General features: G+C 66.1%; 106 protein-coding genes, 1 tRNA gene and 1 pseudogene (2 of these 108 only partly in view). 76 read left to right on the top strand and 32 right to left on the bottom strand.

Features of this window, described 5'->3' with window-relative positions:
• From SOM61_RS02020 to SOM61_RS01990, 7 genes are all read right to left on the bottom strand, one after another.
• Window positions 1–629, bottom strand: partial view of an erythromycin esterase family protein gene (locus SOM61_RS02020; protein WP_320472533.1) — the 5' end (the start) only. It extends 709 nt beyond the left edge of the window; 629 of the gene's 1,338 nt are visible here — the first part of the coding sequence; it begins with the start codon at window positions 627–629; the stop codon falls past the left edge of the window.
• 1 nt (window position 630) lies between these two features.
• Entirely contained in the window at window positions 631–1,953 is a 1,323-nt protein-coding gene (locus tag SOM61_RS02015) for an SRPBCC family protein (RefSeq protein WP_320472532.1), read from the bottom strand.
• A gap of 38 nt (window positions 1,954–1,991) precedes the next feature.
• Entirely contained in the window at window positions 1,992–2,657 is a 666-nt protein-coding gene (locus SOM61_RS02010; RefSeq protein WP_320472531.1) for a phosphoribosyltransferase, read from the bottom strand.
• 147 nt (window positions 2,658–2,804) lie between these two features.
• Entirely contained in the window at window positions 2,805–3,647 is an 843-nt protein-coding gene (gene fghA / locus SOM61_RS02005) for an S-formylglutathione hydrolase (protein ID WP_320472530.1), read from the bottom strand.
• 62 nt (window positions 3,648–3,709) lie between these two features.
• The gene (locus tag SOM61_RS02000) at window positions 3,710–4,300 is read right to left on the bottom strand and encodes a chromate transporter (protein ID WP_320472529.1); all 591 of its coding nucleotides are present in this window, start codon (window positions 4,298–4,300) and stop codon (window positions 3,710–3,712) included.
• Window positions 4,297–4,923, bottom strand: a complete 627-nt coding sequence (locus tag SOM61_RS01995) for a chromate transporter (protein ID WP_320472528.1) — start codon at window positions 4,921–4,923, stop codon at window positions 4,297–4,299. Before SOM61_RS01995 ends, SOM61_RS02000 begins: the two co-directional genes overlap by 4 nt.
• 61 nt (window positions 4,924–4,984) lie before the next feature.
• Window positions 4,985–5,155, bottom strand: coding sequence for a hypothetical protein (locus SOM61_RS01990; protein ID WP_183407374.1), 171 nt, complete (start codon window positions 5,153–5,155; stop codon window positions 4,985–4,987).
• Window positions 5,156–5,351: 196 nt separating this feature from the next.
• Between SOM61_RS01990 and SOM61_RS01985 the strand changes: the two genes are divergently transcribed.
• A complete protein-coding gene (locus tag SOM61_RS01985) occupies window positions 5,352–5,570 on the top strand; it encodes a hypothetical protein (RefSeq protein WP_320472527.1) in 219 nt (72 codons plus the stop codon).
• A 387-nt stretch (window positions 5,571–5,957) separates the two neighbouring features.
• The gene (locus SOM61_RS01980; protein ID WP_320472526.1) at window positions 5,958–8,051 is read left to right on the top strand and encodes an ATP-dependent helicase; all 2,094 of its coding nucleotides are present in this window, start codon (window positions 5,958–5,960) and stop codon (window positions 8,049–8,051) included.
• Window positions 8,052–8,369: 318 nt separating this feature from the next.
• On the opposite strand, the gene SOM61_RS01975 is transcribed toward SOM61_RS01980, so the two are convergent.
• A complete protein-coding gene (locus SOM61_RS01975) occupies window positions 8,370–9,008 on the bottom strand; it encodes a phosphohydrolase (protein ID WP_320472525.1) in 639 nt (212 codons plus the stop codon).
• 122 nt (window positions 9,009–9,130) lie between these two features.
• Here SOM61_RS01975 and glpD point away from each other — a divergent pair, with 122 nt between their 5' ends.
• The gene (gene glpD / locus SOM61_RS01970; RefSeq protein WP_320472524.1) at window positions 9,131–10,672 is read left to right on the top strand and encodes a glycerol-3-phosphate dehydrogenase; all 1,542 of its coding nucleotides are present in this window, start codon (window positions 9,131–9,133) and stop codon (window positions 10,670–10,672) included.
• 3 nt (window positions 10,673–10,675) lie between these two features.
• Here the strand turns inward: glpD and SOM61_RS01965 are convergent, their stop codons facing one another.
• Window positions 10,676–11,518, bottom strand: coding sequence for a protein-glutamate O-methyltransferase CheR (locus tag SOM61_RS01965; protein ID WP_320472523.1), 843 nt, complete (start codon window positions 11,516–11,518; stop codon window positions 10,676–10,678).
• A gap of 19 nt (window positions 11,519–11,537) precedes the next feature.
• A complete protein-coding gene (locus SOM61_RS01960) occupies window positions 11,538–16,451 on the bottom strand; it encodes a response regulator (protein ID WP_320472522.1) in 4,914 nt (1,637 codons plus the stop codon).
• A 338-nt stretch (window positions 16,452–16,789) separates the two neighbouring features.
• Between SOM61_RS01960 and SOM61_RS01955 the strand changes: the two genes are divergently transcribed.
• Window positions 16,790–17,530 (top strand): LuxR family transcriptional regulator, encoded by a 741-nt coding sequence (locus SOM61_RS01955; protein ID WP_320472521.1) that lies wholly within the window; start codon window positions 16,790–16,792, stop codon window positions 17,528–17,530.
• Here the strand turns inward: SOM61_RS01955 and SOM61_RS01950 are convergent.
• Entirely contained in the window at window positions 17,505–17,777 is a 273-nt protein-coding gene (locus SOM61_RS01950) for a helix-turn-helix domain-containing protein (RefSeq protein WP_320472520.1), read from the bottom strand. The two genes, SOM61_RS01955 and SOM61_RS01950, sit on opposite strands and share 26 nt — an antisense overlap.
• Window positions 17,778–17,963: 186 nt before the next feature.
• Between SOM61_RS01950 and SOM61_RS01945 the strand changes: the two genes are divergently transcribed.
• Window positions 17,964–18,545, top strand: a complete 582-nt coding sequence (locus tag SOM61_RS01945; protein ID WP_320472519.1) for an acyl-homoserine-lactone synthase — start codon at window positions 17,964–17,966, stop codon at window positions 18,543–18,545.
• Here the strand turns inward: SOM61_RS01945 and SOM61_RS01940 are convergent.
• Window positions 18,488–20,584, bottom strand: a complete 2,097-nt coding sequence (locus tag SOM61_RS01940; protein ID WP_320472518.1) for a prolyl oligopeptidase family serine peptidase — start codon at window positions 20,582–20,584, stop codon at window positions 18,488–18,490. The two genes, SOM61_RS01945 and SOM61_RS01940, sit on opposite strands and share 58 nt — an antisense overlap.
• Before the next feature lie 83 nt (window positions 20,585–20,667).
• Here SOM61_RS01940 and SOM61_RS01935 point away from each other — a divergent pair, with 83 nt between their 5' ends.
• From SOM61_RS01935 to SOM61_RS01915, 5 genes are all read left to right on the top strand, one after another.
• Window positions 20,668–23,742 carry a CHASE domain-containing protein gene (locus tag SOM61_RS01935; protein WP_320472517.1) on the top strand — a complete coding sequence of 1,025 codons (3,075 nt, stop codon included), beginning with the start codon at window positions 20,668–20,670 and terminating at the stop codon, window positions 23,740–23,742.
• 78 nt (window positions 23,743–23,820) lie between these two features.
• On the top strand, window positions 23,821–27,216 hold the full coding sequence (recC, locus tag SOM61_RS01930; protein WP_320472516.1) for an exodeoxyribonuclease V subunit gamma: 3,396 nt from the start codon (window positions 23,821–23,823) through the stop codon (window positions 27,214–27,216).
• Window positions 27,213–30,881 (top strand): exodeoxyribonuclease V subunit beta, encoded by a 3,669-nt coding sequence (recB, locus tag SOM61_RS01925; RefSeq protein WP_320472515.1) that lies wholly within the window; start codon window positions 27,213–27,215, stop codon window positions 30,879–30,881. The genes recC and recB overlap by 4 nt, the downstream gene beginning before the upstream one ends.
• Window positions 30,868–32,790, top strand: coding sequence for an exodeoxyribonuclease V subunit alpha (gene recD / locus SOM61_RS01920; RefSeq protein ID WP_320472514.1), 1,923 nt, complete (start codon window positions 30,868–30,870; stop codon window positions 32,788–32,790). The genes recB and recD overlap by 14 nt, the downstream gene beginning before the upstream one ends.
• A gap of 9 nt (window positions 32,791–32,799) precedes the next feature.
• Entirely contained in the window at window positions 32,800–33,345 is a 546-nt protein-coding gene (locus SOM61_RS01915) for a hypothetical protein (protein ID WP_320472513.1), read from the top strand.
• Window positions 33,346–33,388: 43 nt separating this feature from the next.
• Here the strand turns inward: SOM61_RS01915 and SOM61_RS01910 are convergent, their stop codons facing one another.
• Together SOM61_RS01910 and SOM61_RS01905 are read right to left on the bottom strand one after the other, a co-directional pair.
• Window positions 33,389–34,339: a serine hydrolase gene (locus SOM61_RS01910; RefSeq protein ID WP_320472512.1), complete on the bottom strand. Its 951-nt coding sequence runs from the start codon at window positions 34,337–34,339 to the stop codon at window positions 33,389–33,391.
• 288 nt (window positions 34,340–34,627) lie between these two features.
• The gene (locus SOM61_RS01905) at window positions 34,628–35,647 is read right to left on the bottom strand and encodes a sulfate ABC transporter substrate-binding protein (protein WP_320472511.1); all 1,020 of its coding nucleotides are present in this window, start codon (window positions 35,645–35,647) and stop codon (window positions 34,628–34,630) included.
• Between the two features lie 205 nt (window positions 35,648–35,852).
• Here SOM61_RS01905 and SOM61_RS01900 point away from each other — a divergent pair, with 205 nt between their 5' ends.
• The 4 genes from SOM61_RS01900 (at window position 35,853) to SOM61_RS01885 (ending at window position 37,999) form a co-directional block, all read left to right on the top strand.
• Window positions 35,853–36,377, top strand: a complete 525-nt coding sequence (locus SOM61_RS01900; protein WP_320472510.1) for a GNAT family N-acetyltransferase — start codon at window positions 35,853–35,855, stop codon at window positions 36,375–36,377.
• A 127-nt stretch (window positions 36,378–36,504) separates the two neighbouring features.
• Window positions 36,505–37,122 (top strand): YcbK family protein, encoded by a 618-nt coding sequence (locus SOM61_RS01895; RefSeq protein WP_320472509.1) that lies wholly within the window; start codon window positions 36,505–36,507, stop codon window positions 37,120–37,122.
• A 150-nt stretch (window positions 37,123–37,272) separates the two neighbouring features.
• Window positions 37,273–37,524: a DUF378 domain-containing protein gene (locus tag SOM61_RS01890; protein ID WP_320472508.1), complete on the top strand. Its 252-nt coding sequence runs from the start codon at window positions 37,273–37,275 to the stop codon at window positions 37,522–37,524.
• Window positions 37,525–37,549: 25 nt separating this feature from the next.
• Window positions 37,550–37,999 carry a metallophosphoesterase family protein gene (locus SOM61_RS01885; protein WP_320472507.1) on the top strand — a complete coding sequence of 150 codons (450 nt, stop codon included), beginning with the start codon at window positions 37,550–37,552 and terminating at the stop codon, window positions 37,997–37,999.
• Window positions 38,000–38,011: 12 nt separating this feature from the next.
• On the opposite strand, the gene SOM61_RS01880 is transcribed toward SOM61_RS01885, so the two are convergent.
• The gene (locus SOM61_RS01880) at window positions 38,012–38,911 is read right to left on the bottom strand and encodes an alpha/beta hydrolase (protein ID WP_320472506.1); all 900 of its coding nucleotides are present in this window, start codon (window positions 38,909–38,911) and stop codon (window positions 38,012–38,014) included.
• A gap of 129 nt (window positions 38,912–39,040) precedes the next feature.
• On the opposite strand from SOM61_RS01880, the gene SOM61_RS01875 reads away from it, so the two are divergent.
• Window positions 39,041–39,442, top strand: a complete 402-nt coding sequence (locus SOM61_RS01875) for a hypothetical protein (RefSeq protein WP_320472505.1) — start codon at window positions 39,041–39,043, stop codon at window positions 39,440–39,442.
• A gap of 279 nt (window positions 39,443–39,721) precedes the next feature.
• Here the strand turns inward: SOM61_RS01875 and SOM61_RS01870 are convergent, their stop codons facing one another.
• Window positions 39,722–40,678, bottom strand: coding sequence for an SMP-30/gluconolactonase/LRE family protein (locus tag SOM61_RS01870; RefSeq protein WP_320472504.1), 957 nt, complete (start codon window positions 40,676–40,678; stop codon window positions 39,722–39,724).
• Between the two features lie 150 nt (window positions 40,679–40,828).
• Between SOM61_RS01870 and SOM61_RS01865 the strand changes: the two genes are divergently transcribed.
• Together SOM61_RS01865 and SOM61_RS01860 are read left to right on the top strand one after the other, a co-directional pair.
• Window positions 40,829–41,941: a Gfo/Idh/MocA family protein gene (locus SOM61_RS01865; protein WP_320472503.1), complete on the top strand. Its 1,113-nt coding sequence runs from the start codon at window positions 40,829–40,831 to the stop codon at window positions 41,939–41,941.
• Between the two features lie 59 nt (window positions 41,942–42,000).
• A complete protein-coding gene (locus SOM61_RS01860; RefSeq protein ID WP_320472502.1) occupies window positions 42,001–42,816 on the top strand; it encodes a transporter substrate-binding domain-containing protein in 816 nt (271 codons plus the stop codon).
• Window positions 42,817–42,886: 70 nt separating this feature from the next.
• Here the strand turns inward: SOM61_RS01860 and SOM61_RS01855 are convergent, their stop codons facing one another.
• The 3 genes from SOM61_RS01855 to SOM61_RS01845 form a co-directional block, all read right to left on the bottom strand.
• On the bottom strand, window positions 42,887–43,282 hold the full coding sequence (locus SOM61_RS01855; RefSeq protein ID WP_320472501.1) for a hypothetical protein: 396 nt from the start codon (window positions 43,280–43,282) through the stop codon (window positions 42,887–42,889).
• Window positions 43,283–43,404: 122 nt separating this feature from the next.
• On the bottom strand, window positions 43,405–44,394 hold the full coding sequence (locus tag SOM61_RS01850) for an alpha/beta hydrolase (protein ID WP_320472500.1): 990 nt from the start codon (window positions 44,392–44,394) through the stop codon (window positions 43,405–43,407).
• 9 nt (window positions 44,395–44,403) lie between these two features.
• Complete coding sequence (locus SOM61_RS01845) at window positions 44,404–46,080, bottom strand: electron transfer flavoprotein-ubiquinone oxidoreductase (protein ID WP_320472499.1); 1,677 nt, start codon at window positions 46,078–46,080, stop codon at window positions 44,404–44,406.
• A gap of 206 nt (window positions 46,081–46,286) precedes the next feature.
• Between SOM61_RS01845 and SOM61_RS01840 the strand changes: the two genes are divergently transcribed.
• From SOM61_RS01840 to SOM61_RS01655, 38 genes and pseudogenes are all read left to right on the top strand, one after another.
• On the top strand, window positions 46,287–47,063 hold the full coding sequence (locus SOM61_RS01840; protein ID WP_123069242.1) for an SDR family oxidoreductase: 777 nt from the start codon (window positions 46,287–46,289) through the stop codon (window positions 47,061–47,063).
• A 24-nt stretch (window positions 47,064–47,087) separates the two neighbouring features.
• Window positions 47,088–47,507, top strand: a complete 420-nt coding sequence (locus SOM61_RS01835; RefSeq protein WP_320472498.1) for an acyl-CoA thioesterase — start codon at window positions 47,088–47,090, stop codon at window positions 47,505–47,507.
• A 592-nt stretch (window positions 47,508–48,099) separates the two neighbouring features.
• On the top strand, window positions 48,100–49,407 hold the full coding sequence (locus SOM61_RS01830) for a hypothetical protein (protein WP_320472497.1): 1,308 nt from the start codon (window positions 48,100–48,102) through the stop codon (window positions 49,405–49,407).
• Between the two features lie 435 nt (window positions 49,408–49,842).
• A complete protein-coding gene (locus SOM61_RS01825) occupies window positions 49,843–51,075 on the top strand; it encodes a GNAT family N-acetyltransferase (protein ID WP_320472496.1) in 1,233 nt (410 codons plus the stop codon).
• Window positions 51,076–51,160: 85 nt separating this feature from the next.
• Window positions 51,161–52,213: a GNAT family N-acetyltransferase gene (locus SOM61_RS01820; RefSeq protein WP_320472495.1), complete on the top strand. Its 1,053-nt coding sequence runs from the start codon at window positions 51,161–51,163 to the stop codon at window positions 52,211–52,213.
• Window positions 52,201–52,425: a hypothetical protein gene (locus tag SOM61_RS01815; RefSeq protein ID WP_320472494.1), complete on the top strand. Its 225-nt coding sequence runs from the start codon at window positions 52,201–52,203 to the stop codon at window positions 52,423–52,425. The genes SOM61_RS01820 and SOM61_RS01815 overlap by 13 nt, the downstream gene beginning before the upstream one ends.
• A gap of 33 nt (window positions 52,426–52,458) precedes the next feature.
• A complete protein-coding gene (locus SOM61_RS01810) occupies window positions 52,459–53,601 on the top strand; it encodes a glycosyltransferase family 4 protein (RefSeq protein ID WP_320472493.1) in 1,143 nt (380 codons plus the stop codon).
• A 28-nt stretch (window positions 53,602–53,629) separates the two neighbouring features.
• Window positions 53,630–54,667: a DUF354 domain-containing protein gene (locus tag SOM61_RS01805; RefSeq protein ID WP_320472492.1), complete on the top strand. Its 1,038-nt coding sequence runs from the start codon at window positions 53,630–53,632 to the stop codon at window positions 54,665–54,667.
• Window positions 54,654–55,853, top strand: a complete 1,200-nt coding sequence (locus SOM61_RS01800; protein WP_320472491.1) for a Gfo/Idh/MocA family protein — start codon at window positions 54,654–54,656, stop codon at window positions 55,851–55,853. Before SOM61_RS01805 ends, SOM61_RS01800 begins: the two co-directional genes overlap by 14 nt.
• Complete coding sequence (locus SOM61_RS01795; protein WP_320472490.1) at window positions 55,853–56,749, top strand: hypothetical protein; 897 nt, start codon at window positions 55,853–55,855, stop codon at window positions 56,747–56,749. Before SOM61_RS01800 ends, SOM61_RS01795 begins: the two co-directional genes overlap by 1 nt.
• On the top strand, window positions 56,728–58,431 hold the full coding sequence (locus SOM61_RS01790) for a glucosamine inositolphosphorylceramide transferase family protein (protein ID WP_320472489.1): 1,704 nt from the start codon (window positions 56,728–56,730) through the stop codon (window positions 58,429–58,431). The genes SOM61_RS01795 and SOM61_RS01790 overlap by 22 nt, the downstream gene beginning before the upstream one ends.
• 23 nt (window positions 58,432–58,454) lie before the next feature.
• Window positions 58,455–59,969, top strand: coding sequence for an O-antigen ligase family protein (locus SOM61_RS01785; RefSeq protein WP_320472488.1), 1,515 nt, complete (start codon window positions 58,455–58,457; stop codon window positions 59,967–59,969).
• Window positions 59,966–61,081: a glycosyltransferase family 4 protein gene (locus SOM61_RS01780; RefSeq protein WP_320472487.1), complete on the top strand. Its 1,116-nt coding sequence runs from the start codon at window positions 59,966–59,968 to the stop codon at window positions 61,079–61,081. The genes SOM61_RS01785 and SOM61_RS01780 overlap by 4 nt, the downstream gene beginning before the upstream one ends.
• Window positions 61,065–62,210, top strand: coding sequence for a glycosyltransferase (locus SOM61_RS01775; RefSeq protein WP_320472486.1), 1,146 nt, complete (start codon window positions 61,065–61,067; stop codon window positions 62,208–62,210). Before SOM61_RS01780 ends, SOM61_RS01775 begins: the two co-directional genes overlap by 17 nt.
• Before the next feature lie 22 nt (window positions 62,211–62,232).
• Window positions 62,233–63,741: a lipopolysaccharide biosynthesis protein gene (locus tag SOM61_RS01770; protein ID WP_320472485.1), complete on the top strand. Its 1,509-nt coding sequence runs from the start codon at window positions 62,233–62,235 to the stop codon at window positions 63,739–63,741.
• Between the two features lie 161 nt (window positions 63,742–63,902).
• The gene (locus tag SOM61_RS01765; protein WP_320472484.1) at window positions 63,903–65,357 is read left to right on the top strand and encodes a GNVR domain-containing protein; all 1,455 of its coding nucleotides are present in this window, start codon (window positions 63,903–63,905) and stop codon (window positions 65,355–65,357) included.
• A gap of 13 nt (window positions 65,358–65,370) precedes the next feature.
• Complete coding sequence (locus SOM61_RS01760) at window positions 65,371–65,640, top strand: superinfection immunity protein (protein WP_320472483.1); 270 nt, start codon at window positions 65,371–65,373, stop codon at window positions 65,638–65,640.
• A gap of 276 nt (window positions 65,641–65,916) precedes the next feature.
• Window positions 65,917–66,651 (top strand): beta-ketoacyl synthase chain length factor, encoded by a 735-nt coding sequence (locus SOM61_RS01755; protein WP_320472482.1) that lies wholly within the window; start codon window positions 65,917–65,919, stop codon window positions 66,649–66,651.
• Window positions 66,641–67,414, top strand: coding sequence for a lysophospholipid acyltransferase family protein (locus tag SOM61_RS01750; protein WP_320472481.1), 774 nt, complete (start codon window positions 66,641–66,643; stop codon window positions 67,412–67,414). Before SOM61_RS01755 ends, SOM61_RS01750 begins: the two co-directional genes overlap by 11 nt.
• Entirely contained in the window at window positions 67,407–67,661 is a 255-nt protein-coding gene (locus SOM61_RS01745; RefSeq protein WP_320472480.1) for a phosphopantetheine-binding protein, read from the top strand. Before SOM61_RS01750 ends, SOM61_RS01745 begins: the two co-directional genes overlap by 8 nt.
• 9 nt (window positions 67,662–67,670) lie before the next feature.
• Window positions 67,671–67,967: an acyl carrier protein gene (locus SOM61_RS01740; protein ID WP_320472479.1), complete on the top strand. Its 297-nt coding sequence runs from the start codon at window positions 67,671–67,673 to the stop codon at window positions 67,965–67,967.
• Window positions 67,968–67,972: 5 nt separating this feature from the next.
• Window positions 67,973–68,518, top strand: coding sequence for a COG4648 family protein (locus tag SOM61_RS01735; protein ID WP_320472478.1), 546 nt, complete (start codon window positions 67,973–67,975; stop codon window positions 68,516–68,518).
• Entirely contained in the window at window positions 68,511–70,217 is a 1,707-nt protein-coding gene (locus SOM61_RS01730) for an ApeI family dehydratase (protein WP_320472477.1), read from the top strand. The genes SOM61_RS01735 and SOM61_RS01730 overlap by 8 nt, the downstream gene beginning before the upstream one ends.
• 6 nt (window positions 70,218–70,223) lie before the next feature.
• Complete coding sequence (locus SOM61_RS01725) at window positions 70,224–71,303, top strand: methyltransferase (RefSeq protein ID WP_320472476.1); 1,080 nt, start codon at window positions 70,224–70,226, stop codon at window positions 71,301–71,303.
• Window positions 71,304–71,305: 2 nt separating this feature from the next.
• Entirely contained in the window at window positions 71,306–72,046 is a 741-nt protein-coding gene (locus SOM61_RS01720; protein WP_320472475.1) for a glycosyltransferase family 2 protein, read from the top strand.
• Window positions 72,034–72,981, top strand: coding sequence for an LpxL/LpxP family acyltransferase (locus SOM61_RS01715; protein ID WP_320472474.1), 948 nt, complete (start codon window positions 72,034–72,036; stop codon window positions 72,979–72,981). Before SOM61_RS01720 ends, SOM61_RS01715 begins: the two co-directional genes overlap by 13 nt.
• Entirely contained in the window at window positions 72,971–74,530 is a 1,560-nt protein-coding gene (locus tag SOM61_RS01710) for an HAL/PAL/TAL family ammonia-lyase (protein ID WP_320472473.1), read from the top strand. Before SOM61_RS01715 ends, SOM61_RS01710 begins: the two co-directional genes overlap by 11 nt.
• A complete protein-coding gene (locus SOM61_RS01705; RefSeq protein WP_320472472.1) occupies window positions 74,523–74,957 on the top strand; it encodes an acyl-CoA thioesterase in 435 nt (144 codons plus the stop codon). Before SOM61_RS01710 ends, SOM61_RS01705 begins: the two co-directional genes overlap by 8 nt.
• Window positions 74,954–75,556 (top strand): outer membrane lipoprotein carrier protein LolA, encoded by a 603-nt coding sequence (locus tag SOM61_RS01700; RefSeq protein ID WP_320472471.1) that lies wholly within the window; start codon window positions 74,954–74,956, stop codon window positions 75,554–75,556. Before SOM61_RS01705 ends, SOM61_RS01700 begins: the two co-directional genes overlap by 4 nt.
• On the top strand, window positions 75,553–77,931 hold the full coding sequence (locus SOM61_RS01695) for an MMPL family transporter (RefSeq protein WP_320472470.1): 2,379 nt from the start codon (window positions 75,553–75,555) through the stop codon (window positions 77,929–77,931). The genes SOM61_RS01700 and SOM61_RS01695 overlap by 4 nt, the downstream gene beginning before the upstream one ends.
• Window positions 77,909–78,463 carry a DUF3261 domain-containing protein gene (locus SOM61_RS01690; protein WP_320472469.1) on the top strand — a complete coding sequence of 185 codons (555 nt, stop codon included), beginning with the start codon at window positions 77,909–77,911 and terminating at the stop codon, window positions 78,461–78,463. Before SOM61_RS01695 ends, SOM61_RS01690 begins: the two co-directional genes overlap by 23 nt.
• 8 nt (window positions 78,464–78,471) lie before the next feature.
• Window positions 78,472–79,659, top strand: a pseudogene (locus SOM61_RS01685) (beta-ketoacyl-ACP synthase).
• A complete protein-coding gene (locus SOM61_RS01680) occupies window positions 79,656–80,129 on the top strand; it encodes a hotdog family protein (protein WP_320472468.1) in 474 nt (157 codons plus the stop codon). The pseudogene SOM61_RS01685 and the gene SOM61_RS01680 overlap by 4 nt, the downstream one beginning before the upstream one ends.
• Entirely contained in the window at window positions 80,126–80,860 is a 735-nt protein-coding gene (gene fabG / locus SOM61_RS01675; RefSeq protein ID WP_320472467.1) for a 3-oxoacyl-ACP reductase FabG, read from the top strand. The genes SOM61_RS01680 and fabG overlap by 4 nt, the downstream gene beginning before the upstream one ends.
• Complete coding sequence (locus SOM61_RS01670) at window positions 80,857–82,080, top strand: beta-ketoacyl-ACP synthase (RefSeq protein ID WP_320472466.1); 1,224 nt, start codon at window positions 80,857–80,859, stop codon at window positions 82,078–82,080. The genes fabG and SOM61_RS01670 overlap by 4 nt, the downstream gene beginning before the upstream one ends.
• 32 nt (window positions 82,081–82,112) lie before the next feature.
• Window positions 82,113–82,700 (top strand): hypothetical protein, encoded by a 588-nt coding sequence (locus tag SOM61_RS01665; protein WP_320472465.1) that lies wholly within the window; start codon window positions 82,113–82,115, stop codon window positions 82,698–82,700.
• Window positions 82,701–82,773: 73 nt separating this feature from the next.
• Window positions 82,774–83,217, top strand: coding sequence for an excinuclease ATPase subunit (locus SOM61_RS01660; protein WP_320472464.1), 444 nt, complete (start codon window positions 82,774–82,776; stop codon window positions 83,215–83,217).
• A 15-nt stretch (window positions 83,218–83,232) separates the two neighbouring features.
• Window positions 83,233–83,844, top strand: a complete 612-nt coding sequence (locus SOM61_RS01655) for a 4'-phosphopantetheinyl transferase family protein (protein ID WP_320472463.1) — start codon at window positions 83,233–83,235, stop codon at window positions 83,842–83,844.
• A 1-nt stretch (window position 83,845) separates the two neighbouring features.
• Here the strand turns inward: SOM61_RS01655 and SOM61_RS01650 are convergent, their stop codons facing one another.
• Window positions 83,846–84,403 (bottom strand): LuxR C-terminal-related transcriptional regulator, encoded by a 558-nt coding sequence (locus SOM61_RS01650; RefSeq protein WP_320472462.1) that lies wholly within the window; start codon window positions 84,401–84,403, stop codon window positions 83,846–83,848.
• Between the two features lie 165 nt (window positions 84,404–84,568).
• On the opposite strand from SOM61_RS01650, the gene SOM61_RS01645 reads away from it, so the two are divergent.
• On the top strand, window positions 84,569–85,264 hold the full coding sequence (locus SOM61_RS01645; protein ID WP_123069871.1) for a CoA transferase subunit A: 696 nt from the start codon (window positions 84,569–84,571) through the stop codon (window positions 85,262–85,264).
• A 24-nt stretch (window positions 85,265–85,288) separates the two neighbouring features.
• Window positions 85,289–85,939 (top strand): 3-oxoacid CoA-transferase subunit B, encoded by a 651-nt coding sequence (locus SOM61_RS01640; protein ID WP_320472461.1) that lies wholly within the window; start codon window positions 85,289–85,291, stop codon window positions 85,937–85,939.
• A gap of 72 nt (window positions 85,940–86,011) precedes the next feature.
• Here the strand turns inward: SOM61_RS01640 and SOM61_RS01635 are convergent, their stop codons facing one another.
• The 9 genes from SOM61_RS01635 to SOM61_RS01595 form a co-directional block, all read right to left on the bottom strand.
• Window positions 86,012–86,389 carry an energy transducer TonB gene (locus tag SOM61_RS01635; RefSeq protein WP_320472460.1) on the bottom strand — a complete coding sequence of 126 codons (378 nt, stop codon included), beginning with the start codon at window positions 86,387–86,389 and terminating at the stop codon, window positions 86,012–86,014.
• Window positions 86,386–86,742, bottom strand: a complete 357-nt coding sequence (locus tag SOM61_RS01630; RefSeq protein ID WP_320472459.1) for an energy transducer TonB — start codon at window positions 86,740–86,742, stop codon at window positions 86,386–86,388. The genes SOM61_RS01635 and SOM61_RS01630 overlap by 4 nt, the downstream gene beginning before the upstream one ends.
• A gap of 95 nt (window positions 86,743–86,837) precedes the next feature.
• A complete protein-coding gene (locus tag SOM61_RS01625) occupies window positions 86,838–88,109 on the bottom strand; it encodes a M56 family metallopeptidase (protein ID WP_320472458.1) in 1,272 nt (423 codons plus the stop codon).
• The gene (locus SOM61_RS01620; RefSeq protein ID WP_320472457.1) at window positions 88,106–88,492 is read right to left on the bottom strand and encodes a BlaI/MecI/CopY family transcriptional regulator; all 387 of its coding nucleotides are present in this window, start codon (window positions 88,490–88,492) and stop codon (window positions 88,106–88,108) included. Before SOM61_RS01620 ends, SOM61_RS01625 begins: the two co-directional genes overlap by 4 nt.
• A 119-nt stretch (window positions 88,493–88,611) precedes the next feature.
• Complete coding sequence (locus SOM61_RS01615; protein WP_320472456.1) at window positions 88,612–89,016, bottom strand: DNA-binding transcriptional response regulator; 405 nt, start codon at window positions 89,014–89,016, stop codon at window positions 88,612–88,614.
• Complete coding sequence (locus SOM61_RS01610; RefSeq protein WP_414674924.1) at window positions 89,009–89,512, bottom strand: GAF domain-containing protein; 504 nt, start codon at window positions 89,510–89,512, stop codon at window positions 89,009–89,011. The genes SOM61_RS01615 and SOM61_RS01610 overlap by 8 nt, the downstream gene beginning before the upstream one ends.
• A gap of 119 nt (window positions 89,513–89,631) precedes the next feature.
• Window positions 89,632–90,933, bottom strand: coding sequence for a dicarboxylate/amino acid:cation symporter (locus tag SOM61_RS01605; RefSeq protein ID WP_320472454.1), 1,302 nt, complete (start codon window positions 90,931–90,933; stop codon window positions 89,632–89,634).
• Between the two features lie 191 nt (window positions 90,934–91,124).
• A complete protein-coding gene (locus tag SOM61_RS01600; protein ID WP_320472453.1) occupies window positions 91,125–92,102 on the bottom strand; it encodes an AraC family transcriptional regulator in 978 nt (325 codons plus the stop codon).
• Window positions 92,080–92,862, bottom strand: coding sequence for a 3-hydroxybutyrate dehydrogenase (locus SOM61_RS01595; RefSeq protein ID WP_414674921.1), 783 nt, complete (start codon window positions 92,860–92,862; stop codon window positions 92,080–92,082). Before SOM61_RS01595 ends, SOM61_RS01600 begins: the two co-directional genes overlap by 23 nt.
• A gap of 144 nt (window positions 92,863–93,006) precedes the next feature.
• Here SOM61_RS01595 and SOM61_RS01590 point away from each other — a divergent pair, with 144 nt between their 5' ends.
• The 7 genes from SOM61_RS01590 (at window position 93,007) to SOM61_RS01560 (ending at window position 99,577) form a co-directional block, all read left to right on the top strand.
• Window positions 93,007–93,903, top strand: coding sequence for an alpha/beta fold hydrolase (locus SOM61_RS01590; protein ID WP_320472451.1), 897 nt, complete (start codon window positions 93,007–93,009; stop codon window positions 93,901–93,903).
• Between the two features lie 53 nt (window positions 93,904–93,956).
• Window positions 93,957–94,307 carry a RidA family protein gene (locus SOM61_RS01585; RefSeq protein WP_123070134.1) on the top strand — a complete coding sequence of 117 codons (351 nt, stop codon included), beginning with the start codon at window positions 93,957–93,959 and terminating at the stop codon, window positions 94,305–94,307.
• A gap of 9 nt (window positions 94,308–94,316) precedes the next feature.
• A complete protein-coding gene (locus SOM61_RS01580; protein WP_320472450.1) occupies window positions 94,317–96,557 on the top strand; it encodes a RelA/SpoT family protein in 2,241 nt (746 codons plus the stop codon).
• A 201-nt stretch (window positions 96,558–96,758) separates the two neighbouring features.
• A complete protein-coding gene (locus SOM61_RS01575) occupies window positions 96,759–97,565 on the top strand; it encodes an ABC transporter permease (RefSeq protein WP_320472449.1) in 807 nt (268 codons plus the stop codon).
• Window positions 97,566–97,584: 19 nt separating this feature from the next.
• Window positions 97,585–98,532, top strand: coding sequence for an MlaD family protein (locus SOM61_RS01570; RefSeq protein ID WP_320472448.1), 948 nt, complete (start codon window positions 97,585–97,587; stop codon window positions 98,530–98,532).
• Entirely contained in the window at window positions 98,529–99,161 is a 633-nt protein-coding gene (locus SOM61_RS01565; protein WP_320472447.1) for a hypothetical protein, read from the top strand. The genes SOM61_RS01570 and SOM61_RS01565 overlap by 4 nt, the downstream gene beginning before the upstream one ends.
• Before the next feature lie 146 nt (window positions 99,162–99,307).
• Window positions 99,308–99,577, top strand: coding sequence for a hypothetical protein (locus tag SOM61_RS01560; protein WP_320472446.1), 270 nt, complete (start codon window positions 99,308–99,310; stop codon window positions 99,575–99,577).
• 8 nt (window positions 99,578–99,585) lie between these two features.
• Here the strand turns inward: SOM61_RS01560 and SOM61_RS01555 are convergent, their stop codons facing one another.
• Complete coding sequence (locus tag SOM61_RS01555) at window positions 99,586–100,527, bottom strand: NAD(P)/FAD-dependent oxidoreductase (RefSeq protein WP_320472445.1); 942 nt, start codon at window positions 100,525–100,527, stop codon at window positions 99,586–99,588.
• 84 nt (window positions 100,528–100,611) lie between these two features.
• Window positions 100,612–101,535 carry a cation diffusion facilitator family transporter gene (locus SOM61_RS01550; RefSeq protein ID WP_320472444.1) on the bottom strand — a complete coding sequence of 308 codons (924 nt, stop codon included), beginning with the start codon at window positions 101,533–101,535 and terminating at the stop codon, window positions 100,612–100,614.
• Window positions 101,536–101,666: 131 nt separating this feature from the next.
• On the opposite strand from SOM61_RS01550, the gene SOM61_RS01545 reads away from it, so the two are divergent.
• The 11 genes from SOM61_RS01545 (at window position 101,667) to SOM61_RS01495 (ending at window position 112,726) form a co-directional block, all read left to right on the top strand.
• Window positions 101,667–101,743: transfer RNA gene (locus tag SOM61_RS01545), tRNA-Val, on the top strand.
• A 206-nt stretch (window positions 101,744–101,949) separates the two neighbouring features.
• Entirely contained in the window at window positions 101,950–103,860 is a 1,911-nt protein-coding gene (gene thrS / locus SOM61_RS01540) for a threonine--tRNA ligase (protein WP_147935799.1), read from the top strand.
• On the top strand, window positions 103,860–104,417 hold the full coding sequence (gene infC, locus SOM61_RS01535; protein WP_267874131.1) for a translation initiation factor IF-3: 558 nt from the start codon (window positions 103,860–103,862) through the stop codon (window positions 104,415–104,417). Before thrS ends, infC begins: the two co-directional genes overlap by 1 nt.
• Window positions 104,418–104,928: 511 nt before the next feature.
• Entirely contained in the window at window positions 104,929–105,129 is a 201-nt protein-coding gene (rpmI, locus tag SOM61_RS01530; RefSeq protein WP_005667419.1) for a 50S ribosomal protein L35, read from the top strand.
• Between the two features lie 20 nt (window positions 105,130–105,149).
• Window positions 105,150–105,509, top strand: a complete 360-nt coding sequence (gene rplT / locus SOM61_RS01525; protein ID WP_320472443.1) for a 50S ribosomal protein L20 — start codon at window positions 105,150–105,152, stop codon at window positions 105,507–105,509.
• A 124-nt stretch (window positions 105,510–105,633) separates the two neighbouring features.
• A complete protein-coding gene (gene pheS, locus SOM61_RS01520; protein ID WP_320472442.1) occupies window positions 105,634–106,647 on the top strand; it encodes a phenylalanine--tRNA ligase subunit alpha in 1,014 nt (337 codons plus the stop codon).
• 25 nt (window positions 106,648–106,672) lie between these two features.
• Window positions 106,673–109,099, top strand: a complete 2,427-nt coding sequence (pheT, locus tag SOM61_RS01515) for a phenylalanine--tRNA ligase subunit beta (RefSeq protein ID WP_320472441.1) — start codon at window positions 106,673–106,675, stop codon at window positions 109,097–109,099.
• Window positions 109,100–109,285: 186 nt separating this feature from the next.
• Window positions 109,286–109,654 (top strand): integration host factor subunit alpha, encoded by a 369-nt coding sequence (locus SOM61_RS01510; protein WP_320472440.1) that lies wholly within the window; start codon window positions 109,286–109,288, stop codon window positions 109,652–109,654.
• Between the two features lie 16 nt (window positions 109,655–109,670).
• Complete coding sequence (locus SOM61_RS01505; RefSeq protein ID WP_320472439.1) at window positions 109,671–110,075, top strand: MerR family transcriptional regulator; 405 nt, start codon at window positions 109,671–109,673, stop codon at window positions 110,073–110,075.
• A gap of 291 nt (window positions 110,076–110,366) precedes the next feature.
• Window positions 110,367–110,999: a response regulator gene (locus tag SOM61_RS01500; protein ID WP_005667428.1), complete on the top strand. Its 633-nt coding sequence runs from the start codon at window positions 110,367–110,369 to the stop codon at window positions 110,997–110,999.
• Window positions 111,000–111,190: 191 nt separating this feature from the next.
• Window positions 111,191–112,726, top strand: a complete 1,536-nt coding sequence (locus SOM61_RS01495) for a CHASE3 domain-containing protein (RefSeq protein WP_320472438.1) — start codon at window positions 111,191–111,193, stop codon at window positions 112,724–112,726.
• On the opposite strand, the gene SOM61_RS01490 is transcribed toward SOM61_RS01495, so the two are convergent.
• The gene (locus SOM61_RS01490; RefSeq protein ID WP_320472437.1) at window positions 112,707–113,510 is read right to left on the bottom strand and encodes a Crp/Fnr family transcriptional regulator; all 804 of its coding nucleotides are present in this window, start codon (window positions 113,508–113,510) and stop codon (window positions 112,707–112,709) included. The genes SOM61_RS01495 and SOM61_RS01490 overlap by 20 nt on opposite strands.
• A 291-nt stretch (window positions 113,511–113,801) precedes the next feature.
• On the opposite strand from SOM61_RS01490, the gene SOM61_RS01485 reads away from it, so the two are divergent.
• Window positions 113,802–113,987, top strand: the 5' portion of a protein-coding gene (locus SOM61_RS01485; protein ID WP_320472436.1) for a response regulator transcription factor. It continues 486 nt past the right edge of the window; the window shows 186 of its 672 coding nt (coding positions 1–186); its start codon is at window positions 113,802–113,804; the stop codon falls past the right edge of the window.

Genomic DNA, 113,987 nt, shown 5'->3' with positions numbered 1-113,987 from the left:
TGCAGGGTGCGCAGGGTGGCGATCACGCCTTCCTGGCACGAGGGCGACATGCCGAAGCTGGCCTGATAGCCGTATTGCTGGCTGTCCCGCTCGTAGTGGTCGAAGCAGGCGTAGACCTTGCGCGCCTCGCGCGCGGCGTTGGGGTCGACCCGTTCCAGGTAGCGCAGCACCTCGTGGATCGAGGTGTACATGCTGTACAGGTCCAGGCCATAGAAGCCCGCCTTTGTGGCGGCGGCGCCCGCGCCGTCGTTGTGCGTGCACAGCCACTCGATGAAGTCGAGCACCGCCGTGTTGCGCCACATCCAGGCCGGGAAGCGTTCGAAGCCCGACAGGGCGGCGCGGCCGTTCGCATCCGCGCCTTCGCCGCGCACGTAACGATTAACGCGCCAGGCATCGGGCCAGTCGGCTTCGACCGCCACCGCGGTGAAGCCTTTTTCCTCGATCAGGCGCCGGGTGATGCGCGCCCGCTCGGCATAGAACTCGTGGCTGCCGTGGGTGGCCTCCCCAAGCAGCACGAAGCGGGCGTTGCCGACCATGTCGAGCAGGGCGTCGTAGTCGTCCGCGCCCCCGGTGAGGGGGCGGGCCGACGCGCGCACCGCGTCGAGGGTGGCATTGGTGAGGATGGCCACATCAGTGCAAGGCGCTGTGGCTCGGCGGCGCCTGATGGCCGGCGTAGTGGGCGCCGCCGCGCTCGATGAACTCCTTCATGCGCGCCAGGTCGTCGTCCATCTGGCGTTGCGGATCGGCGCCCAGCATGCGCGCGATGCCGTGGCCCAGCGCGCCAGCCGGCGGCGAGTAGGTCATGTGTACCGTGACGCGGGTGCCGTTGCCGGACGGCTCGAAGGTCACCGTGCCTTCCTGCTCGATTTCCGAACCCGGCTCGCTGCGCCACGACAGGCGCTCGGGACGCGACTGCTCGGTCATGACGGCGTTCCAGGCGTATTCCATGCCGCCGGGGCCGCGCACCACCCAGTGCGAGCGGCGGTGGCCCAGGTCGCGCACCTCGGTCACGTGCGACATGAAGCGCGGGAAGTTCTCGACTTCGGACCAGGCATCGAACACTTCCTTCGGCGAGGCGTCGATGTGGACCGAGTTCTCCACTTCGACCTGGCTGGCGGCGCCGCGGTGACGCAGCGAATCGACCAGCTGGCGGCCGCGGTCGCTGCGCAGCAGAACCGCCAGCGCGCCCAGGCCGAGCAGGGCCACGGCCGGCGAGCGGCGCGCCAGGCCGACCACGCTCAGGGCGCCGGTACCCAGCAGGGCGGAATTGGTGAGCGTCGGGCTGCGCGAGCCGAACACCTGGCTCAGGTGGTCGGTCCATGCGCGCACCTGGTTGCCGGCGGCGTGGGCGCGCGAGCGGGCGTCGGCTTTCAGGCTGTGCGCGGTCTGTTCCAGGCGTTCGCGCGCATGGTCGGCGCGTTCGCGGGCGCGTTCGGCAGCATGTTCGGCGCGGTCGCGCGCCTGGTCGGCGGCGTACTCGGCATGTTCGCGCGTTTCATGGGCGGCATGGCTGGCGCGGTCGCGCGCCTCGTAGGCGGCGTGTTTCACGCGATCGCGCGCCTCGTATGCGGCGTGGCTGGCGCGGTCTTTCGCGTCGTACGAGGCCTCGGCCAGGCGCTCGCGGGCATGTTCGAGCCGGTCGCGCGTGCGGTGCGAGACCTCGGCCAGGCGGTCGCCTGCCGCATGGGCGGCGCCGGCCAGGCGTTCGCCGGCAATGGCGGCGGCGCCGGTGGCGCGCACGCGCGCCGAGTCGAGGCGGTCGCCGGCGTCGTGCCAGGCGTGCCCGAGGCGGTTGCCGGTGCGTTCGCGCGCGTCGCGCAGCGCGCCGCGGGCGTTGGCGCGGCGCTTGGCACCGCGATCCGGGTCGAATGCGTACATCAGCAATGCGCCTGCGACTGCTGCGCCGATCCACTTGCCCACGTTGTTTGCTTGTTCATTGTTCGTATCGTTCATCTCGGCTCCTTGAGGTAGGGTTGACTGGCGCCGTGGCGTTAGCGCGCCCACGCCTGCGCCAGCAGGGATTGCACTTCTTCATCGTCGGTCTGCTCGAAGCGCCGGTACCACTGCCCCACGGCGCGAAAGCGCATCGGGGCGAGGGGGCAGACCACCTCGTCGGCAACGCCACGCAAGACCTGCAGCGCATCCTGGGCCGCCACCGGCACCGCCAGCACCAGCCTGGACGGATGCTGGCGGCGCGCGACTTCGACCGCCGCCAGCATCGTCGATCCGGTGGCGACGCCATCGTCGACCAGGATCACGCAGCGTCCCTCGAGCCGGGCCGGCGGACGCTCGCCGCGGTAGCGCCGCTCGCGCCGCGCCAGCTCGGCCTGTTCCGCCGCAACGACCGCATCGACCTCGGCCTGGGTTACGCCCATCAGGCCCGGCACGCCGGGCTGCAAGACGCACACGCCGCCGCTGCCGATGGCGCCCATGGCGAACTCCGGCTGGCTGGGCAAGCCGAGCTTGCGCACCAGCATCAAGTCGAGCTCAGCACGCAGCGCCTGGGCGATGGGGAAGGCAACCGGCACGCCCCCGCGCGGCAGAGCGAGTACCAGCACAGGCGGGTCGACTTCGGCGCGTCCGGCGTAATGACGCAGCGCCCCGGCCAAATGCCTGCCGGCGTCGATGCGGTCGATGAATGGTTCTGGCTCTTGCATGATGAAGAAGTTGTTAACTTCCAGCATACACAGGGACGAGCGTAGCCGTCGTTCGTTTGCCGCGAGGAATGATGCTGAGGAGAATGGCGGCCCCGGACGGGGCCGCGCGTGGGTGTCTGACAGCTTAGAACCTACCGGGATAGGTTCTTAGCCGAGCTGGCTGCTGTGGAAACGCAGGTGGTCTTCGACGAAGGTCGAGATGAAGTAATAGCCGTGGTCGTAGCCGGCGTGGCGGCGCAGGGTGAGCGGCTGCCCGGCCTTGGCGCAGGCATCCTCGAACGCCTCGGGCAAGAGCTGCTCGACAAGGAATTTGTCGCCCAGGCCCTGGTCGATCAGGATGCCGCCAGGGAAGGGCGCGCTCGTGTGCGACGCCATCAGTGCGCTGGCGTCATATTGCTGCCAGGCGCTTTCGTCGGCGCCGAGGTAGCCGCCGAAGGCTTTCTTGCCCCACGGGCAGCGGCTTGGCGCGGCGATCGGCGCGAAGGCCGAGACCGAGCGGAACAGGTCGGGGTGCTTGAGCGCCATGGTCAGCGCGCCATGGCCGCCCATCGAGTGGCCGAAGATGCCCACCTTGCCTGGATCGGCCTGGAAGGTGGCCAGCACCAGCGCGTGCAGTTCCAGCAGGTAGCTGTGCATGCGGTAGTGGCGCGCCCACGGTTCCTGGGTGGCGTCGAGGTAGAACCCGGCGCCGGCGCCGAAGTCCCAGCTGTCGCTTTCTCCCGGCACATTGGCGCCGCGCGGGCTGGTGTCGGGCGCAATCAGGATGACGCCCAGTTCGCTGGCCAGGCGCTGGGCGCCGGCCTTGATCATGAAGGTTTCTTCGGTGCAGGTCAGACCGGCCAGGTAGAACAGCACCGGCAATTTCTTCTCGCCCGCCGCCGGCGGCAGGTAGACCGAGAATTTCATGGGCAGGCCGATGGCAGCCGAGTCGTGCTGGTAGAAGCGCTGCACGCCGCCGAAGCAGGCGTGTTCATTGAGGAGTTGGGGCATCTTGGTGTTCGATACAGTTTAAGGATGACGCCAGTATGCCGGTTCCAGGCGGCGCTTGCCAACTAGACCACGCCCAGCGCTCCCAGCAGCGCGCCGAGCGCCAGCATCCACAGCAGGTGCAGGCGGGTGCGCCAGATGACGATGGCGGTGGCCGCCGTCAGCAACCACAGGGGCCAGTTGTCCATGTGTTCGCCGCCCTTGCCGCCGCCGGTGGCCAGCAGCCAGGCAGTCGACAGCAGCATGGCGATCACCAGTGGCGCCATGCCCTGCTTGAAGGCGCGCACGGCGCGCAGCTCGCGGTTGCGCTGCGCCCATTGCGCCACCTGGTAAGTGAAGACGGTGGAGGGCAGCATGATGCCGATCATCGAGATCGCGACGCCGCTGAGCGCGGCCGTCATGCTGCCGGAATTGAGTCCCACGTTCCAGCCCAGCAGGGCCACGAACAACACGTTGGGCCCGGGCGACGATTGGGCCAGGGCCACCGAGTCGGCGAACTGGGTCTGGCTGAGCCAGCCCTGGCGCTCGACCAGGTAGCGCTGCATCTCGGAGGTGGTCGAGATCGCGCCGCCGAGCGACATCATGGACAGCATCAGGAAATGGACGAACAGGTTCAGCCAGTCGTGCCAGCCGAATACCAGGACTGGCGCGTTCATGGCTTGAGCCGGCGCCAGGCCAGCACGCAGCCGAGGCCGCCGAGCAGGCCGATCACGGCCGCCAGCGGCACGCGGATCCAGGCCAGCAGCACGAAGCCGGTGGCGGCGATCGCGATGCAGGCCGCGAGCGGGATCACGTTCCTGGTCAGCGCGACCGACATGCGCAGGCCGGTGGCGGCGATCAGGCCGGCGGCGACGGCGGCCATGCCGCGCAGGGCGCCCTGCAGCTGCGGTTGAGCGGCGAACTGCGCATAGACCAGGGCCAGGCACAGCACCAGGATCAGCGGCACGGTGAGGATGCCGGCCAGGGCGCTCATGGCGCCGGCCAGGCCGAAGTGGCGGGTGCCGATCATCATGGCCAGGTTGCATACGTTGGGGCCCGGCATGATCTGGGCCACCGACCATTCTTCGATGAATTCCTCGTTGCTCATCCAGCGCTTGCGCTCGACGACTTGCTGCTGGATCACGGCCAGCACGCCGCCGAAGCCCTGCAGGGCGATCAGCGTGAATGAGACGAACAGGTCGGTCAGCGAGGTTGGACGGGGACGATCGGGTTCGGCCGACGCCGCAAAAGGTGCGGACTCCGGCGCGGAAGGCGGCAATGGCAGGGGTGAGGCGCTCATCTGGCGATTATCGCCGCAGGGCCCGCGCCGTGTCCACGAGCTACCCGCGCTGGATAAGAGCTCAGCCGCCGCCGATGCCCTCCATCACGCGCCCGGTGCCGCCGCATTGCGGGCATGGCTTGCCGTCGGCCAGGGTGCCGCGGCCGGCGCACGCGTCGCAGATGTCTTCGCCGGCGCCAGGCGTGCCGGGAGCGGCGTCGTCGCCGGGGTTCAGGTCAGGTTGGGTGCTCATGGAAATCCTCATGCTTGGTCTGTTGCGGCCGATTGTAGGCAGGATGGCGGCCGGGCGGCGCAGCGCAGGCGGAGGGGCGCCGGCATCTGCCATATAAAAGGTTTTCGCGTCTTGATACAGATTTGACATTGACTTCATGCCGCGATCGTCAATACTCGTGGTGCGTCAGTGACATAACCCACCGGAGACCCGCGCCATGAGCCCCTACCGTGCCCAGGATATCAATCAACGCCTCTCCGGATCGTCCGAGCTCAGGCACAACATGCGCCAGCAAGATATCGTGGCGCGCGGCATCGAGACCCTCGGGGAGTGCGGCACCATGCCGGCGCTCGAGTACCTCAAGGCGCATGGCGTGCGCCGGCAAGTGATCGAACGCGTGCTGCTGGAACCGGAACGCCGCCGGGCGCTCGCCTGAGCGGAACCAGCGCTCCCGATTGGCCACAAAGTTGCCGCAAGATTTATTTGTGGTGCATACTGTGTCGATCGGGGATAAATCTTGTAAACCCTTGATTTTCAGCGGAAACGAGATTGCCTTCCCAATAGGCAAATTGTTGAAACCCGCACGGGAGGCCGCGTCCAGCGTGTCAAGCCCCCGCTTTTCCACATACTTATTCACAGACTTTGTGGATATCCAAAAAACGCTTTGAATTTCCGTGACTTGGCAGCGATTGCTCAGGTCACGGATGATGTCATTCTTGACAACTTCTTGACATCGCGTTGATTGCGCCCTGCGGCGGGCGCATTTTCTTCTTGCGGGCCGGGACTGGATAAATGTACAGTATGGCATTTCCAGAATCCGCCCATGTCCGCCGTCGCCGATCCGATTGCCACCTCGTCTACCGACGACCCGTTTGCCAGGCTGAACCCCGAGCAGCGGGCGGCGGTCGAGCACGATGTCGGGCTTGACGCGCCTCGCCCCTTATTGGTGGTGGCCGGCGCCGGTTCCGGCAAGACCAATACGCTGGCGCACCGGGTGGCGCGCCTGATCCAGTCGGGCGCCGATCCGCAGCGCATCCTGCTGCTCACTTTTTCGCGCCGCGCCGCCACCGAAATGACCCAGCGCGCCGGCGGCGTGCTGCACCGCCTGTTCGGGCTCAAGGGGAGCCAGGCGCAGGTCACGCTGCCCTGGGCCGGCACCTTCCACAGCATCGGCGCGCGCCTGTTGCGCGAGTTCTCCGGCCGCATCGGGCTGGACGATCAGTTCACGATCCACGACCGCGGCGACTCCGAAGACCTGATGGGCATGGTGCGCCACGAGATCGGCCTGAGCCAGCTGGAAAAACGCTTTCCGCTCAAGGGCACCTGCCTGTCGATCTATTCGCGCGTGGTCAACGGCCGCGAGCCGCTGGACGGCGTACTGCAGGCATTCTTCCCCTGGTGCAGCGAGTGGGAAACCCAGCTCAAGGCTCTGTTCGGCGCCTACGTGGACGCCAAGCAGGAGCAGAACGTGCTCGACTACGACGACCTGCTGCTGTTCTGGGCCGAGATGGCGGCCGACCCGGTGCTGGGGGCCGAGCTCGGCGCGCTGTTCGACCACGTGCTGGTCGACGAATACCAGGACACCAACCGCCTGCAGGCGGCCATCGTCACCGGCATGAAGCCCGACGGCCGCGGCGTGATGGTGGTAGGCGACGATGCGCAATCGATCTATGGCTTTCGTGGCGCCACCGTGCGCAATATCCTCGACTTCGCCGGCAAGTTCTCGCAGCCGGCGCAGCTGATCACGCTGGAGCGCAACTATCGCTCAACGCAGCCGATCCTGGACGCGTCGAACGCCGTGATCGGCGCCGCGCTCGAGCGCCATGCCAAGACCCTGTGGACCGACAAGGTGTCGAGCATCAAGCCGCAGTTGGTGCTGATACCCGACGAAGCCGAGCAGGCGCGCTGGGTCTGCAACCGCATCCTCGAACAGCGCGAAACCGGCACGCCGCTCAAGAGCCAGGCGGTGCTGTTCCGCGCGGCCAGCCACAGCGCCGCGCTCGAGCTCGAACTCATGCGCCGCAACATCCCCTTCGTCAAGTTTGGCGGCCTGAAGTTCCTCGAAGCGGCCCATATCAAGGACGTGCTGGCCGTGCTGCGCTTCGCCCAGAATCCGAGCGGACGCCTGGCGGGGTTCCGCACGCTGCAGCTGATTCCCGGCATCGGCCAGGCAACCGCCACCCGCCTGGTCGAGGCGGCCGGTACGAGCAACGATGCGGCAACGGCGCTGGAGGCCTTTCCGGTGCCGGCGCGCTGCAAGGCCGACTGGCAGGCGTTCTGCGCGTTGTACCGGCGCCTGCGCACGCCGGGCCTGCGCTGGCCGATGGACCTCGAGCTGGCGCGCGCGTGGTACCAGCCGCACCTGGAGCGCCTGCACGACGATGCGCAGGTGCGCGCGGCCGACCTCGACCAGCTGGTGGCGCTGTCCGGAGGCTATGGCAACCGCGAGAGCTTCCTGGCCGAGATCACGCTCGACCCGCCGGAGGCCACCAGCGACCGCGCCGGCGCGCCGCTGCTCGACGAAGACTACGTGATCCTGTCCACCATCCACTCGAGCAAGGGGCAAGAGTGGAATTCGGTGCACGTGCTGAACGTGGTCGACGGCTGCATCCCGTCGGACATGGCGACCGGCAGCCAGGAAGACATCGAGGAAGAGCGGCGCCTGCTCTATGTGGCCATGACACGCGCGCGTGAAAACCTGCATCTGGTGGTGCCGAACCGTTTCTTCATCAAGCAGCAGTCGAGCATGGGCGACCGCCACGTGTATGCGGCGCGGTCGCGCTTCATCACCCCGGTCATGCTCAAGCATTTCGAGGAATGCGCCTGGCTCAGCGCCGACAAGCGCGAGCTGCGTACCCCGATGCCCGACAGCATCCGCATGATGGTACGCGACCGGGCCCGGAACGCGTGGAAATGACGACAGATGGACGCACGTTGGCGACTTATCCCCCGTGCCCCACATTTGTAGGAATTTGCCGCATGTGACATGGACGCGCGGAAGTGGTGCGCGTGCAAGTGACTGATTTTATGGGAGGTTTTTTTTGCCTTTTGAACGGGCATTTTGTTGAAACCCGCATCGATACTGCGCTTGCGGCTTGTCAAGTGGCGCTTTTCCACACAGTTATCCACATTTCTTGTGGATAGTCCAAAAGGCTGAATGAAATCAGCCACTTAGTGTTCAATATTACTTTATCACAACTTCCATTTCCTTGGCCAAGCACAGGCGCATGCTGTCTCAAGCGTGGGCGCTCGCCTTCAGCCGTTCGAGCTCGGCCAGGAAGCGCTCGCAAGCCACTCCAGGAGCCCACGGCTCCCACGGCCGACAGTCGTAATGGGCGGCAAGCGGATCCTCGGCCAGCACCGCGGCGCGGATCTTGAGGGTGCGCCGCACCTCCTCGCGCGACCAGCCGGCCACGTGCACGGCCTCGGTGGCCGCAGCCAGGCGGTCGGCGCGCTTGTGCGCCGCGTGGCCGCGCGCGTCCCAGGCCGGCAGGCCGTAGCGCAGGAAGACCATATGTTCCAGGCGCCTGGTCAGCGCGCGAAAGGCGTCGCCCAGGAAAGGCTTGATCACCGAGATTGCATCGAAGCCGAGCAGGCCTTCCTCGGCGTCGTGCAGCAGTTCGCGCAGCTCTTCCAGCGGCGTGATGGCCGGCGCGGCGGCGCGGCGCAACAGCATCACCGTGATCGAGTGCTGTGCCACCGACAGCGGCAGCGGCCAGGCCGAGTGGCCGCCCCAGCGGTAGGTGCGGGCCAGGCCGAGCGCCAGGTCGGCGTCGTCCCAGTCGAAGGGTGTGGGGTCGAGCAGGTCGAGGCGGCGGCCGGATGGCATGCGGACCCAGGCGCGGGTCCGGTCTGGCGTGGACGGGATGGACATGTGGCGATTTTACACACCGGCCCGTCCATTCTCCGCATAATTGACGCAGGCGAACGCAGGGCTTGCGCACCTGCGTAAAGTGGATCGGATGCGCTGGGCCGCATGGTGGTGAAGGAGGGGCGATGGGAGCGGACACGACGATCGATTGCGACCTGCTGGTGGTCGGCGGCGGCATCAATGGCGCCGGCATCGCGCGCGACGCGGCCGGGCGCGGCCTGGCGGTGGTGCTGTGCGAAAAGGACGACCTCGGCGCGCATACCTCGTCCGCCTCCAGCAAGCTGATCCATGGCGGCCTGCGCTACCTCGAATACCGCGAATTCGGCTTGGTGCGCAAGGCGCTGGCCGAACGCGAGACCCTGCTCAGGAGCGCGCCGCACATCATGCGTCCGCTGCGCTTCGTGATGCCGCATGTGGCGGGTCAGCGGCCGGCCTGGTTGATCCGCGCCGGCCTGTTCCTCTACGATCGCCTGGCGCCGCGCGCCTTCCTGCCCGCGTCCAGCGCGATCGAACTGGTCGGCCACCGCGCCGGGGCGCCGCTCAAGCCCGAGTTTACGCGCGCCTTTGCCTATTCCGACGGCTGGGTCGACGATGCGCGGCTGGTGGTGCTCAACGCCCTCGATGCGCACGAGCGCGGGGCGCGGGTGCTGACCCATGCGGCCTGCGAAGACGTGGTGCGCCGCGCCGCGCACTGGGAGGCGCGCATCGACCAGGATGGCGCGCCCCTGACCGTGCGCGCGCGCGGCCTGGTCAACGCCGCCGGCCCCTGGGCGGCCCGCTTCGCCGGGCGCGCCAACCGGGAGGCGCCGCACCGCGCGCTGCGCCTGATCAAGGGCAGCCACATCGTCGTGCCGCGCCTGTTCGAGCACAGCTGCGCCTACCTGTTCCAGCATGCGGACGGGCGGGTCGTGTTCGCGATCCCCTACGAAGAAGCGTTCACCCTGGTCGGCACCACCGACGTCGACTTCGCGGGCGACCCCGGCGCGGTGGCGATCGGCGAGGGCGAAACGCACTACCTGTGCGCGCTGGCCAACCGCTACTTCAAGCGCCAGCTGGAGCCCAGCGACGTGGTGTGGAGTTACTCGGGCGTGCGTCCGCTGCTGGAAGACGATGCCGGCAACCCGGCGGCGATCACCCGCGACTACTTCCTGGAACACGACGCTGGCGGCCCGCCGCTGCTGTCCGTCTTTGGCGGCAAGATCACCACCTACCGCAAGCTGGCCGAGGAAGCCGTCGACTGGATCGCGCCGCTGCTGGGCAAGACGCCGACGGGGGCATGGACGGCGCAGGCCGTGCTGCCGGGCGGCGACCTGTTCGGGCCGCAACCCGACAGCCGTGGCGTGCTCGAGTTCGACCGCTGGGTGGCGGCGCTGCAGAGGCGTGTTGCCTGGCTGCCCAAGCCGCTGGCGCTGCGCTATGCGCGCGCCTATGGCACGCGGGTGGACGTCCTGCTGGGAGGCTGCCAGGCGCTGGCCGACCTGGGCTTTGAAGTGGCGCCGGGACTGTATGAAGCGGAGCTGCGCTACCTGATGCGGCACGAGTGGGCCCGCAGCGCAGCCGACGTGCTGTGGCGCCGCACCAAGCTGGGCCTGCACCTGCGGCCGGGCGTGGCGAGCGGGATCGATGCATGGATGGCCGCCGAACGGTCGGCGACGGCCATCGTGTGACGGTTAACGTATCCGCTTGTACCAGGCGCCATCCTCGAACAGGGGCTGGTAGTCTCCCGCTGCCGCATCGCCCGCCACCAGCTCGCGGTCGATCCCGAGCACCCCGAACTGGGCCAGGCTGTCCCTGAACAGGCGCAGCACCCGCTGGCGCAGCACCGGGCCGAAGTCGGGCAGGACGCGGCAGCAGACGATCGCGTGGAACTCGTTGAACGAGCCGTCCGTCACCAGGCAGTACTGCAGCCAGGTGATGCGCTCGCGCAGCCGCGGCAGCAGGCGCGCGCGGCCGTCGCTGACCTCGAAGTAATCGGCCAGCCGCCCCGTGCCGCCGCTCGCCTCGTAGCCGCCCTGGGCCTCCACCAGCATCGTTGCCGGCAGCGTCGCTTCGCGCGCCTCGAACAGCAGTTCGTCGCTGGACAGGGTGGCGAATACCTCGGTGCGTCCGTACAGCTTTTCCTCGGCCAGCAGCACGGCCAGGGTCCAGGCCTCGCCCACGCCGGCCACCTCGGGCAGCCAGACCTTGGGCAGGGCGGTCGGACGCAGGCTGTCGGCCAGCGCGCTGCGCTGGCGCCGCGCCCAGTCGGGCCGGTCGAACAGGGACGCCGGCTGCACCGCCAGCGCGCGCACCACGCCCAGCGCCGCGCCGGGCGCATGCAGCACCTGTTCCTGCAGCCGCGACAGGTTCGGCAGGGCGTGCAGCCGCGCCAGGTCCTGCAGCCGGCGGCGCAGGATGGCGCGTTCGTGGCTGCGGTAGTCGAAGCCGAAGCGCTGGTACAGCGCTTCGAGCAGCAGCTCGATCTCGAGCTCCGCCAGGCCGGTATCGACCGGCACACCAGTCAAGGCGTTCATTGCGGCCTCAGTGCAGCCATCAGTGCAGCCAGACGCGCATCATCGACAGCAGCTGCGCCACGTCGACCGGCTTGGTGATGTAGTCCGAGGCGCCGGCCGCGATGCATTTGTCGCGGTCGCCCTTCATCGCCTTCGCGGTCAGGGTGATGATCGGCAGCGAGCGGAATTTGGGGATGCGGCGGATCGCCCGCATCGTGTCGTAGCCGTCCATCTCGGGCATCATGATGTCCATCAGGACGATCTCGATGCCGGGATCCTTCTCCAGCACCTCGATGCCGTCGCGGCCGTTCTCGGCGAACAGCACCTGCATCTGCTGGCGCTCCAGCAGCGTGGAGAGGGCGAAGATGTTGCGCAGGTCATCGTCGACGATCAGCACCTTGCGGCCGGCCAGGCCCGAGTCGAGGGCGTGGATCTCTTCCAGCATGCGGCGCTGGGTCTCGGGCAGGCTGGCCTGCGAACGGTGCAGGAACAGCGCCGTCTCGTCGAGCAGGCGTTCGGGCGAGCGCGCATCCTTGATCACGATGGTCTTGGCGAAGCGCTTGAGCTTCGTGACTTCCTTGCGGTTCAGCTCCTGGGCGGTGTAGATCACGATCGGCAGGTCGCGCAGGCGTTCGTTGCGGCCGATCTGGTCGAGCAGGTCGAAGCCCGAGATGTCGGGCAGGGTCAGGTCCAGCACCATGCAATCGAAGTGCGAGGATTGCAGGGCCTCGAGCGCGGCCGCGCCGTTGTCGACGGTGACCATATGGATGTCGTTATTGCCGATCAGGGACACGATCGAATCGCGCTGGGCCGGATCGTCCTCGACCACCAGCAGGCTGCGTTTGCCGCCCATCAGGAATTTCTGGATGCGCTTGAATTCTTCCTTCAGCTGTTCGCGCTCGACCGGCTTGTTGATGTACGAGATCGCGCCCTGGCGCAGCGCGCGCTCGCGTTCGCGTAGCGACGACATCACATGCACCGGGATATGGCGCGTGCTCGGATCGCGCTTCAGGCGGTCGAGCACCGTGAAGCCGTCGATGTCGGGCAGGTCGATGTCGAGCAGGATCGCCGACGGCAGGTAGTCGCGCGCCAGCGACAAGGTCGAATCGCCGCGGTGGGTGACGATCGCCTTGAAGTTCTTCTCGCGGGCGAATTCGAGCACCACCTTGGCGAAGCGTTCGTCGTCCTCGACGATCAGCACCGACGGGTCGCCCGGCGTCACCAGCCCGCGGTCGTCCAGCACGCTGGCGTATTCGACCACCGCGCCGCTCGGGTCGAGCAGGTCGGTCGTCAGGTCGAGCGTCGCCGTTTCGCTGTTCTCCTGCAGCACCGGCACCAGCGGGGCAGGGACCATCTGCGGCGGCAACAGGCGGGCCGGCTGCGGCTGGCGCGCCTGTTCATAATTGATGAAGCCGGCGCGGTTGTACGGCAGGTAAAGCGTAAACACCGAGCCGACGTTGACCGTCGACTCGACGCGGATCTCACCGCCCAGCAGGCGCGCCAGTTCGCGCGAGATCGACAGGCCGAGACCCGTGCCGCCATACTTGCGGGCGGTCGAGCCGTCGGCCTGCTGGAAGGCTTCGAAGATCAGTTGCAGCTTGTCGGCCGGGATGCCCACGCCGGTGTCGTACACCGAGAACGCCAGCACCGCATCGGCATGCTCCAGGTTCGGGTGGTCGGCGGTCCAGCCGCTGGTCACCAGGCTGATGCCGAGCGAGACCTGGCCGTGGCTGGTGAATTTGAACGCGTTCGACAGCAGGTTCTTGAGCACCTGCTGCAGGCGCGTGGTGTCGGTCATCACGGCTGTCGGCAGGTTCTCGGCCAGGTCGACCTGGAAGCCAAGGTGCTTGGCCTCGGCCATGTGCCTGAAGGTGCGGTCGACGTAGTTGCGCAGGTTCGAGAAGCGGTATTCCGACACGTCCAGGGTGACGGTGCCGGACTCGATCTTGGACAGGTCGAGAATGTCGTTAATCAGGGTCAGCAAGTCCGAGCCCGAGCCATAGATCGTCTTCGCGAACTCCACCTGCTTGCCCGACAGATTGCCTTCCGGGTTGTCGGACAGTTGCTGGGCCAGGATCAGCAGCGAATTCAATGGTGTGCGCAGCTCGTGCGACATATTGGCCAGGAATTCGGACTTGTACTTCGAGGACAGCGCCAACTGTGTCGCTTTTTCTTCCAGCGCCAGCTTGGCCTGCTCCACCTCGCGGTTCTTGCGCTCCACCTCGATATTCTGCTCGGACAGCAGGCGCGCCTTCTCGCCCAGTTCCTGGTTGGTTTGCTGCAGTTCCTGCGCCAGCGACTGCGACTGGGTCAGCAGCGACTCGGTGCGGCTGTTGGCCTCGATCGTGTTCAGGACCACGCCGATCGATTCCATCAGCTGGTCGAGGAAGGACAGGTGGGTTTCGGTGAAGCGATCGAGCGAGGCGATCTCGATGACGGCCTTGACCTGCTGTTCGAACAGGATCGGCAGCACCACGATATTGTTCGGCGGCGCCGAGCCCAGGCCCGACGACACCACGATGTAGTCGCGCGGCACGTCGGTCAGCCAGATGCGGGTCTTCTCCAGCGCACACTGGCCCACCAGGCCTTCGCCCGGCAGGAAGGAGGTCGGCAGCTTGCGGCTCGAGCGGTAGCCGTAGCTCGCGATCATGCGCAGGCGGGCGTCGGTCTCCTGCGAGTCCATCATGTAGAACACGCCATGGTGGGCCGACACCAGCGGCGCCAGTTCCGACAGAATCAGCTTGGTCACCGCCTGCAGGTCGCGCTGACCCTGGAGCAGGCGCGTGAAGCGCGCCAGATTGGTTTTCAACCAGTCTTGCTGCGCATTCTTCTGCGTGGTTTCCTTCAGGTTGCGGATCATCTCATTGATATTGTCCTTCAGGTAGGACACCTCGCCGCGCGCTTCCACCTGAATCGAGCGCGACAGGTCGCCGCGGGTCACCGCGGTCGCCACTTCACCGATCGCGCGCATCTGGTTGGTGAGGTTGGCCGCCAGCTGGTTGACGTTTTCCGTCAAATCCTTCCAGGTGCCGGCCACGCCCGACACGTTCGCCTGGCCACCGAGTTTACCTTCAGTGCCGACCTCGCGCGCCACCCGGGTCACCTCCGAGGCGAACGAGGACAGCTGGTCAACCATGACGTTGATGGTGTCTTTCAGCTCGAGAATCTCGCCCTTGACGTCCACGGTGATCTTCTTGGACAGGTCGCCGCGCGCCACGGCGGTGGTCACCGCCGCGATATTACGCACCTGACCGGTCAGGTTGGAGGCCATGAAGTTGACGTTGTCGGTCAAGTCCTTCCAGGTGCCGCCCACGCCCGGCACATAGGCCTGGCCGCCGAGCTTACCTTCGGTGCCGACCTCGCGCGCCACGCGCGTCACTTCCGATGCGAACGACGACAGCTGGTCGACCATCACGTTAATCGTGTTCTTCAGTTCCTGGATCTCGCCCTTGACGTCCACCGTGATCTTCTTGGACAGGTCGCCGTTCGCCACGGCGGTGGTCACCTCCGCGATATTACGCACCTGGGCGGTCAGGTTGCCCGCCATCGAGTTCACGCCGTCGGTCAAGTCTTTCCAGGTGCCGGCCACGCCCGGCACGTTCGCCTGGCCACCGAGCTTGCCTTCGGTGCCGACCTCGCGCGCCACCCGCGTGACTTCCGAGGCGAAGGAGTTCAGCTGGTCGACCATAACGTTGATGGTGTTCTTCAGCTCGAGAATCTCGCCTTTCACGTCCACCGTGATCTTCTTGGACAGGTCGCCGTTCGCCACGGCGGTGGTCACGTCGGCGATGTTGCGCACCTGGCCGGTCAGGTTGCCCGCCATCGAGTTGACCGAGTCGGTCAAGTCCTTCCAGGTGCCGGCCACGCCTTTCACCACCGCCTGGCCACCGAGCTTACCTTCGGTGCCGACCTCGCGCGCCACCCGCGTCACCTCCGAGGCGAACGAGGACAGCTGGTCGACCATCACGTTGATGGTGTTCTTCAGCTCGAGAATTTCACCTTTCACGTCCACCGTAATTTTCTTGGACAGGTCGCCATTCGCCACCGCGGTGGTCACCGCCGCGATATTACGCACCTGGCCCGTCAGGTTCGACGCCATGAAGTTGACGTTGTCGGTCAAGTCCTTCCAGGTGCCGGCCACGCCCGGCACATAGGCCTGGCCGCCGAGTTTACCTTCGGTGCCGACCTCGCGCGCCACCCGCGTCACTTCGGAGGCGAAGGAGCGCAGCTGGTCGACCATGACGTTGATGGTGTCCTTCAGTTGCAGGATCTCGCCGCGCACGTCGACCGTGATCTTCTTGGACAGGTCGCCGTTGGCCACCGCGGTGGTCACCTCGGCGATGTTGCGCACCTGCGAGGTCAGGTTGCCCGCCATCGAGTTGACCGAGTCGGTCAAGTCCTTCCAGGTGCCGGCCACGCCCTTGACTTGCGCCTGGCCACCGAGTTTACCTTCGGTGCCGACTTCGCGCGCCACGCGCGTGACTTCGGACGAGAAGGACGACAGCTGCTCGACCATGGTGTTGGCCGTCATCGCCGCGCGCAGGTACTGGCCCTTGAGCGGATGGCCGTCGACTTCGAGGGCCATGGTCTGGGACAGGTCGCCTTTCGCCACCGCGCCAATGACGCGCGCCATCTCGGTGGTGGGGCGCACCAGGTCGTCGATCAGGGTGTTGACCGAGCTGATCATCGTGCTCCAGCCGCCCACCACGCCCGGCAGGTCGGCGCGCTGGGTCAGGTGGCCTTCGCGGCCCACCACCCGCGAGACTTCCGTGACGGTCTCGACCATCTTCTGCTTGGTCTCGATGATGTCGTTCAGGGTATCGGCGATCTTGCCGGACACGCCGGTCCAGTCGTCAGGCATGCGTACCGAGAAATCGCCTTTTTTCAAGGCCATCAATGTGGTGAGCAGCAGCTTGACGTCCAACTGTTCGCCCATATCGGTCATGGTATTCATCGCCTGGATCCTCGTCCTGAAGGAAGTCTGTGGTTAGCCGGTGGTGACGGCAAAGGTGTCGTTTTTACACACACGCAAGATACAGTTCTATAGATCTAAGTCAAGCTGCGAAACAGTATCTCGGTTAGCAAATACTTGCTATTCTGAAATTTGTTACAGGTAATTCGGCGGAGGGTAGCCGATTCCCCCACGGAAGAGCGCACGATTGCAAATTGTTGTGGTTTATGCACGACAACATGCAAGCTAGATAGAAGTAAATATCTTGATTGTTAATTTCTGTGAATTTGTGAACGGGGTGAACCATCTAGCATAGGGGTGTTACATCAAACTTCGCCCCCATGATTGATACCGCCTTATTACTTGATCTGATGCAGGACAAGGATGCTTCCCACTGGAGCGCATCCTTGTTCACCATTGCGCGGGGGCTGGGCTTCGACCAGGTACTGTTTGGCGTCGTCAATTCGCGCCATACCCGTTTCGAGTCGGCCTTCTTGCGCAGTAATTATTCCGAAAACTGGCGCGAGCGCTACGACCGCAACGGCTTCGCCTACGTCGATCCGACCGTCGCCCATTGCCTGTCGAGCACGACGCCCATCGTCTGGCAGCCGGGCACCTTCGCTTCCAGCTCGCAGCAGGTCGAGCTGTACGAAGAAGCGAGCGCCCACGGCATTCGCAGCGGTGCGACCCTGCCGATCCACGGGCCGCACGGCGAATTCGGGGTGATCAGTTTCGCGTCCGACGCGCGGCCGGATGCCGCCGCACAGCGCGCGATGAACGAGGCGCTGCCGATGCTGTCGCTGGTGCGCGACTATGCGTTCGCGTCTTCCGGGCGTTTCCGCGAGGAGGCGGCGCGGCCGGACGAGGCGCCGCGCCTGACGCGGCGCGAGCTCGAAGTGCTGCAGTGGGTAATGGCCGGCAAGTCCTCATGGGAGGTCGCGCGCATTACGGGCTGCTCGGAGGCCACCGTTAATTTTCACCTGGCGAATGTGCGTCAAAAATTTGACGTCAACACTCGCCAGCAGGCGGTGGTCAAGGCCATCGCCCTGGGGCTCATCACCCCTGAAGATCACCATCGCTGAGCTTACCGTTCATGTACATGCGCAAAAGAATCGACACGGGCGTCGGGATCGCAAGACCGGTTTCAAAGCGGCTGCCGCTGGATTGGGTGACGCCGAAGCGGCCCCAGAATTTCTCCTGGCTTTCGCGCTTGGTGATGCGCAGCCGACGCAGTTCGTGCGGCGCCAGGCGTGTCGCGCCCGCGGCCTGGACCAGCTGGTTGGCCTGCAGCTCGGCTGCCAGTGCATCGCACATCAGATCGTTTGCCATGGTGGTTCCTTTCGGGGTGATGAATCAAATAATTCAGAAACTGCGTCGTTTCCAAAAGTATTGCACCGCCGATATTGCTCGCCACCTATCAATGCTGATAGTACCCAGCTTACCCGATTTGCATGACGCTTTCATGCGTAGTGCATATTACTTGAACCGATTTTCTCAACGAGGAGGGGGTTGGCAATGAGCATGCAAATCACGATCGCGCCACGACGCGCATTCGCATCGAAAGAGCTGTGGGAAATGCATACGCTGCGCGCCAAGGTGTTCCGCGGGCGGCTGGGATGGGAAGTGCCGGTGCTGTCCGGCATGGAGATCGATGGCTACGACGCGCTCGAGCCGCGCTATATGCTCATGCGCGACGGCGAGACGCTGCGCGGCTGCTGGCGTCTGCTGCCGACCGAAGGACCGTATATGCTCAAGGATTCCTTCCCCCAGCTGCTCGACGGCCAGGAGGCGCCGAGCGACCCGCATATCTGGGAGCTGTCGCGCTTCGCGCTCGAGACCGAGGGCGCCGGCAGCTACGGCTTCTCGGAAATGACCATGGAGTCGATCGCGGCCATCATCCGTCACGCCCATGAGCGCGGCCTGTCGCGCTACGTCACCGTCACCACCACTGCGATCGAACGCATGCTGCGCCGGGCCGGCGTGGTCACCACCCGCATCGGGGCGCCGCAGGCGGTCGGGATCGAGACCGCGATCGCGCTCTATGTGGAAATCGAGCCGACCTGGGAAGCGCTGTTCGCCAGGCGGCTCGCGTCCTGAACCGGGTGCGCGCCCAGTTGCCGCAGCAGGAAGGTGTAGGTCAGCGCCACCATCCGCGCGGTCTGGGCATTGTCGGCGGCGCCGGCATGGCCGCCCTCGGTGTTTTCCCAGTACAGCACGTCGTGTCCCTGGTCCAGCATGCGCGCCGCCATCTTGCGCGCATGCGCCGGATGGACGCGGTCGTCGCGGGTCGAGGTGGTAAACAGCACGGGCGGGTAGCGCTCGCCGGGCCGCACATTGTGGTACGGCGAGTAGCGGGCCAGGTAAGCCCAGTCGTCGGCATCATCGGGGTCGCCGTATTCGCCCATCCACGAGGCGCCGGCCAGCAGCAGGTGATAGCGCCGCATGTCCAGCAGCGGCACCTGGCATACCACGGCGCCGAACAGGTCGGGACGCTGGGTCAGCGCCGCGCCGACCAGCAGGCCTCCATTGCTGCCGCCCATGATGCCCAGCTGTTGCGGCGTGGTGACGCCGCGCGCAATCAGGTCCTGGCCGACGGCGATGAAGTCATCGAAGGCGCGCTGGCGGTGCTGGCGCAGGGCCGCCTGGTGCCAGCGCGGGCCGAACTCGCCGCCGCCGCGGATATTGGCCAGCACATAGGTGCCGCCTTGTTCGAGCCAGGCGGCGCCGGTCATGCCGCTGTAGAAGGGCTTGAGCGAGACTTCGAAGCCGCCGTAGCCGTACAGCAGGGTCGGATTGGATGCCCCGGCGCTTGCCCCACGGCGCGTGACGACGAAGTAGGGCACGAGCGTGCCGTCGCCCGAGGTCGCCGTGTGCTGGCTTACGTCGTACGGTTCGGCCTCGAAGAAGGCCGGCATCGCCTTGAGCGGCTCGCGATCGTCGCGGCCGGCATGCATCAGGTACAGCGTGGTCGGATGCAGGAAATCGGTCACGGTCAGGAAATAGTCGTCCGAGTGGTCCGAGTCCAGGGCCGATACGCCCAGCGAACCGATGCCGGGCACGGCGACCTCGCGCCGGATCCATCCCCCATCCTCATGGCGCAGCTCGACGATGCGGTTCTTGACGTTGTCGAGCACCGTCAGCAGCAGGCGGCTTCTGGTGGCCGCCACGCCGTCCAGCGAGGTCGATGGGGTCGGCGCGAACAGCACCTCGAAGGCGCGGCTGCCCGCCACGAAGGCGTCGAAGCCGGTCGCCAGCAGGGCGCCCTGGAGATAGGTCACGCCGTCGACCGTCCAGTCCGAGCGCAGCTCGATCACGAGCTGGTCGCGCAGGGCAAAGGCGCTGGCGTCGATCGGCTTGTCGATCCTCTGCAACCCGTCGCCGCGGCGCCAGAACAGTTCACTGGTATAGAAATCGATCTGGCGCAGCACGAAGGCGCGTTCCCAGCCGGGGCTGTTGTCCTGGTAGCCGGACGCCGCCATGTCGCCCGGCGCCGCCTCGTACACGGTGGTGGCCGCCGCCAGCGGCGTGCCGCGCTTCCACTCCTTGACGATGCGCGGATAGCCCGATTCGCTCAGGCTGCCGGGGCCGAAGTCGGTGCCGACGAACAGGGTGTCGCGGTCGATCCACGATACGTCGCTCTTCGCTTCCGGCAGCGTGAAGCCGTCGGCCACGAATCCGGGCAGCGCCAGGTCGAATTCGCGCACCACCTTGGCGTCGCCGCCGCCGCGCGACAGCAGTATCAAACAGCGCAGGCAGCGCGTGGCATCGGGCTCGAGCCAGGACACGCCGGCCCAGACCCAGTTTTCATTCTCGTCGCGCGCCAGTGCATCGAGGTCGAGCACCGTATCCCAGTTCGGCGCCGGTTTGCGATACTCGGCCAGCGTGGTGCGGCGCCAGATGCCGCGCACGTGGTTCGCGTCGCGCCAGAAGTTGTAGCAGTAGCCGCCATGCACGCCGACGTAGGGAATCTTGTCGCTCGAATCGAGGATGCCCTTCAGGCGTTCGCGCAGCGGCGCGAAGCGCGGATCGGCTTCCAGCTCGGCTTCGGTGGCCGCGTTGCGCGCGGCGACCCAGGCGCGGGATTCGTCGGTGTCGATCTGTTCCAGCCACCGCCAGGGATCGTCGTGGTGTTGCATGCTGTCCTCATCGGTATCACGCCGGCACGGCGCGCCGATATACTAGCAATTTTGCGTAGCGGCCACCGTCCGCCAGGGGAAGCATGAAGCGCTTGAGCATGCCAGGAATTGACGCCATCGAAGCCGCTTGCGCGCGCCTGGGCCGGCCCTTCGTGCTGTGGGGCGGCGGCATCGCGCTGTCGCTGGCGATCGGCCTGCTGCTGCATGCGGTGGCCGGCGCCGCCATCGAGGACGCGGCCGAGGGCCGCTTCGAACACGCGGCGCAGGCGGCGCGCGAACGGATCGACGCTGCGCTCGCCTCGTATGGCAGCGCGGCGCGCTCCCTGGCCGCGCTGCATGCGGCCGGCGGCGGCGACGCCGTGCCCGACCGTGCGTCTTTCCACCGCTACGTCGCCGCGCTCGACCTGCCGTCCAACTTCCCGGCGATCGAGGGCGTGAGCTATGCCGCCCACGTGCGCGAAAAAGAGCGCGCGGCCTTCATCGCCGCCATGCGCGCCGACCGCAGCGTCGATGCGCGCGGCTATCCCGACTTCACGATCTTCCCGGCCGGCCGCCGTCCCTGGTACGAGGTGATCGCCTACCAGTTCCCGATCGACCAGCCGAGCCGCCGGCTCGGCTTCGACATGGCCGCCAGGCCGGTCGTCGCGCGCTCCCTGGAGCAGGCGCGCGACAGCGGCGGCATGAGCGCCTCGGGCCAGCCGGTATTCCTGCGCGAGCCCAAGCCCCATTACGCGCTCGGGATGCGCGTTCCGGTCTATCGCGGCGGCGTGACGCCGCTGGGCGTCGAGGCGCGCCGCGCCGCCTATCTCGGCTCGTTCGGGATCGCCTTCTCGGTGCCGGACCTGGTCGAGAACGCGCTGGCCGCACCCGGCGCCCAGCCGCTCGCGGTGAGCATCTATGGCGCCGGCGCGGGGGACCTGCTGTTGCATGGCCCGGACGTACGGCGCACGCCGCCGGCGCCAGGGGAACACTTCGCCATGGCGCTGGACGTGAACTTCGCCGGCAGCCGGTGGCTGGCGCATTTCTCGGCGCCCAGGGCGGCCATGCTGGCCGGGATCGATCCCTGGCTGCCGATGGCGGCGCTGGCCTTCGGCTTCGGCGCGACCCTGCTGGTATATGGCCTGTTCCTGGCCCAGTACCGCTCGCGGCGCGCCGCCGACGAGCAGCGCCTGCTGCTCGACACGGTGCTGGACAACCTGGACGCCGAGGTCTACCTGAAGGACGGGCTGCGCCGCATCCGCTACCTCAACGCCAAGGGCGCCACGAGCCTCGGGCGGCCGGCGGCGGAGCTGATCGGCCGGCGCGACGTCGAGGCCATGGGCCGCGCCCTGGCCGATGCCGCCTGGGAACTCGACCGCGCGGTGCTGCACGACGGCCGCCGCAGCAGCGCCCAGGTGGCGCAGTCGGCGCCGGGCGCCGCGCCGCGCCAGTTGTGGACGGTGCGGGTGCCGATGCAGGTCGACGAGGAGGCGGCCGTGCTGTGCGTGGCAACCGACGTCACCGAACTGCACCGCCTGAAGGCCCGCGCCGACGCCGCCAGCAAGGCCAAGAGCGACTTCCTGTCGAATATGAGCCACGAGATCCGCACCCCGATGAACAGCATCATCGGCATGACCCACCTGGCGCTTCAGGCCGCGCCCGACGCGCGCCAGCGCGACTACCTCGAGAAGATCTACCACTCGGGCCAGCACCTGCTGGGCATCATCAACGACATCCTCGATTTCTCCAAGATCGAGGCCGGCATGCTGGAGCTGTCGCGGGTGTGCTTCATGCTCGACGCCCTGATGCGCAACGTCGAGGCGCAGTTGGGCACGGCGGCGGTGGCCAAGGGCCTGGGCTTCGACATCGAGATCGATCCGGTCCTGATGCGGCCCCTGTGCGGCGACTCGCTGCGGCTGGAGCAGGTGCTGCTCAATTTCGCCGGCAATGCCATCAAATTCTCCGAGCGCGGCCGGATCACGCTGCGTGCGCGCCTGGCGCGCGCCTTCGGTCCCGAAGTGCTGGTGCGCTTCGAGGTCGAAGACCGCGGCATCGGCATCGAGGCGGCCGCGCTGCCCCACCTGTTCACGCCGTTCCAGCAGGCCGACCAGTCGGCCACGCGGCGCCACGGCGGCACCGGCCTGGGACTGGCCATCAGCCGCCAGCTGGCCGAGCTGATGGGCGGCGAGGTCGGGGTGGTCAGCACGCTGGGCGAGGGCAGCACCTTCTGGTTCACGGCGCGCCTGGCCCTGGACGATGCCGGCGGCGGGCGTTCGGGAGGCATGCTGGGTGCGGGCCTGGGCGCTGCGCCGGCCCCGGCCCAGGCGCGCCTGGACGACTGCGCGGTGCTGCTGGTCGAGGACAATGCCTTCAACCAGCAGGTGGCGCGCGAACTGCTGGAGCAGTCCGGCGCCGCGGTCGAGGTGGCGAACAACGGCCAGGAAGCACTGGCGGCGATGGTGGATAAACGCTTCGACTGCGTGCTGATGGATGTGCAGATGCCGGTGATGGACGGGCTGGAAGCGACCCGCCGCATCCGCCGCGATCCCGGCTTGCGCGATACCCTGGTGGTGGCGATGACGGCCAATGCCGGCGTCGACGACCGCGCGCGCTGCCTGGCCGCCGGCATGAATGAATTCCTGACCAAGCCGGTGGTGCCGGAACTGCTGGCCGCCACCATCGCGCGCTGCCTGGGCCGGACCACGGCGCCGGTGGCCGACATCGCGATGGCGGGGCCCAGGCAGCGGGCGCCGGGACCCGCTGCCGCAGATGGGCAGAGTGGGCAGGGTGGGCAGGGTGGGCAGGGCGATGTGCTCGACCTGGCCAGCCTGGCCAGCACGGCCGGCGGCGACACCGAGCGGATGCGTAAATATGTCTTCCTGTTCCTCGATACCGCACGCGAGAACCTGGCCGGCATCGATGCCGCCCTGGCCGGCGGCGACCTGACCCATACCGCGAGCCTGGCGCATCAACTGAAGTCGGCCGCGCGCGCGATCGGCGCCGTCAGCTTCGGCGCCATCTGCGAAGACCTGGAGGCGCAGCCGAAGCGGGCGCCGCGCCTGGGTGCGGCCGGCACCGCCCAGGCCAGGGCGCTGGCGGCGCGCCTGCGCGCACTATTGATCCGGATCGAACGCGAAGTCTCGACCCAATTCGGCAGCAGGGACGGCGAGATGCGCTGAGCGCGGGAGCATCCTGCCGCCCTACCGCGGGCGGCCCAAACACGGTATGCTGTGGACCCGACCGTTCGACCTTCTCGCATGCCTTCCCCGATCACTCCCGGCCTCCTGATCCTCCATGGCAACCAGATGGAGCTGCTGCGCAGCGCCGTGTTCGACTGGTTGCGCAACCGTCCGCTGGGCCCCCTGGAAGAAGAGATCTTCCTGGTGCAGTCCAACGGCGTGGCCGAATGGCTCAAGATCGCGCTGGCCGAGGAGATCGGCGTGTGCGCCGCCACCAAGGTGGCGCTGCCGGCGCGCTTCATGTGGGAAGCCTATCGCGGCATGCTGGGCCGCGAGCGGGTGCCCAGCCGCGCGCCGTTCGACAAGGATCCGCTCACCTGGCGCCTGATGCGCCTGTTGCCCACCTTGCTGCAAGAGGACGGCTACGAACCTCTGGCGCGCTTCCTGGCCGACGGCGACGCCGAGCGCCGCCTGCAGTTGGCCGAACGGGTGGCCGACCTGTACGACCAGTACCAGGTCTACCGCGCCGACTGGCTGGACGACTGGGCCGCGGGCCGCGACCAGCTGCGCCGCGCCGCCGGCGACCCTGTACCGCTGGCGCCGGACCAGCGCTGGCAAGCCTGCCTGTGGCGCGCCGTGCACGCCAGCCTGGACGAGTCGCAGCGCGATAGCGGGCGCGCGACCATTCACCAGCAATTCCTTGCCGCGATCGAGGCCGGCCTGCTGCCTTCCGGCCGCCTGCCGCGCCGGGTAGTGCTGTTCGGGATGTCGACCCTGCCATACCAGACCCTGCAGGCGATCGCCGGGCTCGCGCGCCATACGCAAGTGCTGTTCGCGGTGCCGAACCCGTGCCGCTTCTATTGGGGCGACATCATCGATGGCCGCGACCTGCTCAAGGCCGCGCGCCGCCGCCAGCCGCAGCGCAACGGCGTCGACCTGGGCGCCATCCCGATCGAAGAGCTGCACGCGCACAGCCATCCGCTTCTGGCGAGCTGGGGGCGCCAGGGCCGCGACTTCGTGCGCATGCTGGACGAATTCGACAGCCAGGACCGGGCCGAAGATACGGATGCGCCGCTGCGGGTCGACCTGTTCGCCGACGACGATGGCGTGACCCTGCTGGGCCAGGTCCAGGCCGCGGTGCGCGACCTGCTGCCGCTGTCCGAACATCCGCAAGTGCCGCCGGAGCCCGGCGACCGCTCGATCGAGTTCCACATCACCCACAGCGTGCAGCGCGAGGTCGAAGTCCTGCACGACCAGTTGCTGTCGTGGTTCGCGCAAGACCCGAGCCTGCGTCCGCGCGACGTGGTGGTGATGGTGCCAGACATCGACGCCTTCTCGCCGGCGATCCACGCCGTGTTCGACCAGCACCGCCAGCGCGACTTGCGCCGCATTCCGTTCGAGATCGGCGATATGCGCGACCGCAGCGTGAATCCGCTGCTGGTGTCGCTCGAATGGCTGCTGCGCCTGCCGCAGCAGCGCTGCCGCCAGAGCGAGGTGCGCGACCTGCTGGACGTGCCCGCCGTGGCGCGCCGCTTCGGCCTGGGCGACGACGACCTGGCCATCCTCGGCCGCTGGATCGAAGGCGCCGGCGTGCGCTGGGGCCTCGACCACGAACACCGCGCCGGCCTGGGCCTGGGCATGGCGGGCGAACAGAATGCCTGGATCTTCGGCGTGCGGCGCATGCTGCTCGGCTACGCCAGCGGCGCCGGCGCCAGCTTCGCCGACATCGAGCCCTATGCAGAAGTCGGCGGGCTGGATGCGGCGCTGGCCGGTGCGCTGGCGCAGCTGGTCGATTGCCTGCTCACGTGGCGCGCCCAGCTCGACACGCCGCGCACGCCCGCCGCCTGGGGCGAGGCCGCGCGCGACATGCTGTCCTGCTTCTACGCCGCCAGCGACGAGGCCGACCGCCTCACCCTGCAGAGCCTGAACGAAGGCCTGCAGTGCTGGCTCGAGACCTGCGACTCCGCCGGCTTCGACGAGAAGGTAGAGCTGGCGGTGCTGCGCGAAGCGTGGATGAGCGAGCTTGACCAGCCGACCCTGAACCACCAGTTCGTCTCCGGCGGCGTGACCTTCTGCACCCTGATGCCGATGCGCGCGGTGCCGTTCCGCGTGGTGTGCCTGCTGGGCATGAACGACGGCGACTTCCCGCGCCGCGCGCGCCAGGCCGATTTCGACCTGCTGGCGCTGCCGGGAATGGCGCGCCCCGGCGACCGTTCGCGCCGCGACGACGACCGCTACCTGATGCTCGAAGCCCTGCTGGCGGCGCGCGACAAGTTCTACGTGAGCTGGGTGGGCCGCAATGTGCGCGACAACAGCGAACAGCCGCCATCGGTGCTGGTGTCGCAGCTGCGCGAATACCTCAAAGAGGGCTGGCACCTGGACTTGCATGCGCTGACGACCGAACACGCGCTGCAGCCTTTCAGCCGCGTCTATTTCCAGCAGGGCGGCCTGCTGACCTATGCCGGCGAATGGCGCCTGGCCCACGGCGCCGAGCAGCTGGAAGCGGGCGACGCCTTGCCGGCCTACGAACTGGAAAGCGATTTCGTGCTCAAGCTGGGCGAACTGGCCAGTTTCTTGCGCCAGCCCGCGCGCTACTTCTTCCGCCGCCGCCTGGGCGTGGTATTCGCCGATGCCGCCCAGGTGGGAGAGGACGAGGAACCGTTCGCGCTCGACGCGCTCGAACGCTACCAGATCGAGGATCACCTGCTCGACGACAGCGGCGAACCCGAGGAGCTGAACGAAGTGCGCGCCACGCTGGCCACGCGCGCCGAGCGGCTGGCGCGCGAGGGCGTGCTGCCGATCGGGCTGATGGGCCGCATGTGGCAGGAGCAGCTGGTCGAGAGCCTGGCGCCGGTGCGCACCGAGTGGCTGCGCCTGGGCGCGCGCTTCCCGGAGGCTGCGCCCAAGCAGGCGCTCCGTCTCGAGCTGGGCGACGTCGTACTCGACGACTGGATCGATCGCCTCAGGAGCAAGAACAGCAGTGGCGAGCACACCGCCTGGCTGATGCAGCTGTCCTCGAAGGTGCTGGACCGGAATGGCCGCCCACGTGGCGACAAGCTGATCGCCCCCTGGCTGCGCCAGCTGGGCAGTGCCGCGGCCGGCCATCCGGTGGCCGGCTACCTGGTCGCGCGCGACGCGGTGCTCGAGATGGCGCCGCTGGCGCAGGACGAGTCGCTCGAGGTCCTGCGCGACCTGGTGCGCCTGTGGCGCGCCAACCTGGACGCGCCGCTGCCGGTGGCCTGCCGCACCGCGCTGGCGCAGCTGGCCGACGGCGACCCGCGCGCCACCTATGACGGCGGCTTCGAGCTCAGTGGCGAAGTGGACGACCTGTGCCTGGCGCGTTTGTGGCCGGATTTCGCGGCGCTGCGCGACGCCGGCGGCTGGCCCGATCTGGCCGAAGAATTGTATGGACCGCTGGCGCGCTGGATGACCGACGCCGTCACGATCAAGCCCTTGCAGGAGTTGTCGGCATGAGCAGTAATAAACTCGAAGCGATCCGGTTTCCGCTGCACGGCTCGCGCCTGATCGAAGCGTCGGCCGGCACCGGCAAGACCTGGACCATCGCCGCCCTTTACGTGCGCCTGGTGCTGGGCCACGGCGGCGAGGACGCCTTCGTGCGGGCGCTGCTGCCGTCCGAGATCCTGGTAATGACCTTCACCCGCGCCGCCACGCGCGAGCTGTCCAACCGCGTGCGCGAACGGCTGGTGCAGGCGGCGGCCTACTTCCGCGGCGAAGCGCATGAGCAGGATAGCTACCTGGACGAACTGGCCGAGTCCTATGCGCCCGGCAGCGAGCGCAGCGTCGCCGCCCACCGCCTGATGCTGGCCGCCGAGACGATGGACGAGGCGGCGATCTTCACCATCGACGCCTGGTGCCAGCGCATGCTGCGCGAGCACGCCTTCGACAGCGGCAGCCTGTTCGACGAAGAACTGGTGAGCGACGAACGCATGCTGTTCGAGGACGCCGCCCACGATTACTGGCGCCAGCACGTCTATCCGCTCAATGCGCAGAACCTGGCCGTCGTGCTGGACACCTGGAGCGACGTCGAGGCGCTCAAGGCCAGCGTGCGTGAGCTGGTGCACCGCGGGCCGCTGCTGGGCGAGGTGGAGCGCGCACCGCTGGGTCAGCTGGTGACGCGCCTGGCCCAGGCCCAGCGCGACGAGCTGGCGCGCCTCAAGCACGGCTGGATCGAGCGCGCCGACGCCATGGAGCGCTGGATCGCCGGCCACCGCGAAGGCGCGCCCAAATGCTTCAACGGCAACAAGATGCGCGCCGATTCGCTGCTCAAGTGGTTCGAGGCGCTGCGCGCCTGGGCGCGGGACCCGGCGCTTCACATGCCCGACTTGAGCGACACCGCCTGGCGGCGCCTGACCCCGGACGGCATCGTCGACGCCTTCAGCAAGGACTTCAGCGCCGAGGTCCCGGCATGCTTCGACGGCACTGCCGCGCTGCGAGAGGCGCTGGCGGCGATCGATCCGATCGCCCATGCGCTGCTGCGCCACGGCGCCGGCCACATCGGCGCGCGCATGCAGGAGCTCAAGCGCCGCAACCGCCAGTTCGGCTTCGCCGACATGCTCGAACGCCTCAAGGTGGCGCTGCAGGGCGAGAACGGCGCGGCGCTGCGCGAACGCATCGTGGGTCAGTATCCGGTGGCCATGGTCGACGAATTCCAGGACACCTCGCCCGACCAGTACCGCATCTTCGACCAGTTGTACCGGGTAGCCGACAACGATCCGCAGCAAGGGCTGTTCCTGATCGGCGACCCCAAGCAATCGATCTATGGCTTCCGTGGCGCCGACATCCACAGCTACCTGTCCGCGCGGCGCGCCACCAGCGGCCGCCACTACCAGCTCGACACCAATTACCGTTCGACGGCGGCGCTGGTGGGGGCGGTCAATGCGCTGTTCCTGCACGCCGAAGGCGGCGACGGCCGGCCCGGCCATGCGGCGGCGGCCTTCCGCTTCCGGCGCGGCGACGACAATCCCTTGCCGTTCGATGCGGTCCGGGCGCGCGGCCACAGCAAACGGCTGATCGGTGTCAATGGCGACGGCGAAATCGAGGCGCTGGCCGTGTGCACCACCGGCCGCGACGACCTCAAGGCCGAGGACTACCGCAGCTTCTTCGCCCACCACTGCGCCGAGCACATCGTGCGCCTGCTGAACGACGTGCGGGTCGGTTTCAAGGATGAGGAAGACGGCAGCTTCCGGCGCCTGATGCCGGCCGATATCGCGATCCTGGTGCGCGACCGGCGCGAGGCTGCCGCGGTGCGCCAGGCGCTGGTGCGGCGCAAGGTCGCCAGCGTCTACCTGTCCGACAAGGATTCGGTGGTCGAGAGCGAGGAGGCGGCCGACGTGCTGCGCTGGCTGTACGCGGTCGCCAATCCGCTGGACGGCGCCCTGGCGCGTGCCGCCTTCGCCACCCGCACCGCGGGGCTGCCGATGGGCGAACTGGCCCGGCTGTCGAGCGACGAGCTGGCGTGGGAACGGCGGGTCGAGCAACTGAAAACCCTGCACGGCGCCTGGCAGCGCCGCGGCGTGCTGGCCATGCTGCGCACCTTCATTCACGAACTCGAACTGCCGGCGCGCTTGCTGGCCGAAGCGGGCGGCGAACGGCGCCTGACCAATCTGCTGCACCTGGCCGAACTGCTGCAAGAGGCCAGCGCCCAGCTCGAGGGCGAGCAGGCGCTGATCCGCTGGTTCGCCGAGCAGATCGAGGGGCTGGGCGCCGGTGGCGACGAGCGTGTGCTGCGCCTGGAAAGCGACGCCGAGCTGGTCAAGGTGGTGACGGTGCACAAGTCGAAAGGCCTCGAGTATCCGCTGGTGTATCTGCCGTTCGCGGTGACCGCGCGCGCGACCAACCGCCGCAACCGCGCCTTCTTCGAATACGTGGACGACGAAGGCAGCCGCCACCTCGACCTGGCGCTGTCCGACGAAGCGATGGAGGCGGTCGACCGCGCGCGTATCGAGGAAGACCTGCGTCTGCTGTACGTGGCCCTGACCCGGGCGCGCCACTTCCTGTGGCTGGGCGCGGCGGCGGTGGCCGGCACGCGCAAGGGAGAGAACCGGCTGCACGAATCGGCGCTCGGCTACCTGCTGGCCGGCGGGGCGCCGATCCCGGCCGACGGATTGCGGGATCACTTCACCGCGGTGGCCGGCACCGGCGGCGGCATTGTCCTGAACGAGCTCGACCCGGAGGAAGGCATCACCATGCTGGCGCGCCAGGATGTGCGTCCCGCATTGCTGGAGGCGCCGGTGTACCGCGCCGACTTCGAGAAGGACTGGTCGATAGGCTCGTTCACCTCATTGACCCGGCATGCGGTGGCGCCGCCGCCGACGCCGATGCGGGCCCAGGCGCAAACCCTGCTGGAAGAAGCGCCGCAGGTGCCGCAGCCGCCGCGCATCGAAGACGTCGCCTGGCACCGCTTCCCGCGCGGCTCGGTGCCGGGCAACTTCATGCACGAACAACTTGAGTGGATGGCGCGCGAAGGCTTCGACTGCCTCGACCAGCCCCATTGCGAGACGCGGCTGGTGCAGCGCATCGAGCGCGGCGGCTGGGGCAACCGGCTCGAAGACGCGCTGACCTGGCTGCGCGCGATCGTCGACACGCCGCTGCCGCCACTGGGCGCCGCGCTGCGCGATCTGCAGGGCGTGCTGCCCGAGATGGAATTCTGGTTCCCCAGCGAGCGCCTCGAACTGCCGGCGCTGGATGCGCTGTGCCGCGCGCACCTGTTGAACGGTATCGAGCGGCCGGTCTTGCCCGAGCGCGAGCTGCACGGCATGCTCAAGGGCTTTGCCGACCTGGTGTTCGAGCACGAAGGGCGCTACTGGGTGCTCGACTACAAGACCAATGCGCTGGGGACGGGCGACGCCGCCTACAGCCAGGCGGCGATGGAGGCCGGCATGGCCGAGCACCGCTACGAGATCCAGGGCAGCATCTACCTGCTGGCGCTGCACCGCCTGCTGCGCGCGCGCCTGGGCGAGGATTACGAGCCTGAATACCAGCTGGGCGGCGCGATCTTCATGTTCCTGCGCGGGATCGCCAATCCGGACACGCGCGGCTGCTGCGTGCTGGCCCCCGACCTGGAACTGCTGGACGGCCTCGAAAAATTGCTGGACAAGGAAAAGCATGGGCAAGACTGACTCCGATAGCGCCGCGCTGTGGCGCGAGATCGGCACGCTGACCGAGGCGGGCGAGCTGCGCCGCCTGTCGAGCGCTTTCGCGCGCTTCATCGCCGGGTTGGGGGCCGCGCCGCCGCCGCTGGTGCTGGCCGCGGCCATCCTGTCCGAGCTCGAAGGCCATGGCCACAGCTGCGTCCAGCTGACCGACCTGGCGACGAGCGCCGCGACCCTGCTGGGCTGGAGCGAGGAGCAATGGGCGCAGCTGACGAGCGCCGCGGGGCCGTTGCCGCGGGGCGTGGCGGGCTGGAGGAAGCTCTTGGCCAGCTGCGAGCAGGTATGGGTGCGCGAGGAATTCGACTACGACCAGCCGCTGGTGCTGGACGGCGAGCGCCTGTACCTGCGCCGCTACTGGCGCGACGAGACGCAGGTCGCGCGCGCGGTGCGCGAACGCGCCGAGGCGACCCACCCGGTGGACACTAACCTGGTGCGCGCCTGGCTCGACAAGCTGTTCGTGGCGGCGCCGGGCGGCAAGCAGCCAGACTGGCAAAAGCTGGCCTGCGCCGTGGCCCTGCGCGGGTCGGTCGCGATCATCACGGGCGGCCCCGGCACCGGCAAGACCTATACGGTGGCGCGCCTGCTGGCGCTGCTGTTCGCGACCGCCCCGGATGCCGGGCGCCAGCGCGTGGCCCTGGCCGCGCCGACCGGCAAGGCTGCCGCGCGCCTGAAGCAGTCGATCGACAAGGCGCTGAACGAACTTGCCGAACGCGTGGGCGCCGAGCTGCCGCTGCGCGACCTGACTGCGCGCATGGGCGCCGCGCGCACCCTGCACAGCCTCCTCGGGGCGCGGCCCGACACCCGCGCCTTTGCCCACCACCGCGGCAATCCGCTGGATGTCGATGTGTTGATCGTCGACGAAGCCTCGATGGTGCACCTGGAGATGATGGCCAGCCTGCTCGACGCGCTGCCGCCCGGCGCCACCCTGATCCTGCTGGGCGACAAGGACCAGCTGGCCTCGGTGGAGGCGGGCGCGGTGCTGGGCGATCTGTGCCACGACGCGCAGGCCGGCAACTACGACGCGGACACCATCGGCTATGTGGGGGCGGCCAGCGGCGAGGCGATTCCCGCCGAGTATGCGGGTGAGGGCGGGCCGCTGGCCCAGCAGACCGTGATGCTGCGCCACAGCCGCCGCTTTGGCGGTCCGATCGGCCAGCTGGCGCTGGCGGTCAATGCCGGCGACATGGCGCGCGCGGGGGAAGTCCTGCGCTCCAGTCTTGAGGGCGTGCGCTGGATCGAACACGCGCAACCGTCCCAGCTGCTGCAACTGGCCTACGCCGGCTATGCCCCTTACCTCGAACTGCTCAAGGGCGGCACGGCGGACGACGAGGACTGGGTACGCCGGGTGCTGCAGAGTTTCGAGACCTTCCGCATCCTGTGCGCGGTGCGCGATGGCGAGTGGGGCGTGTCGGGCCTGAACGAGGCGATCGAGAAGCGCCTGGAAGCGGGCGGACTGCTGCGCCGCGGCGCCGAATGGTATGCGGGGCGTCCGGTGATGGTGACCCGCAACGACTATTCGACCGGCGTGTTCAATGGCGACATTGGCGTGACCCTGGCCGACCCGGCGCGATCCGGCGCGCAACGGGTCTACTTTCTGGAGGGCGACAAGGTGCGCAGCGTGCTGGCCACGCGCCTGCGGAATGTCGAGACGGCCTTCGCGATGACGGTGCATAAATCGCAGGGTTCGGAGTTCCGCCACACCGTGCTGGCGCTGCCGCGCGAGAGCAACGCCATCCTGACGCGCGAGCTGGTCTACACCGGCATCACGCGCGCCAGCAAGGAGTTCACGCTGGTGACCCCGAGCGGCGACGTGCTGCGCGAGGCGATCGCCAGCCGTACGCACCGCACCAGCGGGCTGCGCGAGCTGGTAGCCTAGGAGACCGCCATGCGTCTAGCCGCATCCTTGCTGTTGCTATGCCTCGGATCGGTCGGCGCGCCGGCCGCCCAGGCTTTTGCGCGCACGCCGCTCGATGGCGAGCAAATCGCATCCGCGACGGTCGTCCTGTATCCTTCCGGGATCTATCCGCGCGCGCCGCTGACCGAGTCGGGGCTGGCGCGACAAGGCTGCACTTTCACGACAACCGGAGATAGTGCCCGGCACGTGGCGCTGGCCGGCATCCTGAACCGGCGCCTGGCGGACGGTCCTGAGGGCGATGGATTCCCGAACCACCTGCGCAATCTCGTCTACCTGCAGCTGCGCGACGGCAGCAGGCTGCGTTACACCTTTACCGATGAGTACGATGCGCAAGGCCGCGTGTATGGCTGGGTTGACAGCTACGCGGGCGACGGCAGGCCGCTGGTGGCTGGCCGGGAGCTGCTGTTCGACTTGCGTGACTGGGCCGCAGGTGTGCCCGACAGGAAGAACTTCAGGACAGAATGCCTGGACAAGACCGTCTGGCCGCCCGGGTCCCAGGTAACGCCACCCCAATGACAAAGAGGCCTTGCGGCCTCTTTGTCATTGGGACGATGCGACTTCAGTCGCGGCGCTTGCGCGTGGCCTTGACCTTGGCCGAGGCGCGCTTCTTGGTCGCCTTGGCTTTCGAGCCTTTCGAACTGGCGCGGGCCTTGGCCTTCGAGCTGCCGGCGCTTGCCTTGATGCGCGGACCACCCGCGGCGCGCGCCACCCTGGCCACCGGCTCGTCGCCCGTGATGAAGCGGCGGATGTTCAGCGCATCCATGACGCGCGCCGACGAGGCATTGGCATTGAGCAGCACCAGCGTCGCCTTCTTGCCGGCGGCGGTGATGTTCATGATCAGGCAGCGGCCGGCTTCGTTGGTGAAGCCGGTCTTGGACAGGCCGACGTCCCAGCCCTTGGCGCCGACCAGGCGGTTGGTATTGCGGTATTCGACGCCACGGCCGTTGATGTCGATGATTTCGCGGGTCTCGGTCGTCATGCGCACGATTTCCGGATAGCCGGCCGAGGCCGACGCCATCTTGACCAGGTCGGCCGCGTTCGAGCGGTTGTGCGGGGACAGGCCGGTCGGTTCCTCGATCTCGGTCTGGCTCATGCCCAGCGCGCGGATCTTGCGGCGCACGGCGGCCTTGAATCCTTCTTTGCCGCCCGGGAAGGTGCGGGCGAGGGCGGCGGCGGCGCGGTTATCCGAGGACATCAGCGCCAGGTGCAACACGTCGCGGCGCGCAATGCTGGCGCCGACCGGGACGCGCGAGCTGCTGAACTTGACGCGGTCGACGTCGTCGCGGTCGATCTCGATCATTTCGTCCATGTCGAGCTTGGCGTCGAGCACGACCATTGCCGTCATCAGCTTGGTCAGCGAGGCAATCGGCACGACCGCATCGGCATTTTTCTCAAGCAGGATCTTGCCGGTCTCGTCTTCCACGACGAGCACCGATTGCGAACCGAACGGCACGGCGAATGCCGCAGCCGAAAAGGTCATCAGGACCGTTGCGAACAGTTTCTTGATCATTATTTGTATGAAATCTGGGTTGAAGTTGAACGTCGGGGCGCCGGGCGGCGCAGGATCAACATCTATCTCTAGGGCAACTAGAGTAAGGACAATATCATCCATCCCAGCTGCATGTCTATGGCGCACGAGCAAATTCCCCTATGGGAAGCCATTTTTTGTCGGAAATGTGACGGTGGCGATTCGCAAGATTAACAACTCATGTCACATAGAAATGTCGAGTGACTAATTTCTGTGCATTTCAAACAAAACAGCCCTGCGCAGGGCAGGGCTGTTCAACACCAATTTTGCTCACTTGGCCTGGTAGATCTTGTCGAACTCGCCGCCATCGTTGAAGTGGCGCTTCTGGGCCGCGGTCCAGCCGCCGAAGACTTCGTCCACGGTGAACAGGCTGATCGGCTTGTAGTTGGCCGCATACTTCTTCATGACCGTTTCCGAACGCACGCGCATGAAGTGCTTGGCGCCGATTTCCTGGCCCGCGGGCGTGTACAGGAAGTTCAGGTAGGCGGTGGCCGGCTGGCGCACCTTGAGGCGATCGACCACCTTGTCGACCACGGCCACCGGCGATTCGGCCAGGATCGAGCTGGTCGGATAGATCACTTCGAAATCGTTGCCGAATTCCTGGCGCACCATGCTGACTTCGTTCTCGAAGGTCACCAGCACGTCGCCGATCTGGCGCTGGGTGAAGGTGGTGGTGGCCGCGCGGCCGCCGCCGTCCAGGATCGGCACGTTCTTGAAGATCTTTGCGACCAGGTCGCGCGCCTGCGCTTCGCTGCCGCCTTTCTTGATCACCGAGCCCCAGGCCGCGAGATACGTGTAGCGGCCATTGCCCGAGGTCTTAGGATTCGGGATGATGCTGGCCACGCCCGGACGGGCCAGGTCGGCCCAGTCGCGCACCTGTTTCGGATTACCCTTGCGCACCAGGAACACCATGGTCGAGTAATACGGCGTGGCGTTGTTCGGGAACTTCTTGGCCCAGTCTTTTGCCACCAGGCCGCGGTCGACCAGCAGGTCGATGTCGTTGGCCTGGTTCATGGTCACCACGGACGCCTCGAGGCCGTCGGCCACGGCGCGCGCCTGCTTGCTCGAGCCGCCGTGCGATTGCTTGATGGTGAGGGTCTGGCCGGTCTGCTGTTTATACGAGGCGATGAAGGCTGGATTGACTTCCTTGTACAGTTCGCGCGCCACGTCGTAGGACACGTTCAGCAGTTCGGCATCGGCCGCGCTGGCGTGCAGGGGCAGTGCGGCGCCGACTGCCAGGGTCAGGGCCAGGATCGAGCGGCGCAGCGTGTTCGGAGTGGTGTCGCGCATTATGTGTTCTCGCTTAAGGAAGTATTAGTGACAGAGTGCATGTTCCCTAATCCACGCGATTAACGGAACGATAGTTTCGTCATATGGTTATATGGGGAACGCGTTTGACCGTGTCGCCAGCAGGGTCTCTTACTTTCGGTGTATAGTCGAGGCCGTGCGATGCCAGGTCATCGTTCGTTCATATCCGTTTCCAAGTAGATGATTGATGTCCACGCGTATTGAAATCCGCAGGGCTGTCCCTGACGATGCAACGGCTGCCTGCAATCTGCTGCGCCGTTCGATCGAAGAGGGCTGCCGCGCCGACCACCAGGACTTGCCCGACGTGCTTGAAGCCTGGCTCGGCAACAAGACGCCGGCCAATGTCGTCGGCTGGTTCGCCTCGCCCACCAATTATGCCGTGGTCGCCGAGAGCGAAGGCGAGCTGGTCGGCCTGACCCTGTTGACGCAGGCCGGCAAGGTGGCGCTGTGCTACGTGCTGCCGGACGCCTTGCGCTGCGGCGTCGGCCGCGCGCTACTGGATGCGGTGGAAGAGCAGGCGCGCGCCTGGAACATCAGCAAGCTGCACCTGCACAGCCCGGCGGGCGCGAGCATGTTCTTCGAGCGCCATGGCTACATCAATGCCGGCAAAGAAAAAGCCTGCTACGGCCTCGAATGCGACCTGCTCTGGAAGCGCCTCGACGGCGCCTGCGATCCGGCGGCGCGCAAGCGTTTCTGCAACTGCGACGGGTAAATACCCGGGGCTGGCGCCAACGTGCAACAAAGCGATAACATTTGCACGCTTCGTGAACACTTCTGCATGCTTGTCGGATACGCTATAGTACGCACTATCGCAATTGTCGAGTAACGGATCCGCACCCATGGCTTCACGCAGAGATTTTCTTCACCATAGTGCCCGCCTGGCTGCGCTGGGCGCACTCGGCGCGCCGCTGGCGGCCGCCGCCACCGACCTCCAACCGCCTCCCGACCTGTTCGACTCGCAAGCGCTGGACCTGGATTTCTGGGTCAAGCCGCGCACCCTGTCCGTGACCCGTCCTGCCAGCGGCGAACGCGCCAGCGTGCTGTACTGGAAGGATGGCGAAGTGATCGATTCCGCCTACGAGCAACTGTGCCATCTGCTGCGCGACGTGAACGGCAAGGCCACCGCCAAGATCGATCCCAAGCTGCTCGAGATGCTGTGGAGCACCCAGGCCTTCATTGCCCGCTACGGCCTGCTGCAGCCGCTCGAAATCCTGTCCGGCTACCGCTCGGCGGCATCCAACGCGCGCCTGCGCGAAGCGGGCATCCCGGCCGCGCGCCAGTCGCTGCACATGGTGGGCAAGGCGGCCGACATCCGCATCGCCGGCCTCAACGAAGAAGTGCTCGGCGGCCTGATCAAGAGCTTCCGCGGCGGCGGGGTCGGCTACTACTACCGCTCGGGCCCGCGCGGCGGCTGGATTCACGCGGATACTGGCCTCGAACGTAGTTGGAAGGGGTGATTTGCCATCCCGCCGATGCGTGCGAACGCGTCGGATAACTTGGGATAGTATTGTTGTCAAGTGCCGGGGCAGGACGCCCTGGTAGTCCCACGTCTTTCCAAGGAGGCTGTGATGGCAACAATCAATGCACCAACCATGGACCGCCGGTCCATGCCCGACCGACGCGTCAACATCCACGCGCGCGCGCGTCCGGCCATGTCCGCCATCGACTATATCGCGATGGCGCTCCTGATCATCGGCGGCCTCAACTGGGCCATGGTCGGCCTGTTCGACGTCGACATGGTCGCCACGCTGTTCGGTCCAGCCACCGCGCTGACCCGCATCGTCTATGTGGTGGTGGGCCTGGCCGCGCTGTACTCGATCTATACCATGGCCAAGATGGCCAGCAGCAAGCGGCACTAGGCGACCCCGGCTCGTGCGCATTGGCTTGATTTCAGACACGCACGGGCTGCTACGGCCCCAGGCACTCGATTTCCTGCGTGGCAGCGACCACATCCTCCACGCCGGCGACATCGTCGGCGCGGACATCCTCGACCAGCTCGCCGGGCTGGCGCCCTTGACCGCCGTGCGCGGAAATAACGACCACGGCGACTGGGTGCAAGCCTTGCCCGAGACCGTCACCCTGACCCTCGGCGGCATCGTCATCCACATGCTGCACGACCTCAAGGAACTCGCCATCGATCCGGCCGCGCAAGGCGTACGCGTGGTCGTGACCGGCCATACGCACAAGCCCGCCTGCGAAGAACGTGGTGGCGTGCTCTACGTCAATCCGGGCGCTGCTGGGCGGCGCCGTTTCACCTTGCCGGTGTCGGTCGGCGAATTGCTGGTCGACGATGGACGGGTGGACGTGCGGCTGCTCACGCTCGACGTGCCGTAAGCCAGCGCAGCCTCACTTCTTTTGCGTTGCCAGGTAGGCCCGCAAGCCGTGGGTAACTACCATCGGCAAGACGCTGGCATGGTCTTCGTCGGCGAACACTTTCAGGCGGGTGCGCAGGTGCTTGTAGCCACGGCCCTTGAGCGCCGCGTCGAATTCGCGCAGGTCGGCCACCATGTCGGCATCTTCTTCCGCACGCGAGCGCTTCTTGCCGGGCGCCAGGGTCTCCAGGCTACCGATGCCGAAGAATGCGCTGGCCGGCAAGTCCTTGTTGCGCGCGGCATAGGCTTGTTCGCGCTCGAACATGATGCCGGCGTCGAACCACAGCGAGGGACTGCCGAGGATGTAGTGCTCGAAGCTGCGCGGCGCATCGAGCATCATTTGCAGGCCGAGCAGGCTGCCGTAGGAGTGGCCGACAAAGATCTTGCGGTTCATGTCGGCGCGGTAGTGGCGTGCGATGAAGGGAAAGACTTCGCCGGTCAGGTAGCGGCCATAGGCCGACGCTTCGCCGAAGGCGGGCGCGCGGCCCGGCATGTCGGAGCGGTAGGCGTGCTTGCGCGGGGTGGTGGGCGTATAGTCGCGGCGGCGGCTGAAGACGGCGCCGTCGCCTTTCGCATACGACAGGCCGACGACGATGGCTTCTTCCATGCCCGCATGCCGATTCAGGCGCGACGCGATACTGCGCACCACCGGGAAGGCGTAGTCGGCGTCGACCACGAACACGACCGGATAGGCGCGCTTGCTCGTGGCATAGGAATCCGGCAGGGCGACGAAGACCTGGTAGTCGCGTCCCAGCGTGGTGGCGCGGACGTCGCGTACTTCGGTATTGGCCAGGACGTAGGGTGACGGGGCGGCGGGGGCGGCGGCCGCGAGCGTCGAGAAAGAAAACACACAGGCGGCAAGGATTGCTTTCACGCGAAGACCTTTGTTGTTGTCGTGCAAGCATTGTCACACAGCTCGTTGGGGCAGGAAAGCACTCCCAGGGCCGGGCGCGGGCGCCCGAAATCCCTTAAGATAGAGGCCGTTTCATCAACCGCGCAGCACATGACTCTTCCGTCCGACCAACCCCGCTTCAAACCCCGCCCCTGGACGCCCCTCGAGACGCCGCAGGACGTCGAACTCTGGATCGACGAACACAACGCCGCAATGCAGGAGCTGATCCGGCCGCAAGAGACGGGCGTCGGCATCTGTTTCACGCTGGCCGAAGGCGGCACGGTGCATATGCAGACGACGGAAGACGCGATCGTGCTCGACGTCGACGACGACGCCGCGTGGATCGCGCCCCTGGTCACGGCCGCCACCGGCGCCGAGCAGCCGCGCGGCCATTACTGGCTGCTGCCGGACGACAGGCTGGTGCAGCTGATCCTCGGCCTGTCGATGCTGGTGCAGAGCACGACGCTGGTGACTGGCCATAACTTCGGTGCGGCCGCGCGCCGCGCCTGGTGATATCGGCTTGTCGGTTCCTTCATAGGAGAAGCCACGTCGTTCCCGCCCTCGCCGGGCGCCTTGGCGGGAACCCAAGTGTGCACGGCCAGTGGCCTAAAAATCGACCTCCGATGAACGTTCGGGTCACGCAAGAGCATGAACATTCTGTGACTTCACTTGGATCCCCGCCTCCGCGGGGATGACGATGCATACGTTGCGTATAAATATTCCGGACGCTAGTGCACCTCCGCGGGAACGACGGGTTAACTGTGTGGTTTCGGCTGGCTGATCATTCCTGCTTCAGTAGGGCAGACCAGTCACATCCAGCCGCACCTGCCACACGGCGCCGGCGCCCGTAATGTACAGGGTCTTGCCGTCGGCGCCGCCGAAGGCCACATTGGTGACGTTGGCGTCGGTCCGGATCGTCGCCAATTCTCGTCCCTGCGGCGTGAACACGCGCACGCGCTTCGGCGCATGCTCGGTCACGTACAGATTGCCGTGGCAGTCGAGCGTCATGCCGTCGCCATTTTCGATGCCGCGGATGACATCGCGGCCTGCCTGCGGTACGCCGTCCTTGATCGGATAGGCGCGCACCGCGCCGTCGCTTGCGTTCACGTAGAGGGTATCGCCGTTGAGCGAGAGCGCGATCCCGTTCGGATTCTTGCGCGTGCCGTCCACCAGCGTCACAGCACCATCGGGCGCGATGCGGTAGATGCCGGTCACCGGCTGGCCGCCGGGCGCCGCGGCCTTCTGGTAGTCCGGGTCGGTGAAATAGATGGTGCCGTCGGCTGCGATCGCGATGTCGTTCGGCGAATTGAAGACCTGCCCCTGATAGCGGGTGGCGACATCCGCCCGTTGGCCGGTCGCGATGTCATAGCGCGACATGGCCTTGTACTTGTGGGTCGCGGCGACCAGCGCGCCGCTGGCGTCGACCGCCAGGCCATTGCTGCCGGCATCGTCCAGCGCCGTGCTCACCGTGCCGTCGGGCGAGAACTTGCGCACGCGCGAAGGAAACCCCGCGCCGAAGCTGAAGTCCGAGAAGTACAGCGCATCCCTGATCCATACCGGTCCCTCGTACAGGCCCGGTTCGCTGTGCGATGGCTTGATCGCGGCGATCCGCTCTGCCTTGAGTTCGCCCGACGGCGGCTTGCCGCTGCAACTGGCGGCCATGGCAGTCGCCGGCAGGGCGGCCACCACGCTGGCCGCGAGCATTGCGCGAACGAGGGGGGCGAAACGGAATGGATGGGATCGGGTCATCAATGTGGTCTCCTTATGCATGCTGGGATGGCGCGCTGTGTTAACGCTACCATTTCAATCGAATCAATTGTATCCTTATTAGGATGGTAACCCGCCGCGCCGCCGGACCGGTACGGCATTCGAACGAAAACATTCTGCAAGGAGACCTGAATGATCGACCTGAATCGGCGCGGCCTGGTCATGGCTGCGGGTGGTGTGCTGGCGGCCGGCGCGGTGGGCATGCCGGCCTGGGCCAATCCCGAACGCAAGCTGGGCTATGCGGTCGTCGGCCTGGGCGGTTATGGACTGGGCCGCATCATTCCCCAGTTCAAGGAATGCCAGCACAGCCGCCTGGTGGCGCTGGTCAGCGGCGATCCGCCCAAGGCGAAGAAGGTGGCGGCCGAATACGGCGTGCCCGAACGCGGCATCTACGACTACCAGAACTTCGACAGCATCCGCGACAACCCTGACATCGACATCGTCTACATCTGCTTGCCCGTGTTCATGCATGCCGAGTACACGATCCGCGCCGCCCAGGCCGGCAAGCACGTGATGTGCGAAAAGCCGATGGCGCTCAGCGTGGCGGAATGCGAGCAGATGATCGCCGCCTGCCGCAAGGCCGGCAAGAAGCTGATGCTGGGCTATCGCTCGCGCTTCGAGCCGCACAACGTCGAGGCGATCCGGCTGGCGCGCAGCGGAGCCATCGGCAAGCTGCGCTACTTCCGCTCCGAGCACGGCTTTACCGCGCGCGACCCGAATACCTGGCGCATGAAGAAGGCGCAATCGGGCGGCGGTTCGCTGATGGACATCGGCATCTACGCGCTGCAGGCGGCGCGCTACACCACCGGCGAGGAGCCGGTCGCCGTGTTCGCCAAAGAGACCACCGACCGCAGCGACCCGCGCTTCCGCGAGGTCGAGGACATGATCGACTTCCAGCTCGAATTCCCGTCCGGCGTCATCGGTTCGTGCATGTCGATGTACAGCGCCAACCGCAACCAGTTCGTGCTGATGGGCGACAAGGGGCGGATCGAACTGGAGCCCGCCACCGCCTACAGCGGCCAGCGCATGTGGGTCGGCGGCGAGCGCAGCGACAAGACCCTGGTCACGCCGCCGCCGGGTCCGTATGCGAACCAGTGGGTCGGCCAGCTCGACCATATGGCGCAATGCGTGAAGGAAAACCGCGAGACCATCGTGCCGGGCGAGGAGGGCTTGCGCGACATCCGCATCATCGAGGCTGTTTACCGCTCGGCGCGAGAACAGAAACGAATCAATCTGCGCGGCTAGGCGTTCGTGGTGTTTTTCGGTTATAAAGTGCCTTTGACTGTGGTGCGGGATAAAAGTCGATGGTTGAGGCTGTAACGAAGCAGCGGCGGCGCCGGTGCGCGGCGGCGGGAGTGGCGGCGGCCTGCGTCACCATGCTGCTGCCGGTCGCGCACGGCGCCGACCTGATGAACGAGGCCAGGGCCCGCGGTGTCCTGCGCATCGCCGTCGAGGGTACCTATCCGCCCTTCAATTTCAAGGATCCTAAAACCGGCCACCTGACCGGCTACGACGTCGAGGTCGCGCGCCTGGTCGCCGCCGGGCTTAAACTCAAGCCGCAGTTCGTGTTCACCGAATGGAGCGCCATCCTGCCGGCCGTGTCTGCAGGCAAGGTCGATGCCGCCATCAGCCAGGTGATTATCACGCCCGAGCGCGAACAGGCCTACGATTTTTCGGTGCCCTATACCTACTCGAGCTTCCAGCTCATCGTGCGCAAGAACGAGCGCGCCACCTACCGCAGCCTGGCCGACCTCAAGGGCCGCAAGCTGGGTGTGCGCCAGGGCAGCGTGTTCGAGCAGCAGGCCAGGCAAGTGAAGGGGATCGAGGTCAGGAGTTACCCGGCCGTGCCCGAGAATCTGCAAGACCTCGCCTTCGGCCGCATCGATGCCTCACTCGACGACAGCCTGATGGTGAGCTACCTGCTGAAGCATTCGGAACTGCCGGTCAAGGCCGGGCCACATATTGGCAGGGATGCGCGCATCGGCATCGCCATTCGCAAGGGCAACCCGCAGTTCAAGGCGGCAGTCGACAAGATCCTCAATGGCGCGCGCGCCGACGGCACGCTGCGCCGGTTGTCCCTCAGGTGGTTCGGGATCGACGCCAGCAGCGCCACGCGCTAGTTGCGGACGGCGCACACGATAAAAGGCGCGGCCCATATTGCGGGCCGCGCCATGCGTGGTCGGTGCCACGTCAACGGTTCTTGTCCTGCTTGCCGTTCCAGTCGTTCGTCTGGTCCATTTGCTGGGACGCGTTGCCCGGCGACCCACGGTGACGGCTGTCGTGGTCGGCGTTCAGGTCGTCCAGAGCCGGGGTTCCGCCCGAGGCATGCTGGCCGCCGTGTTGCTGGTTCTGCCGTTGTCCGCCGGCGCTTTGCTGATTGCCGGGGCGTTGTTGTGGATCCTGCTTCTGAGCTTGCTGCTTGCCTTGTTGCTCGATACTGCTGTCTGGCTGCTGGCCGGGGTCTTGCTGCTTCCCGGCACTCTGTTGATTTCCGGCACTCTGTCCGGCGCGGCTTGCCGCCGATCCCTTCTCGTCCAGCTCGGGGTAGTTCGGCGCTTTATCGCTGTGTCCTTTGTGTTCACCCATGTTCGTCTCCTTGCACTGGTGTCTGGAAGATCCATGCTACGCCGATGGCGGACCTCGCCTATCAGCGGATTGGCGGAGACTTCGTAGGATTTATCAGACAAAGTCAGCAGTAAATCGGAGGGTCAGCGGGACGCCGGAATAATGCCTTGCTGGCGCAGGAAGGACTGGATCTCGCCGAAGATGCGGACCTGCTGCTCGAGGGTAAAGCCGCCGTGGCCACCGCCCTTGACCGTATGCATCACATTGCCGACTCCCGCTTTGTCGAGCGCGCTTTTCAGGCGCACGCCGTGGGCATACGGCACCAGCTTGTCGGCGTCACCGTGGATCGTGAACACGGCCGGGCCGCCGGCGCGCACATGGCTCAGCGGCGACAATTCCCTGGCCAGCGCGGTGCGCCCCGGCAGGCTGCCGAACCAGCCCACCGCATACGAGCGGATATTGGGACCTTGCAGCATGTCGGCCACGTCGGTGATGCCGTACCAGTTGACGACCGCCTTGACCTTCGGCGCGGCGTTCTTGTACGGACCGCTCCAGCTTCCTTCGGTGAAGGCGCAGCCATTGGTGAACGGAGAATCGGCGGGCATCATGGCCGTGGCCAGCGCAAGGTGGGCGCCGGCCGAATCGCCGGTGGTGATCACCCGCTCCAGGTCGAAGCGGTAACGCTCGGCATTGCGGCCCACCCATTGCAGCGCGCATAGCGTGTCTTCGACGGCGGCCGGGGCCAGCGCCACATCGGCCAGGCGGTATTGCACGTTGACGACGGCAAAGCCCATCTGCAGATAGGGCAGGACGGTCAGCGCGCGGCTTTCGCGGTTGCCCGCCACCCAGCCGCCGCCATGGAAGTTCAGCACCACCGGCAGGCGGGCAGTATCGTCTCGCCGCGGGCGGTAGACATCCAGCTTGAGCTCTTGCCCGCTCGCGCGCAGGTAGGTGATGTTCGGCTCGACCGCCATGTCGTGACTGAGCATGACGGCGGTGCGTAATGGATCTTGTGTAGCGGAATCTGGCGCCGCGCCATCCTGTGCCAGGCTGGACGCGCAAGTGAACGCCGCGGCCAGCAGGCAGGCGGCCTTCACGGCATGCAATCGATGGTGCAGCGTGATGGTCGCCATCAGGGCTCCTTACATATTTGGATAGTTGGGGCCGCCGCCGCCTTCCGGCGTGACCCAGACGATGTTCTGGGTCGGATCCTTGATGTCGCAGGTCTTGCAGTGCACGCAGTTCTGGGCATTGATCTGCAGGCGGTCGCCGCCATCCTCGCGCTTGACGAACTCGTACACCCCGGCCGGACAGTAACGCTGTTCCGGGCCGGCATACTTGGCCAGGTTGACATCGACCGGCACGCTCGGGTTCTTGAGCGTCAGGTGGACCGGCTCGTCTTCGCGGTGGTTGGTGTTCGAGATGAACACCGACGACAGCTTGTCGAAGGTCAGCTTGCCGTCCGGCTTCGGATAGGCGATCGGCTTGTAGTGCGACGCCGGCTTCAGGCACTCATGGTCGGCATGCTGGTGGTGCAGGGTCCAGGGCGCCTTGCCACGGAACACGATCTGGTCGATGCCGGTCATGATCGTGCCCAGCACCAGGCCCTTGCTCATCCACGGCTTGAAGTTGCGCGCGATGTGCAGCTCTTCGTGCAGCCACGATTTCTCGAAGGCGGCAGGGAAGGCGACGAGCTCGTCGGCCGAGCGGCCTTCGCCCAGCGCCGCGAAAGCCGCTTCGGCGGCCAGCATGCCGGTCTTGAGCGCGGCGTGGCTGCCCTTGATGCGGCTGGTGTTCAGGAAGCCGGCGTCGCAGCCGATCAGGCAGCCGCCCGGGAACACGGTCTTCGGCAACGATTGCAGACCCCCGGCGGTAATTGCGCGCGCGCCATACGAGATGCGCTTGCCGCCTTCGAAGAAGCCGCGGATGTCCGGGTGGGTCTTGTAGCGTTGGAATTCCTCGTACGGCGACAGATAAGGGTTCTGGTAACCCAGCCCCACCACATAGCCGACCGCGACCAGGTTGTTTTCCAGGTGGTACAGGAAGGAACCGCCGTAAGTGTCGTTCGGCAGCGGCCAGCCGGCCGTGTGGATCACCAGGCCCGGCTGGTGCTTGGCTGGGTCGATCTCCCACAGCTCCTTGATGCCGATGCCGTAGGTCTGCGGATCCTTGCCTTTGTTCAGGTCATACTTCGCCATCAGCTGGCGGCCCAGGTGGCCGCGCGAACCTTCGGCGAAGAAGGTGTACTTGGCGTGCAGCTCCATGCCGAGCTGGAAGTCCGCGCCAGGCTCGCCTTCGCGGTTGACGCCCATATTACCGGTGGCCACGCCCTTGACCGAGCCATCCTCGTTGTACAGGATTTCGGCGGCCGGGAAGCCCGGGAAGATTTCCACGCCCAGGCTTTCGGCCTGCTGGCCCAGCCAGCGCACGACGTTGGCGAGCGAGACGATGTAGTTGCCGTGGTTCTTGAGCGCTGGCGGAATGGCGAACACGGGCGTCGAGAACGACTTGGTCTCGGTCAGGAACATGACGCGGTCTTCGGTGACCTGCGTGTTCAGCGGCGCGCCTTTTTCTTTCCAGTCAGGAATCAGCTCGTTCAGGGCACGCGGATCCATCACCGCGCCGGACAGGATGTGGGCGCCAAGCTCGCCGCCTTTCTCCAATACGCAGACCGATACTTCCTGGCCTTTTTCCGCCGCCAGCTGCTTGAGCCGGATCGCCGCGGACAGGCCGGCAGGGCCGCCGCCGACAATCACGACGTCGTATTCCATGGCTTCGCGCGGTCCGTATTGTTCGAGGAGGTTGGTTGTCTCTGTCATGGTTGTTGGTATGCTCTTAATGAGGCAATCTTGAAAATAGCACGAGTGTGCGGGTTTTTACTGTTGAATGCAACTTGCGCGCCATTGTAAAGGCAATATTAGATGAGGCAATCTAATACTGGACATTTGTGGGATCATGATGCTTTCGCAATCGGAACCTGCCGAGCCAGGTTCTTGGCCAGCACGACAGCATTGGGGAGCGGGACGTGGGAATTGAAGTCAATTTCGAAGGAAAGATTGCAATGGTCACCGGCGCGTCCAGCGGACTCGGCGCGCGCTTCGCGAAGGCGCTGGCCGGGGCCGGGGCCCAGGTCGTCCTGGCCTCGCGCCGGGTCGAGCGCCTGAAGGAACTGCGCGCAGAGATCGAGGCCGACGGCGGGGCGGCGCACGTGGTGCGCCTCGACGTGACCGACCTGGGCAGCATCAAGGCGGCGATCGCGCACGCCGAGACCGAGGCCGGGCCAATCGACATCCTGGTCAATAACTCCGGCGTCTCGACAACCCAGCGTTTGCTGGATGTCGGCGAAGACGACTATGGCTATATCATGGACACCAATCTGCGCGGCGCCTTCTTCATGGCCCAGCAGACCGCCAAGCGCATGATCGCGCGCGCCAAGGGCGATCCGCGCAAGCAGCACCGCATCGTCAACATCGCCTCGGTCGCGGGCCTGCGGGTGTTGCCGCAGATCGGCGTGTATTGCATGAGCAAGGCAGGCGTGGTGCAGATGACCAAGGCGATGGCGGTGGAGTGGGGCAAGTATGGGATCAATGTCAATGCGATTTGTCCCGGCTACATCGCCACCGATTCGAACGAGGATTATTTCGATACCGAGCCGGGCCGCAAGCTGATCGAGATGTTGCCGCGCAAGCGGCCGGGCAAGCCGGAAGACCTCGACGGCCTCCTGCTGCTGCTGGCGGCGGAAGAAGCCCATTTCATCAATGGCGCCATCATCACGGCCGATGACGGGATGACGGCGCAGTAATTTTTTTGGAAGCAGAGACCGGGAATGAGTAGCAAGAAGTGGGTTCACACCATGCGCATGCCGATTCGCTGGGGCGATATGGACGCCATGGGGCATGTCAATAACACGAATTATTTTCGCTACATCGAATCGGCCCGCATTGCCTGGCTGGAACAGGTGGGCGGTCTGCCGGATTCGCGCGCCGAAGGGCCGGTGATCGTCAATGCCTCGATGAATTTCCTTAAGCAATTGACCTATCCGGGCGATATCGAGATACGTACCTTCGTGGCGCCGCCGGGACGCTCGAGCGTCGAGGTGTCGCACGAGATTCGCCTGATCGGGGCGGACGGCGAACCGGGCGACCTGCATGCCGACGGCGTGGCCAAGGTGGTGTGGGTCGATTTCAAGCTCGGCAAGTCGGCGCCGTTGCCGGAATCGCTGCGCGCCGGGCTGCCGGCCGCATAGGTAAAACGCGATCGAATCGCCGAAAGCTTCGCGATCGCGTGCCGAGGCCATGCCGGCCTCGGCATTATCGCGCTCTACACGCTCCCCCTTCCGCTTCCGCTTCCGCCGCGCTCGCCGCGAGCGGGCCATCGCGGCAGCGCTGCGATAAGACGCGTGTTATCAAACACGCGTAACAATTACCTGCATTCACATCATTCACCATTCAGCCAGTCGAAAGCGTGCCGCGGCTGTGCACGCCATTCCCGATCGATAGGGCGCCGTTCAACTATTTGTTCGATATCTCGCTATCGCTTATTGACGAATGCGGCTGTGAATTGGTGTCTATATGCTGTACTGGAAGCAGCATGTCACATAGAAACTCTATTTCCGTAGGTCTATCGAATAATTCCTGTTCCGTATTTTTTACCCCAAGTTCAATTTCTGAATAGAAAAAATCTTTGTTTATTTGAGTTGACGAAATAGCCAGCAGAAAATATTTTCCTTAATTGGCGGAACTATTGGTCATGGGAATCCTCAAACGACCTCATTCCATCATTGTGTAAGGAAAGATTCTGTGAACAATTCCACTCGACTCCAACCGAAAGTCAAACTCATGGTGCTCGCCCCTGTGTTTGCCGCACTCGCCGCCTGTGGCGGCGGGGATCCCGCGTCGATTGACCCGGCCAGTGTTTCTCTGGCAGAAGTAGAAACTCCAGTTCGTCCCGCCGATTATGCGCCTGACACCGCTGCCACTACGCCTGACGCCGCTGCCACGACCGCGGCGGATGCGCCCGTTACTGACGCCACGCCGGATGGACAGTCCGCCGATGACTCCCCCGCAGTCCTGACCGACACCCCCAGTGGAAACAAGTCGCTGGCAAGCGTAGTCGCCTCGGGCGCACGCGATCCCCTGAAACAACCCTTCGCCAGCAACAGCATCTGGAATATGCCGATCGGTAGCGGTGCACGGTTCGTGCGCGCCAATCTGAATCCGAATCCGGCCAATAATATCTGGGCCGCCATGCCCGGCATCGACGATGAAAAAATCATCCTCAAGCCAACTGCGCCACTGGTCAATCTCAACTACAGCAATGCCGCCTGGACCGGCAGGAACCGTTGTACCGCGACCGGCGGCCTGATGTACCAGGTGCCGATGCCCAGCAATTACATCATCCCCAACACCAACAAGAACAGCTCGGCCACCTTCCTGATGAGGGATGGCCGCACGCTGGTGCAAACCCAGCCGGTGGCACGCTGCACCGCCGGAGGACCGGGCACATCGTTTGCCAAGTTCGCCAATGTCGACCTGTACGGTCCGGGCATTACCGGGGCGCACGGCGGCTCTGGCCTGTCGGCCATCGGCGGCAGCATCCGCCTGGGTGAGTTGCGTCCAGGTACCACGACCGGTCCGCGTCATGCGCTCAAGGTCAATGTGTACGCCAAGGAAGCGCTGTTCAAGTGCACGACGCGCAGCGCCTGCTCGCGTTGGCCGGCAACGACCTCGGATAGCTATGCGGTCGGCTGGTACGGCAGTGCGAACAAGAACAGCAACACCGCAATGAAGATGGGCGCCTTGCTGGCGATCCCCGGCACCACCGCGATCACGTCGCTGGGGCTGGAAACCGCGCCGGCCAAGCAACTGGCCTGGACGCTGCAGAACTATGGCGCCTACATCGTCGACGACACCTATGCGGCCGGCTTCGACTTCAGCGCCGAAGACGGTCCGGACGGCAACAAACGCGCCGAGTTCAAGCGTGATTGGGGCTTCGACATGAACCAGAAGGTCCAGGGCAATACCGCCTGGGTGCGTGACATCCAGCGCATCATGCGGGCACTGAACGTGGTCGACAACAATAGCCCGACCAGCATCGGTGGCGGTGGCACCCCGCGCCAGCCGCTGGCGCCTGCGATCGCAAAATAAGCTGTTAGCACGAACACTAGCCGCCGCATGAAAATGCGGCGGCTTTTTTTATGGGGGCTGTCGACGTTGCCGGACGTGCCACCAAATGGCGCATGAACTATAAGCATGATATTGATCACTTTGCTTACTATAATATCTTTCGTCGAATATGCTCATGCCGAATTATTATAATTAACATTATAAGAAATCTGCGCGTGGATTATGGTTATTATCAAGATACTCTGTGAAAAATCTCGCTTGCCTTGTCCTGCGGGGCCGGGGGTAGGGCGATTCGGCGATCTTGTCGATATGAAATTAGTGAGGGGCGGTGAAGCCAGGCTCGACAGTGATAAATATTCATTGCTCATGCATGGTTTGATATTAATCACGCCGGCCTGATCGCAAAAAAATAGAATTTGAGAGGTAAATTCATTTCATGCGGAGGGTGGTAATAAAATGGGCATTGAAAATACTACCGCTCATGCGATTCCCGCCAATTTCTGGCAAGAAGGAAATTCCCATTTTGCATCCCATTCAGACAAGCACATCGTTTCCAGCCGCTTTTACGAGAACGCCATTCCAGACTTTGCAGAAGCGGGCCTCGAACGCCTGTATGCAAATATCTATTGCACCCTGACCCGCATCGGCATCTACGAGGGGCTCGACGACATCCACACCTTCGCCGCCGCCGACGAGCATGACATCGCGCTGCTGATCCTGTTTCGGATCGATCGCGATACGGTCCGCATCGTCAACCAGCAGGTCGCCCTGAGCGCGGGCGACCTGGCTTACTTCGCCGTCAACGTGTTTTCCCGCTACCCGGCGGCAAGACGCATCGTAGGCTACGCGCTCGACACGTCCATCGATGCATCCACCTTCGCGTTCCCCGTCCAGATCCTGCCCCAATTGCAAGAGAACGTGGTCGAGCTTCCGCCGACCGCCGATGCCTACATGCGGCTGCTGGGCAAGAGCACCAGGGAGCTGATGCGGCGCAGCATGCGCAAGTGCGCAGCGCAGTTTCCTTCCTGTCGTTTCGAGGTGCTGTCGACACAGCAGGTCACGGCGCGCCATGTGCGCGAACTGGTCCACCTGACCGACCGGCGGATGGATGCGCGCAATGCCGCGCCATATGTCGAGAGTGCCGACATCGACCGCATCGTACGGCTGGCGCGCAGCCACGGCTACCTTGGCATCATGCTGATCGACGAACGCATCGTGGCGGCCAGCCTCTGCTCAAGGGTCGGCACGCGCCACTTCCTGCACCTGGTCGGCCACGACCCCCACTTCGATGCCTACCGGCTGGGCCGCCAGGTGAGCCTGCATACCATCTCCCACGCCATCGCCGTTGGCGGCCGCGAGTTCTGGATGATGGGCGGCCATGACGACTGGAAGTCCCACTTCCTGGCACGCCGCAAGACGCTCGCCAGCGTGACCATCTACCGTTCACGCGTTGCCGCGCTCGCCTGTTGGCGCACCTTGTCGCGCAACGCGGCGCGCTCCCGGCTGCACGATCTGAGGCTGCTGGTGGCGAAGGCGCAGGCGCAGGGCGGCGCAGGCAGCCGGCTCCTGGGCCATTCACTTGCCGCGCTGCGTCACGCCAAAAAGGGCCTGCGGCGGCTTCGCTTCGTGCTGGCGGGGGGAACCGTCAAGCCGCGCTTCCGGCGCGATGAGGACCACACGGATGCCTGACGGCCTGCAGGCCAAGGTCGGGCGCGGCGCGGCACGACTCTCACCTGCCGGGATAGCTTCCTGGATCAAGACGACATGGTGAACAATGAATGATCGACTCGACGACCGACTCGACCTGGCAAGCGGCTCGGCGCGGCAAGACGCCATGCTCGTCAGGCGGCCCTTTCCGCCGTCCTTGCGCGCCTTGCTCGAGACATGCCACGAGAACGTATTCTGCACCGAGGCGCGCTGCGCGGCGTTCCCGGCCGACGCCGAGGTGGCGTGCCATGTCGCGCTGCGCGACGGCGTTCCAGTGACGGGCGTACTGTATCGCCGCGAAGAGGGCACGATCACGGTCTTGAGCGAGCTGTTCGCCATCGGTGGCGCCGCGCTCGAGCAGATGGCGCGCTTCCTGTTCGCGGGAAACGAGGGCGTCCACCTGATCCATTTCCCGGCGGTGCAGACGCCGCCCTGGCCACTGCCGTTTCCGTGCCAGCGCTACGGCGCCACCGAAGACCTCGTGATCTCGCTGCCGGGCACGCCCGAAGCCTATCTTGCCAGCCTCGGGCCGAATACCCGGGCGGCGATCCGGCGCGCCCAGCGGATGGTCGCGCAGCAGGCGCCAGACCTCGCGTTTTCCTTCCACGGCCCCGATACCATCGACCCTGCCGATATCGCCGCCCTGGTCGAACTCAACTGCCTGCGCCTGGCGCACAAGAAACAATCTCCGAGCCATACGGCGGATTCGCTGGCCGTGTTGGAGAGCGTGCTCGGCGCGTATGGATGCGTCCTGTTCGCCCGTAGCGGCGGGCGCATCCGCGCCGGCGTGGCGTGCACCCATGTGGGCGGGCATGCTTACATGCATGTGATCGCGCACGATCCCGGGTTCGACCAGGCCCGTCTTGGCCTGCTGTGCTGCTTCATGAGCATCTGCGAGTCGATCCGGCGCGGCATGCGCGAGTACCACCTGCTCTCCGGCCGCTATGACTACAAGCGCAGGCTGCTCGGGCAGCAGCGCGAGTTCGACCGCATCGTCGTGTATCGCTCGCTGGCCGCGGTCATGGCGAGCCTGCCGACCTATGCCCGCACCCTGGTGCGCGGGCGGGGGCGCCAGGCAAAACAGCGCATCTCGTCCTGGAGGCGATCGTGGAAATCCTAGATATCAGCCGGCCCGTGTCCGAACGGGAGCGCGCCGTCCCGCCCGAACAGCTGCCATTGCTGTGGGAAGACGCAGAGGCGCCGTCTCCCGCGCGTCCGGCGCCGCGCGCGGCGAGCGAGCGCGATGCCGCCATCGAACGCGAGACGCGGCGGGCCAAGACGGTGCTCCTGACCCTGCTCGGCGCGATCCTGCTGGCTTCCCACTTCCTGTGAAACAAGGGCGTACATATGCCTGGAGCGATCGTTATGAACCATGAAAAGAAAATCGTGATGCTTGGCACCCACGTAGATGGCTGCGGCGGCATCGCGTCGGTCATCGCGGTGTACCGGGCCGCGGGGCTGCTGGCGCGGCGTGACATCGTCTACCTTCCGACGCATCGCACCGGGTCGGGGCGGGCCAAGATCCACCTGTTCGCGCTGGCCCTGCTGGCCGTGCTCCGCCTCCTGGCCAGGGGCGAGGTCGCGCTGCTGCACATCCACGTGGCCATCAACGCCAGTTTCTGGCGCAAATATGTCTTCTTCCTGCTGGGTTACCTGTGCCGCGTGCCGGTCGCGCTGCACCTGCACGCGGGACGCTACCCTGACTACTACCGCAGCGAGTGCGGCCCGCTGGCCCGCCGCCTGATGCGCTTCGCCTTCGACCGGGCGCGGGCCGTCGTCGTCGTCTCGGGTGAACTGCAGGCCTGGGTGCGCACCGTTTCCTCGCAGGGCAGCGTCGTCGTCCTGCACAACCCGGTGCTGCTGCCGCAGAGCGCGCATGGGGGCGCGTATGGGGCCCGGCCAGCGCCCGCGCGCGCACCGGCGACCTTGCTCTTCCTTGGCCATCTCGAGCCGGGCAAGGGCTGCCACGACCTGCTGCGCGCGATGCGCACGATCGTCGCGGCCGTGCCGCAGGCGCGGCTGCTGCTGTGCGGCGACGGGCAGCGCGACGAGGCGCGCGCGCTCGTCGCGGCCCTCGGGCTGCAGGCCAGCGTCGACTTGCCCGGCTGGGTCGATGCAGGCGAACGCGCGGCCCTGCTCGACGCGGCGACCGTCTTCGTGCTGCCGTCGCACGCCGAAGGCTTGCCGATGAGTCTGCTTGAGGCGATGGCGCATGGCGTCCCGGTCGTCGCCACGGCGGTCGGAGGCATCCCGGAGGCGGTGCGCGACGGGATGGAGGGCGTGCTGGTCGCGCCCGGCGACACCGGGGCGCTCGCCGACGCGGTGCTAGGCCTGCTGGCCGACCCGGCCGCCCGCGAGCGCATGGGCGCCGCCGGCCGCGAGCGGGTCCGGAAGCAGTTCTCCAGCATGCGGATGATCGCCACGCTCGAAGACCTGTACGAGAAACTGGCGGCCAGAGAGGCGCGCCGGCCCGGGACGCGCGAGCGCTTCGACGAGAAAATCGGCTGACCGGGCCGCGCCTGACCAGGGGGAATCCATGAAGATCTGGTTCGATCTATCCAATTCACCGCACATCAATATGTTCCGCACGATGATCCGCGACCTGCAGCGGTCCCACGACGTCATCGTCACCAGCCGTCCGCTGGCCAATACCGAAGACCTGCTGCGCATGCACCGCATCCCGCACACGACGGTGGGCGTGCACTATGGACGTTCCCTGGTCGGCAAGACCTTTGGCTTCCCGATCCGCGTGGCGCAACTGGTGCGCTTCCTGCGCCGGCGCGGGGTCGAGGTGGCGGTGTCGCAGAGTTCTTTCCACTCGCCGGTCGTGGCGCGGCTGTTGGGAATCCGGTCGGTCTACCTGAACGACAACGAGCATGCGGCCGGCAACGTGCCCGCCTTCGCCTGCGCCGACCGGATCATGGTGCCAGAATTCCTCACGGCCCAGAACCTCCGGCGCCAGGGGGCGTCGCTGGCCAAGGTGGAACGCTATCCGGGCGTGAAGGAGGGCATTTATCTGTGGGAGTATGAGCAGCGCCGGTCGGCCTCGACGCCGGCGCCGGCGCGCACGCACGGTCCGCAGGCGCCGCCGCGCATCTTCGTCCGTCCCGAGCCGTGGACCGCCCAGTATTACCGGGGGCCGAGGAATTTCCTGGACGACGTCATCGGCGCGCTGCAGCACCGGGCCAGCGTCACCGTGCTGCCGCGCTCCCGCGAGCAATACCTGCATTATGCCGGCGCGGCGTTCAAGGGTTGCCGCACCCTGTCCGGCGTGATCGACATCGACGCCATCGCCGGCGACTGCGACCTGTTCATCGGCGCGGGCGGCACCATGACGCGCGAGATGGCCGTGCTGGGCGTGCCCACCATTTCGGTCTACCAGGACGCGCTGCTCGACGTCGACCGCTACCTGATCGCCGAGGGCGCCTGCGCCCACCTGCCTGCGCTCACCGCGCAAGACGCCGTGGATTACCTGGCCTCGCGCGAGCGGGCCGGCCCCAATGCCGGCCTGCTCGCCAAGGGGCGCGCCGCCTACGACATGATCAAGCACGAGGTGACCCATGCACACGCCTGACACGCCCCCCATCCGCATCGCCATCGCCGGCCTGGGCAAGATGGGCCTGTCGCACCAGGCCATCGTCAACGCCCACCCCGGGCTGGAGCTGGTCGCCGTCTGCGATCCCGCCACATACCTGCTGGACATCATCGGCCGCTACACCAGGGTCGCCACTTACAGCGACTATGCGCGCATGCTCGAGCGCGAGCGGCTCGACGCGGTGCTGGTCGCCACGCCATCGCGGATGCATGCGCGGATGGTGCGCACGGCGCTCGAGCGCGGCCTCGACGTATTCTGCGAAAAGCCATTCTGCCTCGACGTCGAGGAAGGCGCGCGGCTGGTGGCGCTGGCGGCCGAGCGCGGCGCGGTGACCCAGGTCGGCTACCACAACCGCTTCCTGGGTACCTTCGAGGAGGTCCGGCGCCTGCTCGACGTGGACGCGATCGGACGCGTGCATCATGCGCGCGTCGACTGCTATGGCCCGGTGGTGCTGCGCCCGAAGGGAGCGACCTGGCGCAGCAGCCGCAACGAGGGCGGCGGCTGCCTGTACGACTACGCATGTCACGGCATCGACCTGCTCAATTTCACGGTCGGCGCGCCGGCCGGCGTCTCGGGCTCGATCCTCAGCAGCGTCTTTTCCGCCTCGGCCGACGACGAGGTATATACCAACCTGTCTTATGCCGATGGCAAGACCGCGCAGCTGTCCGCCAACTGGAGCGACGACAGCCATCGCAAGATGTCGACCACGCTCGTGCTATGGGGCACCAACGGCAAGATCGAGGCCAGCCGCCAGGAGTTGCACATCCACCTGCGCACGCCGGTGGCGGCCCGTCCCGACCTGGAGGCAGGCTGGAACGTCCGCTACACCACCGATCTGACCAGGCCGGTGTGGTTCTACCTGCGCGGCGAGGAGTATTCGGCACAGATCGATTATTTCGCCGAATCGATCCGGCAACGCCGGATCGACAGCCACTGCGGCCTGGCCGCGGGCCTGGCCACCGACCTGGTGGCTTACATGATCCGGCGCGATGCCGCCGGCACTGTCGACGCTGGCCTCGGCCTTGGCCTTGGCGCCGGCGCCGGCGCCGGCGCCGCTACCGGCCTGGCGACCGCACGCGGCGCTCCGGGACGCTGGGGGAGGCTGCGCGACACGGTGCTCAGTTCGCCCGAGACGATCATGAAGGCATTGAAAGGGAGTCCCTGATGGACCGAATTCTTTTTGGAGACAACCAGTTCTTCGGCATCAACCACATGTCGGACGAGCATGCGCGGTCCCAGAGCATGCAGTTCCAGAGCAACGAGGCAGTCATGGCGATGCTCGACGGCGTACTGGAAGAGGGCATCGAGGTGCTGATGTGCACCACCCACGAGCGGGTCGCCGCGATCTGCGAGACCATTCGCGCGCAGCCGGCGCGCTACCGTCAGCTCAAGATATATCCCTGCATGCCTTACGCGCACAAATATGCCAACGCGGTGTCCGAGGTGGGCATCATCGAGGCCGTACGCAAGTTCCTGCCGGATGAATCGCCGCTGACGGCGGCGGTCAAGAGCGGCATCGCGGTGGCGCGACGCGACGTCGACGCCCTGATCCGGCGCCTCATCGACGCCGAGATGAAGATGTTCGTGGCGATCCCGACACCGGTCATCTTCCTGCAGAACGTGGTCACCGACCTGGCGCTGGGACTGGGCTTCCACGACGCGCTGCGCACCTTCCACGACCATGTGCGCGAACGCTACGGGGCCGAACCGGGCTTCATCACCATGAACCTGCCCCGGCTGCTCGAGGCGCTCGACACCGTGGGCATCGACAATCCGATCGTCTGCGCCAACGTCAACAAGATCGGCTTCCGGATGTGCGGCGGCTTGCCGGCCTACGAGGAAACCGTCGCCACGCGCAAGTTCCGCGCGGTGGCGATGTCGGTGTTCGCTTCCGGCGCGATCCCGGCCGCCGAAGCGATCGAGTATGTCTGTGGCCAGCCGCGCATCGAATCGATCGTGTTCGGCGCCTCCAGCCTGGGCAAGGTGCGCCATACCAAATACCTGATCGACCATTACACGGCGCTGGGAAGGGGCGAGCCATGCAGCGTGCGGGTGCAGTGATGCCGCTGCGCGTCGGCCTCTTGCTCGAGGCGCGCGCGAGCGACGGCTATGTGGCCGCGCTGTGCGACTGGCTGGCGGAAAGCCGTGACCTCGAGCTGGCGCTGGTGCTGGTGACCGACGCGCCGCCGCCGGGCCGGGCCGGGCGCAAGCGCCGCCCCGTGGCCCAGGGTCCGACGGCGCCGCAGACGGCGCCGCGGACGCCGCTGCTGTTCGCCGGCGTGATGGCCATCGAGCGTCAATTGCTGCGTCACTACGAGGCGCACCGCGCCCACCTGGCCGTGGTCGACATGGCCGCCCTGGCCGCCGCGCGCGGCGTGCCGGTGCGTAGCGTGGCGCCGCCCGCTGCAGGGTTCGCCGAGGCGCCCGATCCCGCGCTCCCGCCGATCTCGCACACGGAGCTGGCCGGCCTGGAACTCGACCTGCTGGTGTGCTGCGATGGCGTGACCTGCGACGAGCGCCTGGGAGGCGCCGCGCGCCTCGGCGCCATCGGCATCGACTACCGGCGCGACCAGATCACCGGCAGCGCGCCCATCGGTTTCTGGGAAACCTATCACCGCGCACGCAAGACCGGATTCGCCATCGTCCGGCTGGGACGGGCAGGGGAGGCGGGCCAGGTCCTGGTCGAGGGGGCGTTCCGCACCAAGTACTCCTTCCTGCTCAACCAGGCTCACCTGTTCTGCAAGGCGCACGCCCAGCTGCGCAGGCTGCTGGGCGACGTGGCCGCGACGCGCAGGCTGCCGGCCGCGCGCGATCCGGTCCCCTACTCGGGCTGCTGCCGGGCGCCGCCAGGCGGCCTGCATGCGCTGCTGTACGCGCTCAAGCTGGCCGGGCGGCTTGGCATGCGCGGCGCGCGGCGCATGCTCGGCATCCGTCACAAATGGACGCTGTCGGTGACCCGTTCCGGGTGGCGCAACGCCGCCTTGTGGCGCGGCGTGCCGGTGACGGCGCCAGATGGGCATTTCTGGGCTGATCCCTTCCTGCGGGTCCATGGCGGAAGGGTGTACTGCTTCGTCGAAGATTATGTCTACGCCACCAACCGCGCACATATCTCGGTGCTCGAGATCACCAAGGCCGACGTCAAATGCCTCGGCGTGGCGCTGCAGGAGGGCTTCCACCTGTCGTTTCCCTTCCTGTTCGAATACGGGGGGCATCTCTATATGAGCCCCGAGACTTCCGAAAGCAACCAGATCCGCATCTACAAATGCGACGAGTTCCCGCTGCGCTGGTCGCTCGATTCGGTCGCCATCGACGGCATTTCGGCCGCCGACTCGATGTTCTTCGAGCACCGCGGACGCTGGTGGCTGCTCACCAGCATCGACCGCTCGGGCCTGAACGACCATTGTTCCGAGCTGTGCCTGTTCCATGCGCCCGATCCGCTCGGCGGAACATGGACGCCGCACCCCATGAACCCGCTCTACATCGATACCGACATGGGGCGCAATGCCGGCCTGATCGTGGACCAAGGCCGCATCTACCGCGCCGCCCAGCGCCAGGGGTTCGACCAGTACGGCGAAGGCCTGGCCCTGTACGAGATCACCGAACTCGACGAGACAAGGTATTCGGAGCGCAAGGTCACCGACATCCGGCACGATTACCTGCAGCGCTCGCTCGGCAGCCACCATATCTCGTCGGACGGCAACGTGACCGTGGTCGATTTCAAGACCCATTGCTTCGCTCCCTGAGGACCAGACCCGACGACGAACCGATGAACGATACGACCTTGCCGCCACTGTCACCACCGCTGTCAACGCCGCTGTCGCCAGCGCTGTCGGCGCCCGTGTACCTGGCCTGCCTGGGTGCGGCGCTGACAGTGGGCCTGGCCTGCGAGCTCCTCGGCGGCCTGCGCGCCGCCGCCGTCCTCGGCGCCGGCTTGGTGGCGCTGCTCGGCATGCGCGATTTCCGGGTGCTGGCCGTTGCGGTGGCCTTCATGCTGCCCTATGTGCCGACCTGGTTCCTGTCCGAAGGCGTGGCCGGCGTGTCCGGCCAGCGCATCGTCGGCCTGGTGATGCTGCTGGCCCTGGTGTCGGTCGCCTGCGGGCATGCGCTCGATCCCTGGCGCATCCGTTATCCCCGCTGGCGGCCGGCCTTCCTGGCCTATGTCGCCGTGTTCGTGTTCGCCGCCCTCAACGGCGCCCGGTCGGCGAGCGCCATTCCCGAGTATTTCAAGGTGCTCGAGGTGGTGCGCGAGACGACGTCGCTGGGCTACCTGAGGGTAAGCCTGTTCGCCCCGGCCCTGATCATCGCCGGCTGTGCGATCGTGGGCCTGCTGGCGGCGAACGTGCGCGACCCGCGCTGGCTGCTGCTGCCGGTGCTGTCGTCGGCGGTGCTGCTGGCGGCGCTGGTCGGCCTGTTCGCGCTGCATGGCGCCAGCACCGGCGCCGACCTGGCGCAGCAGGGGTCGCGCCGCTCGCTGTCGGTGCTGGGCCTGCATGCGAACGAACTCGGCCTGCTGCTCAACATGGCGCTCGCGCTGGCGATCTGCGCCCTCGGGACGGCCAGGCGGGCCATGGCCCGGGTCGCGCTGGCGCTGGCCTGCCTGGCGCTGATGGCGGGCGTCCTGATGACGTTCTCGCGCGGCGCCTTCCTCGGGCTGGCGGTGGTCATCCTGTATGCGCTGGCGACCGCGCGCGGCCGCGGCTGGCCGCTGTGGGTGCTGGTCGGGCTGGCGCTGGCCGTGGCCCTGTCGTCCGATTCCCTGGCGCAGCGGGCCTTGCACGGCATCGGCGGCGGCGACCTCGACTTTCTCAGCTCGGGCCGGATCGACGCCATCTGGCTGCCGCTCGCGCCCGAAATACTCGACCACCCGATCCTGGGCGCCGGTCACGCGTCGATCCTGTGGTCGCAGGCGGCGCAGGCGCGCACGATCCTGCCGGTGAGCCACCCGCACAGCGCCTACCTGGCCTCGCTGCTCGACGTCGGCATCGCCGGCAGCGTGCTGACCGCGCTGTTCTTCGCCCATGCGTGGCGGCTGTTGCGGCGCGCGGCGCGCCAGGCCGCCTGGCTCGACCAGGGCGCGCTGGCCGGGTTCTTCGGTGGCGGCGCGGCCTGCATCCTGCTGCTGCTGGTCCAGGGCCTGACCGACGACAGCTTCATGCCGGCTTTCACGCATGTGTATTTCTGGCTGTGCTACGGCGCAGCGGTCGGGACCCTGGCCCGTGCGCAGCCCGCACGGGCCGGGGGCCCGGCGCGCGGCCGGCCCGCAGCGGGGGAGGCGTCATGAAAGTCTGTTTCGTCGGCATGGACAACCTGCCGGTGCTGGCCGAGGAATTCAATATGCACGGGATCGGCGGCGAGCAGGTCCAGCAGACGCTGCTGGCCGGCGCACTGGTGCGGCGCGGCTTCGAGGTCAGCATGGTGGTGTTCGACTACGGCCAGGCCGACCGCCGCAGCTGGTCCGGCATCGTCACCCACCGCGCGTTCCGCCAGGCGGCCGGACTGCCGGTGCTGCGCTTCGTGTATCCACGCTGGATCAAGACCTGGCGCGCGCTGCGGCGCGCCGACGCCGACGTGTACTACCTGAGCTGCGCCGGCATGCAGCTGGGGCTGGTGGCGCTGTTCTGCCGTATTCACGGCCGCAAGCTGGTGTTCCGGGTCGCGCACGACAGCGACTGCGTGCCGGATGCGCTCCTCATCCAGTACCGGCGCGACCGCAAGCTGTACGAATACGGCTTGCGGCGGGCGCACCTGGTGCTGGTCCAGACCCAGCATCAGCGCGACGCCATGCTGCAGAACTACCGGCGCCCCAGCACGGTCGCGCGCATGCTGGTGCAGGCGGCGGCGGGGCCGGTGGAACGCGACATCGATGTTCTGTGGGTAAACAACCTGCGCCAGTTCAAGCGTCCCGACCTGCTGCTCGAGCTGGCGCGCCGCCTGCCGCGCCTGCGCTTCTGCATGATCGGAGGAGAGCAGCCCGGCGCCGCCGACCTGTATGCCGGCATCGCGGCCCAGGCCGCGCAATTGCCCAACCTGTCCTTCAGCGGCCGGGTGCCGTACCACCGGATGGCCGCGCGCTATGCGGCGGCGCGGGTGTTCGTCAATACCTCGGACACCGAAGGTTTTCCCAACTCCTACTTGCAGGCGTGGATCCACGGCACGCCCACGGTCGCCTTCTTCGACCCCGACGGCACGATCGCCCGCGAAGGACTCGGCCATGCGGCAACTACGCTGGACGACATGGCGGCGCAGGTCGCCGCGCTGGCCGCGGGCGGCGCCGACTGGCATGCGCGCAGTGCGCGCTGCCGCGCCTACATGGAGCGGCATTATGCCGAGCAGGACGTGCTCGGCCCCTATCTGGATGGACTCGAGGAGGTCTGCCATGGAACAAGGAGCTGAACGGCCGCTGCATGTGATGTTCCTGGTCGTGTCCGCCAGCGTCGGCGGGGCCGAAACCCATGCGGTGACGCTGGCGCAGGCACTCGACCGGCGCCGCTTCTCGGTGTCGCTGGTCTACCTGAAGGACGAGGCCGAGATCCCCGGCGCCTTCGACGACGAGCAGTGCCGGGTCTCGGCGTTCTGCCTCAACGCCCGCAACAAGCTCGACCTGGGCGCGGCGCGCCGGCTGTCCGACTATGCGGCGGAGCGCGAGGTCGACATCATCGTCTGCGCCAACCCGTATCCGCTGATCTATGCATGGGCGGTGAGGCTGCTGTCGCGGCGGCGCCTGCGCGTGGTCGAGATCCTGCATTCGACCGAGCCGTTTACCCGGCGCGCGTGGCTGCAGATGCATATGTACCGGCCCCTGATGTGGATGTCCGACCTGCTGGTGTTTGTCTGCAAGAACCAGCGCGCGTACTGGGAAACCCAGCGGGTGCGGGCGCGCAGTTCGCAGGTGGTGCACAACGGCGTGGACCTGGGCCGCTTCAGGAACGACTTCGGGCCGGCGCAGATCGGCGCTTTCCGGCGCCTGAACGGCTTCGCGGGCCACGACTACGTGGTCGGCATCTGCGGAATACTGCGCCAGGAGAAGGGACATCAAGACCTGCTGCGCGCGCTCCACATGGCGCGCGCGGCCGGCACCTGCGCCAAGTGCCTGATGATCGGGGACGGGCCGATGCGGCCGGCGATCGAATCCACCATCGAGCGCCTGCGCCTGACCGGCGACGTGGCGATCACGGGCGTGCTGGCCGATGTGCGGCTCGCCATCGCCTCTTGCGACGTGATCGTGGTGCCCTCGCATAACGAGACGTTTTCGATCGCGGCGCTCGAGGCGATGGCCCTGGGCAAGCCCCTGATCATGGCCGACGTGGGCGGCGCCTCGGAGCAGGTCGAGCACTCGGGCAATGGCTACCTGTATCCCAAGGCCGACGTGGCGGCGCTGTCCGACCGCATCCTGCGCATGGCCGATCCCGGCTGCCGGAGCGCATTTGGCGCCGCCAGCCTGCGCAAGGTAATCAGCGAATTCTCGCTGACGCGGATGGTGGACGCCTACGTACGCGAATTCATTGACCTGGTGCGCCACTGACATGCGACGCGCCCGACCCGCCATGGGAGTGAGCCGGTCGGCGGCGTTCCTGACCGCCGGCGGCATGGTTGAATTCGCCCTGCAGTTCCTGCTGCCCGTGATCCTGGTGCGCCAGCTCGACATTGACACCTTCGGCCTGTACCGCTACCTGACCTTGATGCTGGGCACCGCGCTGGCGCTGGCGCCGGCCTTCATGCCACAGGCGCTGTACTACTTCCTCCCGCGCGCCGGCGGCCGCCAACTGACGGTGATCGGCAACGCCGTCGCCTGGCTGGCCTGCATGGGCCTGGTCGTGGCCTTCCTCGTAAGTCCGCTCAGTCCCCTCGCGGGCGAGCTGTCGCACGCGCTGCACCGGCGCACGCACGGGCTGGCGGCGCTGTACCTGGGTCTGTCGGTACTGCTGACGATCGTGACCACGCTGGCGATCGCCGAAGGGCGCATCCTGTGGCATTGCAGCACCGAGCTGGCGCTCGCGCTGCTGCGCACCGCGCTGGTGGCGCTGGCCGCGGTCCTGTCGCACGATATCGCCTGGGTGGTGGCGGCGCTGGTACTCGATGCCACGCTGCGCCTGGCGGTGCTGGCGGCCTATTTTCTGACGCGGCCGGGCGGTGCGCGCCTGCGCTGCGAGCCGGCGAGCCTGCTGGCGCAATTGCGCTATGCGCTGCCGTTCGCCGCGGGCGGCAGCCTGTTCGCGATGCGGGCACAGGTCGACGGCTGGATCGCCGCGTCGATCCTGCCCCAGCACGTCTTTGCCGCGTTCACGATCGGCGCCGTGGTGCTGCCGGTCGCCACGCTGATCCGCCAGCCGATCAACAGCGCCATGCTTTCGCACCTGAACCGCGCCTTCGCCAGCGGCGCCCGCGCCGAAGTGCATGCGCTGCTGCTCAAGGGGAGCGGGGCGGCGACGCTGCTGCTGGCGCCCCTGGCCTGCGCGCTATTCCTGCTGGCCCCCGAGATCGTGGCGCTGGTGTACACCGAACGCTATCTGGCGGCGGTCCCGGTGATGCGCTTGTACTTGCTGCTGGTCGTGCTGCAGTCGGTGGCGGTGGGTTTCGCGATGCCGGCGCTCGACATGGGCCGGCTGGCGCTGCGGATCAATCTTGCGGGGCTGGCGCTGTCGGTCACCCTGAGCCTGGCCGGCGTGCACTGGTTCGGCCTGGCCGGGGCAGCGCTCGGCAGCGTGGCCGCCTTCCTGCTGTGCGAACTGGCCAATGCGCGCGCCGTCGGGAAGGTGCTGGGCCGGCCATGGCGCGCGATGTTTCCGCTGCGGCTGGCTGGGCTGGTGCTGGGCGCCTGCGTGGCGGGAATCCTGCTGGCCGAATGGTGCGCGCCGGCGTTCGGCGCCGCTCCGTGGCACGCCCTGGGGGGCAAGCTGGGTGTGTATGCCACCGCGGCGCTGGCGCTGTTTGCCGCGTGCGGCGGCCTGGGAGAGCTGCGCCGCTTGCGCGCGCCGGTGGGCGGTCCTGGAGGGCCGATGAGCCCCGCTTCAGCATCGGCTGGAGCCGCTTCGAGCACAAATACCGCTTGCTGAGTTACCGATCACCTTGATTTAGCTCAGCAAGTAAAGTGTTTATCGGGATAGGGTAGTGATTGCACGCTTGCCTTCACGCGCCACGTCAGTCAAGGCCTGTCGGAACAGGCTTTAAATAGCCGCGCAGCAGTGCGCTGTGCCAGTCCAACCGAGGGAGCAGCATGGGCAAGAACGAGATCCTGACACCGGAAGCGACGCCACTGGACAGCTTCGATCCGGGTCCCGCGCTGGTGCCGTTCAGGCTGACGGAACATGTCGGGGTAATGGTGCGCCACCGGCTGTTCATCGTACTGGTCACCCTGTCGGTGGCGGCGCTGGGTACCTTGTATGCCCTGGCGCGCCCACCGTCCTATACGGCCAACCTGCTGATCCACGTGACCGACATGCGCTCGTCCGAACCGCGCACGCTGCTCGGCTTTACCACACCGGGCATGGCGTACAAGCGCGCCATGGCCGAAGCCGAACTGCTGCGCTCGCGCGCGGTGATCGGGGCGGCCGCAACGCGCCTGCGGCTCGACCTGGTGGCCGAGCCGCGCTACTTCCCGCTGATCGGCACGGCGCTGGCGCGCTGGAATACGCGCCACGACATGGCGCCAGCGCCCTACGGCGGCTATGCCTGGGGCGGCGAGCGCATCCGGGTGAGCGAGCTGGCGGTGCCCCCGGACCTGCTCGACCAGCCACTCCATGTCACGCGCCTCGACCGCGAGCGCTACAGCCTGCGCGCCGGGGACGGCCAGCGCGCCGTCGTCGGCCGGGTCGGCGCGCCGCTGGTGGCGGCGCAGGGCGGCGGCAGCGTGCGCCTCACGGTCGAGGCGCTGGAGGGCGCCCCCGGCACCGCCTACCTGCTGGCGCGGCGCTCGGTCCCGGCCGTGATCGACGAGATCGGCGCCGCGCTGGACGTTGCCGAGCTTGGCAAGGACACCGGTGTCCTCAGCGTGAGGCTCCAGGGCGCCGAGCCGCGCCGGATCACGGCCATCCTCAACGAGATCGGCAATGTCTATATGGAGCATGTGCGCAGCGAGAAAGCGAGCGAGTCGACCGGTTCGATGGACGTGCTGCGCGCGCGCCTTCCCGCGCTGCGCCAGCGCGTCGCCGCCGCCGAGGAGCGCTACGAATCCTACCGCCGCCAGCACGGCGCCGCCGACGTCGCCGAGGATACGCGCCTGGCGCTCGGCCGGCTGTCCGCGACCCGCGAGCAACTGGCCCAGTTGCAGCGCAGGCGCGCCGAGCTCGGCGTGCGCTTCGGCGACCGGCATCCGGAGCTGCTGGCGCTGGACCGGCAGCTCGACGGCGCGCGCCAGGAGATCGCCGGCCTCGAGGCAGAGGCCGGGCGCCTGCCCGCCGTGGCGACCGAGCTCGAGCGGCGCGTGCGCGACCTCAAGGCCGAGACCGACCTGTACAACGCGGTGCTGCGCCGGACCGAGGAACTCGACGTCGATGCCGGAGACCGCTCCAGCAACGTCAGGATCGTCGACGAGGCGGTCGTCCCAATGAAGCCGGCCGGTTCGCGCAAGGTGATCGTTGCTCTCTCCGTCGTGCTTGGCCTGTTCCTGGGCATCGGCGGAGCCTTCTTCCTGACCTTGCGTGAGCGGCTGCGCCAGCAGCTGCCCGCCTGACCCCGGGGGCCGCATGAAACGGATCTTGCGTATCGGGATCGTCCTGCTGGCCGCCAGCGCGCTATGCCTCGTGCGCATCGCCCTCGTGCTGCTGGGGAGCACGGTCTATCTATTGCTGCTGCCAGGTGTGATCGCCATGAAGCGCGACTATCCACATGCCGACCGGGTCTTCCTGTGGTGCGCGCTGTTGGGCTGGACCGGCGCGGCCTGGGTCGCGGCCCTGGTCTTTGTGCTGACGCGGCGGACTAACGCCATCCGCCGGTACGCGCTGCCTCCTGGCTGAGCGAAAGCATTCCTGTCGAAACTCAGTATCAGGAAGGCGACAGGCGGCGAATATTGCCCGGCACTCGTGACAATGTGTGAGCTTTATGCTCACCTTGGCATGGGAAAATACGCCTTTCCCCTAGGTAACTTCATTCAACGGATGCAGCTGCATTGTTGCAAAACTGCTGTGTGATCATGTCAGACGGTTCCTACAGGGAAACTGAACGTTTATAATCGGATCAGTTTCCCCAGGGCGTCCCAGACGCGCGTCATTCCCCCCATTGTTGGCAGTTTTATGTACGAGAACGAGGTCGTATTCTCCATCGCGCGTCAGGCCGCATGGGCTCCCGGCGTGACGACACGAGAGGGATGGGCCGCATGGGCGGACGAGCCTTGGCCGCTGGCGCCGGGTGACGAGCCGAAGGTCGTAGCGATGCCCGCCATGCTGCGCCGCCGCGCCGGCCTGCTGGGGCGCATGGCGCTCGAAGTTGCCTACGAGGTCGCAGGCCAGGACCTGGCCATTCCCACCGTATTCTGCTCGCGCCATGGCGAAGTCTCGCGTTCGGTCGACCTGCTGCGCGAGCTGGCGCGCGGCGAACCGCTGTCGCCTACCGCCTTCGGCTTGGCCGTGCACAACGCCAGCGCCGGGCTGTTCTCGATCGCGCGTGCCGACCGCGCCAATCATGTAGCCCTGGCCGCGGGTAGCGCCACGCTCGAACATGCCGTGATCGAAGCCTGCAGCCAGCTCGCCGACGGCGCGCCGATGGTATTGCTGGTGGCCTGCGACATGCCGCTACCGGACCCGTTCGCGGCATTCGAAGATTGCGACGAGCAGCCGTTCGCGTTCGCCTGGGCGATGGTGCCGGCTGGAGAGTCTGCGTTGCGGCTGTCCTGGCATGCCCATGCCGGCGAGCCCGGTCACCGCATGCCGGGCGGCCTCGAGGTGCTGCGCTTCCAGCTCGGCGGTGGCGCGCCCTTGGTGCGGGAGGCGCAAGGCAGGCGCTGGACATGGAGACGCGATGCTGCTTGACGCCGGACGCGCCTGGCGCGTGTTCGCCACCGGACTGAGTTTCGCGCTGTTCGGGATTGGCGGCATTCTGCTGCGGATCGTGGTATTCCCATCGCTGTCGCTGTTCGTGCGCGCTCCCGCCGCGCGCCGCCGCGCTGCGCGGGAGGCGGTGCGCCTGAGTTTTCGCGCCTTCGTCGGCATCATGCGCATGCTCGGCGTGCTGCGCTACAAGGTGCATGGTTTTGACAAGCTCGATCGCGAGGGCCAGCTGATCCTGGCGAATCATCCGACGCTCATCGATACCGTCTTCCTGATCGCATTCGTGCGCAACGCCGACTGCATCGTCAAGGGGGCGCTGTCGAACAACCCCTTCATGCGCGGGCCGATCCGCGCCACCGGCTACATCTGCAACGACCGCGGACCAGAGCTGGTCGAGGATTGCATCGCTTCGCTGCGCGCAGGCGGCAACCTGATTATCTTCCCGGAAGGGACGCGCACGCCCCCGGGCGGTACCGCAACGCTCAAGCGTGGCGCCGCCAATGTCGCGGTGCGCGGCATGCGCGCGGTCACGCCGGTCGTGATCCGGTGCGACCCGCCGACCCTCGGAAAGGGCGACAAGTGGTGGCACGTGCCGCCGCGCCAGGCGCAGTTCCATATCGAGGTCAAGGACGATATTGCTGTCGACGCGTTTCGCGCCAACGATGTTCCCGAAGTGGTCGCCGCGCGCCGCCTCACCGATTACCTGCAACAGTTTTTCATGAAAGAAGGCCAGCAACATGCTTGAACAGGAAGTGAAGGCACTGATCATCGACGTCCTCCAGCTGGAGGACATCAAGCCCGAGGACATCGACATCGAGGCGCCGCTGTTCGTCGAGGGGCTGGGACTCGATTCTATCGACGCTCTGGAAATCGGCGTGGCGCTGCAGAAGCGCTACGGCATCACCCTGGCGGCCGAATCGCAAGAGACGCGCCGTCATTTCGCTTCGGTGCGTGCGCTGGCATCGATGATCGAAGCCAACCGCAAGAAGTAGGAGAACCCCATGGTAAGTATTGAAGACATGAGCCGCGATGAACTGTTCGTCTGGGTCGCCGACCTGCTGGCCGAGATGTTCGAACTGGACCGCGACGCGCTGAGCCCGGCGTCGAACCTGTATTCCGATCTGGACATCGACAGCATCGACGCGGTCGACCTGGCGGTCAAGCTCAAGCAAATGACCGGCAAGCGCCTGCAGCCCGAAGTGTTCAAGACCATCCGCACCATCGAAGACGTCGTGAACGCGCTGGTCGGCCTGGGCGAGGCGCAAGCGCAGGCCCCGGCCGAAGCGCAAGTGGCCTGAGACGCGTGATCTGGAATGTCCTGACGGCGGCGCTGACGCTGGTATATCCGCTGGCTATCTGGTTTGGTCATGGCAGCGTGGAACCGCGCTGGTTGGCGGGACTGCTGTTGCTGACGATTGCCACGCGCCTGCCCACGCTCAAGCTGAGCCTTGCCGCGCGCTGGAGCGTGGCGGGAGGGCTGGCGCTGGCCGCCACGGCAGTCGCGTCGAACGCCGTGCTGCCGTTGAAGCTGTATCCGGTGCTGGTCAACGGCGTCATGCTGGCCGCCTTCGGCTACAGCCTGGTGGCGGGGCCGCCAATGATAGAGCGCCTGGCACGGCTGCGCGAGCCCGACCTGCCGCCGGCCGCGGTCGCCTATACCCGGCGCGTGACCCAGGCCTGGTGCGGGTTCTTCGTGTTCAATGGCGCAGCAGCGTTCGGCACGGCCCTGTTCGCGTCCGACGCGGTCTGGTCCCTGTATAACGGCGTGATCGCCTACCTCCTGATGGGCGCGATGTTCGGCGGCGAATATCTGCTGCGCCTGCGCTTCAAGCGTCTGCATCATGCGTGAGCTGTTCGATCGACTCTTCACCCGCCCAGAGGGCGAGGTCGCGGGCTGGCGCGACGGCATCGCCGTGGCGCACGGTACCTGGCTGGCGCGCGTGCGCGCATGGGCAGGCCTCGGTCATCGCAGCGGGGGCGAGCACGTCGCCCTGTATCACGACGACAGCCTCGAATTCGCGGCGGCGCTGATCGGCGCCTGGTTGGCGCGCAAGACCGTGTGGCTGGTCGCGGACACCTTGCCCGCCAACTGCGCGGCGCTCAGCGGCCAGGTCGACGCTTTCTGGGGCCAGTTCCCGCCGCAGATCGCGCCGAACGGTCCTGGTCCCGGCGACGACTGGCGGGGCGAATGGTCCACGCCGGCGCCCGACTTTCCCGCCCTCGTGGTCTACACCTCCGGCAGCACCGGCGCCCCGACGCCGATCGGCAAGTACTTATCGCAACTGAGCGCCGAGGTGGCCGCCCTGGAGCGCCAGTTCGGCGCCGCGCTTGGCACTGCCGACGTGATCGCAACGGTGTCGCACCAGCACATCTACGGCCTGCTGTTCCGCATCCTGTGGCCGTTGGCCGAAGGACGCGCCATCCACGCCGCGCGCCACGAATTTCCCGAGACCCTGGCGCCGGCCCTGGGCACGCGCCCCTGCATCTTGCTGGGCAGCCCGGCCCACCTGAAGCGCCTGCCCACCCACCTCGACTGGCGCGGCGCCGCCCACATGCTGCGCGCCGTGTTCTCGTCGGGTGGCATGCTCGAGCAGGGCGCTTCGACGCATGTGGCCGGCCTGCTCGGGCAGGCGCCGATTGAAGTCTATGGCAGTTCGGAGAGCGGTGGCGTGGCCTGGCGCCAGCGCAAAGCGGCCGAAGGGGGCGAAGCCTGGATGCCATTGGCGGAGGTGCGCTGGCGGCTCAATGACGCCGGCGCGCTCGAAGTAGCGTCGCCGTTCGCCGGCACCGACGGCTGGCTGGCACTTGCCGACCGCGCCGAGGATGCCGGCGCTGGCCGCTTCTTGCTGTGCGGACGGGCCGACCGGATCGTCAAGATCGAAGAAAAGCGGATCTCGCTCGATGCGCTGGAAAGCGCCCTGGTCGCCACCGGGCTGGCGCGCGAGGCGCGTGTCCTGGGCGTGCCGGATGCGGCGCGCCAGACGCTGGCCGCCTTCGTGCTGCCGAGCGTTGAGGGGCGCGCGCTGCTCGATGGCGCGGGCAAGGCGGCGCTGAACGCGCGCCTGCGCGCCGCCCTGGCAAGCGTGGCCGAGGCGGTGGCCTTGCCGCGCCGCTGGCGCTACCTCGACGAATGGCCGGTGAACGGCCAGGGCAAGACGCCACAGGCGCAGTTGCTGGCGCTGCTGGACGACCAGCGGGCGGAACGGCCACGCCTGCCCGCGGCGAGGTTACTGGAAACCGAACAGGCGCGGGTCCTGCTTGAGCTGGTCGTGCCGGCCGACCTGTTGTACTTCGACGGCCACTTCAGCGTGGCGCCGGTGCTGCCGGGCGTGGTGCAGGTGGACTGGGCGATCCATTACGGCCGCGAGCGGCTGGCCCTTGCGGGTGCGTTCAAGGGTATCAACGCGCTCAAGTTCCAGCAGATGATCCGGCCCGGCCACCCGGTGCTGCTCGAACTGCTGCACGACCAGGCCAAGGGCAGCCTGAATTTCCGTTATTTCTCGGACGCCGGCGCCCATGCCAGCGGCCGTATCCTGTTGGAAAGCTGAATACGCATGCTGAACAAGAAATTCTCGCCGGAGCGCCAGAGCGCCTTCGAAGCACGCTTCGAGGCGCAGAAGATCGCCTATGGCCCGGTCGTGTTCCAGTGCGTGCGCTACGCCTGGAAGCGCGGCATGCTGCAGGCGATCGCCGACGCAGGCGAATCCGGCCTGTCGATCGACGAACTCGCGCACGACGGCCGCTGGACACCGTATGTGCTGAAGGTGGTGCTGGAGACCTGCCTGTCGGCCGGCGTGGTCCTGATCGATAAAGGCCGCTACGCGCTCGACAAGGCCGGTTTCGTGGTCCTGACGGACCCGATCACCCAGGTCAACATCGACTTCAACCACGACGTCTGCTACCAGGCCATGTTCGACCTCGAAGCGGCGCTGGATGCCGAACGCCCGCTCGGGCTGAAGGTGTTCGGCGATTGGCCGACCCTGTACCAGGGCCTGTCGCAGCTGCCGGAACCGGCGCGCGGCAGCTGGCTGGCCTTCGACCATTATTATTCGGACACCTCGTTCCCCGAGATCATGCCGGACGTGTTCGCGACCGCGCCGCGGCGCCTGATGGACATCGGCGCCAATACCGGCAAGTTTACGCTGGCCGCGCTGGCGTACGACAAGGCGGTCGCGATGCACCTGGTCGACCTGCCGGGCCAGCTGGCCGTGGCCGACACCCGACTCGCCGACGTTGGGCTGCGCGAGCGGGCGACACTGCACCCGACCGACCTGCTCGACGACGCGGCCGCGCTGCCGGGCGGGATGGACCTGATCTGGATGAGCCAGTTCCTGAGCTGTTTCTCGGAAGCCGCGATCGCCAGCATCTTCCGGCGCGTCGCAGACGCGCTGGGCCCGCGCGGCCAGGTGCTGGTGCTGGACACCTTCTGGGACCGCCAGCGCTATGACATCGCATCCTACTGCCTGATCAATACCTCGCCTTACTTCAACGTCCTTGCCAGCGGCAACAGCAAGGTCTACGAAAGCGAGGATTACATCCGCCTGGCGCGCGAAGCCGGACTGCAACTCGTGACCGCCCGCGACGGCATCGGCTACTGCCACTCGCTGCTGCGCTTCGCCAGGACGGAGCAGTAATCATGTTCCACCCATGCGTCGTGATCCCGGTGTACAACCACGAGCACGCGATCGGCAAGGTCGTGGGGCAGGTGCTCGAACACGCGCTGCCATGCATCCTGGTCGACGATGGCAGTTCGCCGGCCTGCGCCGCCGTGCTGGACCAGCTGGCGGCGCGCCATCCTGGCCGGGTCGTGCTCGAACGCCACGCGTTCAACCAGGGCAAGGGCGGGGCGGTACTCACCGGCTTCGCACGGGCGCGACGCGACGGCTACAGCCATGTGCTGCAGGTCGATGCCGATGGCCAGCACAGCGTGGACGACATCCCCCGCTTCCTGGATGCGGCGCGCGCGCGGCCCGCGGCCGTCGTGGCGGGCTGCCCGGTGTACGACGCGTCGGTGCCTGCGCTGCGCCTGTATGCGCGCTACCTGACCCACGTATGGGTCTGGATCAATACCTTGTCGCTGGCGATCCGCGACTCGATGTGCGGCTTCCGGGTGTACCCGGTGGCGCCGGTAGTGGCGCTGGCGGCGCGCCGCCGGCTCGGCTTGCGCATGAATTTCGATATCGAGATCCTGGTGCGCCTGTACTGGGACGGCAGCGAGGTGGTGAACCTGCCGACCAGGGTCGGTTATCCGGAAGACGGCGTGTCGCACTTCAAGGCCTGGACCGACAACGTCCTGATTACCCGCCTGCATGTGGCGCTGTTCTTCGGCATGCTGCCGCGCATTCCCAGCCTCCTGGTTCGCATATGGCGCAACTGAAGCCCGCGCCCGACGCGCCGCATTGGGCGGCCATCAACGAAGCGAGCTTCGTCGGCGGCATGCGCCTGCTGTTCTGGATCTGCCGCGTCTTCGGCCGCTGGCCGTTTCGCGTGGTGCTGTATCCGGTGCTGCTGTGGTATGTCGCGACCCAGGGCCGGGCGCGGCGCGCGTCCAGCGCCTATCTCGCGCGCGCCGGGGCGGCGCATGGCTTCTTGGGTGTGGTGCGGCACTTCGGCGCCTTCGCCGAGGCCATCCTCGATAAGATGCTGCTGTGGGGCGGCCTGTTCGATTTTTCGAAGGTCTCGCTGCACGGGGCCGAGCCGCTGCTGGAGCGGATCGCATCCCGGCGCGGCGCGCTGCTGGTGTGCGCCCACCTGGGCAATCTCGACCTGTGCCGCGCGCTCTCCCTGCGCACGCCGGGCCTGAAGGTCACGGTGCTGGTGCACACCCGCCATGCGCAAGCCTTCAACGCCATGCTGGCCAGGCTCGATCCGCGCAGCGAATTGAACCTCATGCAGGTCACCGACATGACGCCGGCCATGGCGATGCAGCTCTCCGAGCGGATCGAACGCGGCGAGTTCGTCGTGATCGCCGGCGACCGGGTGCCGGTGTCGAAGGCGCCACGGGTGGCGCGGGCGCCGTTCCTGGGGCAGGTGGCCGCCTTCCCGGTCGGCCCCTACGTGATGGCTTCGGTGCTGGGCTGTCCGATCTACACCATGTTCGCGGTGCGCCAGGGCGATCGCCACGAGCTGCACTTCGAACTCCTGCGCGAACGCGTGCTGCTGCCGCGCGCCAGCCGCGACGAGGCGCTCGCGCGGCTCGCTACCGACTACGCGGCCCGGCTCGAACGCCATGTACGGCGCGCGCCGCTCGAATGGTTCAATTTCTACGACTTTTGGCAAGACCCCGGATCGGAACGCCCTGATGCAGCTTAATGACCTGAACCAACCCGCGCGCACGGTGCGCTTCGACCGCGAGCGCCTGGCACTGGAAGACGTGGTCGCCATCGCCCGGGGCGCCGCGCAGCCGGTGCTGTCCGACGACCCGGTGTTTCGCGCCGCGATCACGCGCGGCGCCGACTTCCTCGACCGCCTGCTGCGCGAGGACGGCACGATCTATGGCGTGACCACCGGCTACGGCGACTCGTGCACGGTGCCGGTGCCGCTGTCGCTGGTGGCCGAACTGCCGCACCACCTGTACACCTACCACGGCTGCGGCCTGGGCGCCTTCTTGACGCCGGACCAGACCCGCGCCGTGATGGCCGCGCGCCTGGCCTCCCTGTCCAAGGGCTTCTCGGGCGTGAGCGTCGGCCTGCTGGAGCAGATCGTGCGCCTGTTCGACGCCGGCCTGCTGCCGCTGATCCCGAGCGAAGGCTCGGTCGGCGCCAGCGGCGACCTGACGCCGCTGTCCTACCTGGCGGCGGTGCTGTGCGGCGAGCGCGAGGTGCTGCGCGACGGCGTGCAGGTCCCGGCGGCCCAGGCGCTGCGCGAGGCCGGCATCGAACCGCTGCGCCTGCGGCCCAAGGAGGGCCTGGCGATCATGAACGGCACCGCCGTCATGACCGGCCTTGCCTGCCTGGCCTGGGACCGCGCCGACTACCTGGCGCGGCTGACCACCCGGATCACCGCGCTGGCGTCGTTCGCGCTGGACGGCAACGACCATCATTTCGACGAGACCCTGTTCTCGGTCAAGCCGCATGCCGGCATGCAGGGCGTCGCCGCCTGGCTGCGCCAGGACCTGGAATACGGCGGCCAGCTCGAACGCAACGGCAAGCGCCTGCAAGACCGCTATTCGATCCGCTGTGCGCCGCACGTGATCGGCGTGCTGGCCGATGCCCTGCCGTTCTTCCGCGCGGCGATCGAGAATGAACTCAACAGCGCCAACGACAATCCGATCATCGACGCCGAGGGCGAGCGCGTGCTGCATGGCGGTCACTTCTACGGCGGCCACATCGCGTTCGCGATGGACGGCATGAAGAACGCGGTGGCCAACCTGGCTGACCTGCTCGACCGCCAGATGGCCCTGCTGGTCGACGCCCGCTACAACGCCGGCCTGCCGGCCAACCTGTCGGGCATGGAAGGCGAACGCGCCGCGATCAGCCATGGCCTGAAAGCGCTGCAGATCAGCGCCTCGGCCTGGACCGCGGAAGCACTCAAGCTGACCATGCCGGCGTCGGTGTTCTCGCGTTCCACCGAATGTCACAACCAGGACAAGGTCAGCATGGGCACCATCGCCGCGCGCGACTGCCTGCGGGTGCTGGAACTGACCGAGCAGGTGGCGGCCGCGCTTCTGATCACGGTGCGCCAGGGCGCATGGCTGCGCTGCCGTGTCGATCCTGCACGCACGCTGCCGGCGCCGTTGGCGCGCATGCTCGAACTGCTGGGCGACGACGTCGCGCCGGTGACCGAAGACCGTCGCCTGGATCCCGACCTGCACCGGCTGCTGGCAAGAATCCGCGACCAGGCCTGGAGCCTGTATGCGTAAGCTGAAAGCACCGGCGCGCTGGTGGGCCGAGGTCGAGATGCAGGTGCAGTTCTTCGACCTGGATCCGATGCAGATCGTCTGGCACGGCAATTACGTCAAGTATCTCGAGGTCGCGCGCTGCGCGCTGTTCGACAAGATCGGCTACAACTACGAGCAGATGCGCGCGTCCGGCTATATGTGGCCGATCATCGAGATGAACCTGCGCTACGCCGGTCCGGCCACCTTCGGCCAGCGCCTCCTGCTGCGGGCCGAGATCGTCGAGTGGGAAAACCGCCTGCGCCTCGACTATCTGATCCTCGACGCCGCCAGCGGCAAGCGCCTGAACCGCGCCACCACCACCCAGGTCGCGGTCGACATCCGTAGCGGCGAGATGTGCTTCGTCTCGCCGCCCATCCTTTTCGAGAAGTTGGGAGTGGCAGCACCATGAAACATATCCTCGCCATCGCGGCGCTCGTGCTCGGCGCAGGCGCGGCCCAGGCCGCCGCGCCGGTCGCGCAGATTCAGGCCATGCTGGCCAAGCCCGAGCAGCTGTGTGGCCGCTTCGACCAGACCAAGCGCCTGGCCGGCATGAAGAAGCCGCTGCTGTCGAATGGACGCTTTTGCGTGGTCGCCGGCAAGGGCGTGCTATGGCGCACCCTGAAACCATTCCCGAACACGCTGCGTCTCAAGCGCGACGAGATCGTCCACCTGCAGGGTGAGCGGGTCGCGATGCGCCTCGACGCCAGCCAGGAGCCTACCGTCCGCATGATCAACGGCGTGCTGTTCTCGCTGCTGGGCGGCGACCTGGGCCAGCTCGACAGCCTGTTCGAGGTCGACGGCAGCGTGAGCGGCGACGCCTGGAAGGTCGCGCTCAAGGCGCGCAATGCGGCGCTGGCGCGCGCGGTCGGGGCGATCGCGCTCGAAGGCGGCGCCTATGTGCGCAGCATCCAGATGGTCGAACAGAGCGGTGACCGCACCGAGATCGTGTTCTCGGACATCAAGATCGGCCCTGGCGCGGTCTTGCCGGAAGAGGCGGCCCAGCTTTGATCGTCCAACGTCGCCTGGCACTGGCCTGGGCCCTCGTCGTCTGCCTGCTGGTGGGGCATAACGCCTGGCTGTGGATCGGCCAGCGCATCGCGCCGAATACCGACATCCTGGCCCTGCTGCCGCTCGAGAAGCGCGATCCGGTGCTGCAGCAGTCGTTCACCCATATGGTCGACAGCGCGCAGCAGCGGGTGGTGGTGCTGGTCGGCGCGAAGGAATGGCAGACCGCGGGGCAGGCGGCCGACGCCTATCGCCAGGCGCTGGCGCCGCACGCCGGCCTGCTGGCGTTCGACGCGATGGGCGACGACACCCAGGCCGGCTGGCTGGCCAGCCTGGAGCCGCACGCGACCTTGCTGGTCGGCGCCGACCAGGAACGCCGGATGCGCACCGAGCCTGCCCGGTTCTGGGTCGACGACGCCCTGGCGCGCCTGTACAACGCCTTCTCGGGTCCCAAGCTCGGATCGTTCCGCGACGACCCCTTTGGCCTGTTCGCGGGTTGGGCCCAGGAGCGCGCCGGCGAAACGCCGGTGCGTCCGCGCGACGGCCGCCTGTTCGTGGCGGGCGAAGGGCGCGAATACGTGCTGCTGACCTATACCCTGAAGCAGCCGGCGTTCTCGCTCGGCGCCCAGGACGCCGCGGTGCCGCTGCTGGAGCAGGCATCGGCAGCGGCACGGCGCGCGGCGCCGGACGCCGAGGTGATCACCGCCGGCGTCGTCCTGCATGCCGCCGCCGCGGGCCGCCAGGCCAGCCGCGAGATCCACACCATCGGCGTGGGCTCGCTGGTCGGCATCGTGCTGCTCACCTGGCTCACTTTCCGTACGCTCAAGCCGATCGGCCTGACCCTGGTGGCGATCGGGGTCGGTTTCCTGGGCGCCTTGTCGGTGTGCTGGTTGTTGTTCGGCCAGATTCACCTGCTGACCCTGGTCTTTGGCGCCAGCCTGATCGGCGTGGCCCAGGACTATGGCATCTATTTCCTGTGCCACCGGCTGCGCGCCGATCCCGTCCTCGATTCGCCGGCCCTGTTGCGGCGCCTGCTGCCGAGCCTCGGCCTGACCCTGCTGGCGGCGGTGATCGGCTATCTCGGCTTGGCGCTGACGCCGTTCCCGGGACTGCGCCACATGGCCGTGTTCTCGGCGCTGGGCCTGGTCTTCGCCTGGCTGACCGTGGTCTGCTGGTTCCCGCGCCTGATCTCGGCCGATACGCTGGAAGCGGGCTGGCTGGCGCAGCGCTATCGCGGCCTCGTACGCCATTGGCCGCGCCTGTCGGGCAAGCCGGCGTCGATGGCGCTGGTGGTGGCGCTGGGCGCCGTCTCGCTCGGCGGCTGGCTGCAACTGACGACGAACGACGACATCCGCTCGCTGCAATCGTCTCCGCCCGGCCTGGTCCAGGACCAGATCAAGCTGGGCAAGCTGCTCGACGCCCCGAGCCCGGTCCAGTATTTCCTGGTCCGGGGCGCTTCGGCCGAACAGGTGCTGCAGCGCGAGGAGGCGCTCAAGCGCCGGCTCGATTCATTGATTGGCGCGCGCCACATCGGCGGCTACCAGGCGCTGTCGAACTGGGTGCCGTCCGCGCGCGCCCAGGCCGAGCGCCTGGCGCTGGTCGAGGACAGGCTGCTGCGCGCCGATGGGCCATTGACGATGCTGGCGGCCGAGATCGGCGAAGATCCCGAATGGGCGGATGTTACCGCCGCCCACCTGCGCAGCAATGCGAAACCGATGCTGGTCGACGACTTCCTGCGCAGCGCTGCTGCCGAGCCATGGCGCTATCTGTGGCTGGGCGCGATCGGCGACGGCACTGCGCAGGTCCACGCCAGCATCGTGGCCCTGCGCGGCCTGCGCTACGCTTCGCTGCCTGTCCTGGCGGGGGCCGCCGATGGACTCGACGGCGTGCAATGGGTCGACAAGGTCGGCGGCATCTCGGCGGTGCTGGGCAGTTACCGCGCCACCATGGGCTGGGTGGTGCTGGGCGCCTACGCAGTGGTGTTCGCGGTCCTGTTCCCGCGCTATCGGGGCCGTACCTGGCGAGTGCTGGCGCCGACCGCGGCGGCCAGCGTACTGACCGTGGCCCTGCTCGGATACAGCGGCCAGCACCTGCAGCTGTTCCATGTGCTGGCGCTGATGCTGCTGCTCGGCGTGGGCGTCGATTACGGCATCTTCATGCAGGAAGAGTCGGGCGAGGGCGGCGATGCCCCCTCGCTGGCGGTCGGGTTGTCGGCGGCCAGCACCATCCTGTCGTTCGGGCTACTGGCCCTGAGCGGCACCCCGGCATTGCAGGCCTTCGGCCTGACCATGCTGGTCGGCGCCGCGCTGGTCTGGCTGTTCGCTCCCTGTTTTTCAGTATCGAAGGAATCGCATCATGCAACGCCTGTACTGGCTTGAACGTCTGGCGCCGCTGGCGGCCGCCTTGCTGCTCGCCGCCTGCGCAACCCGGCCCGAGACGCAGGCGCGTCTCGGCCTGCGCCTGGCGCCGGCCACGCTCGGCGAAACCATCAGCGTGCAGCAGCAGTTGACGGTCGAGCGCTCCGGCAGCACCAACGACCTGGTGGCGGCGCTCGAAGTCGATCCCCAGCGCGTCAGCCTGGTCGGCCTGGCACTCGGCATGCGTGTGCTGAGCCTCGAGTTCGACGGCGCCGAACTCACCGAATGGCGCCATCCGATGCTGCCGTCCCAGGTACGCGCCGCCGACGTGCTGGAAGACCTGCAACTGACCTTGTGGCCGGTGGAGGAAATCGCTCGGGCCTTGCCGTCGGGCTGGGACATCGCGGACCAGGGGCTGAAGCGCACCCTGCGCCGCGACGGCGAGGTGGTGGCCACCATTACCTATAGCGGCATGCCGCGCTGGCAGGGCACCGCGGTGCTGGACAACCTGCGCTACCGATACCGGCTGACCGTGGTGTCGGCATCCGAATGAAGACCACCATGACACACGTTTACCTGAACGACTGCGCGCTGCTGTGCGCATTGGGCAGCGAGCGCGAGACCATCAGGCGCCACCTGCTGGTGGACGCCGCAAGCGGACTGGCGATCTCGGACGCCTGCTCGCCGGGACGCCCCTTGCCCCTGGGCCGCGTGCAGACGGCGCTGCCCGGCCTCGGCGGCTTGCCGTTACAGCTGCGTAGCCGCAACAACGCACTGGCGCTGGCCGCGCTGGCGCAGATCCGGCCCGCCATCGACGCGGCGATCGCGCGCCATGGCGCGGCGCGGGTCGGCGTGGTGATCGGTACCAGCACCTCGGGCGTAAGCGCCGCCGAGTCGGCGCTGGCCGAGCAGCTCGCCGGCGGCGCGCTGCCCGACAGCTTCCACTATTGCCAGCAAGAGATGGGGTCCGTCGCCGAGCTGCTGTCGCGCGAGCTGGGCATCGGCGGTCCGGCCTACGTGCATTCGAGCGCCTGCTCGTAGAGCGCCAAGGCGCTGGCCAGTGCCGCGCGCCTGATCCGCATGGGCCTGTGCGACGCCGTCGTCACGGGCGGCGTCGATACCTTGTGCGGCTTCACTGTCGCCGGCTTCAGCGCCCTGGAATCGGTGAGCGGCGCACGCTGCAACCCGCTGAGCGCGAAGCGCAACGGCATCAACCTGGGGGAGGCCGCGGCATTGTTCCTGATGAGCCGCGAACCGGCGACGGTGGCGCTGTGCGGCTGGGGCGAATCGTCCGACGGCCATCACATATCGGCGCCTGACCCGGAAGGCGCGGGCGCGCGCATCGCGATGAGCGAAGCATTGGGTCGGGCCGGCATCGGCGCCGGCGACATCGATTACATCAATCTGCACGGCACGGCGACCGTCCAGAACGACGCCATGGAATCGCGGGCGGTGGCTGCGCTGTTCGGCGCCGATGTGGCGGTCAGCTCGACCAAGCCGCTCACCGGCCACACCCTGGGCGCGGCCGGCGCGGTGGAGGCGGCGTTCTGCTGGCTGGCGATGCAGGACGATAATCCCGACGGTCGATTGCCGCCGCACCTGTGGGACGGCGAGCGGGATCCGGCGCTGCCGGTGCTGAACGTGGCAACGCCGGGCGCGCGCCTGGGTCGCTCCATCCGCTATGCGCTGAGCAATTCGTTCGCCTTCGGCGGATCGAATGCGGCGCTGGTATTCGGGAGGACGGCGTGAGCCTGCGACAAGCCGACGCGATCGATATCCACAGCCTGGTGCCACACAGCGGCGCCATGTCGCTCCTGGGACGCTTGCTGGCGGCCGACGACGAGAACCTGTCTGCCGAGGTGGCGATCGCCACGGACAGCATGTTCTGCGTCGACGGCGCGGTGGGCGCATGGGTTGGCGTCGAATACATGGCGCAAGCGGTTGCCGCCCATGCGGGCCACGCGGCTCGCCTGCGCGGTGAGGCGGTGCGGGTCGGTTTCCTGCTCGGCACGCGCAAGTATGTATGCTCGGTGCCAGCCTTCGCTGTCGGCAGCCTGCTGCACATCTACGTGCAGCGCGCGCTGCAGGGCGAGAACGGCCTGGGCGCATTCGAGTGCCGGATCGTGGACGGCAACGACGGCTGCTTGCTGGCCACCGCCACCATCACCGTCTTCCAGCCCGATAATGTTGAAGAGTTTTTGCAACGGAGTTCAGAATGAGTAGTATCCAGAAAAGCGTGCTGGTGACGGGTTCGTCGCGCGGCATCGGCAAGGCCATCGCCCAACGCCTGGCGCGCGACGGCTACGAGGTGGTCGTCCATTGCCGTGACCGGCGAGCCGAGGCCGACGCCGTGGCGGCCGGCATCGTGGCGGCGGGCGGCGTGGCGCGCGTGCTGCAGTTCGACATCGGCCAGCGCGAGACGACCGCCGATGCACTGCTGGCCGACATCGAGCGGCACGGCTGCTATTACGGCGTGGTGGCCAATGCCGGCGTGGCGCGCGATACCGCCTTCCCGGCCATGAGCGGCGAAGAGTGGGACGTGGTGCTGGGCACCAACCTGGATGGCTTCTTCAATGTGCTCAATCCGCTGGTGATGCCGATGGTCCAGCGCCGCAAACCGGGGCGCATCGTGACCATGGCCTCGGTCTCGGGAATGATCGGCAACCGCGGCCAGGTCAACTACAGCGCCGCCAAGGCCGGCATCATCGGGGCCACCAAGGCGCTGGCGCTGGAACTGGCCAAGCGCGAGATCACCGTCAACTGCGTGGCGCCGGGGCTGATCGAGACCGACATGCTCGCCGATGTGCCGATGGACGAGGCCCTCAAGCTGGTGCCGGCGCGCCGCGTCGGTCGCCCCGAAGAAGTGGCGTCGGCGGTGAGTTATCTGATGTCGGAGGATGCAAGTTACGTGACGCGCCAGGTATTGTCGGTCAATGGGGGGCTGGCATGAACCACCGCGTCGTCGTGACCGGCATGGCCGGCATCAGCCCGCTCGGCAACGATTGGCCGACGATCCGCGCGCGCCTGGGCGAGTACCGCAACGCCATCGTGTGCATGGAGGAATGGGCCGGCTATGAAGGCCTGAACACCCAGCTCGGGGCGCCTGCCGCGCCGTTCGAGCTCTCGAAGCGCTACGACCGCAAGGCCACCCGTAGCATGGGCCGGGTGGCACTGCTGGCTACCCGCGCCAGCGAACTGGCGCTGCAGGACGCGGGCCTGCTCGAGCATCCGCTGCTGACGAGCGGCCAGATGGGCGTGTCGTTCGGCTCCTCTGCCGGCACCCCAAGCGCCATCGGCGACTTTGGCCGCATGATGGAGGAACGCAGCACGCGCGGCATCAATGCCACCACCTACATCAAGATGATGGCGCATACGGCGCCGGTGAATATCGGCGTGTTCTTTGGCGTGACCGGCCGCGTGTTGACGACGTCGTCGGCCTGCACCTCGGGCAGCCAGGGCATCGGTTACGCCTACGAGGCGATCAAGAGCGGGCGCCAGCTGGCCATGATCGCCGGCGGCGCCGAGGAGCTGGACGCGACCGAGGCAGCGGTGTTCGACACGCTGTTCGCGACGAGCACCCGCAACGACGCGCCGGAGACCAGCCCGCGTCCATTCGACCGCGCACGCGACGGCCTGGTGATCGGGGAGGGCGCCGGATGCCTGATCCTCGAGGAGCGCGAGCATGCGCTGGCGCGCGGCGCCACCATCCACGCCGAGCTGGTAGGGTTTGGCACCAACAGCGATGGCACCCACGTGACCCAGCCCAATGCCGCCACGATGAAGGTGGCGATGGAACTGAGCCTGCGCGATGCGGGCCTGGCGCCGGACGCCATCGGCTACATCAATGCGCACGGCACCGCCACCGCCCATGGCGACCTGGCCGAAAGCCTGGCCACGGCGGCCCTGTTCGGCAAACGCATGCCCATCAGTTCGCTCAAGAGCTATATGGGGCACACATTGGGCGCGTGCGGTGCGCTGGAGGCATGGATCAGCATCGAGATGATGCGCGAAGGATGGTTTGCGCCGACGGTCAACCTGGATGAAGTCGATCCGGAATGCGGCCAACTCGATTACATCCGCGGCGAGGGACGGAAACTCGACTGCGACTACGTGATGTCAAATAATTTTGCGTTCGGCGGCATCAACACGTCGCTGATATTCAAAAGGTAGTGCCCTTCAATCAAAACTATAAAAGGAAGTCCATGAAAGCTACTCGCCGCACCATCCTCGTTCTTGCCATCGCCGCAGCGGTTCCGCTGCTGCAAGGTTGCGCGACCAAGATCAAGGCATCGTCCCTGACCAACCCGGCGCCGACCGAGGCATTCTCGCAGTATGGTCGTATCGACGTCAAGCCGGTCGCCTTCGCCAATGGCTACAACGGTAACCAGGCTGCACTGGGCAAGATTGCCGAGAATTTTGCCAAGGACCTTGGCCCGTCGGCGAAGAAATGGAATAGCGGTCCGACCAACGGCCGTACCTTGACCGTCGAGCCGGTGGTGGAACAGATTTCGTTCAAGAGCGGCGCCAAGCGCGTGTTCCTGGGCCCGTTTGCCGGCAGTTCGGGCGTGCTGATGCGCGTAACCTACCGCGACCAGAATGGCAAGGTCGTGGCCAGCCCGCAGTTCTTCCAGCGCGCGGGCGCAATGGCAGGCGGCTTCACCATGGGCGTCCATGACAACCTGATGCTGAACCGCGTGGCCAAGCTGGCCAGCGACTACACCATCGCCAACTACGACCGCGCAGTGGGCGGTCCGACCGGCGCAGACGACGCCGCTGTCGCAGCGCCGTAATTCCGGCACAGGGGCGGCTTGCTACAATTGCATGCCGTCCCTTAAGTATTCTAGAGCTACCCAAAGGAAAAACATGAAGAAACTGGTCCTGAGCCTGACCACAGCCGCCGCCCTGTTCGCCACCATCATGCCATCCCAGGCGCGCGACACTGTTCACATGATGCCGATCGATGCGGCCCTCGATGCCAACGATGCCCGCGCGCGCTTGGGCGACAGCATCAAGTATTACTTTGGTGACCAGAAGACCCCGGCAATCGTCGAGCGTCTGGGTTCGGACAAGACCAGCCAGAAAACCAATTCCTTCGGCAAGTCGGCCGAAACGTCGTGTAACTGGGTATTCCTTTCGGCGATGTTGCGGCTGCAGGCGCGCGCGCAAGAGCTGGGCGCGAATGCCGTCGTCAACATCGTCAGCAATTACAAGAACATCGAGCGCTCCAGCGCAACCGAGTTCGAATGCCACGATGGCGCAATCATGACCGGCGTTGCGCTCAAGGCCGACTTCGTCAAGATCAAATAAGCGACTCCGGTCCCGATGGCGTTGACCGGTCATGTCCTGCTGTGGGCTGTGGATGCCGACACCGTTGCGCCGGACGTGCTGGAGCGCCATGCCGCGTGGATGGGCACATCGGAACGTGAGCGATGCATGCGCTTCGTGCGTCCCGAACGGCAGCGCCAGTTCATCGTCGGACGCGCCCTGTTGCGGCGTGCGCTGGCCGGCTTGCTGAAGACCGAGCCGGCTGCGATCGGCCTGGCCGAGCGGCCGGGTCTGGCTCCCGCGCTCCTGATGGTCGCGGACGTCGGTTTCAGCATTTCGCATAGCGGGCGCTGGGTCGCCTGTGCGGCGGGAGCGGGAATCTCCCTCGGCCTGGATATCGAGCGCACCGATCGGGAACGCGACTTCATGTCGCTGGCGGAGCATGCCTTCAGTGTCGAGGAAGTCGCGATATTGCGCGACAGCGAGCCGGCCTGTCGCCAGGCTGCCTTCTACCGCATGTGGTGCGCACACGAGGCCCGCATCAAGCTTGGATGCGCGAGCGTCGTCGAGTATCCAGTTGCGCTTCCCGGGTTGGCGGGAGTGCTGGCCTGCACCCAGACGCTGGAAACCGCGCCGGTGCTGACACAGCTGCGGCTTGACTGCATGTGAGTCATCCAGCGCCTACCAGCTTGTGCACCAGCTCGACTGACGTCGATGCCGCGAACTTGCGCATCAGGCTGGCCCGGTGCATCTCGACCGTGCGCGGACTGAGATCGGTGTCGCGCGCGATCATCTTGCTGGTCTTTCCTTCGACCAATAACGCGGCAATCTCGCGTTCGCGCGGCGTCAGCTCGGCCGTCACCGGCCGCTTCTCGCTCACGTCCTCGAAGGTCCAGACGCCGGCGCCCAGTGGCTGGGCCGGATCGAGCGCGCGGCCGGTCACGTGGCACCAGAACAGTTCGCCACTGGCGCGGCGCATGATGCGCTCATCCGAATAGCGTCCTTTCGCGTTCATGATGGGGATGATGCGATCGCCCGTGCGCAGGAACTCGTCCATGGTCGGATAGAGTACGCTGAACGATTGCCCCTGCAATTTTTCATTGGCATAGCCGAACATCGCCGCCAGTGCGCCGTTGCAGGTCTGGATCACCCGGTCGACCGAGACGCACATACCGACCGGCGCGTGCTGGAAAATCATCTCGTAATCGATTGCGCAAGGCGGATTCATCTGAGGTAGATCGACTGCTATGTTCATTCGCGGTGGTATGTGTGAAGGTGGGCCACGGATGCGGCCGTAGTTCTACGGTATTGTGCTTCGTTGTCACATATTCTATGCTGAGAGTCTACTCAGTAGTACACAAGAGCTTTGGCTTAACCTATAAAAGGGACGGGTATGAATAAAGTTTATCCTGACGCGCGCTCGGCTCTGGCCGGCATCGTTCAAGACGGCCAGACCATCGCCGTGGGCGGCTTCGGCCTGTGCGGCATTCCGGAAGCCCTGATCGCGGCGCTGCGCGATTCGGGCGCCAAGAACCTCACTGCCATTTCCAACAACGCCGGGGTGGACGGTTTCGGCCTCGGGCAACTGCTGGAAACGCGCCAGATCAAGAAGATGATCTCGTCCTACGTGGGCGAAAACAAGGAATTTGCGCGCCAGTTCCTGGCCGGCGAGCTCGAACTCGAGTTCACCCCGCAGGGCACCCTGGCCGAGAAGCTGCGCGCCGGCGGCGCCGGCATCCCGGCTTTCTTCACCAAGACCGGCTACGGCACGATCGTCGCCGAGGGCAAGGAAACCCGTGAGTTCGACGGCGAGCACTACGTGATGGAACATGCGCTGTTCCCGGACGTGTCGCTGGTCAAGGCCTATAAGGCCGACCGCGCCGGCAACCTGGTGTTCCGCAAGACCGCACGCAACTTCAATCCGAACGTGGCCATGGCCGGCAAGGTCTGCATCGTGGAAGTCGAACAGCTGGTCGAGATCGGCGAGATCGATCCGGACCAGGTGCACCTGGCCAGCATCTTCGTACACCGCATCGTCCACAATCCGACGCCCGAGAAACGCATCGAACAGCGCACCGTACGCGCCTGATCACCCACATTCGGAGACAAGAACATGGCATGGACTCGTGATGAAATGGCCGCGCGCGCGGCCCTGGAGCTGCAGGACGGCTTCTATGTGAACCTGGGCATCGGCTTGCCGACCCTGGTCGCCAACTATGTACCCAAGGATATCGAGGTGTTCCTGCAGTCCGAGAACGGCCTGCTGGGCATCGGCCCATTCCCCACCGAACAAGAAGTCGACGCCGACCTGATCAACGCCGGCAAGCAGACCGTGACGGCGCTGCCCGGCTCGGCCTACTTCAGTTCGGCCGATTCCTTCGGCATGATCCGCGGCGGCAAGATCAACCTGGCGATCCTGGGCGCAATGCAGGTGTCGGAACACGGCGACCTGGCCAACTGGATGATCCCAGGCAAGATGGTCAAAGGCATGGGCGGCGCGATGGACCTGGTGGCCGGCGTCAAGCGCGTGGTGGTCGTCATGGAACACGTCGCCACCGCCAAGGATGGCAGCACCAGCCACAAGATCCTGAAAAAATGCGACTTGCCGCTGACCGGCGTGGGCGTGGTCGACCGCATCATCACCGACCTCGGCGTGATCGACGTGACCGACACCGGCCTGAAAGTGGTCGAGCTGGCGCCGGGCGTGAGCCGTGACGAGATCGTGGCGGCGACCGGCTGCGAACTGGATACGTCGGCGCTGTAGTCGCCGCGGTTCCGAACGACAAAGGGCGCTGGTTACCAGCGCCCTTTGTCATTGCAGCCTGCCCAACGATACTTAATCCATCTTCCAGACGTAGTGCACGGAAGTCCAGGCACGCACCGGTTTCCCCTCACGCATTGCGGGTTTGAATGTGCAGATCGAGAGGGCGCTGCGGGCCGCTTCGTCGAGCGATGCATCACCGCTCGAGGTTTGCAGGCGCGACTCGATGACCTTGCCGTCTGGCCCGATCAGCATGCCAAGGATCGTGGTCCCCTCGACCTTGTTTGCCTTCGCCTGTTCTGGATAGACCGGCCTGCTGCAGGAAGCATGGTTCCCGGCCGCCTGCGCTGCGTCGGCCGACGCGGCGGCTTGGCGTGTGGGCGACTGCGCGCAGCCGGCCAGGACAGCCGCGGCCATGCCTGCAGTCGCGAGCAGGCGAATCACCGGCATCATTCCGGCACCCACGTGTATTTCAGATCAGTCCATTGCTCCTTCGGCGCACCGTTCACCGTACCCGGCTGGAACCGGCATTTGGCGAGGGCCGCGCGCGCCGCTTCGTCCAGCGAAGCATTGCCGCTGGTCTTGCGCACCACCGCTTCGCGCACCGTGCCGTCGGCCCTGACCAGGAAGGCGAGGGTGACGGTGCCTTCGACCTTGGCGGCCAGCGCTTGTGCAGGGTACTCCGGCTTGCGGCAAGACTTGAAATTCGCGACCGGCGCGGTGGTGACACTGTCCGGCATGTCGGCGAAGGGATTGACCGGCGCCGTCCCGACGCAGCCGGCCAGGATCGTCGCTGTCAGTCCCATCGCCAGTCCCATCGCCAGAATCGATATGCCATGTTTTCCAGACCGGCGTGGAAGGGACGGGGTGCACTCCTTGATAGGCATTACTTTTCCTTTTCTCATTTAGAAACCCAGACGTACTGTACCTCAGTCCATCGCTCGGTCGGCTTGCCATCGACCGTGCCGGGCGTGAACGTGCACCTGGCCAGCGCCGTGCGGGCCGCCTCGTCCAGCGAGGTGTCGCCGCTCGACTTGCGCAAGGTGGTATCAACCACCGCTCCTTCGGCGCTGACCAGGAAGCCGAGGGTCACCGTGCCTTCGATATTGCGCGCCAGCGCCTCGGCCGGATACTTCGGCCGCTCGCACGAGTCGAATTTCGCCGTCGGGGTAGTGACGATGCTGTCGGTCTTGACGGTTGCCGGACTGGATGCGGGCGTCTGGGCGCAGCCGGCCAGGCCGGCGAGCAGGAATCCAAGCACCGGGATGGCGGCTTTCCAGTTCAGCGCTTCGGTATCGGGACGAACCAGTTGTTTGATGCGTGACATGAGATCTCCTCCGTTGGCCGCCTGGGCCAGGTGGTGGGTGGAGAACTGGCGTTTTTCCAGTTCCGAGAGGGCCAGGGCCAGGCGCCGCGGTTCGCCCAGTTGCCGTGCCGCGATGGCATCGGCGATCTGTTCCCGTTCGACGCGGATGCGGCGCGAGATCCACCAGACCGCCGGGTGGTAGAACAACAGCGCTTCAATGACGTTCTGGCACAGGTTGACCAGGTAGTCGTGGCGCTGAATGTGCGCCAGTTCGTGCGCCAGCAGCGCTTCCAGCAGGTGCGGGGGCATGCTGGTCACCAGCGAGGCCGGCACCAGCACGACCGGACGCCACCAGCCGGCCGTGACGGGACTCGATAAACCGTTGACGATGCGCAGGCGGATCGGTCGGGGCAAGCCGAACTGCGTGGCGAGCCGGTCGACGCGGGCCTGCCATGCCGGATCGTGGCTCTCTCGCATGGTCGCGCGCCGCACCCACATGAGCCCCGCGATCATGCGCAGTGCCAGGAACAGCGCGCAGACGGCCCAGGTCGCCACGATCCAGGCCAGGTTGCGCTGGAACAGGCCGCTCCAGCCACTCTCTTGGGCCATGCCGACCGCGGCGCCGGACAACACGATTGCGAGGCCGCCATCGGCGCCGCTGTCGCCCCCCAGGCGCAGGAATAGTTCGGTCGCCGGCCATGCCAGGCACAGCAGCAGGCCGATGCAGGCGACGAGGTAGCGCGTCTGCGGACGCGCCTTGCGCAGCAAGGTGAGGGCGAGCGCGGTCTGGCCGCCGACCAGCGCGCCCTGCCAGCTGAAGTGGACCAGCGTCCAGCCGATGCTGTCGACGATGCCGACGGCGTTCATCGCTTGTCCTCGTCCTTCAGGAGCTGCTCGATCTCGTCGCGTTCCTTCTTCGAGATGCCGCTTTTCAGCGCGGCCAGCACCAGCGCCTTGGCCGAGCCCGAGAAGGCGCGCTGCATCAGGTCTTGCAGCAGATTGGTCTGCAGGGCGTCGCGCTCATGCACCGGCGCATACACATGCGAACGTTCGCTCTCGTCGCGGCTGAGCAAGCCCTTGCCGTGCATGACTTGCATCAGGCGCAAGACCGTGGCGTAGGTGACGTCCGGACGTTGCGGGAGCATTGCCTCGTGCACCTGCTTGGCGGTGGCCGCGCCGAGCGGCCACAGCACTTGCAGCAGGTCGAGTTCGGCGGGCGTGGGCTTGGGAGCGTTGGGGGAGCGCGGCATGGCATGACCTCGTCTGTTCAGGATAAATCTAGATTATCCTGTCTAGATCGATTTGTCTACGGCAATTCGCGCGTTCATGCGAGCCGGGTAATGCCGGCCAATACAGCGGCAATGGCCGGTCAGGGCAGGCGCGGAACCGCGCCGAATTGCTCGATCGTTTCCAGCAGCACCTTGGCGCGAAATGGCTTGAGAATGACGCGGCTGATATTGCGGTCGCGTAGGGCGCCCAGCAGTTCCGCCGTGGCCTGCTCGGCCATGATGGCGATCGGCATGGTCTTGCCAGTCGTATCGTCGGCGCGCAGGCGGTCGATCAGGCCCAGGTCGTATTGCCGGTCGGCGCCACGGCCGATGCAGTCGACAGCGACGACGGCGCCGTGGAAAGCGCGCGAGCGCAGCAGGCGCAGCGCGGCGTCGTTGCTGGCCGCTTCGTGCACCTGGCTCATGCCGAGGCTGCGCGCCGTCATGACCACGGTGCGGCGCAACATCGGATCCGGCTCGACCAGCAGGATGTGGCTGTCAGGCATCGTGCTTTTCCTCCATGCGCGCCAGTTCCATCACCGCCAGGTCGCGCAGCGTAGCGAGGATGCCCAGGTCGAGCGCGTCGAGCGTGCGCGGCCGGCGGTCGATCAGGCACAGGGTGCCCAGGCGCAGGCCGGATGGCAGCGCCAGCGGCGCACCGGCATAGAAGCGGATGTGCGGCGCGCCTGTCACCAGCGGGTTGTCTGCGAAGCGCGGGTCTTGCAACGCGTCTTCCACCAGCATGATCTCGTCGCTCAGGATGGCGTGCGAGCAGAACGATACATCGCGTCCCGTCTCGCACACTTGCGTGCCGACGCGCGCCTTGAACCACTGGCGCTCGGCGTCGACCAGCGTGACCAGCACGATCGGCATGTCGAATTCGTCGGCGGCGAATTGCGCGATCTTGTCGAAGCGCTCTTCTGGCGGGGTGTCGAGGATCAGCAGTTCGTACAGGGCGGCGAGGCGCGCGGCTTCGTTATCGGGTTTGGCGGCGATGTGCATCGTGGGCGCGGTCATCAATCTTGGTAGGCGCAATATATCAGACCCGTTGCGGGCATAAAAACGCGGGCATAAAAAAACCGTGCCACGAGGGCACGGTTTCCTGGACAGGTAGTGAGGGATTACGCCGCTTCGCGCACTTCCTTCATGCTGTTCTGGTCTTCGATATGCACGCGGCCGCTCAGGACGTCATCCATGCGCGCCGAATCCAATTCCTTCTCCCACTTCGACACCACCACCGTCGCGACGCCGTTGCCGATGAAGTTGGTCAGGGCGCGCGCTTCGCTCATGAAGCGGTCGATGCCGAGGATCAGGGCCATGCCCGCCACCGGAATGGTCGGCACCACGGCCAGGGTCGCAGCCAGGGTAATGAAGCCGGCGCCGGTGATGCCCGATGCGCCTTTCGAGGTCAGCATCGCCACCAGCAGGATGGTCAGTTCCTGGGTCAGGGTCAGGTCGGTATTGGTTGCCTGCGCCACGAACAGCGCCGCCATCGTCATGTAGATATTGGTGCCGTCCAGGTTGAACGAGTAGCCGGTCGGGACGACCAGGCCGACCACTGGCTTCGAGCAGCCCAGCTTTTCCAGCTTGCGCATCAGGTTCGGCAGGGCGCTTTCCGACGACGAGGTGCCCAGCACGATCAGCAGTTCTTCCTTGATGTACTTGATGAACTTGAAGATCGAGAAGCCGGTGAACTTGGCGATCGCGCCCAGTACGACGAACACGAACAGCGCGCAGGTCAGGTAGAACGAACCCATCAGCTTGGCCAGCGGCACCAGCGATTCCAGGCCGTATTTGCCGATGGTGAAGGCCATCGCGCCGAAGGCGCCGATCGGGGCGACTTTCATGACGATGTTGACGATGCCGAAGATCACGTGGGCGATGTCGTCGATGAACTTGGTCACCGGACGGCCGCGCTCGCCCATCATCGACAGCGCGAAGCCGAACAGGATCGCGATCAGCAGCACCTGCAGGATGTTACCGGTGGCGAAAGCATCCACGAACGTCGTCGGGATGATGTGCATGATGAACTCGGTCGTGGTCTGGGCATGCGCATTGGTGGTGTATTGCGCGATCGAGCTCGAATCGAGGTGGGCCGGATCGACGTTGAAGCCGGCGCCCGGCTTGGCCACGTTGGCGACCACCAGGCCGATGGCCAGGGCGAAGGTCGACACGACTTCGAAATAGATCAGCGCCTTGCCGCCGACGCGGCCGATCTTCTTCATGTCCTGCATCCCGGCGATGCCGGCGACGACGGTACAGAAGATCACGGGGGCGATGATCATCTTGATCAGTTTGATAAAGCCGTCTCCCAAAGGCTTCATCGCGGTGCCCAGTTCGGGGTAGAACACCCCCAGCATCACGCCAAGAACAATGGCGATCAGCACCTGGACATACAGTACTTTATAAAAAGGCTTCTTCATGGCAACTCTTCAACGAGGTTGGTGGTTGTTCCATGTTGGAGCATTCGTTCCCAGCGGGCTATTGTGGAAATCCGCATGCTGCACTGCACCAGGGCGCCGTGGAAAACCACGCACCGCAGCGGTGCGAGACAGAAGCGGGAGTCAATGCGCGCGTGCGCCATGGCCCTTCTGGCAGAGGGCAGGGCCTGGCTTCAGGCGGCGTGGGCGGCGCGGCGCCAGGCGCCCGGCCCCACGCCGTAGTTGCGCTTGAAGACCCGGTTGAACGCCGCCTCGGACTGGTAACCGACCGCTTCGCCGATCGCCGCGATCGGCCGCGTGTCGCGCGCCAGCCACTGCGCGGCCTGGGTCATGCGCAACTGCACCAGGGCATCGAGCGGCGTCGTGCCCGCCAGTTGGCGGAACAGGCGCGCGAAGGTGGCGCGCGACATGAAGCAGGCTGCGGCCAGCTCTTCCACCAGCCAGGGGCGCTCCAGCTGCGCCAGCATCAGGCGCAGCGCGGGGCCAAGGCGGCGGTCGGCCAGCACCGCCAGCAGGCCCGGGGTGGTCGGGCTGTCGTCGAGCCAGGCGCGCAGCAACAGCGTGAACAGCGCCCCGGACAGTTGCGCCACCACGGCCGCGGCGCCGGGGCGGGCGCTGTCGGCTTCGCTGCGCAGCATCGTCACCAGGGCCAGCAGGCCGGCGAAGTCGGGGCGTGAAGAGGCGTGCACGACGATCATGGCGGGCAGCGCCGGCTGCAGGACGCGGCGCGCGCCGTCGTCGAACACGAACTGGCCGCACAGGATGCCGGTCGGTGCGCCGTCGCCGCCATTGCTCACCCAGCGCAGCGGTTCAGGGCCCGGCACGTCCACCAGCGGGCGCGCCTGTTCCGGCGGACCGGCATGCAGCCGGTGCGCGCCGCCTTGCGGGAAGACGACGATGTCGCCGGCGCGCAGGGCGATCCGTTCGCCGCTGGGCGTGTCGACCGCGGCTTCGCCTTCGACGATCAGGTGGTAGGGCGCCACGCCGGCGCCGGCCACCGGCTGCTCCAGCACCCAGGGTGCGGCCAGCGCGCAGCGGATATCGAGCGAGGTACGCAGGGTGAACAGCGACAGCAGGCGGCTGAGCGCATCGATGCCCTGGGCCGCGCCGCCGTCGGCCACCTCGGGCTTATTGCGCAGCCCAGCCTCCATCCATATTCCAGGCCACGCCGCGCACCTGGGCGGCGGCCGGGCTGCAGAAGAACACGGCCAGCGCGCCCAGTTCTTCCGGGGTCACGAATTCGCCCGACGGCTGTTTTTCGGACAGCAAGGCCTTGCGTGCGGCGTCATTGTCCAGGCCCTCGCGTGCGGCGCGATCGTCCACCTGTTTCTGCACCAGCGGGGTCAGCACGAAGCCCGGGCAGATCGCATTCGCGGTCACGCCGGTCTGCGCCGTCTCGAGCGCCGTCACCTTGGTCAAGCCCACCAGGCCGTGCTTGGCGGCGACGTAGGCCGATTTCTGGCTCGATCCCACCAGGCCGTGCACCGACGCCAGGTTGATGATGCGGCCCCAGTTTTTCTGCTTCATGCCGGGCAGGGCCAGGCGGGTGGTGTGGAAGGCCGAGCTGAGGTTGATGGCGATGATGGCGTCCCATTTCTCGGTGGGGAAGTCCTCGATCGAGGCCACGTGCTGGATGCCGGCATTGTTGACCAGCACATCGACCCCGCCGAATTTGTCGGTGGCGTAGGCCATCATGGCCTCGATGTCGTCCGGCCTGGACATGTCGGCGTTGTGGTAGGCCGTTTGCACCCCGAACTCGGCGCCGATATCGGTGTACAGCTTCTCGATCTGCTGGGCGTCGCCGAAGCCGTTGAACACGATGTTGGCGCCCTGTTCGGCTAGCGAGCGCGCAATCCCGAGTCCGATGCCCGAGGTCGAACCGGTGACGAGAGCCGTTTTGCCAACTAGCATGGTGGATTTCATTGTGTCCTCTATATGAAGGTGATCGGGGGAACTTCCTAAGAATTGGTAGAATTCTAATCGCAACACCATCACGATGGTGAATTGCAGAGAAGCCGTCAACCGGCGCGTCCATATTGTCATCACGGAGTCACGATGTCTGAACCCAGATTAAAAAGCGTCCAGTGCAGCTCGCCCGCCGGGCTGCACCGCGTCGCCTACAAGGAATGGGGCGACGCGGACAATCCGAAGGTGCTGGTGTGCGTACACGGCGTGACCCGCGTCGGCGACGATTTCGACCATCTGGCGCGCGCCCTGTGCGATGAGTATCGCGTGGTCTGCCCCGATATCGTGGGGCGCGGCCGCTCGGAGCGCCTGCGCGACCCGGCCTATTACACGGTGCCGCAATACGTGGCCGATATGGTGACGCTGATCGCGCGCGTCACCGCCGGCGCCGGCGCCGCGGGTGGGCCCGATAGTGAAGGCGTGGCCTGGTTCGGCACCTCGATGGGCGGCCTGATTGGCATGGCGCTGGCCGCGCTCGAGGGCAATCCTGTGCGCAGGTTCGTGCTCAACGATATCGGGCCGGTGCTCGATGGCGCGGCGCTGCGGCGCATCGGTGACTACATCGGCCAGGACTTGCGCTTCCCCAGCTTCGCGGCCGGGGCCGAGTTCGTGAAAACGGTGTCGGCGTCCTTCGGCCCGCACTCCGACGACGAATGGCGCAAGCTGGCGGCCGATGTCCTGCGCGAGGGGCAGGACGGCCAGTGGGAGCGCCACTACGACCTGAATCTGGCGCAGCCGTTCCGCGCCATCACCCTGGAGGGCGCCGCCCAGGACGAGGCCGCGCTGTGGGCGGCCTGGGATGCGATCCGTTGCCCGACCCTGCTGGTGCGCGGCGAGCATTCCGACCTGCTGTCGCGCGCGACGGCGCAGCAGATGACGCAGCGCGGACCGCGCCCACAGCTGGTCGAGATCCCCGGGGTGGGCCATGCGCCGACCTTCGTGCACGACGACCAGATCGCGATCGCGCGCAGGTTTTTAATCGGATGAATTTTTAATCGGGACCGGCACGGTTCCGCCTTTAGACAAAGAAGAAAGAGATCATGGAAATCAAACGACTGCATGTAGGCAAACGCCTCTCCGAAGTAGCGATCCACAACGACACCATCTACCTGGCCGGCCAGATCGCCGAAGACACCAGCCAGGGCATCGAGGAGCAGATGCGCGAAGTGCTGGGCCACGTTGACCGCCTGCTGGGCGAGGCCGGCAGCGACAAGACCTGCATCCTCTCCTGCCAGATCTTCATCTCCAGCATGGACAACTTCCCCGGCATGAACAGTGTCTGGGACGAGTGGGTGGCGCAGGGTCATACCCCGCCGCGCGCGACCGTCGAAGCCAGGCTCGCCAACCCCGCCTGCCTCGTCGAGGTCTGCGTCATCGCCGCCCTGCGTTAAGGCAGGGGTATGGTATCGACCGCCCTGCTGGGCGACGTCAACAGCGGCCTGGTCCAGGGACTGGGGCAGGAGGACTGCGTGCGCGTGCATGCGGCGCTCGAGTACGCGGCCGCGGGCTATGGCGAGCGGGTGGCGGCCTCGGGCCAGGGCGCCTTCGAGTTCTCGCTCGGCGCGGCCGGCACCCTGGCCTTCCTGAACACCGACGCCGAGACCCGCATCGCGGGCCTCTTGTTCGAACTGGCGCTGATGGACCCCTCCACCTTCGGGCGCATCGAGGAGCGCTTCGGCCCCGAGGTGGCGGCGCTGGTGCAGGGCGTGCACCAGCTGATCCGCCTGCGCGACCTGACCGTCGGCCAGGCGCCGGTGGGCAGCGGCAAGAACGCGGCCCAGCAGGCCGCGGCGCAGAACGAAACGCTGCGCAAGATGCTGCTGGCGATGGCCACCGACATGCGCGTGGTGCTGATGCGCCTGGCCTCGTGCGCCGCCACCTTGCGCTACTTCGCCGAACACAAGCGCTTCGACGAGGTCACGCGCGCCTATGGCCGCGAAGTGCTGGACTTCTATGCGCCGCTGGCCAACCGGCTCGGCATCTGGCAACTGAAATGGGAGCTGGAAGACCTGGCCTTCCGCTTCATCGAACCGGACACCTATAAACGCATCGCCAGGATGCTCGAAGAAAAGCGCATGTCGCGCGAGAGCTTCGTGGCCTCGTCGATCGCGCGCCTGCAAGACGAACTGGCGGCGGCCGGCATCAAGGCCGACGTCTCGGGGCGGCCGAAGCACATCTACAGCATCTGGAGCAAGATGCGCGGCAAGGAGCTCGATTTCTCGGAGCTGTACGACGTGCGCGCCTTCCGCGTGATCGTGCCCGACATCAAGACTTGCTACACGGTGCTGGGCGTGATCCACAATATCTGGACCCCGGTGCCGAAGGAGTTCGACGACTACATCTCGCGGCCCAAGCCGAACGGCTACCGCTCGCTGCACACGGTGGTGACGGCCGACGACGGCCGTCCGCTCGAAGTGCAGATCCGCACCCAGGAGATGCATAACTTCGCCGAATACGGCATCGCCGCCCACTGGCGTTACAAGGAAGAGGGCGGCTCCAACTTCAAGAGCCAGGCCTACGACGAAAAGATCGCCTGGCTGCGCCAGCTGCTGGCCTGGAAGACCGACGTCACCGATGCCGTCGCCGGCCAGGAAGACCTGCAGAAGGAATGGGTCGAGAAGCTCAAGGCGACCAGCCTGGACGACCGCATCTTCGTGCTGACCCCGCAGGCGCGGGTGCTGGAGCTGCCGGTGGGCGCGACGCCGATCGATTTCGCCTACCACCTGCACAGCGACGTCGGCCACCGCTGCCGCGGCGCCAAGATCGACGGCACGATGGTGCCGCTGAACACGCAGCTCAAGAACGGCCAGACCTGCGAGATCATCACCGCCAAGGGCGGCAGCGTCGGCCAGGGGCCGTCGCGCGACTGGCTCAGCCCCGGTTACGCTGCCAGCAGCCGCACCCGTTCCAAGATCCGCGCATGGTTCCATGCCCTGGACCAGGCCGAGACCCTGGCACAGGGCCGCGCCGCCGTCGAAAAATCGCTCCAGCGCGAGGGCAAGACTGCGGTCAACCTCGAGCTTCTTGCGCAAAAGCTGGGTTTCGCCAAGGTGGACGAACTGTTCATCGAAGTCGGCAAGGACAAGTTCAGCCTGCGCCACGTCGAAGCGGCACTGCACGAAGGCGCGGAGCCAGCGCCCGTCGAAGACGCGGCGGTGGTCAATAAAAGCCGCGCCTCGAGCGTGGAGCAGGGCGCCAAGTCGGGCGTGCTGGTGGTGGGCACCGACGGCCTGATGACGGTGCTGGCCAAGTGCTGTAAACCAGCGCCGCCGGATCCGATCGTCGGCTTCGTCACGCGCGGCAAGGGCGTCTCGATCCATCGCCTCAGTTGCAAGAACTTCGCCGAGATGCAGGCCAAGTCGCCCGAGCGCGTGATCCATGTCGAGTGGGGGATGGCTGGGGTAGAAACCGTGTACCCGGTCGACCTGTTCATCCTGGCGCAAGACCGCCAGGGCCTGCTGCGCGACATCTCCGAGGTGTTCTCGCGCGAGAAGATCAATGTGATCGGGGTGAACACCCAGAGCGCCAAGGGCCAGGCGCGCATGGTGTTCACGGCGGAGATCGGGTCGACGGCGCAGGCGCAGAAGGCGCTGGCGGCGATCATGGAGGTGTCGGGGGTGATGGAGGCGAGGAGGCAGTAGGTGTGCGTGAGGGCTTGGGTTCCCGCCTCCGCGGGAACGACGTTGTTTGAGTGAGGCGATATGCACACCGATTCAACTTCGGCCACGTCCCCAGGCACGTCGTCCCCGCGCAGGCGGGGACCCAAGTGACGTGCTCACCACGAACGTAATCATTTGTCACGAGCCCGCGCAATCCCTTGCAACCGAAGTATCATTCAGCCCATGCCACGAACGATCCCGCCCATCGCCCAGCCGACCCTGTGGCCTGCCTATCTGGCGCGCTACCTGCGCAGCTGGTGGTACATGATCCACCTGGGCGCGATCGCCGTCGTCACGGCGCTCTCGCCCTCCACCTGGCGCCGCGCGAGCTTCCACGCCACCGCGCGCCACATCCATGCCAGCACCTGGCAGGTGCTGCCCTGGTTCACGCTGGCCTCCTGCCTGGTCAGCCTGGTGATCATCCGCATCGTGCTGGTCACGGCCAAGAGCTACGGTCTGTCCGGGCTCGCGCTCGAGATGGTGGTGCGGGTGCTGGTGCTGGAGCTGGTTCCGCTTTCCGCGGCGCTGTTCGTGGCCCTGCGCGCCAGCATGGCCTTCGACGCCTCGGCCCTGGGCCTGGCGCGTTCCGGCCTGTCGATCCGCGCCGCGAGCGATGAAGCGCTGCGCCGCGTGCGGCGCGACCTGGTGCCGCAGCTGATCGCCAACGCGGTGGCGGTGCTGTCCCTGGCGATGGTCACGTCGATCATCGTGCTGCTGCTGGCCTACCTGAACGTGTATGGCCTGTCGCCCTGGGGCATTCCCGACTACACCCGCACCGTGGGCCGCGTCTTCGCGCCGGTGGTGACGGCCGGTTTCGTGCTCAAGACGGTGCTGTTCGGCCTGGCCGTGGCCCTGATCCCCACCGCCGCCGTGCTCGAGCTGCAGCGCTATCCGCGCGCCCTGGCCACCAGCGTGCAGCCCGGCGCGCTGCGCCTGCTGTTCGTGCTGATCGTGATCGAGGCAGGCTCGCTGGCCCTGAAATACATCTGAATCCTTGAAGAAGAACACCATGCCGGACCTGACTCCCGATCCATCCATCCCTGACGAACCGAAGAACGTCGAAGCCAAGGCGGTGATCCTGCTGGTGCTGCTCGGTCTCATGATCGCGGGCTTCGTGCTGTACGTGATGTACGCGCGCGGCGTGTTCGAGCCGACCCAGCGCCTGACCCTGGTGGCCGAGGATTCGTCCGGCGTCATCCCCGGCATGGACATGACCTTCGCCGGCTTTCCGATCGGGCGCGTGCGCCAGGTCGACCTGGGCGACGACGGCAAGGTGCAGATCACGGTCGACGTCCAGAGCAAGGACGCCAAATGGCTGCGCGCCTCGAGCGTGTTCACGCTGGAGTCGAGCATCGTGGGCGAAACCCGCCTGCGCGCCTACACCGGGGTGCTGACCGACGCGCCGCTGCCGCCCAATTCCACCCGCACCGTGCTGCGCGGCGACGCCACCGCCGAGATCCCACGCATCGTCGCCACCGCCAGGGCGCTGCTGGAAAACCTGGAAACCATGACTGCGTCGGGCTCGGACGTCAACGCCAGCCTGGCCAACCTGTCGGCGGTGACGGGCCGCATGTCGGGCCGCTACGGCGTGCTCGGTGGCGCGCTGGGCGGCGACGAAGAGGCGAAGAAGCTCATGGAAGCGCTGGACCGGGTCAACGTCATCCTGGCCAAGGCCGACCAGCGCGTGTTCGGCAAGGCCGGCGTGATGGACGACACGCAAGCCGCGATCCGCCAGCTGGACGTGGTGCTGCAGGACGCCAGCACGACGCTCAAGAAGGTCGATGCGGTGCTGGTCGAGGCCCAGGCGGTGGGCGCCAACACGCGCGAAGCCACCGAAGACCTGGGCGCCTTGCGCGGCGAGGTGGACGCCAGCCTGCGCAAGGTGAACCGCCTGGTCGAGGAAATCAACCGGAAATGGCCATTTGCCCGCAGCAGCCAGGAGATCAAGCTTCCATGAAGATCGCATATATAGTCATCGCAGCCGTGCTGGCAGGCTGCGCCAGCAAGCCGCTGCCGCCCGACTGGCAGGCCAACGCCAAGGGCGCGCTCGACGCCTCGGTCGACGATTACCTGAAGGGGCACACGGCGGCTTCCGAGTCCGAGTTCCGCGAAGCGCGGCGCGAGACGACGGCCACCGGGCGCCCCGATCGCGTGGCCCAGGTCGAGCTGGTGCGCTGCGCGGCGCAGGCGGCCAGCCTGGTGTTCGAGGATTGTCCGGGCTATGCGGCGCTGGTGGCGGATGCGACGCCGGCGCAGCGCGCGTATGCCGCCTATCTGGCGGGGCAGTGGGATGGCCTGGACGTGGCGCTGCTGCCCGAGCAGCATCGCGCCGTGGTCGGCGGTGGAGCGCTGGACAAGATCGAAGACCCGCTGTCGCGCATGGTCGCGGCCGGGGCGCTGTTCAAGGCCGGGCGCATGTCGCCGCAGAACATCGAGCTGGCGGCCGACACGGCCTCGAACCAGGGCTGGCGTCGTCCCTTGCTGGCCTGGCTCGGGGTGCAGGAGCAGCGTGCCAGGGCCGCCGGCGACACGGCGGCGGTCGAGGGCATCCGGCGCCGCATCGCGCTGGTCTCGGGCGAGAACTAGCGGTCTGCGGTCGGGTTTTCGGACTATTCGTCGTTATGAATATGCGAACCTTGGTTAATCGGTCATTTGACCCGTTGCCGACGGTCGTAGGCTGGTCGGGTATCGGATCAAGCCGACGGCACGCCACCCATTCCATGGAGCAGATCATGACGACCCGCATCGATTCCCCCAGTCCCTATCGGGTGCAAGGCGGGACGACTTCCCTTGCCGATGCCAGGATCGCCGATATGCTCAAGGCAGTCCCGGGAGAATTGAAGTACAGCGATTTCACCGATCCGGGAGGGCGTTCGGCGCGCAGTGCGCCGGAGTCGGCCCCGCCCAAGGTGACGGCGCGTAGCCTGGTGCAAATCATGCAGGACATGGACTGCCAACTGGCGCGGGCGCGCATGGCTGACGACGGCACGTCCGCGGCCTGATCGGGCGCTCAAGACGGGCTTGCGCGCAAGGCCCAGGGCAGCGTGTTGTGGATGGTCGTCGCCGCAATCGCCGCCTGGCCGGCCGCCACCGCGATCTGGTTCAGTCCGCGCGTAACGTCGCCGATGGCGAACAGTCCCGGCACCGAGGTGCGGCAGTGGTCGTCCACCAGCAGCTTGTCGCACTCGACCGTTTCGGCGCCCAGCGCCTTCGCCAGGCCCGACCTCGCGCTCTCACCCAGCATCGGATAGAACACATCGCATTCGTAGTCCTCGCCATCGCGCGTGTGCAGCACCGGGCGCAAGTCGTCGGTGAGGGTCACGCCGGCCAGCGGCGAGGTGATGTGCCGCACATTCGCCACTTCCAGCTGGCGCTTTTCCTCGGCGTTGACGGCCGATTCCCCGGCCCGCTCGAACAACCACACGTCGGTGCTGAAGCTGCGCATGAACAGCGCGTGTCCCACCGGATTGACCTCGGACGTCGCCACCGCGATGCGCTTGTCGATCACGTCGAAGCCGTCGCAGACGGGACACAGGCGCACGGCGCCGGCGGCCACGGCTTCTTCCCAGCGCTCGACCGGCATGCCGGCGTCGGCCACGCCGGTTGCCAGCAGCACCGTGTGCGCGCGCAAGGTCGTCAAATCCCCCTCGGGACTGCAGCAGTCGGCGACGAACAAGCCATCCTCGAGGCGCAGATCGACGACTTCGCCGGGGATCACGTGTCCGCCATAATTGCCCAGCTGGCAGCGCAGCTGGTCCAGCAGCAGCTTGCCGTTGATTCCGTCGGGGAAGCCCGGATAGTTGTGGGAGACGGGAATCCACCCCAGCCGGCTATTGCCCTTGTCGATCAGGGCGACGTTGCGGGTGAAGCGGTGCAGGTAGATGGCCGCCGTCAGGCCGCCGGGGCCGCCGCCGACGATGAGGGTGTCGAATACGTTCGCTTTCAGTTCCATGCCCTCGATTATCCCGGGCGGCGAACGGCCGGGCTATCGGCGCGCGCCTGCACGCCGGGTGGGCATGGGCTTACACGGACCGGCCTACAGCGACTTGCCGCCGGCCGCCTCTGGCTGCAGGGTCACGTGATCGATGCCGTGGCGCTCGCGCAGCATGGCGCGCACGGCTTCGAGCACCGCCGGCCATTGCTCCAGGCTGCGGATCTCGATGTGGCCGATCAGGGCAGGGTGGCCCGGCGACATATCCCACACATGCATATCGTGCACGGCCAGCACGCCCTCGACCGCGGCCATGTCGGCGCCGACCTGGACGTAGTCGATCGCATGCGGCACGCCTTCCATCAGGAAGTGATACGACTCCCGCAGGATGCCGCTGGTCGAGCGCAGGATCAGCAGGGCGACGAAGATCGACAGGATCGGGTCGGCCTGCACCCAGCCGGTGACATAGATAATGGCGCCGGAGGCGATCGCCGCCAGCGAACCCAGCAGGTCGCCCATCACATTGACCAGGGCGGCGCGGGTATTGATGCTGTCGTTGTTACGGGAAAGAATCCAGGCCACCAGCAGGTTGATCGAGGCGCCCAGGGCCGCCACCACCAGCACGATGCCGCCTTGTACATGTTCGGGATGGATCAGGCGCTGTACCGCTTCGTAGCCGATCCAGGCCACCAGGCCCAGCATCGCCAGGCAGTTGACGAAGGCGGCCAGCGCCTCGGCGCGCACGAAGCCGAAGGAGTGGCGGGCCGACGGCGGACGCTTGGCGATCAACTGGGCCAGCAGGGCCAGGCCAAGGGCGGCGGCGTCGGTCACCATGTGGCCGGCATCCGAGATCAGGGCCAGCGAGTTGGAAATGAAGCCGGTGATGACCTCGACCACGGCGAACAGCAGGGTCAGGCCGAGCGCGACCGCCAGCGCCTTCTGGCTGCGCGCCTCGATCGAGTGCGAGTGGCTGGCGTCGCCATCGAGGTGGGCGTGCAGGTGGGAAGGGTCGAGCTGTTTCAAGTTCATCGCAAGAAGTAAATATGGGCCTGGTGTCGAAGTGTAAAGCATCCTGCGCCGCAGGGTACGGCGGACCCTGCGGCAACTATTTCCGTGCGAGGGTTGCGGTTCCGCCATGCGGTCCTTATAATGGCGGCATCGGGCGGTTAGTTCAGCTGGTTAGAATACTTGGTCGACATCCAAGGGGTCGCAGATTCGAATTCTGCACCGCCCACCAGTACATATGTAAGAGCGAGAAAGGCACCACGGTTATGACACCGCGAACTACAACCTGGTTGTGGGGGAGTCGCTAGACGCGAAGGGGTGTGCTTTTGCTCAACACAACGAAAAAACGCGGCTAGTGCCGCGTTTTTTTTCGTCTTTTAAAATTCCATTGTCTTTTTGTTTATTTTTCACCGGCGCGAGCGCCAATTGGAGAGCAGCATGCTGAACGTTCGACTTCCCGATGGCTCCAGCCGTCAATTTGACGGCCCCGTGACGGTGGCCCAGGTGGCACAGAGTATTGCCCCGAGCCTGGCCAAGGCCGCCCTGGCCGGCAAGGTCAATGGCAAGGTGGTCGACACCTCGCACCTGATCGACGCCGACGCCGACCTGGCGATCGTGACCGACCGCGATCCGGAAGGCCTGGACGTCATCCGTCACTCGACCGCCCACTTGCTGGCCTATGCGGTCAAGGAATTGTTCCCGGAAGCCCAGGTCACCATCGGCCCGGTCATCGAAAACGGCTTTTATTACGACTTCTCGTACAAGCGCCCGTTCACCCCGGACGACCTGGCCGCCATTGAAAAGAAGATGGTCGAGCTGGCCAAGAAGGACGAGCCGGTCACCCGCAAGGTGCTGCCGCGCGACGAAGCCGTGACCTACTTCAAGTCGATTGGCGAACACTACAAGGCCGAGATCATCGCCTCGATTCCCGCCAACGAAGACGTGTCGTTGTACAGCGAAGGCGGCTTCACCGACCTGTGCCGCGGCCCGCACGTGCCGTCGACCGGGAAGATCAAGGTCTTCAAGCTGATGAAGCTGGCTGGCGCCTATTGGCGTGGCGACTCGAAGAACGAGATGCTGCAGCGCGTGTATGGCACCGCCTGGACCAAGAAAGAAGACCAGGAGCAATACCTGCACATGCTGGAAGAAGCGGAAAAGCGCGACCACCGCAAACTCGGCAAGGCTTTGGACCTGTTCCACTTCCAGGAAGAAGCGCCGGGCCTGGTGTTCTGGCATCCGAAGGGCTGGACCGTCTGGCAGCAGGTGGAGCAGTATATGCGCCACAAGTACCAGGTGAGCGGCTACAGCGAAGTCAAGGCGCCGCAAATCCTCGATCGCACCCTGTGGGAAAAGACCGGTCACTGGGAAAACTATCGTGACAATATGTTCACGACCGAATCCGAAAACCGCTCGTACGCGCTCAAGCCGATGAACTGCCCGGGTCACGTGCAGATCTATAACTCGGGCATGCGCTCCTACCGCGACCTGCCGCTGCGCTTCGGCGAATTCGGTCAGTGCCACCGCAACGAGCCGTCCGGTGCGCTGCACGGCCTGATGCGCGTGCGCGGCTTCACCCAGGACGACGGCCACATCTTCTGTACCGAAGATCAGGTCGAGCGCGAAGTCACCGAATTCCACGCCCAGGCGATGGGCGTCTACGACGACTTCGGCTTCACCAATATCGACGTCAAGCTGGCGCTGCGTCCGGACAGCCGCATCGGTTCCGACGAAGTCTGGGACCAGGCCGAAGAATCGCTGCGTTCGGCACTGCGGGCCTGCGGCGTGGAGTGGACCGAGCTGCCAGGCGAGGGCGCCTTCTATGGTCCGAAGATCGAGTACCACCTGAAGGACAGCCTGGGCCGCCCATGGCAGGTCGGCACCGTGCAGGTGGACTTCTCGATGCCGGGTCGCCTCGGTTCCGAGTATGTCGCGGAAGACAATACCCGCAAGGTGCCGGTGATGCTGCACCGCGCGATCGTGGGATCGATGGAGCGCTTCATCGGCATCCTGATCGAAAACTACGCGGGTGCGCTGCCGCTGTGGCTTGCGCCAGTGCAAGTCGCGGTCCTGAATATTTCGGATGCGCAGGCCGATTACGTCAAGCAGGTCGAGGCAAAGCTGCGCGCGGCAGGCCTGCGCGTGCACGCTGATTTGCGAAACGAGAAGATCACCTATAAAATACGCGAACATTCCGTCCAAAAACTGCCGTATATCCTCGTTGTTGGGGATAAAGAAAAGGACGCGAACACAGTGGCTGTGCGAGCCCGCGGCAATGTCGATCTGGGTGTGATGCCCATCGACACGCTCGTGGAGCGTCTGGTTGGCGAAGTTGCCGCCAAGACGAAATAATCCCGGCCAATACCAATACATTCAAAGGAAATGACATAGCTACTGACAAGCAGAATCGCATTAATGGCGAAATCACCCATCCGGAAATGCGTTTGAACGGTGTGGACAACGAGCCGCTGGGCATCGTGACCCTGGCCGAAGCGTTCCGTCTGGCCGAAGAAAAGAACGTCGACCTGGTTGAGATCGCGCCAAATGCGGTCCCTCCGGTTTGCCGCCTGATGGACTACGGCAAGTTCAAGTATTCGGAACAGAAGAAGGCCCACGAAGCCAAGCTCAAGCAGAAGATCATCCAGGTCAAGGAAATCAAGTTCCGTCCGGGTACCGATGAAGGCGACTACAGCATCAAGCTGCGCAACCTCATCAAATTCCTGGAAGAAGGCGACAAGACCAAGATCACCTTGCGTTTCCGCGGTCGTGAGATGGCGCACCAGGACATCGGCCTGCGCGTGCTCGAGCGCCTGCGCACCGATCTGGAAGCGGTTGGCACGATCGAGCAGTTCCCGAAACTCGAAGGCCGCCAGATGGTCATGGTGGTTGCACCGAAGAAGAAGAAGTAATTCTTCGAGCGAAGTAGATACACGGCCGGGTCCGTGGTGGGGGTGAAAGCCCTTGCCGCGGCCCGGCTTTCACACGTCTGTACGGGGCGTATCCATTTCTATCGCTGCTGCAAGCCACGTCGCTCCCGCGGAGGTGGGAGCCCAGGCATTCATGTGTCGAGGCTTGGGTTGCCGTATTGGAGGTGCGTGGGCCTTGGGCACCCGCCTGCGCGGGTGCGACGTTGGTAATGGCGCGGGTGCGACGTTGGTAATGGTGCGGGTGCGACGTTGGTAACGGTGTGGCTGCGACCTTGGCAATGGTGCGCACGACGTTGTTTGCATGCGCCGAAGGCTTGCCTCCGACCATCCCATCCCTCCAAACCTGTGCTACAATCTGCGATTCCTGTTTTTAGAAACGGGTTGTAGCAGACTCGCTTCTGCTGCAAGACAAGTGAAAGTAGGCATCCAAGAGCAGCGTTGCTGCCACCTGCAATCCTGTCCCATATGAGGCTGTCCGCGAGGGCAGATGACTATGCCAAAAATGAAAACCAAGAGCTCCGCGAAGAAACGTTTTCGCGTGCGTCCGGGCGGTACCGTCAAATCGGGCATGGCCTTCAAGCGTCACATCCTGACCAAGAAGACCACCAAGAACAAGCGCCAGCTGCGCGGCACCCGTAACATCAATGCGTCGGACGTGACCAGCGTCTACCGCATGATGCCATCTGCTGTTTAATCTCACACTAAGGAGCTAATATGCCTCGAGTAAAACGTGGGGTTACTGCACGTGCCCGTCACAAGAAAGTTCTTGAACTTGCCAAAGGCTACCGTGGTCGCCGCAGCAAGGTATACCGTGTTGCCAAGCAAGCAGTCATGCGCGCTGGCCAGTATGCCTACCGCGATCGCCGCAACAAGAAGCGCGTCTTCCGCGCACTGTGGATCACCCGTATCAACGCGGCTTCGCGTTCGCACGGCATGACCTACAGCGCCTTCATGAACGGCCTGAAAAAGTCCGCGATTGAACTGGACCGTAAAGTCCTGGCCGACATGGCTGTGCATGACAAGCCGGCTTTCGCCGCGATCGTCAGCGCCGTCAAGGCCAAGCTGGCTGCTTGATTTCAGTCTGCTAGCAAGAAGCGCCATAGCGATATGGCGCACTAGAAGCGGGGCAAGGTTCACACCTGTGCCCCGTTTTTGATTCTGGCGTCTCCCGCCAACGAAAAACAGGAACAGAACAAGCATGAACTTGGAAGAACTCGTCGTCGCGGCCAGGAACGACTTCGCTGCCTCCGCGGACGCTGCCGCGCTCGAAAATGCGAAAGCCAAGTACCTGGGCAAGACCGGCCAGGTGACCGACCTCATGAAGGGCCTCGGCAAGCTCGACCCTGAGCAGCGCAAGGCGCAGGGCGCCCTGATCAATGCCGCCAAAGAACAAATCGAACAGGCCTTGACCGCGCGCCGCGAGGCGCTCGCCGACGCGCAGCTGATGCTGCGCCTGTCCGCCGAGAGCATCGACGTCACCCTGCCGGGCCGCGGCCGCGGCAAGGGCGGCATCCATCCGGTGATGCGCACCTGGGAGCGCGTCGAACAGATCTTCCGCTCGATCGGCTTCGACGTCGCCGACGGTCCCGAGATCGAAACCGACTGGACCAACTTCACCGCACTGAACAGCCCCGAGAACCATCCGGCGCGTTCGATGCAGGACACGTTCTATATCGAGGGCAATGACAGCACCGGCAAGCCGCTGCTGCTGCGCACCCACACCAGCCCGATGCAGGTGCGCTACGCGCGCACCCACCTGCCTCCGATCAAGGTGATCGCGCCGGGCCGCACCTACCGCGTCGACAGCGACGCCACCCACTCGCCGATGTTCCACCAGGTCGAAGGCCTGTGGATCGGCGAGGACATCAGTTTTGCCGACCTCAAGGGCGTGTACCTGAACTTCGTCAAGGCGTTCTTCGAGACCGACGACCTGCAGGTGCGTTTCCGTCCTTCTTACTTCCCGTTCACCGAACCGTCGGCCGAGATCGACATCGCCTTCGGTTCCGGTCCGCTCAAGGGCCGCTGGCTGGAAGTGTCGGGCGCCGGCCAGGTGCACCCGACCGTCGTGCGCAACTTCGGACTGGATCCGGAAAAATTCATCGGCTTCGCGTTCGGCTCCGGCCTCGAGCGCCTGACGATGCTGCGTTATGGAATCAACGACCTGCGCCTGTTCTATGAAGGCGATCTGCGTTTCCTGAAGCAGTTCAATTAATTTGCGAAGCTGAGGTAAAAAGAATATGCAATTCTCGGAAAACTGGCTCCGTTCCATCGTCGATCCGAAGATGAGTTCGGATGAGCTGTCCCATCTGCTGACCATGTCCGGCCTTGAAGTGGAAGAGGTCGAAGCCGTCGCGCCGCCGTTCTCGAACGTGGTGGTGGCGCACGTCGTCGAAGTGGCGAAGCACCCGAACGCCGACCGCCTGAATGTGTGCCAGGTCGATGCCGGCACCGGCACCCTGCTGAACATCGTGTGCGGCGCGCCGAACGTGCGCGCCGGCATGAAGGCGATCTGCGCCAAGGCCGGCGCGCTGCTGCCGCCGGGCGCCGACGGCAAGCCGTTCGAGATCAAGGTCGGCAAGCTGCGCGGCGTCGAGTCGCAGGGCATGATGTGTTCAAGCAAAGAACTGGGCATCTCGGAAGAGAGCAATGGTCTGATGGAACTGCCGGAAGACGCGCCGGTCGGCCAGAACATCCGCGATTACCTGGGCCTGAACGACCTGAAATTCACTATCAAGCTGACCCCGAACAAGGCCGACTGCCTGTCGGTGCTGGGCGTGGCGCGCGAAGTGTCGGCCCTGACCGGCTCGCCCCTGAGCCTGGCGCCGACGCGCGCCGTGCCGGTGAGCAGCGACGAGATCCTGCCGGTCAAGGTGTCGGCGCCCGACCTGTGCGGCCGTTTCGCCGGCCGCGTGATCCGCGGCCTGAACGCGCGCGCGGCTACCCCGGAATGGATGAAGCGCCGCCTGGAACGCAGCGGCCAGCGCTCGGTGTCGGCCCTGGTCGACATCTCCAATTATGTGATGCTGGAAGTCGGCCGTCCGTCGCACGTGTTTGACCTGGCCAGGATCCACGGTTCGCTCGACGTTCGCTGGGGCAAGAAGGGCGAATCGCTCAAGCTGCTGAACGGCAATACCGTCGAGCTCGACGAGTGGGTTGGCGTGATCGCCGACGACAAGGAGATCGAATCGCTGGCCGGTATCATGGGTGGCGATTCCACCGCCGTCTCGCTGGACACGACCGATATCTACCTGGAAGCCGCCTTCTGGTGGCCGAACGCGATCCAGGGCCGTGCCCGCCGTTATAACTTCTCGACCGATGCGGCGCACCGCTTCGAGCGCGGCGTCGACTACGCGACCATTCCCGACCATATCGAGCGCATCACCGCGCTGATCGTCGAGATTTGCGGCACCGGCGAGACGAAAGTTGGCCCGGTCGACGACCAGGTCGTCAATCTGCCGCAGCGCCAGCCGGTGCAGTTGCGCACCGCGCGTGCGCAAAAAGTCATCGGCGTGCCTTTGAGCGACGAGCTGATCGCCGACATCTTCACCCGCCTGGGGCTGGAATTTACGCGCGGCGAAGGCACGTTCCTGGTGACGGCGCCGTCGTACCGCTTCGACATCGAGATCGAAGAAGACCTGATCGAAGAAGTTGCGCGCGTCTACGGTTTCGAGAACATTCCGGCCAATCCGCCGGTGGCGCCGAGCGCCATGCTGATCGCGCCTGAAAACACCCGTTCGCTGTTCGCGATTCGCCACCAGCTGGCCGACCTGGGTTACCAGGAAGTGGTCAATATGAGCTTTGTCGAGAGCGCCTGGGAGGCCGATTTCGCTGGCAACCTCGAGCCGATCCGCCTGCAGAACCCGATTGCCAGCCAGCTCTGTGTGATGCGTTCGAGCCTGATCGGCAGCCTGGTCGCCAATGTGCGCTACAACATCAACCGCAAGGCGGGCCGCGTGCGCGCCTTCGAAGTCGGCGCCGTGTTCATGCGCAATAGCGACGTCCAGGACGGTCCGCTGGCGGTAGCCGGCTACGAGCAGCCCAAGCGCGTGGCCGCGATCGCCTACGGTCCTGCCGCGGACGAGCAATGGGGCCTGGCGACCCGCGCCGTCGATTTCTTCGACGTGAAGGCCGACCTGGAAGCGCTGTTCGCCCCGCGCCAGCTGCGTTTCACCAAGGCCGAGCACCCGGCGCTGCACCCGGGCCGCTGCGCCACGGTGGAGCTGGAAGGCAAGCAGATCGGTCTGGTCGGCGAGCTGCATCCACGCTGGCTGCAGAAATATGATCTGCCGCAAGCGCCGGTGCTGTTCGAAGTCGATGCGGCCGCCCTGTGCGAGCGCGTGGTCCCGAGCTATACCGAGATTTCGAAGTTCCCGGGCGCCACGCGCGACCTGGCGCTGGTGGTGAAACAGGACGTTCCGGCCCAGCTGGTGATTGATGCGTTCAACGCCGAGATCGCCGCCAATCCTGCAGGCAAGATCGTGCAAGCCGTTGTTTTGTTTGATGAATATCGCGGCAAGGGCCTGGAGACGGATGAAAAAAGCCTTGCTTTCCGCTTTAGCTTGCAAGATACTCAATCGACGCTGCAGGACGAAGCGGTCGATGCCATCATGGCAGCGGTCGCGGAATCCGCATCGACGAAACTGAGTGCGCGGCTGCGCTCGTAAGTGGCGACATAAGTGGCGATATAAGCAGCGCAATCCGATAGCAGGACCATTCCATGACGGGCAAGCCCAGGCTTGTTCCGTCATCCGAAATATTGTTTGACTTGAAGGCAGGGCTTCAAAATTAACAACAACGACGTTGATTCCGCCGTCTTCCAAGAGGCGCTGGCCGCCGACCTGGATCGCGCCATGCATGTGGCGCGGGTACGCAAGGAAGCTGAACAGTCATTGCCGACCTTGACCAAGGCCGAGCTGGCCGAGCTGCTGTTCGAGCAGGTCGGCCTGAACAAGCGCGAAGCCAAGGATATGGTCGAAACTTTTTTTGACGAAATCCGCAATGCGCTCGAGCGCGGCGAGGCGGTCAAGCTGTCCGGCTTCGGCAATTTCCAGTTGCGCGACAAGCCGCAGCGGCCCGGCCGCAATCCGAAAACAGGGGAGGAAATCCCCATCACGGCGCGCCGCGTCGTGACATTCCACGCCAGCCAGAAACTCAAGGGAATGGTCGAAGAGACCGCACCAGGTAGTCCACCCGCGGGTTCCCTGGCGCGTGCAGCCTGAGGACGCCCGATAAGCGATGAATGACCGACCGAACAAGATCGAGCCGAACGTGCTGCCGCCGATTCCGGCCAAGCGTTATTTCACGATTGGGGAAGTCAGTGACTTGTGCGGAGTCAAACCCCACGTCTTGCGCTACTGGGAGCAGGAATTTACTCAGCTTAAGCCGGTCAAACGTCGTGGAAACCGCCGATACTATCAGCACCACGAAGTCTTGCTGATCCGGCGCATCCGCGCGTTGCTGTACGAGCAGGGCTTCACCATCAGCGGCGCACGTAACCGCCTCGATGGTCGCGCCAGCGCGGCGATCGAGTTCGACGGGCTGGACCTGCCCGACAGTCCGCCAGCGATCGACGGCGACAAGTTGCGCGCCGATCTGCTGGACATTCTCGACTTGCTCAAGAACGGGTCGCGGCCGGCGTAAGGCCTGCGCGCACTCTTGCAATCCGTCGACATCCGTCGCTAACAGGGCTTGTCGAGCGCAAATTGTGCTCCACAGAATCAAGGCTTGCTCCGCCCGCGGTTCGTCCACGGTTCACTTGCCGGTAGCGTGCTCTTTGCGCGCTGCATCTGAATACTCAAGCATTCGTGTACCTGTTGAACGGGGCCCTCGGAGTGTTAAAATGTCACCCGCGCATATGCTGAATCTAACGCATGTAAACCGGGCGGTTCAGACCCGGCACTTTCCTGCGCAAGGAAAATTTAAGGGAAGACAATGATACGCGTTGCCATTTGTGACGATCACCAGATAGTTAGAGCAGGATTCAAGCAGATTTTCTCGTCGTCGGGCGACTTTGAAGTCGTCGCCGAAGGCGCCACCGGCCGCGAGGCCCTCGACATCGCACGCCGCGAGATCTGCGACGTGCTGCTGCTGGACATCGCGATGCCCGACCAGAGCGGCATCGACATCCTGCGCACCATCCGCCAGGGCCAGCCCAATCTGCCGGTGCTGATCCTGTCCGGCTACCCGGCGCAGCAATATGCGCTCAATCTGTTCAAGATGGGCGCCAACGGCTACCTGAACAAGGAGTGCGAGGCCGACGAACTCAAGACCGCCGTGCGCACCGTGTACCAGGGCCGCCGCTATGTGTCCTCGACGGTTGGCGAACTGCTGGCCCAGAGTTTCGACCGCGATCCCAACACGGCGCTGCACACCGAGCTGTCCGATCGTGAGTTTCAGGTCTTCCTGCGCCTCGCGAAGGGCGCGACCGTGTCCGATATCGGCAACGCGCTGTCGCTGTCGATCAAGACCGTGTCCACCTACCGTACCCGGATCATGGAAAAAATGGGCCTGCAGTCGAATTCCGACCTGACCTATTACGCCATGAAGAACAATCTGCTCGATTAATCATCGGCTGATTTTTAAGCCAGATTCATCTGACAACGCGCCCACCCGGGCGCGTTTTTGCGTGCTGGACAGTACTCGGCATCGGCCATCGCAAATGCAACAAATAGTTACGGCCGAGAATTTCGCAGTGCAACATTCTGTCCATACGCCTATAATGAAGGGCCACATTCCTTGCGCGAAAGGAAGCCTGGATGTACTTCACTACCGCTGCGGACGAGAAATCCATCCGTAGTCTCCCCCTTCACAAGACGCTGCTGTGCCTGATGTGCGTGGTGCTGCTGGTCGTCAATGGCGTGTTCCTGGCGCGTAACCTCGACGATTTGCGGGCGGCCAATGCCCTGCAAGCGCAGACGGCTCAGGTGTCGGACGAGCTGCAATACCTCAACCTCATCGTCACCGATGCCGAGAGCAGCTTGCGCGGATATTTCTTGTCGGGCGACGAGGTGTATCTCGGCCCATTGCGCAGCGCCTCCCAGCAGATCGACAAGCAGATGCGCTCACTGGATGAGCTGCTACGCGACAATCCTTCCCAGGCAAAGAACCTGCAGCAGTTGCGCACGCTGGTCGACAAAAAATTTGGTCTGCTTCAACAGTCGCTCGAGGTCTACCGAGAGGGTGGACTGAACGATATCGTGGCGATTGCCGCTTCTCCCGACGACCGGGCGCAGATGGACGAAATCCGCCTGCAGGTCGTGATCATGACGCGCGAGCAGAACGAATTGCTCACCACCCGCACCGCCGCGTTCTACCAGCAATACCGGCATGCCGTCGTATTCGGCGTCGGCATCAATGCCGCCGCCATCTTCGTGTTGCTGCTGTTCTACAAGATGATCAAGCGCGCCTTCCGCCTGCGCCTGCTGGCCGAGCGTGCCCTGCAACATACGAACGACGGCCTGGAAGAAATCGTGGCCGAACGCACCGGCCAGTTGTCGGTGCTGTCGCGCCACCTGATCAAGGTGTCGGAAGAAGAAAAATCGCGGCTGGCGCGTGAATTGCACGATGAAATGGGCGCCAACCTGACGGCGATCGGCATGGACCTGTCCACGGTCGCCGAGCACCTGCGCGCCAGCCATCCGGAACTGGCGTCGAAACTGGGACGCGCCAAGCGCACCCTGGTCGACACCGTGCAGCTGAAACGCCGCATCATCGAGAATTTACGGCCGAGCCTGCTCGACAATATGGGACTGTCGGCTGCGCTGCAAAGCTATTGTGCCGACTACGCGCGCATCACCTCGCTCGATTGCGATGCGCTGATCGACGCCGAGGCCGACGCCGCCGGCCCGATGCAGGCGATCGCGCTATTCCGTATCACGCAAGAGGCCTTGAACAATATCGCCAAGTACGCCAAGGCGCACACCGTGATCGTCAACCTGACGCAGGAGCCCGATGGCTGGGGCCTCGAGATCACCGACGACGGCATCGGCATTCCTCCTGACGCGATGGCGAGGTCGAAATCGCATGGTCTGCTTGGCATGCGCGAACGCGCCTTGCTGCTGGGCGGCACCCTGGTGGTCGAGCGTGGTGTGAATGGGGTAGGAACTTGCGTGCGCGCGATGATTCCGGCGGCGGCCCCAGGGGGCAATGAAGAGGCTGGTGCGGCACAGGCCGTTAGTGCAGCTGCGCTTGCCTTGTCTTGCGTACAGGCCGAAGCCGTCTTGCTGGAATCGCCGCCGCCTGATGCAGCGGCGATTCCGGTGTCACGTCATCTCAACGCGCCACATCCATGAGCAGGCGGTCGTATTCCGATTTGGCGACCTTGTAGCATTCGCCCGCATAGTCTTCCAGGCCGGCGCGGTCCAGCACGGTGATATTGCCGCGACGGTACTGGATCAGGCCTTCGTCTTGCAGCTTGCCGGCGGCGGCGGTGATGCTTTCGCGGCGCACGCCCAGCATGATCGAGATCAGTTCTTGCGTGACTTTCAGCTCGTTGCTGGCCGAGCGGTCCAGGCGGTCGAGCAGCCAGCGGCACAGCTTCTGTTCGATCGAGCTGTGACGGCCGCCGACGGCGTTCTGTGCCATCTGGGCGAACAGCGCATTGGTGTAGCGCATCAAGAGCTGGGGCAGGGCGCCGCCGCGGTTGAAGGCGTCGCGCAGGTATTGGGTCTTGAGGCGGTAGCCGTAGCCGGCGCTCTGGACCACGGCGCTGCAGGTGGCGCGCTCACCCATGAACAGCGACACGCCAACCGCGCCTTCATGGCCGACCACCGCGATCTCGGTGGTGGCGCCGTCTTCCATCACATACAGCAGCGACACGATTGCGGTCGTAGGAAAATACACGTATTCCAGTTTGCTGCCATACTCGAACAACTCTTTACCGAACGGCATCGGGACCAGTTCGAGGTGGTCGAACATGTCTTCCAGGTCGGTGCGTGGCAGCGCGGCCAGCAGTTCGTTCTGCTGGGTGCCGCTGTAGCTCACGACCGGTTTCGACGCGGACTTCGTTGCCTCACTCGTGGCAGGGATCTGGTTCTTCGATTTTTGGGTGAGACCACCAAACTGAGTGTTGTTCATCTTATGTCCTCTTATGTCTATCATGCGTCGGGGGCGATTCAGGGAGGCTTGTCTTTCTTACCTCATCGCGATGGGTGTACTTTAAAGCTACCGTCTGTTGCCGCACATAAGACGAGTATCCGCCCCCATGTAGGTTCCAAGCATGATGTCGTGTCAGCCCAGTCCTACTAGAGAAAACCGTGCGTTGGCGCACCTTCCGCCGCAAAGTTTCGTTAAAGAACGCCGAAATGCCGCATAATTCGCCGGCGCCACTATGACGGGCGCATCACGATACGGGGCGAATTGAAGGATATGGGGCTGCGGGTATTGCTGGTGGAAGACGATGCGGTGCTGGCCGACGGCCTGCTGCGCGCCCTGCAGGCGCAGGACATGACGGTCACGCTGGTAGCCGACGGGCTGGCCGCCGACCGCGCGCTGCACGAGCCCGGGATCGAGGTCGCGGTGCTCGACATCGGCCTGCCCGGCATCGACGGCTTC

Source organism: Massilia sp. CFBP9012, from assembly GCF_034045115.1.
Taxonomy (GTDB): Bacteria; Pseudomonadota; Gammaproteobacteria; order Burkholderiales; family Burkholderiaceae_D; genus Telluria.
This window is presented reverse-complemented; position numbering and strand designations above follow the sequence as displayed.

Bases quoted from the DNA above. Each gene is read 5' to 3' on its own strand.
- SOM61_RS02015 (WP_320472532.1), bottom strand. From the start codon at position 1,953: ATGAACGATACGAACAATGAACAAGCAAACAACGTGGGCAAGTGGATC.
- SOM61_RS02010 (WP_320472531.1), bottom strand. From the start codon at position 2,657: ATGCAAGAGCCAGAACCATTCATCGACCGCATCGACGCCGGCAGGCAT.
- fghA (WP_320472530.1), bottom strand. From the start codon at position 3,647: ATGCCCCAACTCCTCAATGAACACGCCTGCTTCGGCGGCGTGCAGCGC.
- SOM61_RS02000 (WP_320472529.1), bottom strand. From the start codon at position 4,300: ATGAACGCGCCAGTCCTGGTATTCGGCTGGCACGACTGGCTGAACCTG.
- SOM61_RS01995 (WP_320472528.1), bottom strand. From the start codon at position 4,923: ATGAGCGCCTCACCCCTGCCATTGCCGCCTTCCGCGCCGGAGTCCGCA.
- SOM61_RS01990 (WP_183407374.1), bottom strand. From the start codon at position 5,155: ATGAGCACCCAACCTGACCTGAACCCCGGCGACGACGCCGCTCCCGGC.
- SOM61_RS01985 (WP_320472527.1), top strand. From the start codon at position 5,352: ATGAGCCCCTACCGTGCCCAGGATATCAATCAACGCCTCTCCGGATCG.
- SOM61_RS01980 (WP_320472526.1), top strand. From the start codon at position 5,958: ATGTCCGCCGTCGCCGATCCGATTGCCACCTCGTCTACCGACGACCCG.
- SOM61_RS01975 (WP_320472525.1), bottom strand. From the start codon at position 9,008: ATGTCCATCCCGTCCACGCCAGACCGGACCCGCGCCTGGGTCCGCATG.
- glpD (WP_320472524.1), top strand. From the start codon at position 9,131: ATGGGAGCGGACACGACGATCGATTGCGACCTGCTGGTGGTCGGCGGC.
- SOM61_RS01965 (WP_320472523.1), bottom strand. From the start codon at position 11,518: ATGAACGCCTTGACTGGTGTGCCGGTCGATACCGGCCTGGCGGAGCTC.
- SOM61_RS01960 (WP_320472522.1), bottom strand. From the start codon at position 16,451: ATGAATACCATGACCGATATGGGCGAACAGTTGGACGTCAAGCTGCTG.
- SOM61_RS01955 (WP_320472521.1), top strand. From the start codon at position 16,790: ATGATTGATACCGCCTTATTACTTGATCTGATGCAGGACAAGGATGCT.
- SOM61_RS01950 (WP_320472520.1), bottom strand. From the start codon at position 17,777: ATGGCAAACGATCTGATGTGCGATGCACTGGCAGCCGAGCTGCAGGCC.
- SOM61_RS01945 (WP_320472519.1), top strand. From the start codon at position 17,964: ATGAGCATGCAAATCACGATCGCGCCACGACGCGCATTCGCATCGAAA.
- SOM61_RS01940 (WP_320472518.1), bottom strand. From the start codon at position 20,584: ATGCAACACCACGACGATCCCTGGCGGTGGCTGGAACAGATCGACACC.
- SOM61_RS01935 (WP_320472517.1), top strand. From the start codon at position 20,668: ATGAAGCGCTTGAGCATGCCAGGAATTGACGCCATCGAAGCCGCTTGC.
- recC (WP_320472516.1), top strand. From the start codon at position 23,821: ATGCCTTCCCCGATCACTCCCGGCCTCCTGATCCTCCATGGCAACCAG.
- recB (WP_320472515.1), top strand. From the start codon at position 27,213: ATGAGCAGTAATAAACTCGAAGCGATCCGGTTTCCGCTGCACGGCTCG.
- recD (WP_320472514.1), top strand. From the start codon at position 30,868: ATGGGCAAGACTGACTCCGATAGCGCCGCGCTGTGGCGCGAGATCGGC.
- SOM61_RS01915 (WP_320472513.1), top strand. From the start codon at position 32,800: ATGCGTCTAGCCGCATCCTTGCTGTTGCTATGCCTCGGATCGGTCGGC.
- SOM61_RS01910 (WP_320472512.1), bottom strand. From the start codon at position 34,339: ATGATCAAGAAACTGTTCGCAACGGTCCTGATGACCTTTTCGGCTGCG.
- SOM61_RS01905 (WP_320472511.1), bottom strand. From the start codon at position 35,647: ATGCGCGACACCACTCCGAACACGCTGCGCCGCTCGATCCTGGCCCTG.
- SOM61_RS01900 (WP_320472510.1), top strand. From the start codon at position 35,853: ATGTCCACGCGTATTGAAATCCGCAGGGCTGTCCCTGACGATGCAACG.
- SOM61_RS01895 (WP_320472509.1), top strand. From the start codon at position 36,505: ATGGCTTCACGCAGAGATTTTCTTCACCATAGTGCCCGCCTGGCTGCG.
- SOM61_RS01890 (WP_320472508.1), top strand. From the start codon at position 37,273: ATGCCCGACCGACGCGTCAACATCCACGCGCGCGCGCGTCCGGCCATG.
- SOM61_RS01875 (WP_320472505.1), top strand. From the start codon at position 39,041: ATGACTCTTCCGTCCGACCAACCCCGCTTCAAACCCCGCCCCTGGACG.
- SOM61_RS01870 (WP_320472504.1), bottom strand. From the start codon at position 40,678: ATGACCCGATCCCATCCATTCCGTTTCGCCCCCCTCGTTCGCGCAATG.
- SOM61_RS01865 (WP_320472503.1), top strand. From the start codon at position 40,829: ATGATCGACCTGAATCGGCGCGGCCTGGTCATGGCTGCGGGTGGTGTG.
- SOM61_RS01860 (WP_320472502.1), top strand. From the start codon at position 42,001: ATGGTTGAGGCTGTAACGAAGCAGCGGCGGCGCCGGTGCGCGGCGGCG.
- SOM61_RS01855 (WP_320472501.1), bottom strand. From the start codon at position 43,282: ATGGGTGAACACAAAGGACACAGCGATAAAGCGCCGAACTACCCCGAG.
- SOM61_RS01850 (WP_320472500.1), bottom strand. From the start codon at position 44,394: ATGGCGACCATCACGCTGCACCATCGATTGCATGCCGTGAAGGCCGCC.
- SOM61_RS01845 (WP_320472499.1), bottom strand. From the start codon at position 46,080: ATGACAGAGACAACCAACCTCCTCGAACAATACGGACCGCGCGAAGCC.
- SOM61_RS01835 (WP_320472498.1), top strand. From the start codon at position 47,088: ATGAGTAGCAAGAAGTGGGTTCACACCATGCGCATGCCGATTCGCTGG.
- SOM61_RS01830 (WP_320472497.1), top strand. From the start codon at position 48,100: ATGGTGCTCGCCCCTGTGTTTGCCGCACTCGCCGCCTGTGGCGGCGGG.
- SOM61_RS01825 (WP_320472496.1), top strand. From the start codon at position 49,843: ATGGGCATTGAAAATACTACCGCTCATGCGATTCCCGCCAATTTCTGG.
- SOM61_RS01820 (WP_320472495.1), top strand. From the start codon at position 51,161: ATGAATGATCGACTCGACGACCGACTCGACCTGGCAAGCGGCTCGGCG.
- SOM61_RS01810 (WP_320472493.1), top strand. From the start codon at position 52,459: ATGAACCATGAAAAGAAAATCGTGATGCTTGGCACCCACGTAGATGGC.
- SOM61_RS01805 (WP_320472492.1), top strand. From the start codon at position 53,630: ATGAAGATCTGGTTCGATCTATCCAATTCACCGCACATCAATATGTTC.
- SOM61_RS01800 (WP_320472491.1), top strand. From the start codon at position 54,654: ATGCACACGCCTGACACGCCCCCCATCCGCATCGCCATCGCCGGCCTG.
- SOM61_RS01795 (WP_320472490.1), top strand. From the start codon at position 55,853: ATGGACCGAATTCTTTTTGGAGACAACCAGTTCTTCGGCATCAACCAC.
- SOM61_RS01790 (WP_320472489.1), top strand. From the start codon at position 56,728: ATGCAGCGTGCGGGTGCAGTGATGCCGCTGCGCGTCGGCCTCTTGCTC.
- SOM61_RS01785 (WP_320472488.1), top strand. From the start codon at position 58,455: ATGAACGATACGACCTTGCCGCCACTGTCACCACCGCTGTCAACGCCG.
- SOM61_RS01780 (WP_320472487.1), top strand. From the start codon at position 59,966: ATGAAAGTCTGTTTCGTCGGCATGGACAACCTGCCGGTGCTGGCCGAG.
- SOM61_RS01775 (WP_320472486.1), top strand. From the start codon at position 61,065: ATGGAACAAGGAGCTGAACGGCCGCTGCATGTGATGTTCCTGGTCGTG.
- SOM61_RS01770 (WP_320472485.1), top strand. From the start codon at position 62,233: ATGGGAGTGAGCCGGTCGGCGGCGTTCCTGACCGCCGGCGGCATGGTT.
- SOM61_RS01765 (WP_320472484.1), top strand. From the start codon at position 63,903: ATGGGCAAGAACGAGATCCTGACACCGGAAGCGACGCCACTGGACAGC.
- SOM61_RS01760 (WP_320472483.1), top strand. From the start codon at position 65,371: ATGAAACGGATCTTGCGTATCGGGATCGTCCTGCTGGCCGCCAGCGCG.
- SOM61_RS01755 (WP_320472482.1), top strand. From the start codon at position 65,917: ATGTACGAGAACGAGGTCGTATTCTCCATCGCGCGTCAGGCCGCATGG.
- SOM61_RS01750 (WP_320472481.1), top strand. From the start codon at position 66,641: ATGCTGCTTGACGCCGGACGCGCCTGGCGCGTGTTCGCCACCGGACTG.
- SOM61_RS01745 (WP_320472480.1), top strand. From the start codon at position 67,407: ATGCTTGAACAGGAAGTGAAGGCACTGATCATCGACGTCCTCCAGCTG.
- SOM61_RS01740 (WP_320472479.1), top strand. From the start codon at position 67,671: ATGGTAAGTATTGAAGACATGAGCCGCGATGAACTGTTCGTCTGGGTC.
- SOM61_RS01730 (WP_320472477.1), top strand. From the start codon at position 68,511: ATGCGTGAGCTGTTCGATCGACTCTTCACCCGCCCAGAGGGCGAGGTC.
- SOM61_RS01725 (WP_320472476.1), top strand. From the start codon at position 70,224: ATGCTGAACAAGAAATTCTCGCCGGAGCGCCAGAGCGCCTTCGAAGCA.
- SOM61_RS01720 (WP_320472475.1), top strand. From the start codon at position 71,306: ATGTTCCACCCATGCGTCGTGATCCCGGTGTACAACCACGAGCACGCG.
- SOM61_RS01715 (WP_320472474.1), top strand. From the start codon at position 72,034: ATGGCGCAACTGAAGCCCGCGCCCGACGCGCCGCATTGGGCGGCCATC.
- SOM61_RS01710 (WP_320472473.1), top strand. From the start codon at position 72,971: ATGCAGCTTAATGACCTGAACCAACCCGCGCGCACGGTGCGCTTCGAC.
- SOM61_RS01705 (WP_320472472.1), top strand. From the start codon at position 74,523: ATGCGTAAGCTGAAAGCACCGGCGCGCTGGTGGGCCGAGGTCGAGATG.
- SOM61_RS01700 (WP_320472471.1), top strand. From the start codon at position 74,954: ATGAAACATATCCTCGCCATCGCGGCGCTCGTGCTCGGCGCAGGCGCG.
- SOM61_RS01690 (WP_320472469.1), top strand. From the start codon at position 77,909: ATGCAACGCCTGTACTGGCTTGAACGTCTGGCGCCGCTGGCGGCCGCC.
- fabG (WP_320472467.1), top strand. From the start codon at position 80,126: ATGAGTAGTATCCAGAAAAGCGTGCTGGTGACGGGTTCGTCGCGCGGC.
- SOM61_RS01670 (WP_320472466.1), top strand. From the start codon at position 80,857: ATGAACCACCGCGTCGTCGTGACCGGCATGGCCGGCATCAGCCCGCTC.
- SOM61_RS01665 (WP_320472465.1), top strand. From the start codon at position 82,113: ATGAAAGCTACTCGCCGCACCATCCTCGTTCTTGCCATCGCCGCAGCG.
- SOM61_RS01660 (WP_320472464.1), top strand. From the start codon at position 82,774: ATGAAGAAACTGGTCCTGAGCCTGACCACAGCCGCCGCCCTGTTCGCC.
- SOM61_RS01655 (WP_320472463.1), top strand. From the start codon at position 83,233: ATGGCGTTGACCGGTCATGTCCTGCTGTGGGCTGTGGATGCCGACACC.
- SOM61_RS01650 (WP_320472462.1), bottom strand. From the start codon at position 84,403: ATGAATCCGCCTTGCGCAATCGATTACGAGATGATTTTCCAGCACGCG.
- SOM61_RS01645 (WP_123069871.1), top strand. From the start codon at position 84,569: ATGAATAAAGTTTATCCTGACGCGCGCTCGGCTCTGGCCGGCATCGTT.
- SOM61_RS01640 (WP_320472461.1), top strand. From the start codon at position 85,289: ATGGCATGGACTCGTGATGAAATGGCCGCGCGCGCGGCCCTGGAGCTG.
- SOM61_RS01635 (WP_320472460.1), bottom strand. From the start codon at position 86,389: ATGATGCCGGTGATTCGCCTGCTCGCGACTGCAGGCATGGCCGCGGCT.
- SOM61_RS01630 (WP_320472459.1), bottom strand. From the start codon at position 86,742: ATGGGACTGACAGCGACGATCCTGGCCGGCTGCGTCGGGACGGCGCCG.
- SOM61_RS01625 (WP_320472458.1), bottom strand. From the start codon at position 88,109: ATGAACGCCGTCGGCATCGTCGACAGCATCGGCTGGACGCTGGTCCAC.
- SOM61_RS01620 (WP_320472457.1), bottom strand. From the start codon at position 88,492: ATGCCGCGCTCCCCCAACGCTCCCAAGCCCACGCCCGCCGAACTCGAC.
- SOM61_RS01615 (WP_320472456.1), bottom strand. From the start codon at position 89,016: ATGCCTGACAGCCACATCCTGCTGGTCGAGCCGGATCCGATGTTGCGC.
- SOM61_RS01610 (WP_414674924.1), bottom strand. From the start codon at position 89,512: ATGCACATCGCCGCCAAACCCGATAACGAAGCCGCGCGCCTCGCCGCC.
- SOM61_RS01605 (WP_320472454.1), bottom strand. From the start codon at position 90,933: ATGAAGAAGCCTTTTTATAAAGTACTGTATGTCCAGGTGCTGATCGCC.
- SOM61_RS01600 (WP_320472453.1), bottom strand. From the start codon at position 92,102: ATGGAGGCTGGGCTGCGCAATAAGCCCGAGGTGGCCGACGGCGGCGCG.
- SOM61_RS01595 (WP_414674921.1), bottom strand. From the start codon at position 92,862: ATGCTAGTTGGCAAAACGGCTCTCGTCACCGGTTCGACCTCGGGCATC.
- SOM61_RS01590 (WP_320472451.1), top strand. From the start codon at position 93,007: ATGTCTGAACCCAGATTAAAAAGCGTCCAGTGCAGCTCGCCCGCCGGG.
- SOM61_RS01585 (WP_123070134.1), top strand. From the start codon at position 93,957: ATGGAAATCAAACGACTGCATGTAGGCAAACGCCTCTCCGAAGTAGCG.
- SOM61_RS01580 (WP_320472450.1), top strand. From the start codon at position 94,317: ATGGTATCGACCGCCCTGCTGGGCGACGTCAACAGCGGCCTGGTCCAG.
- SOM61_RS01575 (WP_320472449.1), top strand. From the start codon at position 96,759: ATGCCACGAACGATCCCGCCCATCGCCCAGCCGACCCTGTGGCCTGCC.
- SOM61_RS01570 (WP_320472448.1), top strand. From the start codon at position 97,585: ATGCCGGACCTGACTCCCGATCCATCCATCCCTGACGAACCGAAGAAC.
- SOM61_RS01565 (WP_320472447.1), top strand. From the start codon at position 98,529: ATGAAGATCGCATATATAGTCATCGCAGCCGTGCTGGCAGGCTGCGCC.
- SOM61_RS01560 (WP_320472446.1), top strand. From the start codon at position 99,308: ATGACGACCCGCATCGATTCCCCCAGTCCCTATCGGGTGCAAGGCGGG.
- SOM61_RS01555 (WP_320472445.1), bottom strand. From the start codon at position 100,527: ATGGAACTGAAAGCGAACGTATTCGACACCCTCATCGTCGGCGGCGGC.
- SOM61_RS01550 (WP_320472444.1), bottom strand. From the start codon at position 101,535: ATGAACTTGAAACAGCTCGACCCTTCCCACCTGCACGCCCACCTCGAT.
- thrS (WP_147935799.1), top strand. From the start codon at position 101,950: ATGCTGAACGTTCGACTTCCCGATGGCTCCAGCCGTCAATTTGACGGC.
- rpmI (WP_005667419.1), top strand. From the start codon at position 104,929: ATGCCAAAAATGAAAACCAAGAGCTCCGCGAAGAAACGTTTTCGCGTG.
- rplT (WP_320472443.1), top strand. From the start codon at position 105,150: ATGCCTCGAGTAAAACGTGGGGTTACTGCACGTGCCCGTCACAAGAAA.
- pheS (WP_320472442.1), top strand. From the start codon at position 105,634: ATGAACTTGGAAGAACTCGTCGTCGCGGCCAGGAACGACTTCGCTGCC.
- pheT (WP_320472441.1), top strand. From the start codon at position 106,673: ATGCAATTCTCGGAAAACTGGCTCCGTTCCATCGTCGATCCGAAGATG.
- SOM61_RS01510 (WP_320472440.1), top strand. From the start codon at position 109,286: ATGCATGTGGCGCGGGTACGCAAGGAAGCTGAACAGTCATTGCCGACC.
- SOM61_RS01505 (WP_320472439.1), top strand. From the start codon at position 109,671: ATGAATGACCGACCGAACAAGATCGAGCCGAACGTGCTGCCGCCGATT.
- SOM61_RS01500 (WP_005667428.1), top strand. From the start codon at position 110,367: ATGATACGCGTTGCCATTTGTGACGATCACCAGATAGTTAGAGCAGGA.
- SOM61_RS01495 (WP_320472438.1), top strand. From the start codon at position 111,191: ATGTACTTCACTACCGCTGCGGACGAGAAATCCATCCGTAGTCTCCCC.
- SOM61_RS01490 (WP_320472437.1), bottom strand. From the start codon at position 113,510: ATGAACAACACTCAGTTTGGTGGTCTCACCCAAAAATCGAAGAACCAG.